This is a genomic window from Alloscardovia venturai (genome assembly GCF_042676605.1).
GTDB classification, from domain to species: Bacteria; Actinomycetota; Actinomycetes; order Actinomycetales; family Bifidobacteriaceae; genus Alloscardovia; species Alloscardovia venturai.
The window spans coordinates 57,672-173,014 of sequence record NZ_JBHTHQ010000012.1 but is presented as its reverse complement, the minus strand read 5'-3'; the positions used below and the strand labels follow the sequence as shown (position 1 = coordinate 173,014).

At 46.0% G+C, this 115,343-nt stretch carries 97 protein-coding genes and 3 tRNA genes (2 of these 100 cut by a window edge); 48 read left to right on the top strand and 52 right to left on the bottom strand.

Annotated elements, in window-relative coordinates; genetic code table 11:
• On the bottom strand, positions 1–810 hold the 5' portion of the coding sequence (trpS, locus tag ACFQY8_RS02390; protein WP_377938313.1) for a tryptophan--tRNA ligase. The gene continues 297 nt to the left of window position 1, outside the view; 810 of the gene's 1,107 nt are visible here — the first part of the coding sequence; its start codon is at positions 808–810; the stop codon falls past the left edge of the window.
• Between the two features lie 197 nt (positions 811–1,007).
• Between trpS and ACFQY8_RS02385 the strand changes: the two genes are divergently transcribed.
• Positions 1,008–1,367, top strand: coding sequence for a DUF3073 domain-containing protein (locus tag ACFQY8_RS02385; RefSeq protein WP_377938220.1), 360 nt, complete (start codon positions 1,008–1,010; stop codon positions 1,365–1,367).
• Between the two features lie 241 nt (positions 1,368–1,608).
• The gene (locus ACFQY8_RS02380) at positions 1,609–3,006 is read left to right on the top strand and encodes an FAD-dependent oxidoreductase (RefSeq protein WP_377938218.1); all 1,398 of its coding nucleotides are present in this window, start codon (positions 1,609–1,611) and stop codon (positions 3,004–3,006) included.
• An 85-nt stretch (positions 3,007–3,091) separates the two neighbouring features.
• Here the strand turns inward: ACFQY8_RS02380 and ACFQY8_RS02375 are convergent, their stop codons facing one another.
• Positions 3,092–4,483: a peptidase U32 family protein gene (locus ACFQY8_RS02375; RefSeq protein WP_377938311.1), complete on the bottom strand. Its 1,392-nt coding sequence runs from the start codon at positions 4,481–4,483 to the stop codon at positions 3,092–3,094.
• A 280-nt stretch (positions 4,484–4,763) separates the two neighbouring features.
• On the opposite strand from ACFQY8_RS02375, the gene ACFQY8_RS02370 reads away from it, so the two are divergent.
• Together ACFQY8_RS02370 and ACFQY8_RS02365 are read left to right on the top strand one after the other, a co-directional pair.
• Entirely contained in the window at positions 4,764–5,258 is a 495-nt protein-coding gene (locus ACFQY8_RS02370) for a helix-turn-helix domain-containing protein (RefSeq protein WP_377938216.1), read from the top strand.
• An 8-nt stretch (positions 5,259–5,266) separates the two neighbouring features.
• Positions 5,267–5,812 (top strand): PIN domain-containing protein, encoded by a 546-nt coding sequence (locus ACFQY8_RS02365; protein WP_377938214.1) that lies wholly within the window; start codon positions 5,267–5,269, stop codon positions 5,810–5,812.
• A gap of 36 nt (positions 5,813–5,848) precedes the next feature.
• On the opposite strand, the gene ACFQY8_RS02360 is transcribed toward ACFQY8_RS02365, so the two are convergent.
• Complete coding sequence (locus ACFQY8_RS02360) at positions 5,849–7,378, bottom strand: threonine/serine exporter family protein (RefSeq protein ID WP_377938212.1); 1,530 nt, start codon at positions 7,376–7,378, stop codon at positions 5,849–5,851.
• A 403-nt stretch (positions 7,379–7,781) separates the two neighbouring features.
• Here ACFQY8_RS02360 and ACFQY8_RS02355 point away from each other — a divergent pair, with 403 nt between their 5' ends.
• Entirely contained in the window at positions 7,782–10,466 is a 2,685-nt protein-coding gene (locus ACFQY8_RS02355; RefSeq protein ID WP_377938210.1) for a phosphoenolpyruvate carboxylase, read from the top strand.
• Positions 10,467–10,596: 130 nt separating this feature from the next.
• Here ACFQY8_RS02355 and ACFQY8_RS02350 read toward each other — a convergent pair whose 3' ends face one another.
• Entirely contained in the window at positions 10,597–10,995 is a 399-nt protein-coding gene (locus ACFQY8_RS02350; protein ID WP_377938208.1) for an NYN domain-containing protein, read from the bottom strand.
• Positions 10,996–11,473: 478 nt separating this feature from the next.
• Between ACFQY8_RS02350 and ACFQY8_RS02345 the strand changes: the two genes are divergently transcribed.
• The 4 genes from ACFQY8_RS02345 (at position 11,474) to ACFQY8_RS02330 (ending at position 15,169) form a co-directional block, all read left to right on the top strand.
• A complete protein-coding gene (locus ACFQY8_RS02345) occupies positions 11,474–12,097 on the top strand; it encodes a carbonic anhydrase (protein WP_377938206.1) in 624 nt (207 codons plus the stop codon).
• 36 nt (positions 12,098–12,133) lie between these two features.
• Positions 12,134–13,483, top strand: a complete 1,350-nt coding sequence (locus ACFQY8_RS02340; protein WP_377938204.1) for a hemolysin family protein — start codon at positions 12,134–12,136, stop codon at positions 13,481–13,483.
• A 106-nt stretch (positions 13,484–13,589) separates the two neighbouring features.
• Complete coding sequence (locus ACFQY8_RS02335) at positions 13,590–14,069, top strand: Dps family protein (RefSeq protein ID WP_377938202.1); 480 nt, start codon at positions 13,590–13,592, stop codon at positions 14,067–14,069.
• Between the two features lie 566 nt (positions 14,070–14,635).
• The gene (locus ACFQY8_RS02330; RefSeq protein ID WP_377938200.1) at positions 14,636–15,169 is read left to right on the top strand and encodes a hypothetical protein; all 534 of its coding nucleotides are present in this window, start codon (positions 14,636–14,638) and stop codon (positions 15,167–15,169) included.
• A gap of 220 nt (positions 15,170–15,389) precedes the next feature.
• On the opposite strand, the gene ACFQY8_RS02325 is transcribed toward ACFQY8_RS02330, so the two are convergent.
• Complete coding sequence (locus ACFQY8_RS02325) at positions 15,390–15,485, bottom strand: ribbon-helix-helix protein, CopG family (protein ID WP_377938309.1); 96 nt, start codon at positions 15,483–15,485, stop codon at positions 15,390–15,392.
• 189 nt (positions 15,486–15,674) lie between these two features.
• Positions 15,675–16,163 (bottom strand): hypothetical protein, encoded by a 489-nt coding sequence (locus tag ACFQY8_RS02320; RefSeq protein WP_377938198.1) that lies wholly within the window; start codon positions 16,161–16,163, stop codon positions 15,675–15,677.
• 310 nt (positions 16,164–16,473) lie between these two features.
• Here ACFQY8_RS02320 and ACFQY8_RS02315 point away from each other — a divergent pair, with 310 nt between their 5' ends.
• Positions 16,474–17,370, top strand: a complete 897-nt coding sequence (locus ACFQY8_RS02315; RefSeq protein WP_377938196.1) for an SPFH domain-containing protein — start codon at positions 16,474–16,476, stop codon at positions 17,368–17,370.
• A gap of 138 nt (positions 17,371–17,508) precedes the next feature.
• Here ACFQY8_RS02315 and ACFQY8_RS02310 read toward each other — a convergent pair whose 3' ends face one another.
• Positions 17,509–18,135, bottom strand: coding sequence for a M48 family metallopeptidase (locus tag ACFQY8_RS02310; RefSeq protein WP_377938194.1), 627 nt, complete (start codon positions 18,133–18,135; stop codon positions 17,509–17,511).
• 208 nt (positions 18,136–18,343) lie between these two features.
• Here ACFQY8_RS02310 and ACFQY8_RS02305 point away from each other — a divergent pair.
• Both ACFQY8_RS02305 and ACFQY8_RS02300 read left to right on the top strand, forming a co-directional pair.
• Positions 18,344–18,417: transfer RNA gene (locus tag ACFQY8_RS02305), tRNA-Ile, on the top strand.
• A 54-nt stretch (positions 18,418–18,471) separates the two neighbouring features.
• Positions 18,472–18,544, top strand: a tRNA-Ala gene (locus tag ACFQY8_RS02300).
• A 262-nt stretch (positions 18,545–18,806) separates the two neighbouring features.
• On the opposite strand, the gene ACFQY8_RS02295 is transcribed toward ACFQY8_RS02300, so the two are convergent.
• From ACFQY8_RS02295 to ACFQY8_RS02285, 3 genes are all read right to left on the bottom strand, one after another.
• Complete coding sequence (locus ACFQY8_RS02295) at positions 18,807–21,161, bottom strand: ABC transporter permease (RefSeq protein WP_377938192.1); 2,355 nt, start codon at positions 21,159–21,161, stop codon at positions 18,807–18,809.
• A gap of 2 nt (positions 21,162–21,163) precedes the next feature.
• Positions 21,164–21,835 (bottom strand): ATP-binding cassette domain-containing protein, encoded by a 672-nt coding sequence (locus ACFQY8_RS02290; RefSeq protein WP_377938190.1) that lies wholly within the window; start codon positions 21,833–21,835, stop codon positions 21,164–21,166.
• A 73-nt stretch (positions 21,836–21,908) separates the two neighbouring features.
• The gene (locus ACFQY8_RS02285; protein WP_377938188.1) at positions 21,909–22,244 is read right to left on the bottom strand and encodes a hypothetical protein; all 336 of its coding nucleotides are present in this window, start codon (positions 22,242–22,244) and stop codon (positions 21,909–21,911) included.
• Positions 22,245–22,592: 348 nt separating this feature from the next.
• Here ACFQY8_RS02285 and ACFQY8_RS02280 point away from each other — a divergent pair, with 348 nt between their 5' ends.
• Positions 22,593–23,072 (top strand): ArsB/NhaD family transporter, encoded by a 480-nt coding sequence (locus ACFQY8_RS02280; RefSeq protein WP_377938186.1) that lies wholly within the window; start codon positions 22,593–22,595, stop codon positions 23,070–23,072.
• A gap of 257 nt (positions 23,073–23,329) precedes the next feature.
• On the opposite strand, the gene ACFQY8_RS02275 is transcribed toward ACFQY8_RS02280, so the two are convergent.
• From ACFQY8_RS02275 to ACFQY8_RS02235, 9 genes are all read right to left on the bottom strand, one after another.
• Complete coding sequence (locus tag ACFQY8_RS02275; RefSeq protein ID WP_377938184.1) at positions 23,330–24,490, bottom strand: cation diffusion facilitator family transporter; 1,161 nt, start codon at positions 24,488–24,490, stop codon at positions 23,330–23,332.
• 190 nt (positions 24,491–24,680) lie between these two features.
• Entirely contained in the window at positions 24,681–25,697 is a 1,017-nt protein-coding gene (locus ACFQY8_RS02270; protein WP_377938182.1) for an asparaginase, read from the bottom strand.
• Positions 25,697–27,208: an amino acid permease gene (locus ACFQY8_RS02265; RefSeq protein ID WP_377938180.1), complete on the bottom strand. Its 1,512-nt coding sequence runs from the start codon at positions 27,206–27,208 to the stop codon at positions 25,697–25,699. The genes ACFQY8_RS02270 and ACFQY8_RS02265 overlap by 1 nt, the downstream gene beginning before the upstream one ends.
• Positions 27,208–28,416, bottom strand: coding sequence for an aminotransferase class I/II-fold pyridoxal phosphate-dependent enzyme (locus ACFQY8_RS02260; RefSeq protein WP_377938178.1), 1,209 nt, complete (start codon positions 28,414–28,416; stop codon positions 27,208–27,210). Before ACFQY8_RS02260 ends, ACFQY8_RS02265 begins: the two co-directional genes overlap by 1 nt.
• A 92-nt stretch (positions 28,417–28,508) precedes the next feature.
• Positions 28,509–29,675 (bottom strand): type 2 isopentenyl-diphosphate Delta-isomerase, encoded by a 1,167-nt coding sequence (gene fni, locus ACFQY8_RS02255; RefSeq protein ID WP_377938176.1) that lies wholly within the window; start codon positions 29,673–29,675, stop codon positions 28,509–28,511.
• 19 nt (positions 29,676–29,694) lie between these two features.
• Entirely contained in the window at positions 29,695–30,795 is a 1,101-nt protein-coding gene (locus ACFQY8_RS02250) for a phosphomevalonate kinase (RefSeq protein WP_377938174.1), read from the bottom strand.
• The gene (gene mvaD, locus ACFQY8_RS02245) at positions 30,788–31,849 is read right to left on the bottom strand and encodes a diphosphomevalonate decarboxylase (RefSeq protein WP_377938172.1); all 1,062 of its coding nucleotides are present in this window, start codon (positions 31,847–31,849) and stop codon (positions 30,788–30,790) included. Before mvaD ends, ACFQY8_RS02250 begins: the two co-directional genes overlap by 8 nt.
• A gap of 10 nt (positions 31,850–31,859) precedes the next feature.
• Positions 31,860–32,873, bottom strand: a complete 1,014-nt coding sequence (mvk, locus tag ACFQY8_RS02240; protein WP_377938170.1) for a mevalonate kinase — start codon at positions 32,871–32,873, stop codon at positions 31,860–31,862.
• A gap of 163 nt (positions 32,874–33,036) precedes the next feature.
• Positions 33,037–33,993: a multicopper oxidase domain-containing protein gene (locus ACFQY8_RS02235; protein ID WP_377938168.1), complete on the bottom strand. Its 957-nt coding sequence runs from the start codon at positions 33,991–33,993 to the stop codon at positions 33,037–33,039.
• A gap of 327 nt (positions 33,994–34,320) precedes the next feature.
• Between ACFQY8_RS02235 and ACFQY8_RS02230 the strand changes: the two genes are divergently transcribed.
• From ACFQY8_RS02230 to ACFQY8_RS02220, 3 genes are all read left to right on the top strand, one after another.
• Positions 34,321–34,575, top strand: a complete 255-nt coding sequence (locus ACFQY8_RS02230) for a hypothetical protein (protein WP_377938166.1) — start codon at positions 34,321–34,323, stop codon at positions 34,573–34,575.
• Positions 34,572–35,213 (top strand): zeta toxin family protein, encoded by a 642-nt coding sequence (locus ACFQY8_RS02225; RefSeq protein WP_377938164.1) that lies wholly within the window; start codon positions 34,572–34,574, stop codon positions 35,211–35,213. Before ACFQY8_RS02230 ends, ACFQY8_RS02225 begins: the two co-directional genes overlap by 4 nt.
• Before the next feature lie 349 nt (positions 35,214–35,562).
• Positions 35,563–36,273 carry a helix-turn-helix domain-containing protein gene (locus tag ACFQY8_RS02220; protein WP_377938162.1) on the top strand — a complete coding sequence of 237 codons (711 nt, stop codon included), beginning with the start codon at positions 35,563–35,565 and terminating at the stop codon, positions 36,271–36,273.
• Between the two features lie 18 nt (positions 36,274–36,291).
• Here ACFQY8_RS02220 and ACFQY8_RS02215 read toward each other — a convergent pair whose 3' ends face one another.
• From ACFQY8_RS02215 to ACFQY8_RS02205, 3 genes are all read right to left on the bottom strand, one after another.
• On the bottom strand, positions 36,292–37,332 hold the full coding sequence (locus ACFQY8_RS02215; protein ID WP_377938308.1) for a glycosyltransferase family 2 protein: 1,041 nt from the start codon (positions 37,330–37,332) through the stop codon (positions 36,292–36,294).
• A gap of 166 nt (positions 37,333–37,498) precedes the next feature.
• Positions 37,499–38,092: a GtrA family protein gene (locus ACFQY8_RS02210; RefSeq protein WP_377938160.1), complete on the bottom strand. Its 594-nt coding sequence runs from the start codon at positions 38,090–38,092 to the stop codon at positions 37,499–37,501.
• Complete coding sequence (locus ACFQY8_RS02205) at positions 38,085–40,517, bottom strand: glycoside hydrolase family 3 C-terminal domain-containing protein (RefSeq protein ID WP_377938159.1); 2,433 nt, start codon at positions 40,515–40,517, stop codon at positions 38,085–38,087. Before ACFQY8_RS02205 ends, ACFQY8_RS02210 begins: the two co-directional genes overlap by 8 nt.
• Positions 40,518–41,130: 613 nt before the next feature.
• Between ACFQY8_RS02205 and ACFQY8_RS02200 the strand changes: the two genes are divergently transcribed.
• From ACFQY8_RS02200 to ACFQY8_RS02190, 3 genes are all read left to right on the top strand, one after another.
• Positions 41,131–41,463, top strand: a complete 333-nt coding sequence (locus tag ACFQY8_RS02200) for a hypothetical protein (RefSeq protein WP_377938157.1) — start codon at positions 41,131–41,133, stop codon at positions 41,461–41,463.
• Positions 41,438–41,641 carry a hypothetical protein gene (locus tag ACFQY8_RS02195; protein ID WP_377938155.1) on the top strand — a complete coding sequence of 68 codons (204 nt, stop codon included), beginning with the start codon at positions 41,438–41,440 and terminating at the stop codon, positions 41,639–41,641. The genes ACFQY8_RS02200 and ACFQY8_RS02195 overlap by 26 nt, the downstream gene beginning before the upstream one ends.
• 675 nt (positions 41,642–42,316) lie before the next feature.
• Positions 42,317–42,871, top strand: a complete 555-nt coding sequence (locus ACFQY8_RS02190) for a Panacea domain-containing protein (RefSeq protein ID WP_377938154.1) — start codon at positions 42,317–42,319, stop codon at positions 42,869–42,871.
• Here the strand turns inward: ACFQY8_RS02190 and ACFQY8_RS02185 are convergent.
• Positions 42,864–42,992, bottom strand: a complete 129-nt coding sequence (locus ACFQY8_RS02185; protein ID WP_377938152.1) for a hypothetical protein — start codon at positions 42,990–42,992, stop codon at positions 42,864–42,866. The two genes, ACFQY8_RS02190 and ACFQY8_RS02185, sit on opposite strands and share 8 nt — an antisense overlap.
• Positions 42,993–43,007: 15 nt before the next feature.
• Between ACFQY8_RS02185 and ACFQY8_RS02180 the strand changes: the two genes are divergently transcribed.
• Positions 43,008–43,433 (top strand): hypothetical protein, encoded by a 426-nt coding sequence (locus tag ACFQY8_RS02180; protein ID WP_377938151.1) that lies wholly within the window; start codon positions 43,008–43,010, stop codon positions 43,431–43,433.
• Between the two features lie 143 nt (positions 43,434–43,576).
• On the opposite strand, the gene ACFQY8_RS02175 is transcribed toward ACFQY8_RS02180, so the two are convergent.
• Together ACFQY8_RS02175 and ACFQY8_RS02170 are read right to left on the bottom strand one after the other, a co-directional pair.
• Positions 43,577–46,561, bottom strand: a complete 2,985-nt coding sequence (locus ACFQY8_RS02175; protein ID WP_377938149.1) for a glycoside hydrolase family 3 N-terminal domain-containing protein — start codon at positions 46,559–46,561, stop codon at positions 43,577–43,579.
• 530 nt (positions 46,562–47,091) lie between these two features.
• Positions 47,092–47,367, bottom strand: coding sequence for a hypothetical protein (locus ACFQY8_RS02170; protein WP_377938147.1), 276 nt, complete (start codon positions 47,365–47,367; stop codon positions 47,092–47,094).
• 205 nt (positions 47,368–47,572) lie between these two features.
• Here ACFQY8_RS02170 and ACFQY8_RS02165 point away from each other — a divergent pair, with 205 nt between their 5' ends.
• The gene (locus ACFQY8_RS02165; RefSeq protein ID WP_377938145.1) at positions 47,573–47,794 is read left to right on the top strand and encodes a transposase; all 222 of its coding nucleotides are present in this window, start codon (positions 47,573–47,575) and stop codon (positions 47,792–47,794) included.
• Positions 47,795–48,427: 633 nt separating this feature from the next.
• Here ACFQY8_RS02165 and ACFQY8_RS02160 read toward each other — a convergent pair.
• The 5 genes from ACFQY8_RS02160 to ACFQY8_RS02140 form a co-directional block, all read right to left on the bottom strand.
• Entirely contained in the window at positions 48,428–48,928 is a 501-nt protein-coding gene (locus tag ACFQY8_RS02160; protein WP_377938144.1) for a hypothetical protein, read from the bottom strand.
• 618 nt (positions 48,929–49,546) lie between these two features.
• Positions 49,547–52,582, bottom strand: coding sequence for a glycoside hydrolase family 3 N-terminal domain-containing protein (locus ACFQY8_RS02155; protein WP_377938142.1), 3,036 nt, complete (start codon positions 52,580–52,582; stop codon positions 49,547–49,549).
• Between the two features lie 281 nt (positions 52,583–52,863).
• A complete protein-coding gene (mmsB, locus tag ACFQY8_RS02150) occupies positions 52,864–54,093 on the bottom strand; it encodes a multiple monosaccharide ABC transporter permease (RefSeq protein WP_377938140.1) in 1,230 nt (409 codons plus the stop codon).
• Positions 54,094–55,641 (bottom strand): ATP-binding cassette domain-containing protein, encoded by a 1,548-nt coding sequence (locus ACFQY8_RS02145; protein ID WP_377938138.1) that lies wholly within the window; start codon positions 55,639–55,641, stop codon positions 54,094–54,096.
• Positions 55,642–55,732: 91 nt separating this feature from the next.
• The gene (locus ACFQY8_RS02140) at positions 55,733–56,887 is read right to left on the bottom strand and encodes a substrate-binding domain-containing protein (protein WP_377938136.1); all 1,155 of its coding nucleotides are present in this window, start codon (positions 56,885–56,887) and stop codon (positions 55,733–55,735) included.
• 229 nt (positions 56,888–57,116) lie between these two features.
• Between ACFQY8_RS02140 and ACFQY8_RS02135 the strand changes: the two genes are divergently transcribed.
• The 4 genes from ACFQY8_RS02135 to ACFQY8_RS02120 all read left to right on the top strand — a co-directional run bounded on the left by ACFQY8_RS02135 (position 57,117) and on the right by ACFQY8_RS02120 (position 59,485).
• Positions 57,117–57,626, top strand: a complete 510-nt coding sequence (locus ACFQY8_RS02135) for a DUF7343 domain-containing protein (protein WP_377938134.1) — start codon at positions 57,117–57,119, stop codon at positions 57,624–57,626.
• A gap of 12 nt (positions 57,627–57,638) precedes the next feature.
• The gene (locus tag ACFQY8_RS02130; protein WP_377938306.1) at positions 57,639–58,283 is read left to right on the top strand and encodes an ROK family protein; all 645 of its coding nucleotides are present in this window, start codon (positions 57,639–57,641) and stop codon (positions 58,281–58,283) included.
• Between the two features lie 69 nt (positions 58,284–58,352).
• Entirely contained in the window at positions 58,353–59,162 is an 810-nt protein-coding gene (locus ACFQY8_RS02125; RefSeq protein WP_377938132.1) for an ATP-binding cassette domain-containing protein, read from the top strand.
• 17 nt (positions 59,163–59,179) lie between these two features.
• Positions 59,180–59,485: a hypothetical protein gene (locus ACFQY8_RS02120; protein WP_377938130.1), complete on the top strand. Its 306-nt coding sequence runs from the start codon at positions 59,180–59,182 to the stop codon at positions 59,483–59,485.
• A gap of 4 nt (positions 59,486–59,489) precedes the next feature.
• Here ACFQY8_RS02120 and ACFQY8_RS02115 read toward each other — a convergent pair whose 3' ends face one another.
• The 8 genes from ACFQY8_RS02115 to dnaA all read right to left on the bottom strand — a co-directional run bounded on the left by ACFQY8_RS02115 (position 59,490) and on the right by dnaA (position 70,666).
• A complete protein-coding gene (locus ACFQY8_RS02115; protein WP_377938128.1) occupies positions 59,490–59,723 on the bottom strand; it encodes a hypothetical protein in 234 nt (77 codons plus the stop codon).
• A 153-nt stretch (positions 59,724–59,876) separates the two neighbouring features.
• Complete coding sequence (locus ACFQY8_RS02110) at positions 59,877–60,587, bottom strand: DUF3566 domain-containing protein (RefSeq protein ID WP_377938127.1); 711 nt, start codon at positions 60,585–60,587, stop codon at positions 59,877–59,879.
• A 96-nt stretch (positions 60,588–60,683) separates the two neighbouring features.
• Positions 60,684–63,389 (bottom strand): DNA gyrase subunit A, encoded by a 2,706-nt coding sequence (gyrA, locus tag ACFQY8_RS02105; RefSeq protein WP_377938125.1) that lies wholly within the window; start codon positions 63,387–63,389, stop codon positions 60,684–60,686.
• 71 nt (positions 63,390–63,460) lie between these two features.
• Positions 63,461–65,455, bottom strand: a complete 1,995-nt coding sequence (gene gyrB / locus ACFQY8_RS02100; protein ID WP_377938304.1) for a DNA topoisomerase (ATP-hydrolyzing) subunit B — start codon at positions 65,453–65,455, stop codon at positions 63,461–63,463.
• Positions 65,456–65,683: 228 nt separating this feature from the next.
• Positions 65,684–66,148, bottom strand: a complete 465-nt coding sequence (locus ACFQY8_RS02095; RefSeq protein WP_377938123.1) for a DciA family protein — start codon at positions 66,146–66,148, stop codon at positions 65,684–65,686.
• Positions 66,145–67,407: a DNA replication/repair protein RecF gene (gene recF, locus ACFQY8_RS02090; RefSeq protein WP_377938302.1), complete on the bottom strand. Its 1,263-nt coding sequence runs from the start codon at positions 67,405–67,407 to the stop codon at positions 66,145–66,147. Before recF ends, ACFQY8_RS02095 begins: the two co-directional genes overlap by 4 nt.
• Before the next feature lie 99 nt (positions 67,408–67,506).
• Positions 67,507–68,631 carry a DNA polymerase III subunit beta gene (gene dnaN / locus ACFQY8_RS02085; RefSeq protein WP_377938121.1) on the bottom strand — a complete coding sequence of 375 codons (1,125 nt, stop codon included), beginning with the start codon at positions 68,629–68,631 and terminating at the stop codon, positions 67,507–67,509.
• Positions 68,632–69,106: 475 nt separating this feature from the next.
• A complete protein-coding gene (dnaA, locus tag ACFQY8_RS02080) occupies positions 69,107–70,666 on the bottom strand; it encodes a chromosomal replication initiator protein DnaA (RefSeq protein WP_377938119.1) in 1,560 nt (519 codons plus the stop codon).
• Positions 70,667–71,092: 426 nt separating this feature from the next.
• On the opposite strand from dnaA, the gene rpmH reads away from it, so the two are divergent.
• From rpmH to ACFQY8_RS02040, 8 genes are all read left to right on the top strand, one after another.
• The gene (gene rpmH, locus ACFQY8_RS02075; RefSeq protein ID WP_007054596.1) at positions 71,093–71,227 is read left to right on the top strand and encodes a 50S ribosomal protein L34; all 135 of its coding nucleotides are present in this window, start codon (positions 71,093–71,095) and stop codon (positions 71,225–71,227) included.
• 27 nt (positions 71,228–71,254) lie between these two features.
• Complete coding sequence (gene rnpA, locus ACFQY8_RS02070; RefSeq protein WP_377938117.1) at positions 71,255–71,695, top strand: ribonuclease P protein component; 441 nt, start codon at positions 71,255–71,257, stop codon at positions 71,693–71,695.
• Positions 71,692–72,018 carry a membrane protein insertion efficiency factor YidD gene (yidD, locus tag ACFQY8_RS02065; RefSeq protein WP_377938115.1) on the top strand — a complete coding sequence of 109 codons (327 nt, stop codon included), beginning with the start codon at positions 71,692–71,694 and terminating at the stop codon, positions 72,016–72,018. The genes rnpA and yidD overlap by 4 nt, the downstream gene beginning before the upstream one ends.
• A gap of 3 nt (positions 72,019–72,021) precedes the next feature.
• On the top strand, positions 72,022–73,017 hold the full coding sequence (yidC, locus tag ACFQY8_RS02060; RefSeq protein WP_377938113.1) for a membrane protein insertase YidC: 996 nt from the start codon (positions 72,022–72,024) through the stop codon (positions 73,015–73,017).
• Between the two features lie 202 nt (positions 73,018–73,219).
• Positions 73,220–73,765 carry a Jag family protein gene (locus tag ACFQY8_RS02055; RefSeq protein ID WP_377938112.1) on the top strand — a complete coding sequence of 182 codons (546 nt, stop codon included), beginning with the start codon at positions 73,220–73,222 and terminating at the stop codon, positions 73,763–73,765.
• Between the two features lie 6 nt (positions 73,766–73,771).
• Positions 73,772–74,467, top strand: coding sequence for a 16S rRNA (guanine(527)-N(7))-methyltransferase RsmG (gene rsmG, locus ACFQY8_RS02050; RefSeq protein WP_377938110.1), 696 nt, complete (start codon positions 73,772–73,774; stop codon positions 74,465–74,467).
• 71 nt (positions 74,468–74,538) lie between these two features.
• On the top strand, positions 74,539–75,534 hold the full coding sequence (locus ACFQY8_RS02045) for a ParA family protein (RefSeq protein ID WP_377938108.1): 996 nt from the start codon (positions 74,539–74,541) through the stop codon (positions 75,532–75,534).
• Between the two features lies 1 nt (position 75,535).
• Entirely contained in the window at positions 75,536–76,753 is a 1,218-nt protein-coding gene (locus ACFQY8_RS02040) for a ParB/RepB/Spo0J family partition protein (RefSeq protein WP_377938106.1), read from the top strand.
• Positions 76,754–76,781: 28 nt separating this feature from the next.
• Here the strand turns inward: ACFQY8_RS02040 and trxB are convergent, their stop codons facing one another.
• The 7 genes from trxB to ACFQY8_RS02005 form a co-directional block, all read right to left on the bottom strand.
• The gene (trxB, locus tag ACFQY8_RS02035; protein ID WP_377938104.1) at positions 76,782–77,717 is read right to left on the bottom strand and encodes a thioredoxin-disulfide reductase; all 936 of its coding nucleotides are present in this window, start codon (positions 77,715–77,717) and stop codon (positions 76,782–76,784) included.
• A gap of 66 nt (positions 77,718–77,783) precedes the next feature.
• Positions 77,784–78,764 carry a D-alanine--D-alanine ligase family protein gene (locus ACFQY8_RS02030; protein ID WP_377938102.1) on the bottom strand — a complete coding sequence of 327 codons (981 nt, stop codon included), beginning with the start codon at positions 78,762–78,764 and terminating at the stop codon, positions 77,784–77,786.
• Positions 78,765–78,846: 82 nt separating this feature from the next.
• Complete coding sequence (locus tag ACFQY8_RS02025; protein ID WP_377938100.1) at positions 78,847–80,118, bottom strand: aminotransferase-like domain-containing protein; 1,272 nt, start codon at positions 80,116–80,118, stop codon at positions 78,847–78,849.
• 21 nt (positions 80,119–80,139) lie between these two features.
• Positions 80,140–82,326, bottom strand: coding sequence for a hypothetical protein (locus tag ACFQY8_RS02020; RefSeq protein WP_377938099.1), 2,187 nt, complete (start codon positions 82,324–82,326; stop codon positions 80,140–80,142).
• A gap of 40 nt (positions 82,327–82,366) precedes the next feature.
• Positions 82,367–84,070 (bottom strand): murein biosynthesis integral membrane protein MurJ, encoded by a 1,704-nt coding sequence (murJ, locus tag ACFQY8_RS02015; RefSeq protein WP_377938097.1) that lies wholly within the window; start codon positions 84,068–84,070, stop codon positions 82,367–82,369.
• Positions 84,071–84,075: 5 nt separating this feature from the next.
• A complete protein-coding gene (locus ACFQY8_RS02010) occupies positions 84,076–86,520 on the bottom strand; it encodes a DUF6049 family protein (RefSeq protein ID WP_377938095.1) in 2,445 nt (814 codons plus the stop codon).
• An 11-nt stretch (positions 86,521–86,531) separates the two neighbouring features.
• Complete coding sequence (locus ACFQY8_RS02005) at positions 86,532–87,653, bottom strand: NUDIX hydrolase (protein ID WP_377938093.1); 1,122 nt, start codon at positions 87,651–87,653, stop codon at positions 86,532–86,534.
• 190 nt (positions 87,654–87,843) lie between these two features.
• On the opposite strand from ACFQY8_RS02005, the gene ACFQY8_RS02000 reads away from it, so the two are divergent.
• On the top strand, positions 87,844–89,259 hold the full coding sequence (locus ACFQY8_RS02000; protein WP_377938091.1) for a CCA tRNA nucleotidyltransferase: 1,416 nt from the start codon (positions 87,844–87,846) through the stop codon (positions 89,257–89,259).
• Positions 89,260–89,426: 167 nt separating this feature from the next.
• On the opposite strand, the gene ACFQY8_RS01995 is transcribed toward ACFQY8_RS02000, so the two are convergent.
• The 6 genes from ACFQY8_RS01995 to ACFQY8_RS01970 all read right to left on the bottom strand — a co-directional run bounded on the left by ACFQY8_RS01995 (position 89,427) and on the right by ACFQY8_RS01970 (position 95,931).
• Positions 89,427–90,047 (bottom strand): LytR C-terminal domain-containing protein, encoded by a 621-nt coding sequence (locus ACFQY8_RS01995; protein ID WP_377938090.1) that lies wholly within the window; start codon positions 90,045–90,047, stop codon positions 89,427–89,429.
• A gap of 24 nt (positions 90,048–90,071) precedes the next feature.
• On the bottom strand, positions 90,072–91,049 hold the full coding sequence (gene rsmA / locus ACFQY8_RS01990) for a 16S rRNA (adenine(1518)-N(6)/adenine(1519)-N(6))-dimethyltransferase RsmA (RefSeq protein ID WP_377938088.1): 978 nt from the start codon (positions 91,047–91,049) through the stop codon (positions 90,072–90,074).
• An 11-nt stretch (positions 91,050–91,060) separates the two neighbouring features.
• Positions 91,061–92,554, bottom strand: a complete 1,494-nt coding sequence (locus tag ACFQY8_RS01985; protein ID WP_377938086.1) for an aggregation-promoting factor C-terminal-like domain-containing protein — start codon at positions 92,552–92,554, stop codon at positions 91,061–91,063.
• A 221-nt stretch (positions 92,555–92,775) separates the two neighbouring features.
• Positions 92,776–92,848: transfer RNA gene (locus ACFQY8_RS01980), tRNA-Thr, on the bottom strand.
• A gap of 114 nt (positions 92,849–92,962) precedes the next feature.
• Entirely contained in the window at positions 92,963–93,991 is a 1,029-nt protein-coding gene (locus ACFQY8_RS01975) for a DsbA family protein (RefSeq protein ID WP_377938084.1), read from the bottom strand.
• 50 nt (positions 93,992–94,041) lie between these two features.
• Positions 94,042–95,931 (bottom strand): serine/threonine-protein kinase, encoded by a 1,890-nt coding sequence (locus ACFQY8_RS01970; RefSeq protein WP_377938082.1) that lies wholly within the window; start codon positions 95,929–95,931, stop codon positions 94,042–94,044.
• A gap of 242 nt (positions 95,932–96,173) precedes the next feature.
• Between ACFQY8_RS01970 and ACFQY8_RS01965 the strand changes: the two genes are divergently transcribed.
• The 9 genes from ACFQY8_RS01965 (at position 96,174) to nagA (ending at position 109,451) form a co-directional block, all read left to right on the top strand.
• Complete coding sequence (locus tag ACFQY8_RS01965) at positions 96,174–98,966, top strand: zinc-ribbon domain-containing protein (protein WP_377938080.1); 2,793 nt, start codon at positions 96,174–96,176, stop codon at positions 98,964–98,966.
• Between the two features lie 245 nt (positions 98,967–99,211).
• Positions 99,212–100,339, top strand: a complete 1,128-nt coding sequence (locus ACFQY8_RS01960) for an ABC transporter ATP-binding protein (RefSeq protein ID WP_377938078.1) — start codon at positions 99,212–99,214, stop codon at positions 100,337–100,339.
• A 303-nt stretch (positions 100,340–100,642) separates the two neighbouring features.
• Entirely contained in the window at positions 100,643–102,214 is a 1,572-nt protein-coding gene (locus ACFQY8_RS01955; protein ID WP_377938076.1) for an ABC transporter substrate-binding protein, read from the top strand.
• Between the two features lie 99 nt (positions 102,215–102,313).
• A complete protein-coding gene (locus tag ACFQY8_RS01950; RefSeq protein ID WP_377938074.1) occupies positions 102,314–103,270 on the top strand; it encodes an ABC transporter permease in 957 nt (318 codons plus the stop codon).
• Position 103,271: 1 nt separating this feature from the next.
• A complete protein-coding gene (locus tag ACFQY8_RS01945; protein WP_377938072.1) occupies positions 103,272–105,428 on the top strand; it encodes a dipeptide/oligopeptide/nickel ABC transporter permease/ATP-binding protein in 2,157 nt (718 codons plus the stop codon).
• Complete coding sequence (locus ACFQY8_RS01940; protein ID WP_377938070.1) at positions 105,421–106,251, top strand: ABC transporter ATP-binding protein; 831 nt, start codon at positions 105,421–105,423, stop codon at positions 106,249–106,251. Before ACFQY8_RS01945 ends, ACFQY8_RS01940 begins: the two co-directional genes overlap by 8 nt.
• Before the next feature lie 42 nt (positions 106,252–106,293).
• Positions 106,294–107,262, top strand: a complete 969-nt coding sequence (locus ACFQY8_RS01935; protein ID WP_377938068.1) for a dihydrodipicolinate synthase family protein — start codon at positions 106,294–106,296, stop codon at positions 107,260–107,262.
• An 81-nt stretch (positions 107,263–107,343) separates the two neighbouring features.
• Positions 107,344–108,132: a glucosamine-6-phosphate deaminase gene (gene nagB / locus ACFQY8_RS01930; protein WP_377938066.1), complete on the top strand. Its 789-nt coding sequence runs from the start codon at positions 107,344–107,346 to the stop codon at positions 108,130–108,132.
• Between the two features lie 20 nt (positions 108,133–108,152).
• Positions 108,153–109,451 (top strand): N-acetylglucosamine-6-phosphate deacetylase, encoded by a 1,299-nt coding sequence (nagA, locus tag ACFQY8_RS01925; protein ID WP_377938294.1) that lies wholly within the window; start codon positions 108,153–108,155, stop codon positions 109,449–109,451.
• Between the two features lie 131 nt (positions 109,452–109,582).
• On the opposite strand, the gene ACFQY8_RS01920 is transcribed toward nagA, so the two are convergent.
• Positions 109,583–110,374 carry a FadR/GntR family transcriptional regulator gene (locus tag ACFQY8_RS01920; RefSeq protein WP_377938065.1) on the bottom strand — a complete coding sequence of 264 codons (792 nt, stop codon included), beginning with the start codon at positions 110,372–110,374 and terminating at the stop codon, positions 109,583–109,585.
• A 214-nt stretch (positions 110,375–110,588) separates the two neighbouring features.
• Between ACFQY8_RS01920 and ACFQY8_RS01915 the strand changes: the two genes are divergently transcribed.
• The 5 genes in view from ACFQY8_RS01915 to ACFQY8_RS01895 are tightly spaced (at most 56 nt apart) and all read left to right on the top strand, a layout consistent with a single transcriptional unit that may run on beyond the window.
• On the top strand, positions 110,589–111,518 hold the full coding sequence (locus tag ACFQY8_RS01915) for a DUF4862 family protein (RefSeq protein ID WP_377938063.1): 930 nt from the start codon (positions 110,589–110,591) through the stop codon (positions 111,516–111,518).
• Positions 111,505–112,629: an ROK family protein gene (locus tag ACFQY8_RS01910; protein WP_377938061.1), complete on the top strand. Its 1,125-nt coding sequence runs from the start codon at positions 111,505–111,507 to the stop codon at positions 112,627–112,629. Before ACFQY8_RS01915 ends, ACFQY8_RS01910 begins: the two co-directional genes overlap by 14 nt.
• 56 nt (positions 112,630–112,685) lie before the next feature.
• A complete protein-coding gene (locus ACFQY8_RS01905) occupies positions 112,686–113,360 on the top strand; it encodes an N-acetylmannosamine-6-phosphate 2-epimerase (protein WP_377938059.1) in 675 nt (224 codons plus the stop codon).
• Positions 113,361–113,380: 20 nt separating this feature from the next.
• A complete protein-coding gene (locus tag ACFQY8_RS01900) occupies positions 113,381–114,439 on the top strand; it encodes an alpha/beta hydrolase (RefSeq protein ID WP_377938057.1) in 1,059 nt (352 codons plus the stop codon).
• Between the two features lie 14 nt (positions 114,440–114,453).
• Positions 114,454–115,343: the 5' portion of a DUF4032 domain-containing protein gene (locus ACFQY8_RS01895; protein WP_377938055.1), read on the top strand. It continues 484 nt past the right edge of the window; the window shows 890 of its 1,374 coding nt (coding positions 1–890); the start codon lies at positions 114,454–114,456; its stop codon lies beyond the right edge, outside the window.

Sequence of the window (115,343 nt, the reverse complement as noted above, 5' to 3'; positions counted from 1 at the left end):
AGTAATGGTACGTTCAGAATCGGTCGGACTCTTCTTAATAAGTTTTGCAGTCTCCTCAGCAGTTGCCCCAAGCATGATGGAGTTGCCGTAGGATTTGCTCATCTTACGACCGTCAAGACCAGGAATTTCAGGAGCTTCAGACAAGATTGCTGCTGGCTGAGGGAACACAGGATTCTTCTTCGCATAGCGTTCATTGAAGCGACGGGCGATAGTGCGGGTAATTTCCACGTGTGGAAGGTTATCCTTACCAATTGGCACAACGTTTGCCTTACAGAAGAGGATGTCACACGCTTGATGCACAGGATATGTCAAAAGGAGCCCGGTCAAGGCATGACCGGAAGCTTCCATTTCAGCCTTTACCGTTGGATTGCGGTGAAGCTCAGCCTCAGTGACAAGAGAGAGGAATGGAAGCATAAGCTGATTTTCAGCAGCTACAGCTGAGTGCGTGAAAATCATAGTCTTTGATGGGTCTATACCAGCAGCCATATAGTCGAGGACAAGGTTCAAGACATTATCCTGAATATTTGCAGTAGTGTCGCGATCTGTAATGACCTGATAGTCTGCGATGATGATATTTGTATTCACACCTTCATTTTGAAGACGCACACGTTCCTTGATGGAACCAAAATAGTGGCCTAAATGCAGACGTCCCGTAGGTCGATCACCCGTAAGCATCGTGAACTTCTCTGGATGCACTGCAAGCTTAGCAGCGGTTTTCTCAGAACGCTCTTTTGCAGCGAGGAAACTTGCGCTCATCTCATTGCCCGCTGCTGTCATCTGCTGATTTACCTGCTGCTCGTCACTCATCATCACTCCAGTCGCCATTCGTGTGAAAACTTTTCTGATAAAATCAGCCGAAAATAGCGATTTTATTCAGTTCTTAGCCATATTTTGATGTTTTTAGTCTAAATGTTTTAACCGACATTAAGGGGTAGTGGTAACCTATGAGAGATGATTTAGATGAACCGCGCTTTTTATGCGCATATTGAGCATGCTAAGGGGGTCAGATGGGCCGCGGACGCCAGAAGGCAAAACAGACAAAGATTGCCCGTAAGCTCAAATATCTGACAACTGATACAGATTACGACGAACTCGAAAAAGAACTTCGTCATCATGATGACGAAGAAGTAATGACTGAAACAGTTGAGGTGGACGAGAATATCGCAGACAGCGACATAGCAGTAGATACTGTGGCGCAAGAGTCAACTCCGCAGGACTTGGACGACTACGCCGCATGGGCTGCAGAGGCAGCGAAACGTGCTGAAGAGCAAAAGCCTGCCACAAAGGCTCCAGTGCACAAGCCGTTCCCTAAAATGCCAATTCCTGGTATAAAGCCACATCCTAAAGCACCTAAGACGCAAGACTAGCAACTCTAGCCACACATTTAGCTGCATCAAGTAGCCTGGGAGCTTGAAGAGCGACGTCCTTCTTTTGGAAGGCATCGCTCTTTGGTTTTTCTTTGCTTGGTTTCGTAAAGGGGGCTGTCGCCCTCCGTGCTACTATCTCGTTTCACCTATAAATAGCGCAAATCTCAGGCATAAATTTCGACGATGTTTGTCATAAGCATAATGCTCTTCACACACTCGCAGTTTCTGTACGATTATGCATATGACTACTCATATCGCCCTTGATGTCCTCGTCATCGGATGGGGCAAAGCCGGAAAGACTCTTGCCGCAAAGCTCAGCGCCACTCGTAAAGTCGGCCTCGTGGAACAATATGCCACTATGTATGGCGGCACATGCATCAACATCGGTTGCGTACCGACGAAAGCACTCATTACTAGTGCTTCTCGTCACGTTGATTCAAGCAGCACAGATGCCGATTATTTCGAAAAATCCGTGGCTCATCGTAATGCATTAATCGAGAAAATGCGAGCGAAAAATCACTCTATGCTTGAGGGTAAAGTCCTTCTCATCGACGGTAAAGCACGCTTTAGCGGTCCTCACAGCGTTGTCATTGAACCGTCTAACGCTGACGATTCTTCTCGCTCTACTCACGATTCTATAGATGAATCTGCAGCCGAGTCTATAACAGTCAGTGCGCCTATCATTATCATCAACACCGGCGCAGTGACTCGAATCCCAGATATTCCTGGCACTGACCTTCCTCACGTTTACACATCGACAAGTATCCAGCACGCGCAACCATTTCCTCAGTCTCTTACCATCATCGGAGGAGGCTTCATCGGTCTCGAGTTTGCTACGATGATGAATGATTTTGGTTCTCATGTCACCATTCTCGACTCGTCTGACGTGTTCCTTTCTCGACTCGACCGTGACGTTGCCGATAAATTGTATGACACCATGACCGCTCAAGGTATTGAGATTATTTCTCGTGCACGAGTAGAGAAAATTTCTCAAGCCGACAACGGTCAGCTGACTGTGTATACATCTGCAGATGCATTTACCAGTGACGCAGTGCTTCTCGCAACGGGTCGCACAGCTGCCACTGCCAACCTCAATCTTGATGCCGCAGGAATAGAAGTGGATAGTCGTGGCAGTATCGTCGTTGACGATCATTTACGCACCAACGTTGAAGGCGTGTATGCCGTAGGTGATGTCAATGGCGGGCCACAGTTTACCTACATTTCATTTGACGATCATCGCATCGTACTGGATGACATCATTGGCAATGGCACACGTGTGCGCTCTGACCGCGTGGCTGTGCCGACAGCTTCTTTCGTCCGTCCTCCGTTGTCAAGTGTCGGTATGACCGAAGATGAGGCGCGCGCAGCTGGTCGCAATATTGTGGTGAAGAAAGCAGATATAGCTGATATTGCTGTCATGCCGCGTCCAAAGATTATAGGCAGTCCTGAAGGCATGGCAAAGTTCATTCTTGATGCAGACACTGACGAAATCCTTGGTGCGGTGTTGTACTGTGTGGATTCTCAGGAACTTATCAACACTGTGGCTCTTGCAATGCGCCTGCACGCTCCAGCATCTATGCTCCGTGACGGGATTTGGACACATCCAGCCTCCACAGAAGTATTTAACGGGGTGCTCTAAATGAGTATTCTCTATTTCTACTGTCAGGAGGGATTCTGGCGATGAATCACCGGAGCCCCTCCTGCGTACAAGAAACGAATAATCTTTAGACCAGCGCCGCCTGATCTACTTCATGCTGAAAATCAGCCTGTGAAGTATCATCCTGAGGCATGTCGTCAAGGGCAGCTCTGACATCCTCATCAGTACTAGCCATCGTGAGTAAATCCTCTTTGCGGAACTGCCTAATAGGTTTCTTTGGAGCAAGTTTCTTCGCACGCATAGGCGTTGCCGGAGCCATTTCTTCAGGACACGGCAAGGAGAAGATGTGCGTAGGGTGATTTGCAGCTTCTACCTTTTTGCCATTCTCATCCCAAATGTCATCTTCCACCATGAGCACATAAGGCTCTTGACCTGGACGCACGAATTCTATTGGCTTGCCTGGGATAATCTTGTTCTTCGCTTTGAAAGTAACGCGACCATCATTCCAAGAGATGACATCACCTACCATCTGCCAATCGTTGATATAGCCGCCCTTTTCTGTCTCTTGTCCAGCTTTCTTCTCATAGTAGAACGCCGTGCAGTACGGGCGGTGAACCACTTTGTACGGCTCATCTTTCAGCCACTGCGGAAGCTCAAGATGGCTGAAATCTCCCGCTTCGCGCTTCTCCACATACATATTTGTCGCCATCTTATAGGCATTCGTTACGACAGCCGAGTAGAGAGCCGACTTTGCACGTCCCTCAATCTTGAGAGAAGTGGCCCCCGCATCAATGAGATCATCAATGTGCTCAAGCATGTTCATATCCTGCGAATTGAACAGATACGCCCCATGCTCCGTCTGCTCGATTGGGTAGAACTCGTTTGGTCGTCGTTCCTCTACCACGCTCCACTTCCAACGGCATGACTGTGCACAATCACCATGATTTGCATCACGACCGGTCATGTTCTGAGAGATTAGACAACGACCTGAGAATGCCATACACATGGAACCATGCACAAAGCACTCGATATCAAGGTCGCGAGGCGTATTTTTACGAATGTCTCGCACAGCTTCAAGACTTAACTCGCGAGCTAACACCACGCGCTTTGCACCAAGTTCATACAACGCATTTGCTGCAAGATAATTGACAACGCCTGCCTGAGTAGAGATATGAATCTCTAAATGTGGAGCAATACGGTGTGCCATCATCATCACACCGATATCGGAGACTATTACAGCATCCACGCCGATTTCAGCAAGCTCACCGATATACTGCTCAATTCCTGTGATTTCAGGGTTTGTGGGGAGTACATTGCACGTGATAAAAATACGTGCGTTACGCGCATGCGCGTAGCGAACCGCTTCTTCAAGTTCTTCATGCGAGAGATTCTTTGGTGCAGTGCGCATGCCAAACATTTTTCCTGCACAATATACAGCATCTGCACCGTAATCAATCGCAAGTTTAACCGTCTGGAGATTGCCTGCAGGTGCCAAAACTTCAGGTCGATGACGACGCATCATAGGGTGGTCAAGCGCGTACGGAGGTTGCGTATCCATAATAGTTTCCGTAATGCGCGGGGTATCATCGCCGAAGTAATCAAGATTTACTAAGCCTTTAATATCCTCCCTCTGGGAGGGCTTTGCAGTAATGGAATCAGTCATAGTCTCATTATGCACGAAGGTGTCAATTTCTCTTTCACAATATTGCAGTTTTTTGAAAGATATTCAATATCTTCAATTTCGTTTATTTCGTCTATACTATTCACTACAAGTTTCGTTTATTTCGATTGGAGCAAAAATGAGCACGGCAGTACTAGAAAGACCAATGGCAGTCACCCTGAAGCCAGAAGACTTTAAAGACAGCACATTAGAAAAACTTACACAAGCATTTGTGGACGAACAGATTCTTGCAGAGGTAGAAAGGCGCGAGATGCGAGTAAGCCTGACTCTCAACAAAGATAAGACTGTTGAAATTCCTCAAAAGCTCGCAGTTACCATACTCGACATGCTGCAGCATATTTCTCGTAAAGAGCAGGTAACTGTCGAGTCTCCAACCTCGCTCTTTACCACACAGCAAGTGGCAGATCTGCTCAGCTTGAGTCGACCAACCGTCGTGAAAATGATCGACTCCGGGGAACTTCCAGCCATTAAGGTCGGCACACATCGTCGTGTGACAGCGGAGGCTATCCGCGATTTGCGTTTAAAACGTCACGAGGAATTCCTTCAAAGAATGCGCGAGATTGCTCAGACAGAGGATCCGCGCTGGACACTAGACAACCCACTCATTAAGTGACCATAGTCGTGACTAAACATATTTTTCTTGACACATGCGTGCTCTATAGCGAAACTCTGACTGATATCATCCTGCGGCTAGCAGACAATGGAATCGTTACACCTCGTTGGTCACAGAAGGTACTCGACGAGCTAGCTAAAAATCTTACGAAAGCAATGACTCCTACCCATATCAACTACCGTATAAGGCAAATGAGTCTTAGCTTTCCTGATGCACTCATTGAAAATTACGAAACGTCTATCCCTCTAGTTCACAGTTCTATCGAGGATAAACACGTCATGGCAGCGGTGCTCTCTACTCCAGAAAGGAATCTCATTACATTTAACCTCAAAGATTTCCCTACTCATGAATACCCTGACTGTAAAGTACACGTTTATCATCCAGATGATTTTCTTGTGGAAATGTTCGAAGCTCATGCTAATGACATGACCACCTTATGCCTTACAGCTCTGTCTGAGTACAAAGAATTTCCTAAAACTATAGATGAATTCATTTTCGTGTTAGAAAAGTCTCGAGTACCACTCTTCGCGCAAGCAATTAAGTCTATTCTTTAGAGCAAATACTACTTCCATAGAAGTGCCTTGCTTCACTTACACATCGAATCGCCACGACTTATCCGTAAGAATGCGCGCGAGTGCAAGACCGATAGGCAAGCCTACTATGGCAAGCATCGCCCTGAAAATCCAGTCTAAAGCATTAACTGTCTGGAGGTTGCCCAACTCATACACAGCGCGATACATATACAATCCCGGCACCATGATGACAATCGCTGGAACCGTCAGCGAAATGCGAGGAAATCCTAGCGAGGCAGGTAAATATCCTCGCCGCACCGATATGCGCCACAGTGATGCAAGAAGTCCCGCGATAAGAGCGCCGATAAAAGCGCCAAGCTCTAAGGAGACGTGGAAATAATTTGTCAAGACGAGACGGCACGTATCTGCTATAGCACCAATGAAAGCTGCGACGAGTGCCATTTTTGTAGGTGAGTTAAAGAGTACAGAGAAACCCCATACACCACCAATTGCGAAAATAAACAGAAGAGGAATGTTGAGCCACCACACGATATGAGGAGTTACAAACCCACTTGGGCTAAGCCCCACTCCGGTAGCCACCAACCACGCCGCAAGCGTTCCTACGCCGACAATGCACAAGAAGTATGTAATACGCTGGATACCCGAGGGAAAGTCGAGCTTTGCCAAATCAAGCCCACCGGTAATGAGCGGGAATCCCGGCACGATAAAGAGAATAGCGCCAATATATGCAGTATCATGCCCAAGCGCTGCCGGGTCGATAAGACCAATAATGCGCAAAGTAGCAATCGTCGTTAGAGCCGCGACAATCACCCCTACTCCCACACCTGCGAACTGATTGAGACGCTTACCGTTCAGACGCGAACGAACATACTGCCCTAGTCCCGCACCTACGAACGCGCCAATCATGTCATACGGGGCACCACCGAGGAGAAACACGAAGGAAGCACACGCCACAGCAGCTCCCAGCGCATGCATAAGCGGACCATACAAATGCTTTCGTCTCTCAATCGCATCCAACCGGGTATGCACCTCACGGACCGTGATATCGCGCCCACCGCTACGAGAGTGACGAGCCTGGCTAGCCTGAGCAGACGAACGATCATCAAAACCATAGTCAGCTACATCAGCTTGAGTAAGAGATGCCTCTGTGTGATAAACGCCCTCATGCCCCAGAGACACCGTGAGCCAGTCTGCGAAATGCTCCATTTGCCATATACGCTCGGTATTCACTCCAACTGATGGTAAATCTACCACCTCAGTGACGCGCTCTTTACCATCAGAGCAAGAGGCTTCAATAGACGTAAGGTTAACTTCAGCGCGAACATATACACCCAGCGCATAACCGATACGGTTCATTATCTCTTTAACTCGATAGCTACCCGTACCTGCCGCAAGGTCTAAGTATCCGGTACGCACAATTACACTTGCTTTAGCTGCCAAGCCTGCATCGACGATAGGCTTGTCCATGTCCGCCTTGATATCGTCCATATCCAGCGGAATGGAATGGCGATGATGTGCCGCCACAGTATTTGGCTTCGTTTGCTCATTTACTCGTGATAATGATGTCGTTGATACCGATGCTGCCATTGTCGTACTCTCTATACCGCTCACACTTTCACTCACGCTCTCTATGTTTTCGCGCAGCCTTGACAGAACGCTCAGCGGTCAAATCAGAAAGGAAGAGAGGCATTAGCAACTTATCTTATGCACGTTACCCATTTATATTTATACTTTGCTCGATTCTTGTTTCTTGCGGCACAACTCATAAAGCAGAAACATTACACACATGCATCCATAACATTCACCACATTGTGAAACAAACCTAGGAGAAAAGCCACACACAGACCTCGTTCAAGCGTAGACTGAAAATTGTCAGATTAAATCAGTACCCGATTGGCTTTGGGCTTGCAACGTTTAGCTCATCATAACTGAGGAGGAGCCTCAGAAGGCTAAAAGACCGAGCAACCATGAGGGTGGGATGGAGATTTCTATGACAGAACGAAATCTGCCAGAACGCCTCCAGCACGATCTTGATACGTGTTTGGATGTATTGCGTCAGGTAATTGGTGAGTATAGTACCGACTTGTTAGCTCAGTTCGACGAGCTACGCGATGACGTTATCGTGGCAAGTAACATTGAAAATGAAGATGGCGCAGATGAGCGTGCTATCGCTGCAAAGGGACTTGAAGAGGCAGACCGCCTGCTCAACGAGTCGTCATTGCCAGATGCGACTATGCTCTCGCGTGCGTTTACAACGTACTTCCATTTGGCAAATCTTTGTGAGGAAAATTACCGCGTCTCCGTGCTTCAAAAGCGCGAAGAAAAGGTCGACATTCACTCTGCTACCGACCCTGTCAATGAATTAACAGTGGCATACAAGCAGCTTATCGATGAGGTCGGGCTGGCGGGCGCAAATGAACTTTTGGACAAGCTAGAATTCCATCCAGTATTTACCGCTCACCCTACAGAAGCTCGCCGCAAGGCAGTCGAGGGGAAGATTCGCCGTATCGCCGTCCTCTTGGAAGAGCGTGAACTAACTGGCGGTTCAGCACGTGCAGAACTCGATCGTCAGATGTTCGCAGAAGTTGATTCGCTCTTCCGCACATCGCCGATTGGTCTCAAGAAGCCAACACCTGTAGAGGAAGCAAACACCGTTATAGATGTGTTTGACACTACACTTTTCGACATGATTCCATCTGTGTATCGTCGCTTTGACGACTGGATTCTTGGGGCTAAGGCAGGCACGGTTCAACCGGTGTGCCCAGCGTTCTTCCACCCTGGAAGTTGGGTAGGCTCTGATCGTGATGGAAATCCAAACGTCACAGCTAAAGTCTCTCGTACTGTCGCACGCAAGTTCTACGACCATATGGTCACAAAGCTGGAGCACGCTACACGAGAAGTCGGCACGCGCATGACATTGGAGGCAAAGACCACGCCAGCGAACGCGGAAATGCTAGCACTCTGGAGCCGCCAGAAAGAAATGAGCGAAACTCTCACAGGTCGCGCAGCCGTGATTTCCTCGCAGGAACCTCACCGCGCAGCTATGCTTGTCATGGCTGACAGACTGGCAGCAACCGTTGAGCGCGACTATGACTTGATGTATCACAGCGCGGATGATTTCCTTGCGGATTTGCATGTCGTTCAGAACTCACTGGCAGAGGCCGGGGCAAAGCGCACTGCGTATGGCGACATTCAAAAGCTTATTTGGCAGGTCGAAACCTTCGGTTTCCACATGGTAGAGATGGAATTCCGCCAGCACTCCGTCGTCCATGCGCGCGCATTGGAAGACATCCGCGAACATGGTTTGCATGGCGAGCGCGGCGAACTCCAGCCTATGACACATGAAGTTCTCGATACGTTCCGCGCTGTCGGAGCTATCCAACGTCGTCATGGCCGCAAGGCTGCAGGTCGTTACATCATTTCCTTCTCTAAATCTGCTCAGAATGTCCGCGACGTCTACGAGCTCAATCGCATGGCATTTGCAAATCCTGCCGACGCCCCAGTTTTGGACGTTATTCCACTCTTTGAGCAGTTGGAAGATTTGGAGAATTCTGTCGATGTTCTCGAAGACATCATCAAGATTCCTGAAGTTCAAAAGCGGCTCAAGGAAACCGGTCGCAAGATGGAAGTCATGCTCGGCTACTCCGACTCATCGAAGGATGCTGGACCAACTTCTGCAACTCTTGCTTTGCACCGCGCTCAAGAGCGTATAGCTCAGTGGGCAAAGAAGCATGAGATTGACCTCACGCTCTTCCACGGTCGCGGTGGGGCTGTAGGTCGCGGTGGTGGTCCTGCAAACCGCGCAGTCTTGGCACAACCTGTTGGTTCTGTAAATTGCCGATTCAAGCTCACTGAGCAAGGTGAAGTCATCTTTGCACGCTATGGAAATCCAGTGTTGGCCACTCGCCACGTGGAATCTGTGGCTGCTGCGACTTTGCTTCAGTCTGCGCCGTCCGTTGAGAAAATCAACACAGAGATGACTGAGAAGTTTGCAGATATGTCCCAAGCATTGGATGAAGCTTCTCATGAGCGGTTCTTGGATTTACTTGAGTCTGAAGATTTCGCCCCGTGGTTCTCCATAGTGACACCACTAACTGAGGTCGGTTTGCTCCCTATCGGGTCCCGTCCGGCAAAGCGCGGTCTTGGAGCAAAGTCGCTGGATGATTTGCGTACTATCCCGTGGGTCTTCTCATGGTCTCAGGCACGTATCAATCTCGCAGCATGGTATGGTCTTGGTACCGCATGTGAAAAGTTTGGCGATTTAGACACTCTGCGCGATGCGTATAAGACATGGCCATTGTTTAGTACGTTTATCGATAACATCGAGATGTCCATCGCGAAGACGGACGAGCGTATCGCACGCATGTACTTAAGCATGGGGGACCGTGAGGATCTCAACGCTAAGATACTCGACGAGATGGCACTGACTCGCAAATGGGTGCTTGCTATCAAGGATGAGGACTGGCCACTTCAGCATTCACGCACGCTAGGAATGGTCGTTCGTCTGCGCTCGCCATATGTGGATGCGCTTTCTATCGCTCAAGTGCGCGCTTTGAAGACTCTGCGCCGCCGCGTAGATAACGAAGAACTCAGCCAAGGCATGATTGAGAACTATATCTACCTTGTGATGTGCACTGTAAGCGGCGTTTCTGCAGGCTTGCAAAATACTGGCTGATGTTTGCATATTCTTTTGCCAACAGGAGCTCTGTTATGTTTCACGTGAAACATAACAGAGCTCCATCACATATTGATAAAATCCCTTTACCTACTCTTCAGGAGATCTTGCTAATTCTCCTCTCCCCCCCCTACTCCCTCACTCGTACAGATACTTCAGAAATACCAAAGGAACTTGCATAAGCAGAATCTTTGGTTCTCAACCCATCGATATGAAGTGACAAATTATCCTTGATATGAGCTCCAAGCGGATCTAGTACGAAATCTATACCCTCTCTTCGCGCAAGTTTTGCTGCAGGCACAAAATCACTGTCACCAGCAATTAAAACAATTGCATCAACCTGTCTCTTAAAGGCTAAAGAAGCAATATCAAGACCAATCCTCATATCCACACCCTTTTGCTGCATATTAAGCATAAAATCAGACTCATCAAGCTTCGTTACTAATTTTTCACCATTAAGAACTTTGCGAAGGCTTCTGTCTTTCAGAGAATAGTGGATACTGTTTTCGCTAATCTCACCTAAGCGCAAAGCAACTTTCCTCTTATGTGCAAGCTCATTAAAAAATTCTTCAGTCCATTTTTTGTATCGGTCTTACTAAAATCAATTTATTTCCGCAACCCTGGGTGATAAATAATCTTATCAATCGGGGGACAATCATAGTAAAAGATTCGATAAAGATCATGACGAATTTCTCGTTTATCAATTTTCTCCGTTAGATGTCGAAAACAATATGTATACAGACGATCTGCTGTTACCCTAGAATCTTCTATTCCAAAAGTCTTTGCTGTGCGTTTACGGTAATATCCACCATCAACTAAAATGGCTACTTTCATGTGCGTCCTTGCTTGAAAAGAGATAAAACCCCTCGATTTCGGCAGTTCCCTTATGATGGGACGTCTACTCTCGAAGGGTGAATTAGTAGCAATCCTACCAGCTTACGCATGATTGTGCAACTGTCACGCCACAGCAATCACAGCGTACGCTCACCCTAGTAGACTTGAATCTTATGACCCAAGAGACCGTAAGCGACATTAATTACGCAGATGAAAATCAAGCAAACTCCGTATGGACTCGCATGCTTGAAGGAAACAAACGCTTCGCACGCGGCGAGGCAGCACACCCGTGGCAGGATCAAGCTACTCGCGAATCACTGCTCGAGGGTCAAAACCCAAGTGCAGCAGTCCTCACATGTGCCGACTCCCGCGTGGCGCCTGAAATCATCTTTGACGAAGGTTTAGGCGACCTCTTTACCGTGCGTTCTGCCGGTGGAGTGCTCGACCAAGCCATATTAAACTCCTTGGAGTACGCCGTATCCCAACTTCACGTGAGCGTACTCGTCGTGATGAGTCATGAAAAGTGCGGGCTCCTTGAAGCAGCTCTCACTAGCGCAAAGACAGGCAAAGCTCCAAAGTCATTGGAATATGCGATTAGCCAAACGCACAGCACCGTTGAAGCAGCTCAAGATGCCGATTCACAGGCAGACGTCGAGCGGATTCATATTTCTACTCTTATCATGCAACTTGTGGAGCGTAGCGAAATCATCGCTGAAGCTCTTGCAAAAGAGGAACTTAAAATCGTGGGTGCTCGCTATATCATGAGCAACGGTTTAGTCGAAGTTTTGAGCTTCTAAAGCGCCACATAGACGACGACGGAGGAGATTTGAGGAATGCCAGTTTGGCTTAATATCGTTTTCATCTTTATCTTTATGCTCATCGGTAGCATTTTCTCCGGTACCGAAATGGCATTGGTTTCTTTGCGTTCCAGCCAATTGGAACGTATGGAGCAAGAAGATGAACGTGGCGCTCACGTTGCAAAAGTTGCACGAGACCCTAATAGGTTCCTTTCCGCATTGCAGCTTGGCGTCACTCTCGCAGGATTCCTCTCCGCGTCCTTCGGTGCGAGCTCACTGTCTCCACATATTGTCCCATTACTCACCAAAGCGGGCATGAGCGAGAACGTCGCTGGCGGACTTACTATGGTAGTCCTCACTATTATTATTTCTTATTTCTCCATCGTAATTTCCGAACTCGTTCCTAAACGCATCGCTCTCCAGCAAGGCGAAAATATTGCACGCTCCATGGTGCCAGCAATTGACGTGTTTGCCACTATCATGACGCCAATTATTTGGCTGATTGGAAAGAACACCAACGGATTTGTGCGACTGCTCGGCTTTGATCCTAACGAGGTGGAAAGCGAAGTTTCTAACGATGAGCTTCGTGTACTCGTATCCTCTAACAATCGCCTCAGCAATGACGAGCGTGAAATTCTCTCCGACGTCTTTGGCGCAGAGCAGACCATTGTGGCAGAAGTTATGCGACCGCGTGCAGATGTGGTCTTCCTTGACGGCACCATGAGCCTACTTGCGGCAGCAGCTTTTGTACGCGACCAGCCTTACTCTCGATTCCCAGTCATGGGCGAGAGCTTTGATGACATTTTGGGCTTTGTACACGTGCGCGACTTGCTTGATGTACGCGATCCTCACGCCACGACAGTAGCAGATGTGACACGTGACATTATCCAACTTCCAGGTACGTCAAAGATTCTGCCAAGCATGAGTCTCATGCGCAAGCGCGGCATTCATCTCGCCGTTGTCATTGACGAATACGGCGGCACTGACGGAATCGTCACTCTCGAAGACATCACCGAGGAACTCGTCGGCGACATTCACGATGAATATGACCTCCCTGAAGAGACCGAGAACCAGCACAATGCTTTCGTAAACGGCATCTTAACTATTGACGGCGGTATGACTCTCGAAGACTTTGCAGAGGCATCTGGCATCGAGTTGGAAGATGGACCTTATGAGACGGTAGCTGGCTACTTTATAGCCCACACCGGTGAGCTAGGCTATGAGGGACAGACCCTCAGTGATGACGACGGCTACGACATGACCGTTACTGAGGTAGAAGGTCGCCGCATACAGACTATCGAAGTTCACAAGCATGAAGAGGACAAAGTCAACGAAGATGAACAGAGCGATGAGTCTACTCTAGAAAAGAACTCAGCACAAGACTAAACCACTCTCAAGTAGGTAAATGTGAGTAAGGCGACATATGGGGAACTATGTCGCCTTTTGCATTGTTAAAGGTGGTGAATGCAAAACACTAAAAGTAAGGAATATCATGTCTCTGAATTACATCATTCCAACGCTAAACGAAGAGTCAAGTGAGAAGATTATTTCCATTCTTCAGAATCGTTTAAGTCAGGAGCAAGAAGCAGCGCTCGTTTTGAAGCACGCACATTGGAATGTGAGCGGACCTAACTTCATCGCTGTCCATGAGATGATTGACCCTCAAGTGGAGGTCGCGCTCAGCCAAGCAGACGAATCTGCAGAGCGCATTTCTCAGCTAGGAGGTAGCCCTGACGGTCGCGCAGACGCCATCGAACGCAACCGCGACTGGGCAGAATTTAGCCTGACAGGAACGGCTCATACCGAGGATTATTTGAAGGCTTTAATTGCATACTATGACGAGTTCATCGCTGCTGACCGTCGCGCAATTGCTGAGCTAGACAACCTCGATGTCATCAGCTCGAACATTATGCAGGATCACGTACAAGAGCTTGAAAAGTTCCAGTGGTTCATGCGCGCGCATTTGGCGTAATTTGGCTGGGATTTGAGCAGTTCAGAAGTCCAAGATAGAGTGGCTTAAACGAAAGAGTAACAGATTGTTACGCTGTAGTAGTTTGTCTAGAATCTTGGACTTCAGTGCTACAAACTGGAAGGCGCTAAGATACCATAAGCCCAAATGAAGCCCGGCTGCGGCGACCAATCTAGCAAACTAGATGTTATTATCTAGATTAAACAAACAACCGCCATCTGACTGCCCGCTGGATTTTGTCCCCACTTAGCCTTTTACCGCTAAGGATTATGTTTCATTCCAATCCTCTCAATCTTCTCTCCCCATTGGGCGTACTACCCAAATCGTGCCAAGACTACCTTCTTAGACTTTCTAACGGTATTACCGTGATGTGTCTCGAATACCAAGTACCTGAAAAACAAAACAAATAAACGCAATAGTTTTGAAGAATCTTAAGCCGTAGCCAATAAAGTTGGACCGGAAACGAACATTAAAAATGTGAGAAAAAGAGCCAAGAAGAGTATAATCATTAACAAGTTTTTACACAATAAGACGTGTAAAAACTACTTTCAGAGGAGAAAGGAAGAAAGATGAAAACTATATCTTTTAAAGATAGGCTTTTTGCGATTGTAGTATCTATCATCACGGTAATAGCACTCTCCATGATGTGTTTACCAGCACATGCTACAGAAGATTTGATTGATAGTGTGCCGGCGGAACAGATTCCAGCGGCACTAGGAGGAAAGTTACACGGGGTGAAAATAGAAAAAGAAACTGTTAAAGGTTATGGAACAATATTGGTGACGCTCAATTATGATACTGGCAAAATGCTTGTTAGAAGATTCGATGGATCTATATACAGAACCAATATTGTAGATGTAGTTAACAAGGCAGCAGAAACTCTTAAGAATGCAACCCCCGAGCAACAAAGGTATGTAGAAGCGCTCAGTGAAGAGCGTATATCTGCTCACGATGTATGCCCTTACCTCGTAGGAGTGATTGGCGCTGCTCACGGTTTGGCATGGGGAAAAGTGTTAGCTCTTGCAGCAGTACACCCAGCTATAGCTGTTCTGGAAGCACTGGGAGAGTCAGTATTCTGGACATGGGTAGGTAGTCATTGTTAGTAATTAAGCCCATCCAAATCATTGCGGGAATTATTATTTTTATAGTCAGTTTTGGTAGCTACCTTTGGTTTAAAAGACATCCATAACTGGGTTAGTAATAAGGAACCTGCAATAGCAGACTTCATCATTTTGATCGCATCTCGCTGCTCCTGACAACTACAATTGCGCATCCAAGAGAGAGTGCGCGACACAAAACTTGTGCCGTACACTCTCTCTTTCTTTATGCGTAGGCTAGTTTTCTGCGTATGTATTCGCTGCGAGAGACGTGGTAGCGTTTGGCATGCTCATCGAGTGTCTTGACGAGGCTGCGAGGCATTTTAAGACTAACAGTTACTTGGGGGTTCTTCTTGTTGAAGGTGAAATCCGTAGTAAGTCTCATCGAGGATGATTATCGTCTTGCGTTTCGTCTTCTACCCGTTTCGCGTCTTGTTCTACCCATTGCGGAGTTAGTCCTACGAGTTTGAGTGCTTCGATATCGCGTGTGCTCATGCTCATTATCGTCTCCTTAAAGGTTAGGTTCTAGTGTTGTTCGCGTTGTTTTATTTCTGTTAATAATTTTTTGTTGGTGGTGTAAAAGCGTGATAGATGACGATACAGTCATCGCCACCCATGCAATGTCCATTGCAGGATTCCCCTCGTGGAGGAACTGCGACACAGTAAATGGTAGGGCAAAACCAACTACTGCTTGTGCTATTGCAAGCCAAAACGTCACTTGAAAATATTTGTAGAAACTGGAATTGTTAAGTTTCGTAAAGCCCATAGTAAAACGCCAAACGGTATAAACTATCCGCACAGCAAAGGGAATTGGTATAAATCCAAGAAGGCACACAACTGGCGTATGTATCCACGCATACTCAGGAAATTGCGAAAACTCCTCCTCTATGATGTCGAATCCAGCCCACATGACGCCCACGAGCGTAAGAAGAGCAAGAATCGCACAGAGAACGGTAAAAATGTACGCCGCAACTCTTTTGCCTCTTTTACCACACACCATACCTCCACGCTTATTTTCACATAAATGTGCACACCATATTAAGTTAAGTAAGTCGTTACCAATTGAGAAAAATTGGTAAAAAAGTTATACGCGGAAATCATGTAAAGCGCTGCTGTTTCAAACTAGCTTTTATAGACTTCACACAATAGTTCCACTGTCCACATCGTTAGTTTGAAATCTTACAAAAAAATAGCGCTATTCCATGTCATGAAACGAACATCAGAAATCTGTATCAGCTCCCGATACCCCCACATGACTGACAACTCCCATTGCTATTATCTATATAACTATTCTTTGAAAGGAGAATGAGATGAGTACAGTACCTATCATCATCCTTGTCGTCATCGCGCTTATCATCGTCGCTAGCTGCGCGTACGTCGTGCCGCAACAGCAGGCATACATCATTGAGCGATTTGGTAAGTTCCAAACCGTTGCATTTGCGGGATTGCATTTCAAAATTCCATTTGTAGACCGTATCGCGCACAAGACTGGTTTGCGTGTCAACCAGCTTATGGTCAAAGTGGAGACGAAGACTTTGGATAACGTCTTTGTCAATGTCGTTGTTTCCACTCAGTTCCGCGTCAATCCTGAGAACGTTTCTACTGCATACTACGAGCTCGGCGATCCTGCTGGTCAGCTTCGCTCGTACATGGAAGATGCATTGCGTTCCGCCATTCCTCAGCTTTCTCTCGACGATGCGTTCGCGCGCAAAGACGATGTGGCTCGCGACGTGCAGGAAACCGTTGGCGGCGAAATGTCTCATTACGGTTTCACTGTCATCAAGTCTTTGATTACAGCAATCGACCCATCCGAGCAGGTCAAGGCCGCGATGGACTCCATCAACGCAGCACAGCGCGAGAAGGAAGCTACCCGCGAGCGCGCTGAGGCGAACCGTATTTCCATCGAAGCGCAAGCTACGGCAGAAGCAGAAAAGACTCGTCTGCAGGGTGAGGGTCAGGCAAATTACCGTCGCGAAATCGCAAACGGTATCGTTGACCAGATTAAGAGCTTGCAGAATGTCGGTATGAAGATTGACGATGTCAATAATGTCGTTCTCTTCAACCAGTATCTCGACGTAATGCGTTCACTTTCCGAGTCTAATAACGCTAAGACAGTGGTCCTGCCTGCAGCTACACCTGGCGGATATCAGGAACTCTTTAGCCAGATGACACAGGCTATCACTACTGCACAAGAAACAAAAAAGTAGTAGAATAGAACTGTTTTGAACGTGGTTAAGGGAAAATTCAAAAAGGACTTTACCCGTCCCCTGAAATAGGCGAGTAGTTTCCCACCTCCTTCTATTCGCCGCATGACGAGCACTCGCCGCGCTTTCTCTCTCGCGCGGTTAATAACTCCCGTAGGAGTTGAGTGCTCGTCTTTTATTTTTCCAGTCAGGAAGGTAGCGGCTTATACGCGTCTGGAATCCAACTCCATGACCACGCTCATATAGGTGTGTAAGCTCATGGACTAGTACGTACTCCAGCAACTCTTCTGGCACAAAAGCGAGTGCTAAATTAAGACGAATCCTTCCCGTTTTGGGCGTGCAGGAACCCCATCGAGTTTTCATCACTCGCAGAGTAATGTGCGACGCTTGGCGGTCAATGATACGCGACCACTTGTCGATAAGTGGCGGAAGTCGATCCTCTAAGATGGCTCTTGCCTCTTTTTCGCGTTGAGGAGTCCACCCTCTCAGGACATTACCCTGACCTCGTGCGCCTCTTTGAGATTGATCCTTATCACGCAGTCCATCGCTGATGATTCCTTCCGTCACAGCAATGCGATCCCGCGCTTGATCTATCCACTCAGCACGGTCACGAATCAATTTCACGATGTCACTTTGATGTACGTAGTACGGCGCTGTGACCTCTACATGTCCTTCTGGTGGCTTGACACGCACATACATATTCTTGATACTTTTGAGTGTCACAGTAACATTGAAACCATCAATGTCGAGTTCATACACTTGAGGCATAGCACTAGTGTGCCACGCGCATTGCATATATGAAGAACATACACGGAGCATGTAGATTTATTGTTTTCTTACTTCTACTCAGCTACAGCGAGCACTCGATCGAGCAAACACTCCTGCGACACGCGCAATTTCAGCGTTTGACTTTACTTATGAAATGCCCTATAGTTTTCTTTTGTTGTGGCCTATGCCACTAACGAAAATTTAAGATGGGCCCGTAGCTCAGCAGGTTAGAGCGCATCCCTGATAAGGATGAGGTCGAAGGTTCGAGTCCCTCCGGGCCCACGTCGGAAACGGCGTGTCATTGTCACAGACAATGTGCTAAGCTCAAGTTTCGACGGGGGTATGGCGCAGCTGGTAGCGCATCTGCTTTGCAAGCAGAGGGTCAGGGGTTCGAGTCCCCTTACCTCCACAGATTAACAGCCCAAGTCTTCAGACTTGGGCTATATTGTATGCAAAGTTTATTCGACCACCGACAGTATCTTTCAGCTCAGAGATATTCCTTTTCATCCAACGCTTCCTTTCCCCCCACCACTTCCCGAAATTTGATTTAATTACCGCAAACAGAAGGTTAATGCTCAAAAAGCGTGTATAGCCTCGTTCATTTAATGAGACATGCCACACGCTAACAAACACAAAATGTAACAAGCATTCTCATACACACCTTTTGAGCATTAACCCCATTCTTTCCTATTCAGTGCAAAGTACAATGGAAAGCCCGTTAGTAACACAACGACACACGGAAAAGCCCATACGAAATCTGCATTATAGAATGGGACCCCCATAACAATAGGTATTCTGTCAAAGGTAGCTAGCCATCCGAGTACACAAGCGATAATGACCGTGCCAATAAACGGAAAAATAGTACCACTCATTGCAATAATACGTAACTTTTGCGAAGCACCGTAAATTTCGAAAGTATCACGGAGAATCTTCTGATCTGCCAGAGTAATTTCAGACAAGGTAAAAAGTACAATTACACTAACAATTATCGCAACGACGACCCATAATATTGCTTTCATCACTGCTTCTTTATATTCTTCTGAATCTGATTCGTTAATCTGTGCATAGGGAGACTGCTCAAAAAGCATACCTCTAAAAGATTGTTTAATATCATCTGAGAAATTCCCAAAATTTGGAATGTATATATCACTTTTATTTGATTCTTCCATCCCTAATTCTTGCGCCTGAGGAGACCCCTCGAGAAGAATCAGACCAGGCACATAGTCACTTCCCAGTTCAGAACGGGATGTAATCCCATCTACTTGCTTATACTCAATAACATGGGAAGTTCCAGAAATATACACAATGATATCTACTGTATTCTTCCTGATAGCACTGCTCTCACTTATAGTATTTGCATAACGCGCTGCCAAACTACCACGTTTAACGATTGAGATACTTGTCAGTACGTTCGGTACGCAGTCTGGGCTATCATCTCCCTGCGTCTTAATGCACTTCACGAAATCTTCATCCGTGACGCGAAATATTTTCTTTGCTTCTAGAGGTCGTTCAAAAACATACGCAGTTTTCATAACCTCCGGAAAACGCATCTCCAGATTACGGATCGTATCATCACTTACCGTTTGAGCGTTGAAAAAGCTTTTCGGATTATCCGATAAAGATTTTGTAGCATTGATACTTGTTGTAACTGCGGAAACATTGAAACTACTGTAAAAACAAATGAGAAAGACAACCATAAGGCTAAAATAGCGAATCCATACCGCATGCTTAACAACGCTATCAATAACAGCACCGTATCTGCCGTATTTTATTGCCATAAAGAATGCTGGAAACGCTAGAGATCCACAAATCATGGCGTACCACTGTCCATGCGGAATGATAAGAAGTTGACGTAATCCCACAAAGATTAAAGTTAATACTACTCCTACAAGACCACTAATAAACCATAATTTTCTGCTCTTCATCGATTCAAGATTACTGAAACGTAGGTTTCTTTTTATACCAAGAAGGACAATGCTAATAAACAAAAAGAAAAGAATGACGGCTACGCATATGAGCGATGCAATTGGTAAATTTCTCCAGGCAATGCTCTCCCATCTTTGCTCGTAAATCGTACTGATAAAAGAGCCACCCATACTAAATATAATTATGACGTTTGCTGTCCCCACAATAAATCCACATAAAGAAGAAATAATGATTCCGCAAGAAACTGTATATAATGCTAATGCGGTTTTATCTCCTAAAACGATAAGAATTTCATATTGCTTTCGTAAAAAGTACCTATTCGCAAAGAATACTAAGCAAACGAGTGCAGCAGTAATACAAATACTGATAATTCTTACCAAAGGCGCAAAGGAGAGCATTCGTGTCCTCACTCGCAATTCGGCATCTCTTCTCAATTGCTTATAAGAACTAGTGACGATTTCCCCCGCCGATTCTCCTTGTAACAAGGATTTATCGTTCAGCTCAACATTAGTCAGCCACGTCGTATCCCCAGGATTCATTTTGTCAATCGGTTTACTTGCATAAATGGATTTATCAAAAACATGTGCTGAATCAATAAAAATACCAGTAACAGTAAGATTGAGTATCTCTTCCCTATCCTGTATATCTTGAATCGTAATTTTTTCCCCTACGCGTGCACCAATCTGGTCAGCCAAATACTTACTAATGATAACTTCATCATTGTTACGCGCATATCTTCCTTCTTTAATTTTAAAAATGTGTAAAGGTACAGACGAAAAGCCAATATTTATTACGTCCGCTTTCCCGTGTTTCTCAGCCAAAGCTGTACCAGTTTTGTACTCAAGAAGAACTGCTTTCCCCTGTTTTTCAAGAGAACCCATGTAACTGTTATAGGCTTCTCCTGAACCAGATACCTTATACTTATATCCTGCAAGACTTTGCTCTGTACTGTTGATAGCAACATCAATAACTTGGTCGCTTAAAATTCCTATTCCGATAAATCCGCCTACAGAAATCATGACTCCCAATATGAGGAGAATATTCGAGAATAGTAATTTTCGTGCTATTTTTCGCGCCATTGCAAAGTGAATCTTACCCATTGTTATCCGCCTATGATGGAATAATCCTCAATACGATATTTTTTATCTGCGATATCCGCAATTGCTAGGTCATGTGTAGCAACTATGACTATGATGCCACGATTGTGTGCGAGTTGATGTAATTTTTCTCCTACAAGAAGCGAGTTCTCCTTATCAAGAGCTCCTGTGGGTTCATCTGCGAGTAATACCTGCGGATTTAACATAAGTGCACGAGCAATAGATACGCGCTGCTGCTCTCCTCCGGACAAATCACTTACGAGAGTATCATACTTGTCTTCAATATCCAGTTCGGCGAGTAATTCCTTTGCACGCTCCTCATCACTATGTCTTACTTTGAGTTCTGCAATTTCTACACTCAAGAGAAGATTCTCTCTCACAGTCATGTAAGGTATCAGACTATAGTCTTGATATACTTGAGAAATAATTTCTTGCCGTAATTTTTGTATAGAAAAATCATTTATCGAGTGTGAATCGAATTTTATTTCGCCATTGTGAAATTGCAGTTGTCTCGCGAGGAGTTTAAATAACGTAGTTTTTCCTACGCCGCTTACACCCGTGATTGCATACATATCTCCACTTTGGAATTCTGCATTTACTTGAGCAAAAATGCATCTTTCTTGATGAGTATTTTTATTTTCGTATGAGAAATCAAGATTCTGAATAGAAATTTTCATAATAGTCTGCTTCTATAGAAAATGAATAGAAGGTTTTAGAGAGCACCTATTAGAGTACTCTCTAAAAGCTGTATCAGCGATATCCGTAATCTATACGGCTACCGCGTACCCAACCGTAATTCATTGCCGCAGACCACTGAGGAGTATCATAATTATATTTGAGCCGCGTAAACCATACTGAATGAAAATCGGGACGACCACTAATGTCAAGAGTTACTTGAGCCTTTGTATCTTTATTAAGCGCCTTACAATTTCCACGACCATGCGTATACCCCACTCCATTTACGAGCCAAGCAGTGCAATTACCACCTAAAGCCTGAGCCTCATTCGGCATAAAGCCTATTGAAAGCGCCCATAACGCCATAAAAGCTATGATTACTGCTGGAATCCTTTTAACCATTCTTTTCATTTTTTTCTCCTTAAAATGAGAGTACTCCTATCATCTTCGACAAAAGTACCCTCATTTTAACTCTGAAAATTAACATTATTCCACTAAATTCCAACAAGTATAGTTACCTCTGAATTACCAGTTTAATCGTTACAGTTTGGTGTGAGAAATGTGTCATTGATATCCCGCGAAATAACCATATTTCCCCATTTTGCCAAATTAATCGTTACAGTCAGATTGTGAAAGAAATAGGGTCATTGATTTTCCTCCTTCTGAGAATGCGGTAGTTCCTCAGAATATCAATGACCTATCTTTTACAGCCGTATGCAACGATTAAACTGACAATTCAGATTCACTAAGCGGTTCGGTATGCAGGCTAATGCGCGACACCGCAACCGCATTATGCAGCTTGATGAAAATGAGGCAATCAAGGATCCCCGCATTTTTAAGCAAAGTATTGTGATGATTGTACTGACTGCTGTTGGTTTCGCCGTTCATGGTACTTTGGGTTTAGAATCTTCTACTATCGCGTTGGCTGCTGCAGCGATTTTGATACTTATTAGTCATTGCAATGTTGAAAAAACCATACTCGGCGTGGAATGGACTACTATCGGATTCTTTATAGCACTTTTTGTGATTGTCGGAGCTCTTTCTGAAACTGGCTTAATTTCAACGGTTGCAACTTGGCTCACGTATGCGACTGCTGGAAATACGATGATTACCATGATTGTGTTGTTATGGGCTAGCGCTCTTATCAGCTCGATTTTGGACAACATTCCATCTGTTGCAACGCTTATCCCAATCATTAGTGCTATGCAGATGCAAGGAATTGATATAATCCCTCTATGATGGGCAATATCTTTAGGCGCATGTTTAGGCGGTAACGGAACCTTAATCGGTGCATCAGCAAACGTAATACTTTCTGAAATCAGTACAAGAGCAGGATATCCTATCACATTTAAATCATTTACTCAGTATGGATTCCCACTCGTGCTAGTAAGCATTACGATTGCAACAGTTTATTTATTGCTTCGCTTCGCTTTGTGAAGTCTTAAATTTAATCTGCACCTAGCAGGGGAATACATCTATGCATGGCTCTATTCCCCTTACTCTTCATAATTTGCAGGCTCTAGGTGCCCCTGATTTGGCACACGATCCAAGCCACGGCGATGGTCAGGCTCTACCCAAATTTGTAGCGTGTACTGAGGAAATGCCTCGTATAGTTTCTTCTCTATGCCGTTGATGACGTCTTCTATGAAGAAATCATTGTCCGATGCATCTTGCAAAACCTTATCGACCTCCACTTTGAAAGACGGATGTATAAAGTCCTCAGACTTGTGAGTTATCTCATAGGATATAACTGATTTCACTCCAGGATACGTCGCCACGATATTGAGCATTTTCTCGATAATGTGACGGTGTGGCGCTTCTTCATTGAGCATAGAAGCAATTTTCACAGCCAGCGCTATACCGCCGATAGCAATGAACGCACCATCAGCTGCGCCGCCGATGGCATCATACAGCTCATTGCCCGTTATACGCGCGATGAGTAAGCCAATTCCAGCGATGATAAGACCTGCTATCGCTAAACTATCTTCCGTCATCACCGTAGCAAGCTCCGCAGCTTTCGTCTTTTTCCAGAACTGGAACATAGTCAAGCCTTCAAGCCCTTCAAGTTTCATCTGCGCGCGAGCTTCTTTGAACGAGACTGACAGTGAAATTCCCTCTACGATAAGCGCGAAAACGATTGCTGCGGCACCAAGCCAGAATCCCGTGTCATCAAGCGGAGAAAAACCGCCGTGAGCTATGATTTCCTCAATCTTTGCCGCAGAATTCATGACGGAGTATAGTCCACCCACGAAGAAGAGTAGCAATGCCACGATTAGACTCGACACATTGCGGAAATTTGCCCAGCCTTGAGGGTGACGTTCATCCGGATCACTGCGCTGGCTGAACCATTTGCCAAAAATCAGCATGGCTTCATTACCGCAGTCCGAGAAGGAGTGCACAGATTCAGCGAGCAATGCTGACGACTTGCCGATGAGGGCAGCGATGAGTTTAAAGAGAAATACCAAGAAGTTAACAATCAAAGCCGCGATGACTGAAGAACCGCCATGCTCATTCTTTTCAGTCGCCTTGACGATATTCCGTGCGTTCAGCTCTGACTCTTCCACTAGGGAAGCGCTCTGCTTCTCATTTGCCGGATTAAGATTGGTTACATTCTGCTTTTCTGAGACTGAACTCGTGACATCTGCGGAAATACTCATATCTCAAGACTACTCAAACCGAAAGCCCTCCGCGACATTTTGCGAAGGGCTTTACAAGTTTCAAGCAGTTCAAGCAGTTGCAAGTAGCTTCAGGTAGTTAAGGAAAGTACCGCGGGTATTTAATGTGTGCTTGAACTTCACACTACACGCACCTTCTACTCGCTCAGTCGCTCACACCTCACTCACTCATCTACACGCTCGGCACCGTAGTCTGCTCTGTTAATTCACTGCAGATAGGCTTACCGATCCACTGCGCGAGCTCTTGTCCACGTAAACCCTGTGAAAGAAGAAATACGATTTTGGCATATACTGCTTCGAGCACCATATCTGCCGTACCCACGGCGCCAACTTTTTCAAGCGCATCGCCCGTTTCGTAGTGTCCGAGAAGGACTTCCGCCTGCTGACACTGAGAAGCTACCACCACGGGTACACCAGAATCGATAGTCTCTTTGATGACGTCTACCAAGCCTGGCTCGTCTGATGGAATATTTCCCACGCCAAAAGCGCGAATCATCACTGCTTCGGGCAATGGTGTCAGCATAGCTTTCAGACGCTGTGCCGTGATGCCCGGCACCATATCGATGACGGCGATATCGTGACGTTCATATGGTTTCGGATCTTTCCACCCACAGCCATTTTTCTCGAGAGGGAACCAATGCCACGGTGTACCCGTCTTTGCTAGAGGACCAGTCGATGGAGAAGAGAATCCTTCAAATGCCCACGATGAGGACTTCGTTACGCGATTTCCCGCGAAGAGGTGATGTCCAAAGAACAGTCCTACTCCTGCTGTACGCAAAGAAAGTGCTGCATTTAAGGCACCGGTCACGTTTGCTGTAGCATCCGTTTCTACAGTACCAAGTGGATGTTGAGAGCCAGTTAAGATGACAGGCTTCCCAAACTCTGTAAGCGCATAAGAGAGTGCCGCAGCAGAGTAACTCATCGTGTCTGTACCATGAAGGACCACAAAAGCATCTGCATCGTCACGATGAGCCCATAAATCGTCAATGATAGCTTGCCAATTATCAGGAGTCGCATTCGACGAGTCAATAAGTGGATCCAACTCCGTGATGGACACTCGACCATTATCTAAGCGAGTACCTTCAAGCAAGTGATACAGCCAGCCTTTAAGATCTGCTCCCGGCACAAGCCCATGCTCAGACTGAACCATGCCAATAGTGCCACCGGTATAGGTCACATGAATTCGCATTATCTCGCTCCTTGCTGCTCTGGCTCAAGCACGTCTGCCACACCGTCATTATCAGAGTCAAGCATAGTATCCATAAGGTCGCCGTTGATACGCCCTCGTACGTAGAACCAGCCTGCCACCATCGCGAGCACAACGACAGCAAACAACGCTAGCGTCTTTTGACCTGCAGGGTCGAAAAGATTGGAGAGCACAACGACAGCAAAGAATGCGATAGAAATGTAATTTGACCATGGAGCCCACGGCATGTGATAGCTCGGACGAGTTTCTTCACCCTTCTTCACCTTATTTATAAATGCCACATGCGTGACAAGTATCATAATCCATGTGCCTGCGATACCGATACCCGCAAGGTTCATAATAATGTCGAATGCATCTGCAGGAACCACAGCGTTTACGATAACGCCGATGATACCGAGTACAGCAGTAATCATAATGCCACCATATGGCACTTTGTTCTTGTTCATGCGAGCGGCAAACTTTGGACCAGAACCTGCAATTGCCATAGAGCGAAGAGTACGACCTGTAGCATACAGACCCGCATTCAGCGAAGAGAGAGACGCCGTCAGTACGACGACTTGGATGATGTCGCCAGCGCCCGGCACGCCAAGTCCCTTGAAGAATGTGACGAATGGAGATTCATTCGAGGAGTAAGCGGTGTAAGGAAGCACCAAAGCCATCAGGATGACAGAGCCTACATAGAAGACGAAGATACGCAAAATCATGGAGTTGATAGCCTTCGGAAGCACTTTCTGCGCATCCTGAGTCTCGCCAGCTGCTACACCGACCATCTCAGTACCGCCAAATGCGTACACGACGCCAAGCGTAAGTGAGAAGACTATAGTCAGTCCCTTAGGAAGGAGACCACCGTAGTTAGTGATGTTTTCAAATCCTGCATGGACAGCTTGCCCACTCACAGTGCTTGTCTTTGCGTGAAGAATGATAGCAACAATAGCTACTACCATGAAGATTACGATGGTCGCCACTTTGATAGCAGCAAACCAGAACTCCGCTTCGCCAAACATTTTGACACTCAGCATATTAAGCGCGAAAACAAGCGCGAGCGCAATGAGGGCTAACACCCACTGCGGTATAGGCTGGAACAAAGACCAATAGTGCAGATACAACGCTACAGCGGTGATATCCGCCATCACAGTCGTAGCCCAGTCAAGGAAGAAGAACCATCCGGTAATGTATGCGCCCTTTTCGCCTAGGAACTCACGCGAATACGACACAAACGCTCCAGAGCTTGGACGACGGATAGCGAGCTCGCCGAGAGCACGAACCATGAGGAATGCGAAAATGCCGCAGATAGCATAGGCAATCGTCAGTCCTGCTCCACCTTGTGCTAAGCGTCCACCGGCGCCGAGGAACAGTCCCGTACCGATAGACCCACCGATAGCAATCATCTGAATGTGACGAGCCTTCAGACCCTTGTCATAATCAGCATCACCGTGGTCGTGACTAGCCGGCAGCTTCTTTTCTTCTTCTTGAGTATGAGTATCTTGTGCCACTAATTTTGCTCCTTTAGCCAAGCGCGAATGCGCTGTACAGATTCTTGAAGATTTTCCATGCTCGCCGCATAGCTCGCACGCACCCATCGTGAGTTTGGATTTCCAAATGCGGCGCCTGGGATAACTGCCACTTTTGCTTCCTTCGCAAGCTTTGTGCAGAACTCAAGACCTGTACCTTCAAACCATTGCGGCATTTGGATGAAGAGATAGAACGCACCATCCGGATATGCCACAGTTAAGCCAAGATTTGTTAGAGCAGTATAGAGGAAATCTTTGCGAGCGCGATAAGCCTCTACCATGCGTTCGATGTCTTCGTCGCCATGACGATAGCCTTCTTCAGCGGCATCCATAGTGAATGTAGCTCCTGTGGCTACATTGGACTGATGTACCTTGACGAATTGATCTGCAAGCTCTGCAGGAGCTGCTATATAGCCCACACGCCAGCCTGTCATAGCGAACGTCTTTGACGCAGAGTCAATGAGGATGGTGTGTTTAGGCGCATAGCGAGCGATGGAATCTGCACGGCCCTCGCCGTAATACACTTCCGCGTACACTTCATCTGACACCACGATGACGTCATGCTTGATGACAACCTGCGCCAGCGCCTTCAGCTCTTCAGAATTTAATGCTACACCCGTTGGGTTATTAGGATAATTGATGATGAGAACTGGCTTTTTCTGGGCGTTATGAGCACGCTCAATCGCAGCTTCAAGTTGGTCTGGAGTTAACTTAAATCCGGTTTCTGTCGTGTCAATAAGGTCTAAAGCCCCACCCGCAAGAAGGGTCTGCGTCTTGTACGCGCCAAATGCCGGGATAGGAATGATGGACTGCGTCTCTTCGCTCAGGATGGAGCCCAGTACAGAAGACAGAGCCTCCGAGCCACCTACTGTCGCGACAATATTGTCAACGCTGTAATGAAGGTCGCGACGTCGCTGCAAGTAGTCGACGACTGCCTGCCGAAATCCCATCGTTCCAGCATTTGGAGCATAGTGCGTACGTCCAGCCTGGAGTGCTTTAATGCCAGCTTCTGTTACGCGGTTAGGAGTAGGAAAATCAGGCTCACCAAGAGTTAGTTTAATAATCCCCGGAATATCGGAAATGTCAGCATCAAAAGAGCGGATGAGCGAACCGCGGATATCGCGTACAGGTTCACGTACTGTGTCGTTTACTACGTGGTCTGCCACTCTTAGTTTAGATTCATTAGTCATAAAATCCCGCCTTTTCAGTTCAATTGCAGGGGTTCTGAGCCCCACTTTACTCGCTCACTTCGAATAGCAGTATATCTTTAGGCTGTTTTATCTCATTTCCGAAATTTGCTAAGAGAAGTTAGGGTCATTAAAAATTGCTCACTGTCTCTTCCAGCAAAGCGCTGACTCAAGTATTGAACCAAACTTTCTGGCAAAACAATTTCTGCATTCTCTCGCAAATCCTCAATGGATGTCACACCGAGAATCGTCATAATATTTGCGATGTGCCCATCCCACTCTTGTATCAAATCAACTGTGCGAGATACAGCGTCCCGCGCAGAGTCAGAATCGGAAGAGCCGCCAGTGACAGAATGGAGAAACGGAGCTGAAAGTCCTACTGCATCTGCCCCCAGAGCAAGATATTTCACGATATCTAATGGATTTTGCACGCCTCCACTCGCGATGATTTCCGCATCAATCTGCATATCACGACATGCGAAGAGAGCTTCCGACAGAGAGCGCAGAGTACTGATGCCCCAACCTTCGAGATAGTCATAATCGTGTTCAGCATTACGAGCGTTCTCAATTTGGATGAAGTTTGTGCCACCACGGCCGGCGATATCGACTGTCATTACGCCAATGTCAAGAAGTTTTGCCACCGTGGCATAGCTCATGCCGAAGCCGACCTCTTTAACGATGACCGGCACACCAAGTTCGGAAACAAACTGGGAGATATGGTCTATCCAGCCTGTAAAATCACGCTCACCCTCCGGCATGACAATTTCCTGAGCAGCGTTGAGATGGATTTGAAGTGCCGAAGCACCGATGAGGTCTGTAACAAGCCCCGCCGATTCCAGAGTATGCTCGGCCCCAAGATTTGCAATGAAACACACATCAGGAAAATCTTGGCGAAGAGCTTTGTACGCATCGCGCGTTTGAGCGTTTTTTACAGCAATGCTCATTGAGCCTAGTGCGAGTGGAATGCCCGTTTTCTGCGCTACAGCAGCAAGACGACGGTTGACCTCATTTGTCTTTTCTGTACCGCCCGTCATCGCATTAATGAAAAATGGGCGGTCTACGTGTATGCCAGCAAACGATGTTTCACGTGAAACATCTGCACGATTTGTCTCTGGAAGTGAGTTATGAATGAACTGTACATCATCAATCTCTCTGTGCTCAGACCGTCCTATCTGCTCTGTCTGCCGCGAGTGGGCAGCCGCATAAAACTGCCCAGCAAGGCGCAGATGGTCATCTTTGCGAGAGGAAATGTGCGTGTCCATATCGATTTCTACCTTAGCCTTACTTCAACTTCCAGTCTGTCATTACCATTATCCCAGCAGCCTGCCACCGTCGAGTGAGCTCTGCAGCCTCATTGAAAGTCTGACTTTCTCGGCCTGCATTACTTACCCCATCTACGGCTTTCATCGCTATGAGGCAGTCACCACCACCCGCACCAGAAGGCTTTGCTGCATATCCGATGCTCTCTGCGATTTCACGCGCATTCGCCAATTTTTCGGTTTCAATATAACCACCGGTAACAAGTGAAAGCTCAGTAATATTCTTTGACTGCTGCCTGTAACTATCCACAAAATCCTCAGCATTATACCGTTCAAGTGCTGACCACATTTGGCGAGTAATCTCAGACGACCGCTGGCAAAAGCTGCGATATGCCTCGTTCTGATTCGACTTGTATGCCGCCATGCGTTGTACAAAATCAGCAGAACTTGCAGGCTCTCCAGTCCAGCCTATAACGACGTGTAGTTTCTCTGCTACAAGTCTTTCCAAAGCGTTGTTTGAATGAATTTCTAGCCCATCCCAATGCGCAGAAACAAGATCATGAAAAGTAGCAGAGCTATCTCGCATCTTTGAGCTCAGGTACTCCAAACAAGAGAGTGAAGGACGGCGATAAGAAATCACTCTTCCCGTAGAAGCGCTGGCGAGATCACCGAAAGAGCCATTGTCTTTGACAAGGAGTTCAGCCAAAACCGCGAGTTTATACACCATTACGCTGTTGTAATCCACCGCACACCAGTCTAAATACGCCTCAATCACTGCTACTGTCACCGCGCCGGACGAGCCGAGACCATATTTGCGACCGTTACCATCGACGAGCGTGGATATGATATCCACCGTGAGATGCTGTCCAGACTGTAAAGTCGGTCTGCGATTACTCTCAGCACAGTAGCGCGCAGCTACGTATGACGCTGCTTTGACATATCTATCACGGTCATTCACATCAAACGTAGGTGCTGCATCCTCATCCACAAGGATACGTGGGTCACGCTCGCCTGAAACAGTAAAATGAGCCGCGAGCGAGCGCGTATACATTGAGGAGATTATGGCAGCTGCACCATCGACCACTGCATACTCTCCAGATAGATAAAGTTTGCCATTAGCCATATATTCCACCGTACATCTGAGCCCACTTATCCTTACTCAACGTCTCTGGGCCACTCCCAGGGAGGGCATCGAAGAGAGTAATTTCAGGGAAGCGTTCAGCAAGCTTATCATGCACGAACTGCTGCTCACTTGCGCGACAGAGAATTTTTACATTCGGACCAGCATCCATCGTGAAGTAGACACTCAAGCCGCTGTCACGCATTTCATGAACGAATTCGATGACCCGCCAGCTGCGACTCGTGAGATAAGTAAACGGAGGATTTGCAGCAAACATCGTAGCGTGGAACTTCATGCAGTTTGCCTCCATAGCTGCCCCGATTTTGTCAATATCTCGCTCTCTAATTCCTTCTCGCACCGTAGCGAGATCTTGCTCAGAAGCCTCACGCCAGAGAGAGTAGAAGGATGAGGTTTCTGCAGTATGTTTCATTCCATAAGTACTTGAAATTTTCTTGTGCTGTGTAGAGATTGCCGCAAGAACCATCGCCACATCCCAGCGAGCATCATCGACAGGGATAGCGCACGAATCGTTAGAGCCAGTACCATACGACCACTCCACGAAACCACCAAAAATACTGCGCGTAGCAGAACCTGAACCACGGCGCGCAAACGTAGAGAGTTCCCGATCATCCATAGCCACAGTCTGAGGGAAAGCCGACTCAAAAGCATCTCTAAGTGCCCAAGCGAGAGCTGCAAATCCACTCGACGAGCTTGCCAGCCCTGCAGCAGTAGGCACATGATTGACACTTTCCACTCGCATTCGAGGAGTCTGTTCTGGCACACTATACCTAGCTCGGAAAAGATCGATGACACGCGTAATCTTTACTGTCGATTTATCATCCTGCTTCTCGCCCGCGAGCCAAAGCTCATCACTGCTCAACTTTGGGTCAAACCGCACCCGAGTGTCCGTGTACAGAGAGTCAAGAGTCAGTGAAAGGCTCGGCGATGTCGGCAAGAAAAGCTTTTCATCACGCTTTCCCCAGTACTTAATAAGCGCGATATTTGTATGTGCGCGAGCGACGCTCCATGTGTTTACTTCTTGTTTATCCACTGTCATCCCTGCCTCCTCACTTGCTCGGTGATGTAAGGTTTACAGTCCATGTGCGTACAGCGCCAGCACTTTCCAAAGCAGTAATGATGCTGTGCGCGTGCGCTTTATCTCGCGCTAATGCAATCATGCATCCGCCTCGGCCACCGCCAGTAAGCTTTGCTCCCAGCGCTCCTGCACCTCGCGCCGTTTGAATCAGACTATCAAGCTCTCCGCTGGACACAGTCAGAGTAGAGAGAATTTCTTGAGCTTCATTCATATGTGCGCCAAGAGACGTCATATCGTTCTCCTGCAATGCCCGTTTAGCCGCTATCGATAAGTCAGCAAGTCTCTCTATATCGCGATGCGCACGATTTCTTACGACATCATCATCTTCGTATAGCAAACGATGTACATCGCTGACTGCTTCTTTCGTTGCGCCTGTAACTCCCGTATCAGCCGCTACAAGCACAGCAGGAGTGGAAAAATGTAAAGTAGATACTTCTTCCCCCTGCTGGAACCATATCGCGCTCTCCGCCGAGACCGCAACAGCGTCCATCCCTGAAGCATGAGCATGCGCAATATTTTCAGAAATTTGCGTGTAGTGGAAAAGTTCATCTGGTGTTAAAGAATAATGCGCATACGCCGCACACGCGCGAATAATTGCCACTGCGACAGCTGCCGACGATCCCATACCGCGTTCTCGTGGGATGCTTGATGTAATACTGATGCTTATCCCGCCGTCAATAGAAAAATCATTGCGTAGCACCACCACAAGTTCTTGAATGTTCCGCAAATTTTCTGGAGCTTTACTCAGCTTGCCAACATAATACTCGCAGTCAAGTCGCACACCCGAAGAATCGAGACATTCTGTCTCCATATCTGTCACCGTGGCGGTAATTGATGCTTCAGATAGTGGGAGTACAATTGCCGGCTTTGCATAGACAGCGGAATGCTCTCCCATGAGGATAATTTTGCCGTGAGCACTGCCCCTATACACTCTGTCTGAATTACTTCGAGAGCTCTCCTGCTGTGCACACGCTACTTCATTCATAGGCACTACTGTAAATGTTTCACGTGAAACATTCCGCACTGAAAAACTCTCCTATACAAGAAAAACACTCGCTTGCTAAGAAACAAGCCATCCGCACTATCTCACTCACTGTCACGCACGTAAAAGCAAGCACACACGCATACACATTCCTATGTCGCTCCTATCACTCGCTGACATGGAAGACACCATGTGCTCCTTTCGCAGCATACGCAGCAATGTGATTCATAAACGCATACGTACCCGAATGCTCGAAAGCAAATTCTACAAAAGCACCAGCAGTCGGGGCAACATTCACAGTCTGAGAACCCGTCTGCGCAGACATTGACACATCTAAAGTACGCTCCGCGGTGATATTGTAGCGACGCGCTGCCATGCCTACGTTATCGAGAACAGTGTATTCGCCTTCAGCCCACACAGTTGAGAACTGAACACCAACGATATGAAATGCGAGGTCTACATTTGGTCCAGCATTGACAATCCATATGCGTACTCTGTCTCCAACCTTCGCCTCGATAGGATGAGCGACATACTGGAATGCGCGACCATTGAACGCCACAAAATCAGGGCGGAGGTCGTTAAGACGATGAACATCCGCACTCTGCCCGTTATCCCCGCAGTAAATCTCATGCTGCATGAGGATAATTTCATGATTGACATCTACCAAACCATTTTCAGGCTCGATAATGACAGCTCCTAGCATACCATTTGCCATGTGCTCTCCCATGGGAACACACGAGCAGTGATACAGCCAAATCCCCGTGCGCTTGGCAGTAAACGTATACTCATGAGTCTCGCTAGGCATAATTGGCTTCATCAAATCGTCTGGACTTCCATCAATGCCTGCGTGGAAATCAATGTTGTGAGCGATATCAGAACTGTTATGAACGACGACATGAAAAGTGTCACCAACCCGTCCACGAAGTGTCGGCGCAGGAATACTGCCGTTATATACCCATACGGTCTGCGTAAAATCGTCAGTAAGTTTCATGATTTCATGAGTGATATCCAATTCAATCCGCCGCTCATGGGAAGAAATTTCCTGCGTATAGTGGGGGATATATGGATCAACACGATCAACTTTATGCACGAACTCATGCAATTCTTCAGGAGTAGGTCTCATATGGTTTAGTTTATGCTGTGCGCTCTAGAAGAAGCGCAACAAATCTTGAGTAGTTTTCTTAGGATATGAAAATGTTGAGACAGCACATATGTATGTTCACTTTGATAACGACTATCTCTGTGAAGTAACTGTCACGTACAGCTTACCTAAACTAAAGAAAAATAACACTATCGCTCCTGCTCACACTACACTTACTATGAATATGTTCCTCTAACATTCGCACATTTATCACATGCCAAATTAGCTCTATCATATTTGAGTTATCCATACTTAACGTATAGAACTATACGATTACACGGTTAGGAGAAACTAACGACACAGCAAGTTTTGCATGATTATGATCCTATGCTTTATGACATTATGCGCGAAACAGCTAATAGACTCGCAGGAGAATTTATTTACTTGTCCCGTCAAGCACAGAATCCAATAGAAAAACAGGCTTTTCTTGAAGCGAATTATGGAGTAATGCAAGAGACAAATACAGTCGATATTTCTAGCAAGGAAGCCGTAGAAGCTAAAACACGGGAATTCGCACAGCGGTTAAAGCATATTGAAAACGTTCAAAATAAAGTAGAAGCATGACTGAATACTCGCTACTTGAAGCTGAACTTGAACAGATTTTTGATACTGAAATTGCTCCAGAGATTCCACTTTCTAACTCAGATAGTGTTCCAACTATTATTCTTGTTGGCACACAGCCAGATGCCGGTAAAACACAAGCAGTAAATGCAGCGAGCAGAGAACATAATAATGCGTATCAAGTCGTTGGCGATGACTTACGTAAATATCATCCTGCTTATCGTCAACTTATGGATACTGACCCATTAGCCATGCCTGATGCTACCGCTCAAGCATCGGACACATGGGTAGAAATGAGTCTAGACTATCTTAAAACTCATAAGCAAAGTCTTATCCTCGAGACAACAATGCGCCATAAAAATGCTGTACAAAAGACTTTGGAAGAGTTCAAACAAGCAGGCTACAAGACCGAAGTAGTTATCGTATCAACTCCGCCACAAGTTAGCCTGATGAGTACGCTTACTCGCTATATTGGTCAAGTAGAGCAGTTTGGTGCAGGCCGTTTTGTCAATCCTAAAATTCACGACGAGGCTGTAAAAAACTTGGAAACAACAATTGTCAATCAAACATGTAACGGAAATATTGACATACTCACAATCACTAACCGTCCCGGTGAATTACATACCTTTGACCTACACTAGTAATAATAAGATACAACAACTCCAATCTGCTTTGAGACAACTTGGAATTGGTCAAAAAATTTCTTCTCTCACTGAGAAACAGAAAGACAGTATACTCACGACCAAAAACATATCCAAGACTTTATAAATAAACATCCAGAAGAAAAAGATGTTAGACAAATCTTTGAAAAATTCCGCGGGTAACTAAGCATCTGCTCACGAAGAAAACAGTCAAATAACTTCGTACTCAATTCACATGGATTGTTATTAATCGTTATAAGCCTAGCTTTAATAACTAATTTGAAAATTCCAGAAGATTCTAAAATCTGCGAGAGATGCTCTTATAACACACATTTGATAGTCTTAGCACATGGCAACTGACGCATCTATTCACACACGGTCTCGTGTACTCGCTCTCCTCAATACTCCTGAAAATGCCTATACTGCACAGCAAATCGCTCAGATACTTGACATTCACCCCACGACCGCACGTTTTCATCTAGAAAATCTTGTTAAAGAAAAAATTGTCGAACGTATCAATCGCCTCGACAAGTCTCCCACAGCATCTTCAACCTCGCTTGCAGAAAAAGCATCGCGCAGTCCATCTCGTGGCCGGCCTCACACATACTATCGTCGTCTCGAATCTACACCTGCATACATCACCATGATTCAAATCCTCGCTACAGCATTCAAATATGCACCTGAATCAGGTCGTGAGTACATCATTCGTGCCGGATATGAAGTCGGTTTACAGATAGCGCGCGAGCATAAGTATGTCTTTACAAGCGAAGACCCTGAAGCAATTATCAGAGTTCTGACTACTTTTGGATTTAATGTACGCCCCTACCAGCGCGTTAATGGGAAGATAACATCTATCGAAATCCTCAGTTGCCCGTTAGGCTCTCTTACCAAGCAGTATGCTGCGCTGTACTACGCCTATCAGGGTATGATTCGAGGAATTCTTCAACTTCCACTGCAAACCACACCAAAGCTGGAAAACATTATGACGAAAAATTCCATCATTTTAAGCCTCAGCCAATTAAAAAATCTGAGTCAACTCAATCGACGGAAATCGTTTTAATGAAAAGCCTTCAGTTACTTAGCTATTAAACCCCACAGCTTTATTTGCGATAGCATATCCGTACTTGACAAGGAGCTGCCCAAACTTGCCTGGTACATTGACGAAACGCACAGGCAGCTCTTGATCATACATATCTTTGTACATGCGTGGATTGTAGTCACGGAAACGTTTCCACATCTCATCACGCTGAGATGCACAGTGTGAGTCTTCGGCAAGTGTGAGGAATACTGATGTCACAACAAATTGGGAAGCCAAATAGTGGATCATGTACTTGTACAAACCGTCAGGCACAGTGCCGCGTTCCGGCTGCGCATGCATCATGATGTCGTTGACCCGAAGAAGCTGATCCACGCGCTTAATCATAATGTCCTTTTGGACGCTTTGCCCTTCGCGGCCAATGAAGTAACGGTAGAAGTCAATATTGAGGTATGTCAAGGTCTTCACATAAGGAAGCGGCTGGAATGAGAATATAAAGTCCACGTAGAAAGTATGTTCCGGCAACTTCAATCCCGCTTGACGAAGCACTTCCGAACGGAAGGTGAGAGTGTGCATAAGCAAATACTGACTCATGTGATATTTACCAATATTATCCCATGTCAGACGTTTGTTGGATTCAAAGACAGAGTTATATCGAATCACTTGCTTATGACGCTTTGTCACATTTTCATATACATAATTGCTCACCAGCAAATCTACAGGATCTGAAGTAAGTGACTGCGAGCGCAAAAAAGTTAAGTACGTGACATATGCTGCTTTGTCTATCCAATCGTCTGCATCGACGATTTTAATGTACTGCCCCGTGGCTGCTGCAATTCCTGCATTACATGCACCACCATGACCAGCATTAGCCTGATGAATTACGCGAACTACGTCCGGATGAGCATCCGCGTAACTATCAGCGACGTGAGCTGTGCCATCCTTGGAACCATCATCCACGATAACTACCTCGACATCTGACGTATCTGCAGTATCAAGTAAAGAATCGACACAGCGACCGAGGTAATCTTCCACATTGTAGGAAGGCACCACGAAAGAGATAGTCTTAGCAGTCATGGAAATCTTCTCCTTAACACAAATGTGTCTGGCGCACGCACCAGACACACTCATTGTATCAAAACTGTATCAAAAACGAGGTGAATCTAGGCAATCTTGGAACTACTGAAAATACTAGAAACCCGCAAGTCGCCAAGACGATGAGAAGGCTTCCCCCCTCGTGCTCTGTGATTTACTGAGCTGTTTCGGTAACTTCTTCAGTAGCGTTAGACTCAGTGCCAGTATCAGCTTCATTCTCAGTCGAATTATCGGTTTCAGCCTTTGCCTTCTTGCTCTTTGGCATGATCCAGAACTTGAGAAGAGGATAAGACACGACGACAGCCATCAACGTATTGAAGCAAGCAACTAACGTGGATGCAGCGCCACCCCAACCGATGGAATTAGCCCAAGCATTGATGTACTGAGGTGCGTAACCAGAGATGATGATAATGATAACGGCGAGGATGATGTATTTCCACGCAGAGTTCTTGAAGGAGGAGTCAGACTTAAACACCCACTTCATCTGAACGAAGAAGTTCACGGTCTGAGCCGCAATTTCTGCGATTAGTGTCGCAAGGAACGCACCACGACCGCCAGCCTGCGTACTGAAGTTATAAAACAGCCATTGGAATGGCATAGTCAAATGCAACGCATTCACAAACAGTGGTGTCAAACACCAAAGCAAGATGAATCGCGTAGCGGTAGAGACGTTTGACAAAACGTTAAAGACAATGAACTCCCACAAATCAGGATGCTCGTTTGCCCATTTCTTGATTGAATTAATCACGGGTAATCTCCTCAAGGGTCTTCTTGTTAGCTTTCTTATTGCGGAAGTACTCTGCAATCACGTGACCGAGACCCTTCCAGAAGTGCTTATTTGCGATAGTTACGATACCGTCCACCATCTCTGGGGAAATGAGACCGCCGGTCATCTTTGCCATTGCGCGTGGTGGCATGTTGAGCACAAATAGTGAGTTTAAATCAGGGGAGCCTGTGCGAGCCATCGCTTTGTCCCCCTGCTTTATCAAGGTATTCGCTACTGTGCGAGCTACCCATGAGCCAGAATCTACCCATGTGGAAATAGCGTCGTTAGGACCAAAGACTCCGTGGGTATCGTAAACTTCCGGTTTCTTACCGTATAGCGCTTCAAACTCTTCATTGGTCACATGCTTGACGTCGCCAGTCCAGTAGTGTCCCAGAGCCTCATCGCGCGACTGTGGCTCCATAGTGCCCTTGACCACGTGAGTTGCTGAGAGAGGAGCGTGCTCCACACTGTCTCCTACGAAGATTTCCCAAGCTCCTGACTCTGTCTGCCACGAGTTAGTCGCCACATCGAAGTGGCGGAATGTATACTCGTCAAACTCAATGCGCACCTGCTTAGACTCGCCAGCTTCGAGCTCTACACGCTGGAATCCCTTGAGCTCGCGAGCTGCGCGCAGAACGCTAGAATTTGCGTGATGGACGTAAAGCTGTGCTACGTCAGCACCTGCGACATTCGACGTGTTTGTCACTGTGAAAGTAACGCCCAAATCGTCTACCGACAACGCCGAATATTCGAAAGTGGAGTAGCTCAAACCAAAACCAAATGGGAAACGTACAGGCACATTCTGAGTGGTGTAGTAGCGATAGCCTACAAACGGACCTTCACGATAGATGGAGTCACGCTCAGCTACTGGGTAGAACTCAGCGTTTGGAACATCTTCATAGTGGACAGGCCATGTCTCAGCCAAATGACCTGAAGGATTAACAGCACCGGTAAGGACATCAACGGTTGCAAGCGCCCCCGCCTGACCAGATAGACCTACGTAGAGGATAGCGTCCACATCGTTGACAAATGGAACTTCTACCGCAGAACCAGCTACGAGCACGACAACAATTTTTTTGCCTGTCTTTACAAGCGCATTCAACGCATCAAGCTGAACTTGTGGGATGCGCATATGAGAGCGATCAAGACCTTCAGACTCAGAACGCTCATCCAAACCAATGCACGCCACGACAACGTCAGCATCTACAGACTTAACAGTGTTTACTGCTTCATCAATGAGAGCTGGATTGGCAGCACCTTGGCGGTCATATGCCTGAGCATAACCCGCTACTTCCACACCTTCTGTGTTCTTCAATGTGTCTAGCAAATTATCTACACGATACGCATTGACCTTAGAAGAGCCAGAGCCTTGATAGCGCGCAGTAGCTGCCATGTCGCCAACGACGACAACCTTTGCTCCACTTGTCAACGGCAGAACCGCATTGTCATTCTTCAAGAGCACTGCAGTCTTCTGCGCGATACGGCGTGCTACTTCGTGATGATTCTTCTTTTGCTCATCCGTGAGGAAACCATCACCAGAAGGCTTGGTATTGCAAGTCTTTTCAACGATATTAACGATATCTTGCGCCGCGGCAGTAAGGTCATCTTCAGACAATCGTCCTTCTTCTACGGCTTTGACGAGCTGACGAGCAGAAGCCAAACCTGCCGCTGGCATCTCCAAAGCCGCACCTACGCGCGCGGACTCAACGATGTCATTTGAACCACCCCAGTCAGAGATGACGATACCGTCATAGCCCCACTCGCCCTTCAAAATGTCTTTGATGAGGTGCTTATTTTCGTGAGCATATGTGCCATTGACCATGTTGTACGACGACATAATGGTCCACGGTTTAGCCTGTTTGATAGCAATTTCAAATGCTGTGAGGTAGTACTCGCGCAGAGTACGCTCATCGACGATAGAGTTTGATGCCTGACGGCGAAGCTCTTGAGAATTTACAGCGAAATGTTTAGGACACGCACCCACACCATTTGACTGGATACCTTCGATAAATCCTGCTGCAAGACGTCCTGCGAGCTGCGGATCTTCAGAATAATACTCAAAGTTTCGTCCGCACAAAGGATTGCGCTTCATATTGATACCAGGACCAAGAAGCACCTGCACGCCCAAATCCTTAGCTTCCTCGCCAAGAGCAGTACCCATTGCCTTTGCTTCTTGAGGATCCCACGAATTCGCTACAGTACCTGCCGTAGGGAAGCAGGTAGCTGGCTTAGACTCACCCAAACCAAGGTGATCTCCAGCGCCAGTTTGGCGTCGAACACCATTAGGACCATCACTCATCACAAACGATGGCAAGTCGTATTGCTTGAGCTCGCGGCTCTCCCACTCAGACTGGCCAGAAAGCAATGAAGCACGCTCAGTAAGCGTCATATCCTTTGCATTCACCATATGTCAATCTTTCCTTCGAAATGCAAGCTTCCTTGCATACATTCTCTCTATACGAGTTGCGACTGTCTTAGTTTAGCGAACGGGTTCTATAAAATTGTGTCACTGAGCACGAAATGTCGTATTTAATGCATGAACTGACCTAAAGCAGTGAGTGTGAGAGATGGGTTGGTGGGTGAGCTGGTAGGAGATAGTTTCTACGAGCGCGGACTTTAAGCTCTTTTTAAGACTTAAGAGTGTACTGAAAGATCAGGGAATACCGTAATGGATAGCATGTAATTCTGTTTAACTATACTGGTTGAGCTAGCAGCATTCTTATAGTATTACAGGTAGCCTAGTTTCGCGTTTCTCCTAGTGTAGCAGCAATCTTATCAATGCTTTCAGGCAATCAGGAATACCCAAGTCCTAGTTTACAGAAAATAGAGTATAATAATTTGCAAGTTTTTATTGCAATGGTGCGGTAAAAAGTGGCTTTCAGCGTTGAAAAGATCAAAAAAAGAAAAGACATATAAATCGCTATTTAGCACTTGTCATAGCTTTTATCATTTCACTTGGTGCGCTTTCTTCGGTTAATGAGAGCTATGCTGCAACGATTGAGAAGCCATTAGAACAGAGTGTGATTGATAAAGCAACACCGTATATTTCTCTTGCTGGGTATTCTTATATTCTTGACGCATCTGCTTCTAAAGTTCTTACAGAACAAGAGATGCAAGCAGTACAAGAACAGATAAAACAGACTAATGCGGCAATTCGTCAAGCAATTCAAGAAACAGCATCAGAAGAAATACAAGTTACTCGAACAACAGATAAAGTCATTTTCACTGATGTTTCCACGGAAACGGCAAACCGCCCGATACCTCTTACTCGTGCTGGTACGCGTTATAAAGAAGGAGCGACAAAAGTAGAATTCGGATGGTATTGGTTTGCGAATTTATGTATCAAAAACTGATATCAATCAGCTCGGTAGTTTAGTGCTTGGAAATAGTATCAAGCTCCCAGCGGGTGCAGGGCAGGTAGTTGCAGCAGCATTGGAATTCGCAGCTGGGCGATTACCTGGCGGAGTAGTTTTTGAATCCACTCTTCCTGATCTTGTTTTCTTACGTATCACAAATATACGTTTCCAATGAGGCGGTGTAGCATGAAATTCTTAAAAAATACGCATAGCCTTACAGTAATAGACAACGTTATCTCAACGGTACTCTTAGCATTGTGCATTTTTTACCGGCAAAATTGGCACTGTTACGATGGATCACATTGATTCTGTTCTTATGCCTTTTCCCTATATTTATTTATGTCCGAAAAGATAAGTCTAAGGTAGAACTTTTTTCACAAGGTGGTGCCTATATAATTATCTGTTGCGTAATGGCTCTAAGAATCTTAAATGTGGATTTTTCATGGCTCAGCCAACAAAAAACTATTAGCAGTAGTTGTGATTCTTCTGATAGTTGCGGCTACACCTAGTGTTCGAAAACCACCAGTAAAAGACACCAATGGCTGATAAATCAGTTAAGAGATTACTTGCATATGAGGGGTGTATCTCATACGCATGAAGTGCGAGATATACCCCTCATAGTTTAAGGAAAATAAGAATCAAACCTATTAGATAACGTCTCCATAGAAGAGAAAAGGAACATTAATTTGACAAATTAGGATTATTTATCAATATCTAACAAACTCGATGAAATGGATAATCATTGTACTTCGGCTGAAATTTACACTACCCGTGAAATTTATATGCACTGATAGTATAGAAATACACTTAGTAGAATGTGCTTAGTGTTTGTATTAAGAGGGGAGTTGGCATGGCAAAAGTTCAAGACGTAGCACGTTATATACTAGAAAAACGTAGCGATCAGGGTCATGCGACAACAACATTCGCTCTGCAAAAGTTTTTGTATTATAGCCAAGCATGGATGCTTGTTTCACGAAGTATTCCACTTTTCAATGATGAAATATCAGCGTGGGAACATGGCCCCGTTGTGAGATCTATTTGGAATTACTGCAGAAACCGTCGCTACATTTCGCCGCGCGATATTCCGGATGGGGATACCGATGCTTTATTGCCCAATGAAGAAATTCTCATTACCCGTATCCTTAATTTATATGCGGATATACCGGATGCATGTTTAGGAGACGAGTTGGAAAAAGCAAGTCATCTTGATAAACCATGGCAAGATGCATATTGCAACAACAATAAAGTAATCACCCAAAACGTTATTCATGATTACTATGCTTCACTACAGGCAGACCCAAGCATTGCACATGGCGCGCGTATTCCTATGCTTGCAGATATTTCTAATGTAACTTATATCAGTGATGAAGATTCTGCATTCTTAGATAACCTGCTCGCTAGGTAGAAATCGTGGTATCACCATGTGCGAGCAAATGTACGCCTGGGAACGGATAGAGCGACTTAATGAAAATCATCGAGTTGAGTATTTCCAATGCCGAGAAGTGGAACTTAACATTTTTATTCATGATCAGGCACTTATTATGCAGGAAGCAGGTAGTTGCGCTGTATATGTAGCAATTGCCCCTAATAATGACGTAGTAGGTTTTTATACCATTTCTCCGCATCATCTTCAACACAATGTCGTTAGCAAGACCGGCGTCGCCGATGATGTCCAAGGAACATATACAGCCCTCCTTCTAGGGAGAATGGCAATTGATAATAATTACTCTGGAAAATCTTGGCGAAGTGCTGGAAATTCCAGACAAGGCCCACTTTTGCTGCATGCAGCAATACTCCATGCAGCACAACTTTCTCGTGAGGTCGGAGCTCGACTACTTTATGTAGAAGCTAAGAATGATAGACTCATTGACTGGTATTCAAGTCAAGGTTTCATCCCTTTCCCATCTAAATGTAACGTGAGACAAAAGAAACTCATCCTTGATTTGCATAAGGTAGATATCGAGTAATCATCTATTTCAAACTTTCCTCAGTCAGATAAATATCCCGCTCAGTTTTGCACCGGCATCCACATAAAAATTCAAAAATTCAATAGTGGATATCTGCGAAAACTGAACGAGATATTTTTACTGGTTACATATGAAAGTTACGTTTATTTAGTAGTAACCGCATTTTCTATATGTGTATCTACCACCTGAGTGCTTTCCGCAGTAGTCTTTTCAGCCTTACGACGCTTAACAAAACGACGAATCGCTACGACTTCCGCGAGAAGAAGAAGCACAGCAAGGACTGCAACTACCGCATAGTAGATGTATTGCCATGCAGGAGTCTTAACCTTTGGCGCACCATCCTTGTACACCCAACTATTTACTGCAGTGTAGAGGATATTATGAGTAGATTCGCGCATCGCATTGACGATTTGCGCATCATCCGTGTGAGTGATGTGGTTGGTGGTTGGGAAAGTTGCAAGCATCGCATCGGTACCACCGAGCATTGCGCGATTTCCAATCATATAATTTCCACCAAAGTAATCAGTCTCCACAAATCCACGGAATCCCCATTCTCCACGAAGTACGTTCTTCTGCAATGGCGCATACGCACCAGACCATTCGTTACCGATGTAGTTATATGACGACATCACAGCTTGTGCACCGCCTTGCTGGACAGATGCTTGGAATGGCTTGAGATAGATTTCGCGAATAGCCTGCTCGTTAGACCACGTCAAAAGCTGACCGTTACGGTTTGTCTCTTGATCGTTCAAAGCGAAGTGCTTCATGAAGGAGTACACACCATATTCCTTTGCACCAGCGATTTGATTCGCAGCCATCTGACCTGCGAGATAACCATCTTCAGAGAAATACTCAAAATTACGACCCGCAAATGGAGAACGATGAGTATTCATAGCTGGCGCATACCAACCAGTAACCTTCATCTCTTGAGCCATCTTACCCATGAGTTCACCATACTTCTTAGCAAGCTCAGTGTTAAAGGTATTAGATACCGCTACTGATGCTGGGAAACCAATGGACCCCTGCTTCGTAAAGTTATTATTCAGTGCAGCTGGACCATCCACATCAGTCTGACGTACCTTACCGATAGAGGAAATCTCAGCATTGTTATATCCAGCGTTTGCGATGAGATTATCCATATCAGCGATAGTGAGTTCGTTAAGGAGCTTATCCCACATCTTATCGTCATACTTCTTACCATAGAGCTGATAAAGTTTGACATTATTCTTCGCACCAAGAGTTGGCATCTTCGTAGAATAATTCTGACCCTTGAGGTAATTGTCATCCTTGTAGTTCTTCTCACCCGTAAAGGTCTTCTTGTACTGCTCTGGAAGAACTGTAGATGCCGGTTTTGCGGTCGCTTGTGCAAGGTTTGCGAAGTGATTTGCACGCGACAAGTATGTAATATCGCCCTTTGCAGAAGTGAACTCATTCTTCGCAGCAGTCTTGTCAATCGAGCGCTTGTTTGTACCCGAGTATGTGATGGTGGAGTTTACACTCAACGTCTTAGAATTAAGCTGATGATGAGAATCAGCATTAATAGAAATCTGATACTCGCCGGCATCAAGCTTATACGCACCTTTACCAGATTCATCGTAAGAAGCCATATCCTCAGCATTAAAAGTAATCTTGACGCTCTGAGATTCACCCGACTTGAGTTCCTTAGTCTTTGCAAACTTGACGAGGTTCACAGTGGACTTTTCCACACCGCCGTTGACATAAGGAGGGTTGTAGTAGACCTCGATAGGAGTCTTACCTGCTACATCACCAGTATTCGTCACAGTTACATCGAAGGAAACCTTACCATTTGCATAAGTAATGTCACCCATCTTCTGCTCAAAAGTGGTGTAAGACAAACCATAACCAAATGGATACTGGACAGCCTCATCATAATTGATAGCACCCTCTGCTGCAGCTGTTTCAAAGAACTTGTAACCTACGTAGATACCTTCAACATAGTTGACAAAGGATGGTTTCTGAGTACCAAACATATTGGTAATAGTGAACTCATTCATGTTTGTGTAGTTATGCAGACCAATGTTGTTGTACCAAGGAGCCTTCGTAAAGTCCTTAATGAAGGTATCTGTCGTCTTAGCAGAAGGATTGACAGTCCCTGCCAGCACCTGACCAAGAGCCTCAAAACCTGTCTGACCCGCAGGAGGGCACCACAGTACCGACTTGATATTGGAATATTCATCTACGAAACCGAGGTTCATAGCATTTGCGCCATTGTAAACGACAGTCACATCATCAAAGTTCTTGTTGACCATATCGAGCATATTTTTCTCAGTCTGAGTCAAGTCAAGATAGCTTTCGCCCGCTTTGTAGTCATTATAATCAGCGGAATTATTGATGTAATTGGAACCGGTAGCCTGACCCCACTTGCCAGAGGAAAGTTTCGTCCCCTTCTTATTCATCTTGACTTGAGACATATCATTAGGCAAGTCAGCACCCTCACCGCCAGAGCGTGAAAGTACAACGATTGCACGATTCGAGAATGACTTCGCCTTGGTCAATTCGCTTCCGTATGTGTTTGCAGGAGGCTCTGGAAGAGTCCACTCCTGACCCCACATACCTACAACTGGACGGTCTGCACGATACTTGGTGTAGAAGTTTGATAACGAAGTATTGGTCTTAAAACCTGCATCCTTCAGTCCGCCAAGCAACGATGTAGTCTTATAGTTTTCATTCATAGCACCAGAACCGGTACCACCATAAATAGGATTTGTGGAAGCCCAACCAAATACATTGACATTCTTCGTGTCTGTCATAGGAAGCGAATTACTTTGATTCTTGAGGAGAACCACTGCTTCCTTCTCAATCTGCTGACCCAAATCACTCGCCTGCTGAGCAGTCCGAGTAGTGAGCTTACCATCCCCCGACATTAAGTTCAGCGTAGTGCTCAATGGACCAAAAAGTATCATAGTCACAGCTACGATAGCTGCGATAGCTGCCGCAATCCATGTTTCACTGTGAATAAGTTTACGAGTAGCCTTATTCTTCACAGTCCACTTATTTATGAGGATTGTCAGTACGATTGCCACAATAAGAGCAATTCCTATAATCCATAACTGATGAGTCATAGACTGAAGGATCTTCTTCACATCATCAAGATTGATGCTCAGCATGTCTCTTCCTTTCTTTTCTTCTTTCTGCATACACTTGCATCATTGCAAAACGAGCCGCCTGTCAATCATCATTGACTACGCTGCTCGTCATTGTCTATAAGACAAGGCACGCATTCTTTCTCTACAGGAATTCTTACAGAGTAAATTTCCGCATGTGAAGTATAGGAACATTAATTACCATTTCGTAAGTTAATGTGACAAAATTCTAACAACGTATACAAAACATGGCATATTTAATCTTTTACTCGCTCTCACTAGATTCTAGCGAGAGTGTTTCTCTTGCAATATTTGCAATGTCACGATAAAACCCTGATCACACAAGTCAAGACAGCATTTCTTATAACTATTCCAGCTCTACTGCTTTATACCCACGCAATATCAGGACTATAAAATAATGTACGATTCTATGTAAAATGTTTCCGATATATACACATGTACCTTACTTAAACTAACAAATCAGAAAAATTCCAAATAAAAAGGTTACACTTTCGGCTTTGTCCCTTCATATGTAACCTTTTAGGCGTTTACTTTTATGCATGTGTAAGCGCTTGCGTACTTGCATTACGAATCCAATCGTCTACACTCATGTTTTTCCTATCTGCATCTTGCTCGATAAGCTTCCATAAGCTATCTGCAATGCGAATAGTATGAGGTCTAGATACTTCTTTTTTAATTTCCCACGCGCGTGGAGCTACTGGGGTAACTTCAAGCCCTGCGTCTGCAAAATTATTTTCAGCTTCTTGTGCCCAGCGATTAATATCCGCATCGGTAAATTGCGCACCATTACTTGCCTTATATGTATTCATATCTAATGCCCCTTTCGTATCTCGCTAATGAATCCTTTAGTAGCTTTGTTTGCATGGAAAATAAGAATACCTTCTTCGAGTTTAACGAAGACAAGTTCTATAAGAGCACCATTCTGATCAAAGCCTATACATGCCCATCTAGGGGGTTCAGTATCAGCACTGGTCTTGGAAGAAAATACTAGGTAAGAATGGTGCTGTTCAATCGATGAGTCGTAAGGGTAACTGTTGGGATAACAGTGTCATGGAAAACTTCTTCGGACTATTAAAGACTGAAATGTTTTACGGGAACACATTTGCTAGTATTCACGAGCTTGCGACCGAGGTTAGAGCTTATATTGATTGGTATAACACGGAAAGGATTCAAGAACGGTTTGAGGGTATGAGCCCGATAGAATACCGGGCCCATACCCTCAAACTCGTGGGATAGAATTAAACCAGTCCAACAAACACGGACCAATACAATTCGAGAGAGGTTTTTCTATGAGTGACACGTAGATGGCGCGTAAGGTTTTTAGAACCTACATTTCTTCGCAACTCTTACGATATGCAAAGATACCGAGGGTGGCCATTGGAATCGTAATTGCTGCAATAAGAGCCAGGTTTACGCCCGTTTGAGGCAACGTGCCCTTGGTGGTCTTGTAGCACGCTTGTTCGTGGTAGGAACCACGGTATTATTCTGAGGCGCAATCTTAACTGTTGTTGCCTGCTTTGCTTCCACGCTAGGCTCGGTTACAGGAACTATCCGGTCATATATAAACACTCCGGCTATCTAAGTAATAACTTTATTATCCTTATACACGGTTTTCTGTTCTCTCTACTTACTTAGAATCTTGTTTTTCGTTAGTACTTGGCAAATCTTTCGATGCATCATTTAGATACATCAAAACCGCCGTTATAACAGAGAATCCCAAAACCCCAATTACCCCCTTATAACTGGCAAGCACATGTATACCAAATACTATTCCTACGAAAATCGATTGCAAAACAGCAAGCAAAACAACATTTCTCAATACACTTATCCACCGCATTTTATTAACTCCCCTAATTAAGGAATTGCGCATCAGATTGGATTCCAAATAAGACCGCCAATTAGACCAGTCAACGCTCCCGCTGCAGCTCCTCCTGGTCCACCAAAAGCGCCGATAGCGCCACCAATAGCAGCACCTCCCAAAGTATTACCTGAGATGCAGCGCACATACTTGCCCTTGTTAGATTTGTTTGTTGAGTATCGCTTAAATCTCAGCATATTATTCTGCTTCGGAAGAGCTTCCAACTGGGAAGAATTAATCTTCTTATATGTAATTGACTTACCTTCATAAGATGTTTGAAGTGTTGCTACCACAGTTCCCTGAGTGTTAATAATATTTGCAGTTCCATTATCCTGTATGGAGAATGTTCCATTCTGCAAAGTCATTAGAGCACCGGCATCAGTTTTCTCAATCGTATATGTCACTTCTGATCTGGCTTCTGCTGCAACAGCATGTGGTATCGAAGTAACACCAACAGCCAGTACAATTAGAGCACTCAGAGTAAGGAGAGCTAATCTGTTAAGACTTTTCATCTTTCTTCCTTTCTTCTCTGAAAGTGGTTTTTACACGTCTTATTGTGTAAAAACTTGTTAGTGATTGTACTCTTCTTGGCTCTTTTTCTCAAATTCCGCAGGTTCTGGTTTGAAGTTCAATCTTTCATTTCGTAGTGGTGGTAGTAAAAAAAGAAAGATACCACTACAAGTAACAGAAAGAATTGTACTTCAAACCAGAATCTAGGAAGCGTTTTGTCTATATTCGCAAGATTCAGAAAGTTGATAATAAACGAATCACATTCAACAAAGTTCTTCAAAAAGATTCCGCTGGACGTGTCCTTCTCGATAAGAATGGTCGGGAACTTTTCCATAAGAAGTATACAAAAATCTATCAGCTTGATAGCATCGATTTAGTACTGCTCAGAGATAAAACTAAAACTGTCATACGGTTTGCTTAACAAAGCGCAACATGAGCAAGAAAACCATTAAAGATCTTACATACGCATAAAGAAACCCGCTTAGTTTCATATGGTCTTCCAAAGTTGGAAATTCAAGGAAACGTAAGCGGGTTATTTTCTTCACTGAATTGTGACTCAATTATGCAGTGCTCATTGCTTAGAAATATTGCTCTACTAAGCAGTGGACACTACTTAATCATTATTCAGCACTTTCAGTCTTAGCGCCTTCAGTACCTTCGGTCGCCTCAGTAGACTCACCGTCAGCACCCTCAGCTTCAGCAGGCTGAGCCTCTTCCAAAGCAGCCTTCTCATCCTTGCGACGCTTAATGAAACGACGAATAGAGACGATAGCTGCGAGGAGGAGCAAGAGCGCGATTACTGCTACGACAACGTAGTAAATCCACTGCCATGTAGCAACCGATGCCTTAGGAGCACCGTTTGCATAGAGGTAAGTGTTTACTGCTGCGTAGAGTACTCCGTGTGCTGCCTCACGCAAATGAGATACGGTAGCTGCAGAGTCATCGCTTACTTCATTTGTGGTCTTAACGGTCGCAAGCATACCAGTGCCACCATTGTAGATGGACTCGGTAGCATCCATGTAGCCATAACCACCGAAGTAATCGGTGAGCACGAAACCGTTGAAGCCCCATTCGTTACGAAGCACGTTCACGAGGAGGTTCTTGTTTGCACCTGCCCATGTGTTGCCTACATAGTTGAATGCAGACATGGTAGCGCGTGCGCCGCCGTCCTTTACAGACATCTCGAATGGCTTGAGATAAATTTCACGCATTGCCTGCTCGTTAGACCACGTGTGCATCTGAGCCAAACGACCGTCTTCTTCATCATTCATAGCGAAGTGCTTCATGAATGCGTAGATACCGTGTGCCTGAGCGTTCTTGATTTCCAAGGAAGCCATGGTACCGGAAACGAGTGGATCTTCAGAGAAGTACTCGAAGTTACGACCTGCGTACTGAGAGCGATGAATGTTCTGTGCTGGTGCGTACCAACCCGTTACACCCATATCCTTAGCCATCTGACCGATAATATCGCCAAATTCCTTAGCGAGATTCTTGTTCCATGTGGAAGCAACAGATACGGAGGATGGCAAACCGATAGAACCCTGCTTGGTGAAGTTGTTGTTCAAAGCTGCTGGACCATCGACGTCGGTCTGACGTACCTTGCCGATGGACTCCACCGCACCGTTACCATAACCGTCATACTCAATGAGGGAGCGCATTTCCTTGACAGTAAGCTGGTCAAGGAGCTTATCCCACATCTTGTCGTCATACTTCTTGCCGTAAAGCTGATAGAGCTGTACGCCGTTCTTTGCACCAGTTGTAGGCATCTTCACATCAGAGTCAGCCTTCTTAGCCTTTTCAAGCCACTGAGATACATTTGTGGAATTAACGAACTCGTCCTTGTACTTGTCAGCCAATTCGGTATTCGTTGGCTTTGCAGTAGCTTCAGCATAGTTCGCAAAGTGATTTGCACGGGAAAGGTAAGTGATACCTTCACCTGCTACATCTGCAAACTGGTTCTTTGCTGCAGTCTTGTCACCATTGTGAGTGTTGGAAGCATCATACTTGATAGTCGATGTAACATTAACGCTCTTAGTATCAATCTTGGTGTGAGAGTCGGAGTTGATGGATACCTTGTACTCACCAGCTTCGAGCACGTAACCGCCGTTACCGTTGGTGTCATAGGAAGCCATGTCAGAATCCTTGAAGGAAACCTTGACAGTCTGAGATTCGCCTGGCTTGAGTTCCTTTGTCTTCTCAAATGCTACGAGGTTTGCAGTTGCCTTTTCGATACCGCCTTCAGTGTAAGGAGGGTTGTAGTAAACCTCGACAGGAGTCTTGCCCTCTACATCACCTGTGTTTGTCACGGTTACATCGAAGGAAACCTTGCCATTTGCATAAGTGACGTCACCCATCTTCTGTTCAAAGGTGGTGTAAGACAAACCATAACCAAATGGATACTGTACGACATCGTTGTAATTGATAAGACCTTCATCAGATGCAGTTTCGAAGAAACGGTAACCTACGTAGATACCTTCTACATAGTTGACGAAGGATGGGGTAGTGGACTGTGCAGTAGGAGCAAACTCCTTCATATTGGTATAGTCAGTGTGACCGAAGTTATTCCACCATGCAGTCTGAGTGAAGTCCTTGACGAAGGTGTCAGCAGTCTTTCCAGAAGGATTGACCTTGCCCGCAAGTACAGAACCAAGGGAATCGAAACCAGTCTGACCAGCAGGAGGGCACCAGAGCACAGACTTAATCTGAGAGTACTGGTCTACCCAACTCATGTCCATTGCATTTGCACCGTTGTAGACAACAGTAACATCGTTGTAGTTAGAGGTTACGAGCTTAACAAGGTCCTGCTCAGTCTTGGAAAGAGTAAGGAAGCCTTGACCATCCTCGAAGTCCTGATAGTCCTTGGAATTATTAACGTAATAAGAACCAGGAGTACCGCCAAATGCCTGAATCTTGACCTTCGTACCTGCTGGCTTAGTCTGGATATTCTTCGCGTGCATGTTCGTAGGAAGATCTGCACCTTCACCACCAGAACGGCCGATAACGACGACAGCCTTATCAGAGTAATTCTTTTCCTGAGAAATATCGGAAGAAGTATACTGTGCTGCAGGAACTTCTGGAAGAGTCCAGTCCTGAGACATCATTCCTACCAATGGGCGATCTGCACGATAGTTGGTATACTTCTTGGAAAGCTTGTCGTTAGGCTGCAAACCAGCGTGCTTCAAGCCTTCAAGGAGGGAAGTAGTTGGATAGTTAGCGTTCATAGAGCCAGAACCGGTACCACCATAAATAGGGTTAGTAGAAGCCCAGCCGTATACGTTAACCTTGGAATTTGCCTTCAGAGGCAGGTTCGCATCATTATTCTTCAGAAGAGTAATGCCCTCATTCTGAATGTCAGTAGCAAGCTTTTCAGCCTTCGCCTTAGAAGTAGCGGACAATGTACCAGAACCACTCATCAAGTCGAGTGTGGTCTTCATCGGTCCGAAGAGGATCATAGATACTGCTACGAGAGCTGCAATAGCCGCCACAATCCATGTCCACGAGTGGACAAGCTTTCGTGTGCCTTTGGACTTAATCCAAAGCTTATTTACTGCAATTGTCAGAACAACTGCGCAAACGAGAATCACGCCGATGGCATTGAGCTGAGTCTGCATAGACTTCACTACTGCCAAAACATCATCTATATTGATGCCGAGCATACTCGCCTACCTTTCTTTCTTTTCTCACATCTCGTCTCCGAGATAACCGTCACTCTCTAGGCATAATTGACCGAGAACAACTTACTTGACTAGCGTATTAAAACGGTTCGATAAATGTGAGACACGAGATGGAGGTGTGTACATATTAGGCACAGTTACAAGAAGTCTTCATAATGCCATTACACACATGAATACATCTCCTCCAATAAGTAAAAGTCTGAATCTTCATAAAGAAGATTCAGACTTTTACTTATTGGAGGAGAGAGAACGATGAGTTCTTATTAGCCCTTCTTACGCTTCGACAGCAAGTCAACTGCGACAGCACCGAGAAGAACCAAGCCTTTAATTGTCTTTACAATCGCTGTATCTACACCCATAATGGACAGACCCTGATTGATAACACCCATAACGAATGCACCAATTACTGCACCTGGAATAGTACCGATACCACCAGTAACAGCTGTACCACCGATGAAGCACGCTGCGATTGCATCCATCTCAAATTCCATACCAGCTTGTGCAGTTGCAGATGCAAGACGAGAAAGCATGCACACTGCTGCTACTGCAGATAGGAAGCCCATATGAACGAAGAGGAAGAAGTCAACCTTGCGATCGTCAATACCGGAAAGACGAGCCGCCTTACGATTACCACCTACTGCGTATACATGACGGCCAAAGACAGTGCGAGTCAAAATGAAGTTGTAGACAACTACTAGCACGCCCACAATTACGAGCATGATAGGAATACCACCTTCATCTCCAGAACCAGACTGTGCAAGAAGGAAGGTTACGAAACCAATGACTAGTGCAGCTACAATAACTTTAATCCAAGTCATACTAATTGGCTCGGCTTCAAGTCCAGCCTTGATAACCTTTGCACGACTAGTAAATTGAGACCATACAAACCAAGCGAAGATTAAGAGACCTACGACGATAGTCAAGCCCGAGAACGGTCCCCACCAACCAAGGAAATTAGGAATGTAATTTGCAGCGATTCCACGGAACTCACGAGAAGTAATAGGTACAGATTCACCCACGATAACAGTTGCGAGACCACGGAAAATTAGCATGCCTGCAAGAGTTGTGATAAAGCCAGGAATACGAACATAAGCTACCCAGAAACCATTCCATACACCGATTACTAAACCGAGGAGAATGGAAATCACAATTGCAAGCATCCAGTTCATTCCTGCATGTTCCATAAGCAGTGCACACACACCACCAATGAAAGCAACCAAAGAACCGACTGACAAATCAATATGGGTAGCAATAATGACCATTACCATACCGATTGCCAAAATAATTACATATGCATTCTGTTGAATCAACGACACGAAGGAATTCGGCTTAAGCAAAACTCCACCGGTCAAAATTTGGAATGCCACAACGATAATAATTAACGCTCCGACAATACCATATTGACGCAAATTTCCTGTAATAGTGGACAACAATGTATTGTCCTTTTCATTTTTAGCCGCTTTTTCAGTGACTGTAGTAGCTGGAGTTGCCATTTAAATCTCCTCCTTTTCCTTCGTCATGCAGCGCATGAGATATTCCTGAGTGAATCCTTCTTTGGAAACATCAGCAGTAATAACACCCTGGTTAACTGTATAAATACGATCACAGATACCAATCAGCTCTGGCAGTTCAGATGAAATAACAACCACTGCTTTCCCAGCATCTGCCATACGATCGATAATTTCGTAAATCTCGTATTTAGCACCAACATCGATACCTCGAGTTGGCTCGTCAAGAATTAAAATGTCCGGATCAGAAATAACCCATTTTGCGAGTACGACTTTCTGCTGATTACCACCGGAAAGAGTTCCTACATTTACATCAATATTCTGACATTTAATGTTGAACCCTGTACGATACTCTTGAACAGATTTACGTTCAATATTGTCATCCATTACACCACCCTTACTCATCTTTGTCAGAGAAGCAAGCGCAGCATTTTCACGAATATTTTGAAGCAAATTCAGACCATAGGATTTACGATCTTCAGTTGCATAGGCCATTCCAGCATCAATAGCTTGTTGAACGTTGTGAATATTCTGTTTTTTACCGTGAATATACAAGTCTCCAGAGATGCCAACACCGTAAGACTTGCCAAAAATACTCATGGCCATTTCAGTACGACCAGCACCCATCAAGCCTGCAAATCCGACAATCTCTCCAGCATGAACGTTGAAGTTTGCATTGTCCACAATGACACGGTTTGCATCGAGTGGGGAATGAACTGTCCAATTCTCTACACGCATAATCTCTTCGCCTATTTTGCTTTCATGCGTTGGATAGAGATTTGTCAGTGGACGTCCCACCATCTTACGAATGAGTTCATCCTGGTCCAACGGCGTTTCATCATCAATATACATCACACCAACAGTGGAACCATCACGAATAATAGTGACATTATCAGCAATATCCGCAATTTCGTTGAGCTTGTGAGAGATGATGATACTTGTCACACCATGATTATCACGCAAATCACGAATAAGACTAAGCAGGTGAGCAGAGTCTTCATCATTCAGTGCAGCAGTTGGCTCATCAAGAATTAAGAGTTTAACATCTTTTGTTAGAGCTTTAGCAATCTCTACAAGCTGCTGCTTTCCTACACCAATATCCATAATCTTGGTATCAGGATCTTCAGGCAGACCTACGCGATTAAGGAGTTCTTGTGCCTGAGCACGTGTCTTGCTCCAATCCACAACTCCATTTTTTCCGCATTCATTTCCCAAGAAAATATTTTCTGCGATAGACAGGTAAGGAATCAGTGCAAGTTCCTGATGAATGATAACGATGCCATCAGCTTCAGAATCCTTAATATTCTTATATTTGCAAACCTTTCCTTCAAATTCAATATCGCCGCTATACGTTCCATACGGGTATACACCTGAAAGAACGTTCATCAATGTGGATTTACCAGCACCATTCTCTCCGCAGATTGCGTGAATTTCACCACGATCGACGCTCAAATTAACATCAGTCAAAGCCTTAACTGGACCAAACGTCTTGGTGATATTACGCATGCGCAGAATAGTCTCTGCCTCTGCCATATTCACTCCTTCAGACACTTCATCGTGTACAAGTTGGGTCGTACATGCCGTACCACATATACGACCCAAATTTTATAGACTACTCAAGTTGTTACTTGGTCAGCTGATCAAATCGAGCTTGAGTAATGTAATTTGCCTTGACCAAATCAGTCAGATTATCCTTCGTAATGCTTACTGGATCAAGCAACTTAGATGCAACATCAATCTGTCCATTATTGAACTTTCCATTGATGCCAGAGACCTTCTTACCTTCAGCAATTTCAAGAACCATGTCATAAACTGCATCACCAAGTTTATTTACATCCTTGAAAACAGTCTCGCCCTGAAGGTCCTTCGCAATATTCGCAATTGCAATCTCCATTGCGTCTTGACCTGTCATGACTGGCCAAGAATCAGTACCAGGCTTCATATCTGGACGCTTTGTCTGAATAGCGTTGATAACACCCTGTGTAATACCATCATATGGGGAAAGAACAGCATCAAGTTTCTTACCATGAGCATATGTAGAATCAAGAATAGATTCCATATCAGTCTGAGCCTGTGCAGTCTTCCATGACTGAACAGAAATCTTTTGCCACGTATTGTCTACAGTATTTGCGGCTGTAATACCGCCACCATGCTTAGATGGGGATACAAGCGCACCAGACTTGAAGTAAGGCTGAAGAAGTTCCCAAGCACCCTTGAAGAAGTACTTCGCATTATTATCATCTGGAGACCCAGTGAAGAGTTCAATATTGAATGGTCCTTTAGCACCCTGATCAAGCTTCAACTTATTAATAATATACTTTGCTTCAAGAACTCCAACCTGTTCAAGCTGGAAGGTTGCATAGTAATCAACTGCTTTAGTATTCATAATAAGACGGTCATATGCAATAACCTTTGCACCAGCTTCGTGTGCCTTCTCTACTGCAGGTCCTACCGCAGTGCCATCTTTAGATGCAACAACAACAATTTTTGCATTGTTGTTTACCATATTTTCAATATCCGCATTCTGCTGAGCAGGCTTATCATCTGCGAAAGAAAGAATAACCTTATATCCAGCCTTTTCAAGCTTTGCTTTAAGATTATTACCGTCTTTATTCCAGCGCTCTTCCGACTTTGTTGGCATAGAAATACCAATAGTTGCACCTTTATCAAGTTTCTCAGATGCTCCATTTGTGCCACCACGAGATGACGAACAAGCACCGAGACCAACAACCATTACTGCAGCTGCAAATAACGCAGCTAACTTTTTAGTTGCCTTCATTTCCTTCTCCTTCGTAGGAATGAGAAATATCAATGAACAGAATCATCATTGATATCTATCCAGCACTACCGAGTATATATGCTTGTGTTTTAGAAATCAACTCAATAAACAATATTTTTATCCATTGTCTTTATTCGTAAAATACAATCTTCTATATTTATTGATTTATACTGTGAAAATCTTTTATTTTTACTTGAAAAATTGGATATTTATATTTACTCTAAAACGTATGAATAGTCCTGTAACCGGCTCTCAAACATCATTACGAGAAGCAAATATGACATTAATCTTTAATGCCATTACTAAATACGGGGCTATGACTCAAGTAGAGATTGCAGAAAATACCGGTTTATCTACAGCCACGGTTTCAATTCTAGTTCGAAAAATGGTCGACGACGGCACTCTAACCACCTCAGAGACCATTCGTTCAGGTCGCCGTGCTCTTCAGGTAGCTATCGCACGACAAGTAGGCATCGGGATAGGTATTCATATCGGTATCAAAATATTACAAATCTGTATTACTGATTTTTCCCAAAAAATACTAGCAGAACATGATTATCCATTGCCACTTAATCATAAACCTGATGTTACTATCCCCGAAGCTATTCGCCTTATTCAAGAATCTATAGATTCAATCGGTGCCTCTCGTTCTGAGATTGCGTCAATTGTAATTGCACTAGCTTGTCCAGTAGATTGGAAGCATCAACAAATTGGTATTCCTGGAATACTACGTGGTTAGGATGATACAGATATAATCTCATCTTTTAAAATTGCCTTTGACTGTCCGATATTAATTGATAATGATGCAAATTCTGCAGCTATAGCTGAATCCCGCCAAGGTGCTGGACAAGGGTGTTCAAACTTTTTGTATATTCAAACTGGAGATGGAACTGGCTCTGCTCTCGTAGTAAATGGTTCACTCTATAGAGGTTCTCTAGGTCTAGCTGGTGAAATTGGACATCAACAAGTTGATCCACTTGGCGATATCTGTTCATGTGGAAACCGCGGTTGTCTCAACACCGTAATTAATGAAGAACGATTGACCTCTGTGCTCCAAGTAACACATGGATCTATGTCTTATGCAGATTTGATTCAAGGATGTATAGATGGAGATCCAGGATGCCGACGAGTCATTTCCGATGCAGCTATACGCATTGGAACTGTGGTGGCTTCTAGTTGTATTGCAGTGGATCCAGGAAAAATTATCGTAGGTGGACTATTAAGTAAATCAGGAGATATTTTCATTGAACCGTTCCGAGAATCTATTCAACGGCTATTATTCCCGAGTGCTGTAACTCCAATAGAAGTAATAGCCTCACCAATCCCAGAAAAAAATGTTCCTCTCGGAGCAGCATTGTCCGCTATTGAAAATTCTAAACTAGAACTTGCAAAATAACATTAGAATTTTCTAACTGTTATACTAAATACGAAATATAAGAAACTTCAAGCAAAGGTGATTTCAACGATGACATCGCAGATACATACTCCCTTACTGAAAGTAGAGGATGTTTGTGTCACTTTTGGATACATCGAAGCATTAAAAGATGTCTCTTTGACAGTTAATTCGCACGAAATCCTTGCTATCGTAGGAGACAATGGAGCAGGTAAGTCGACACTACTTAAAGCAATTTCTGGTTTACAACCTCCTGATACTGGAACATTCATATGGAAAGATAATGAAGTCTCTATATCATCGGTTAAAGCCGCAAACGATATTGGTATCTCAGCAACATTCCAAAGTGCTGACTTTTGCGACAACTTGGATATCGCAGCAAATATTTTCTTAGGAAACGAACTTCACACGTTCTTTGGAAATCGTGATGATAACACTATGCATATCAAATCACGAAAACTTCTTCATAAGCTCACTTCACCTCTCAGTACATACCGTTCAATGCACGGACTTTCTATGGGAGAGAGACAGACAGTATCCATTGCGCGTTCTCTACTTACTAATCCGGAACTTATTCTTATGGACGAGCCGACAGCATCTCTATCTATTATTCAAACTGCTCAAGTTTTGTCCTATATAAAAGAGCTGCGCAATCACGGAAGAACTATCGTCCTTGTATGTCATAATTTACCTGATATTTTTGCCATAGCCGATCGTATAGCTGTTATGCGTGCAGGACAAATTACAGCAGTACACAAAATTAGCGAAACAAGTTATGAACAGATTGTTGCTGAAATTGCGGGAGCACGAACAGTTAATGAAGAATTTATAAATGTAGACACCATGACTGTTCCACGTAAAATTATTAACCGATATAACTAATTCAAGGAGGAATCATTATGCAAATTGCAATTTGTATTGCACTCGGCATTGTCGGAATTCTCATTGGCGGAATGTATGGTGGTTTTCCTCTTAAAACTACCGAAATGACTCGCAAACAAGAAAGTTATGGTTCAACGTTAGGTGTAATAGCACTCGGTATTACAGTCTTACTTATATTACTCGGTATGAATTTAGAATCTTACATATTTATTGCAGCCGTTATTATCGGCTTTGTTATAACTAAAATTCCGCCAATCCACTTATGGTTAATTTCAAAATTTAAAATATTTACTCCAAAAAAGTCGAAGAAAACACGCAAATAGAAAATTATTCTTCATCTTCTTGCTCATTCCTATCATTCTGAGAATGAGCTTTTTTGTGAAAACGCCATCCCTGTATACCTGTATAGATAGCGACTACAGTTATACAAAGAGCAAAAATCCATGTCGCCAATGATGTAATCGTTCCATCTTGCGCAGATTTATATAAGCTCTGTATTAACCAGACAACACACGCAATTGACGTAAGAAAATAAAGACGCGACTGTGCAATTTCATTCATAGTCTCTAGTGTAGCAAAAAGCCCGCATGCCGCAGCACACGGGCTCATGTTTCACGTGAAACATCACATCTATAGACTATTAAAGCCCTGAGTTACTATACAAATCTACTCTTGCATAGCGCACAATTTCAGTCTTAATAGCGCGCGTCTTCTTTAGTCATCACCAAGCGTGACATGAATACCTCCTACCAAGGAGCTCACAATGTTATAAAGGAAAGCACCGATAGCGGCAAGAACTGTGCCTATCACGATTTCAAATACTGCGATAATAGTGAAGATAGACACCACACGACCGAGACTCAAGAAGGACGAGATATCAAAGCCACCTGAGCTCAATCCAGCAGAAGATACAATGGAAGTCAACGAAGAGAACAACCCTGCCGCATCAAGCACAAAGTAGAGGAAGATGACAGCGACGAGTTGAATGAGCCCTACAGCAATCAGCAACATGAAAGAGACTTTCGTCACAGACCATGGATCTACCTGAGTTAAGCTTAACTTCATACGACGAGCACGTGGTACCGCATTCTTCTTCTCATGATTTTCATGATTCTTATGAAGAGAGTCGTGAGAAGATTCGCGCTCTGTTCCATATGTAGACGCGTGAGTATGAGTCTGCGAAGCAATACTAGATACACTTGCAGCAGCGCCAGCTACACGACGCTCAGCATCACGCTTAGCATCTAAGTCAGTGCTTTCACTCGTTTTTTCATCATTCGCATTATTGGTATTATTCGCACCATTTGTCGGAATCAAGTTCGGAACTGTCTGAGCAGAAGCCTGAACAGAGTCTCTTACTTCATCCTTGATTGCTTCAATAGTCTGGGTTGCAGCCTCATCTACTGGATTAGTTGCATCAGCCATGTTCCTATATCTTTCTCTTACCTAACTATCGTGTGTGATGTTTCACGTGAAACATCACACACTTTTCTGTCTTTCAGACTAACAAATACCGAAGGATTATTCTTTAGTCTCTTCAGTTTCTGTTACTGCCTCTTCACTAACAGATGAGACTGAAACAGAAGCTGAAGTATCCGGATTTACTGAATCTGACTTAGCTACGTTCTCTTCATCAGAGTCTTGCTCTGTTTCCTTTTCTGCGTTGCGGGCAATAGAAATAATCTCATCACCTTTATCAGGCTTAGCGAGTGTAACGCCTTGCGTAGTTCGACCAGTTCTGCGTAACTCATTGACGTTAGAACGGATGACCTTACCAGACTTCATGATAGCCATAATTTGATCGTCTTCTTCTACGACAACCGCACCGACGAGTTCACCACGACCTTCCACCATCGTGATAGCCTTTACACCGTAACCGTTTCGGCCCTGAAGTCGATATTCAGACAACGCTGTGCGCTTTGCGAAGCCTTCCGATGTTACAACGAGCAAATCAGATGGCGAATTTGCAGGAACGACATCCATAGAGAGTAAGTAATCCTCGCCAGGTGCACCCTTGAATTTCATCGCCTGCACACCAGCAGTCTGACGACCCATTGGACGCAAAGTTTCGTCATCAGCAGCAAACTTCACAGACATACCAGAGTGGGAAACCACAATGATTTCATCATCTGAGTTGCACAGTGCTGCGCCAATAAGCTCATCATTTGCAGGAATCTCATTACCTTCGCCATCAGTAATAGTCTTTCCTTCAAGCTCCATCAAACGAACTGCTATCAAGCCTCCCTGTCGAGTCGAATCATACTCAGGTAAGCGAGTCTTCTTAATCTTTCCAGACTTCGTAGCAAGGACAAGATATTCAGCTGCATCATAATCCTTGATAGATAGAATTTGCTGAATCTGCTCCTGCGGTCCGAGCTGTAGCAAGTTTGCCACGTGTTGCCCCTTGGAATCGCGTGAACCTTCAGGGAGTTCATACCCCTTCAGACGATAAACGCGACCTTCATTTGTGAAGAAGAGCAACCAGTTATGAGTGGATGTCGCGAAGAAGTGATCGACGATGTCATCTTCACGAAGCTTGGCACCCTTGATACCTTTACCTCCACGATGCTGTGCACGGTATTCATCAGCCTTCGTACGCTTGATATATCCAGAATGGGTGACAGTTACAACCACATTTTCTTCAGCAATGAGGTCTTCTACATTCATCTCTCCAGAGAATGGAAGAATCTGTGTACGGCGCTCGTCACCATACTTTTCGATGATTTCATCCATTTCATCGCCGACGATCTTACGACGACGGTCAGGATTAGACAAAATATCGTTATAGTCAGCGATACGACGCATGAGTTCTTCGTGCTCGTCAAGAATCTTCTGACGTTCCAATGCTGCAAGTCGACGAAGCTGCATAGCAAGAATTGCATCAGCTTGTACTTGATCGACGTCCAACAGCTCCATCAAGCCTGTACGCGCCTGATCGACATCTGGAGAGCGACGAATCAGAGCGATAACTTCGTCAATCATATCGAGAGCCTTCAAGTAGCCCTGCAAGATATGGTCACGCTCTTCAGCTTCTCGCTTCAAATACTGTGTACGGCGATAAATTACGTCTAGCTGATGGTCTATCCAGTGGCGGATAAACGCATCCAAGCTCAGTGTCCGTGGGACACCATCGACAAGCGCAAGCATATTTGCCCCGAAGGTCTGCTGCAGCTGAGTGTGCTTATAAAGATTATTCAGGACAACCTTTGGCACAGCATCACGCTTCAAAACGAGAACGAGACGCTGACCTGTACGTCCAGAGGTCTCATCTCGCATGTCTGCGATGCCCTGAATCTTACCGTCGCGCACTCCTTCACGGATAGAGGAAGCAAGGCGGTCAGGATTGACCTGATATGGAAGCTCGGTCACGACAAGGCACAAGCGACCGTTAATCTCTTCGGTGTTTACTACTGCGCGCATCGTGATGAGACCGCGACCAGTACGATATGCCTGCTCAATACCGTTATGCCCCAAAATGGTTGCACCAGTAGGGAAGTCTGGTCCCTTGATGATGGCTATCAAATTATTCAAAAGCTCTTCTTTGGAAGCTTCTGGATGGTCGAGAGCCCAGTGCACGCCTTGTGCTACCTCACGCATGTTGTGAGGTGGAATGTTCGTCGCCATACCAACAGCGATGCCAGAGGAACCATTAACCAAAAGATTTGGGAAGCGCGACGGGAGAACCGTAGGCTCTTGAGTCTTACCATCATAATTTGGCACAAAGTCAACGGTCTCTTTATCGATATCGCGTACAAGTTCCATCGCGAGAGGTGCCATACGGCACTCGGTATAACGCATTGCTGCTGCAGGGTCATCGCCTGGGGAGCCAAAGTTACCTTGACCATCGACAAGCATGTAGCGCATAGACCAACTTTGAGCCATACGCACTAATGTGTCATAGATAGCTGCATCGCCATGAGGATGATATTTACCCATGACGTCACCCACTACACGAGAGCACTTGTTGTACCCACGATCTGGGCGATATCCACCGTCGTACATCGCATATACGACACGGCGATGTACCGGCTTCATACCGTCGCGTACATCTGGAAGTGCTCGTTCTACGATAACGGATAATGCATATGCAAGGTAGGATTCACGCATTTCCTGCTGCAAATCAGTTTTCTGCACACGCTGACCAGTCATTAAGCCGAAGTCTTTGCCATCAGCCTGAGGACTTGCTGGCTCCAAGCCGTGCTCTTCAGCTTCAAATTCGTCTGCCATTTTTAACCTTTAACCTTGAAAATTTTTGATATCAATTCACATACTTCTGCACATATACGCCTAAGTAGCGTTTATGCGTCAATGAAACGAGCATCATGTGCATTGCGCTGAATGAACAGACGACGTGGCTCCACGTCATCGCCCATAAGCATGGAGAATGTCTCGTCTGCCTGTGCTGCATCTTCAATGTGAATTTGCTTCAAGATACGGTGGTGAGGATCCATCGTGGTTTCCCACAATTCCTGATAGCTCATCTCACCCAGACCTTTATAACGCTGGATACCTTCGCCCTTAGGAAGCTGACGACCAGCTGCCTTACCTTCTGCAAGCACACGGTCACGCTCAGCATCGGTGTAGACGAAGTCATGATTTCCCTTCGTCCACTTCAAACGATACAGAGGTGGCATAGCTACATAGACATAGCCAGCGTTGATAAGAGGACGCATATAGCGGAACATCAGCGTGAGATTAAGCGTTGCAATATGAGCACCATCTACATCTGCATCAGCCATGATGATGATCTTGTGATAACGCACTTTGTTGATATCAAATTCCTCGCCATAACCGCCACCGATAGCCGTGATAAGCGACTCAATAGTATCTGACTTCATCATACGGTCAAGGCTTGCACGCTCTGTGTTCAAAATCTTCCCGCGCAATGGAAGAATAGCCTGAGTGATTGGGTTGCGTCCCTGGATAGCAGAACCGCCTGCGGAATCACCCTCTACGATGAAGAGTTCACACTCTTCAGGATTATTTGACTGGCAATCCTTAAGCTTGTCTGGCATACCTGCCGATTCGAAGATAGACTTTCGGCGAGTATTTTCACGAGCCTTCTTTGCGGCTAATCGCGCACGAGCAGCTTCCTGTCCCTTTTGCACAATCATCTTTGCCTCAGCAGGATGCTCTCCTAGCCAGTCTGACAGCTTCTCCGTCACAACGCGCTGTACGAAAGTCTTTGCGATGGAATTTCCCAGCTTCGTCTTTGTCTGACCTTCAAACTGTGGAACGGTCAGCTTTACAGACACAACAGCTGTCAAGCCTTCGCGTACATCGTCACCAGAAAGATTTTCGTCTTTTTCCTTGAGTAGGCCCTTTTCACGCGCATAGCGGTTGATTAAACCTGTCAATGCAGAGCGGAAGCCCTCCTCATGAGTACCGCCCTCGGTCGTAGTGATGGTATTTGCAAAGGAATGAATAGACTCAGAGTATGCACGGGTCCATTGCATAGCAATTTCTACAGAAATGCCCTGCTCTAAATCTTCCGACTCGAAGTCGATGACTTCATCCTCTACTGGTTGAACTTTCTTGCCCTTGACGAGGTAGTCGACATAGTCCTTGATACCGTTTGGATATTGATAGGTCACAGACTGATGCTGCTGTCCTGCGCCTTCTTCTTCGCCCGCGACCTCGTCACCTGCATAGTCATATGTACGCTCATCAGTCAGAGTGATTTTCAATCCCTTGTTGAGGAACGCCATTTGCTGGAAGCGTGCACGAAGTGTTTCGTAGTCATACTCCGTCACTTCAAAAATCTGAGGATCAGCCCAGAAAGTAACGGATGTACCAGTTTCCTCACCTTCTTCAAGCTCGCGATCCTTTATCAAAGGCGTTACAGCCTGCTGATTTTCGAAGTTCTGATGGTAGAGCGCTCCCTGTCGGCGTACTTCTACGTTGATGCCCGTCGATAAAGCGTTGACGACAGAAATACCCACACCGTGCAAACCGCCAGACACGGCATATCCGCCGCCTCCAAACTTGCCGCCTGCGTGGAGCTTTGTCAGTACGACTTCCACGCCAGACTTTCCTTCGCCTGGAACCTCGTCTACTGGGATACCACGACCGTTATCAACCACACGAACACCGCCGTCTTCGAGCAGTGTCACTTCGATGTGTGATGCATAACCAGCCAATGCCTCATCTACGGAGTTGTCGACAATTTCGTACACCAAGTGATGCAAACCGCGAGGACCAGTAGAGCCGATATACATACCTGGACGCACACGAACTGCTTCAAGACCCTCAAGTACTCGAAGATCACTCGCATCATAATGCTCAGGGGACATTGTGTCATCGAGTTGAACGGAATTATTGTTGTCGTCCGCCACTGACGTTCCTTCCCAATTAAACCTTAAAGTCAGAGCTCAAAACTTCTATAAATTCCATTTTGGAGCTCATTTTTTCTTTATCTATGTGTAAAAGACACAAAAAAGGGTCTTCTACGCGTTTTTACTCTTTACTAATAGGGTACTAAAAAAGGGGGACGTCTTGGCTAGAAATTGGCGCAAATTCACTTAATATCTTTTCCGCTTAAAAGGCTCAGGTTGTGGTCCTGTGATACGAATTTCTTGGATATCAAGAGAAGGAATAACTTCTTTAATTTTTGTTTTAATAGGCTCCGTCATATAACTCAGCTGAGTAGCCCATGCAGGAGACTGCGCTTGGATAGTAAGGATACCACTCATATAGGAGGAAACCCGAGAATTTCTAGCAAAATTTTCTCCCACGATATCTGACCATTTGCCAAAGAGTTTTGCCGTCGTCATTTTTTCTCGCCACAAAGGATTTCCTGTGATAGCTTCAAGAGCAATTCCTAAAGCGAGTGGTTCTCTGCCCGGCTGTCCAAAGCTCAGAGCAGCTTTGTCATTTCGGTCATCATAATCAGGTCGAGGAGCAAAGCGAAATGCGTATGGTTTAAAAAGGGTATCTGCGAGAGCTGCCTGATTGAGATGACATGTTTCAGTTACAGGAGGAGTCACTGAGTTTCCTCCTGTTTCTCTGATTGTCTCATAAATTCATCCAAGTCAGGCACGTCACTAAGCACTCTTTCTGTTGCACGCAGAGCTTCAACATCCACAAAATGTACGCGATCTTTCATATTCTCACTGAGTAACTGCTCAGGGACATCATCCTTTGCAGCTACCGTGATGAGAACCTGCTGTAGGTTAGAAGCAAAGTCTATGATTTGTGAGCGACGAGAGTTATCTAGCTGTGCAAAAACATCATCAAGGATGAGCAAAGGCTGCACTTCATTTTCGCGACTTTCGCGAGAAATTACCTCATACAGAGCCATTTTCAAAGCTAATGCGAGTGACCACATTTCACCGTTGGACGCGTATTCCCGTGCATTCATTTCATTGAGATGAAAGACGACATCATCTCGGTGCGGACCGATGAGATTTCGAGCCTGAGCTACTTCGCCTTCATATATACGCTGATAGTGGTTGATGATATCGTCGTATGCAGAATTTTTATCACTTTGCCCTTGTACAAGAATCTCCTCATAGGACGGCACATATTCTAGGTCGACGCGATTATGAGTACCAGCGATATGCTGATAAATTCGCTCAAATGGTTTTCTCAATTTCTCTGTCACAGACAAACGTGCCTGAGTAAGTTCTATACCCGTCGTGACAAGCTGAGAAGTCCAAATCTCCAAACCTGTAAAGATTTGACTCAAATCTGCAGATGCTGTCTGTCCATTTGCACGCATCTGTGCCACGTTTTTGAGTAGTGCAACGCGCTGCTTAGCGATGTGATTGTAGCGTTGCAAAAGTTCATAATATCCTGGAACAAGTGAGACAGCCGCACTATCCAAGAAGTGCCGACGTACAGACGGATCTGAAGAAATAAGCTGCTGATCTTCTGGAGCGAAAGTAACACTTGGAATTTCGCCTACTATGTCTCTCAGATAAAGCGAATTACCATTATTGATACGCGCGCGATGTCCGCCACGACTTGAAAGGGTGAGTGAATATGTAGTTTCATTCGTCTGTACATTGTCAGAGGAAGTAACCACATTTGCACGAATATGTGCACTCGATTGCCCTGCCTGAATGAGTGGCTTTGCAGAATGAGTGCGATGAGATAATCCCGTTGAGAGAAATTCAACAGCCTCAACGATATTAGTTTTACCTAAACCGTTATTTCCGTAGAAAATTGTAATCCCAGGAGCAAGGTCTAAAAGGCACTGCTCCCAGGATCGAAAGTGATCAAGAGCAAGTCTTGAGATATACATCAATCAGCATTCACCACACGTTTTGTCAAAATTGTCAGGTCTATTCGCATACGCCACATTAGCTACTAATTTACTAGTCAAATGGACTGCTAAATTAGGCTAGTCAATGAAGCGCATAGGAACAAGTAGATAGCGATAGTCTAATGACTCATCACCATCAAGTTCTTGCTGACCATTAAATTCTACAGCACGAGCAGCATTCACCATTTTCATACGAACAAACGGCTCATCGATAGCGCTGAGGCCTTCCTTGAGATATGAAGGATTAAATGCCACAGTAATTTCTTCGCCGTCGAGTTGTGCATCAATGGTCTCGTTTGCCTGAGATTCATCGGCAGTACCAGCAGAAAGTTTCACTTCATTGTTTGAAAAGACCATACGTATAGGTGCATTTCGTTCTGCCACAAGCGCTACACGAGAAATTGCACTAATCAATTCATGACGGTTTATCACTGCATGAATTGGATATTCATCAGCAAAGAGACGATCTACTGCAGGAAACTCACCATCGATGAGCTGTGTTGTAGAAGATCGTCCTGCATTGACAAAGCTCATAAGCGTCGGCTTTTCCATATCAAATCCAAGAACCACGTTGCTTGTTGTGTCGAGACTACGTGCCACATCTTTGAGGAGCTGACCATCGACCAGTGTCGTTGTAGAAACATCAGAATTTGCAGGTGTCCATGAGAAAGTAGTGCGTGCCAAGCGGAAACGATCTGTAGACGTCATCGTGACCTTGTCACCATCAAAGTTCATACGCACGCCTTTGAGAACAATGCGATTTTCTTCGCGTGCTACCGCCACAGTTGCCTTAGCAATAGAGCGAGAAAAAGTGTCTGCATCTACCTGACCTAAGTCAGGAGGAAGTTGTGGAAGTTGTGGATAGTCGTTCTCTGGCATGAGCTGAAGAGAAAATTGAGACTTACTTCCTGAAATAGTGACACGTGTATTGTTTGTTTGAAGAAGAATTTTGCCTTCAGGAAGTGCTTTTGCAATGTCAGCAAGCAATTTTCCTAGAACAACGATAGTTCCAGCTTCATCTACTCCTGCCTCGATTTGATTGCGAGCAGACTTTTCATAGTCGAAAGTAGACAAGGATAAAATGCCATCAGCTGCCTCAAGCTTGATACCTGCCAAAATAGGTGTGGATGGGCGTACTGGAATGATGCGCGTAGCCCATGCTACTGCATCTGCAAAAGCAGCAGAATCTACTTCGATTTTCATAATTGTCTCCTCGGTAAAAACTCTTGTTCTATCATAGCGAAAGTTTTCTACCTGATTTTTCGTCTTTCGAATCAGCAAATTATTATGACGAAGATTTTAAGAAAGATTTATAGGATAGTAGTAATAAGGGTTGTGGAAACTGTGGATAACTTTGAGGAGAGCTTGAAATAATTGACTTCTCAAGAAAATTTCAACTGTGGATAACTTGTAGATAAAATGTGGATAACTATAACACTTATTCACAGGCATCTGATGACCCTTGTACTTTCAACATTTTGAGGATATTTGTACACGGCTTATACACGCGTTTTCCACTGAGATAATGGCTTAATGTGGAAAACAATGTGGATAACTTTTTCTCTACTAAGGTAGTCTATCGGCGTGGCGAAGCTTAAAAATGACAACTCCGGAAGAATTATGCTCTCACAGAATGGTTCTATGAGAGCATAAGAATGGAAAAAAATGAGAGACCGTGCTAGCGGGCAGCGTATTCTCCATTTTGCTTCAAATGAGCAGTGAGCTCTTTGACGGCATTAAATGTTTCCATGTTTTCAGACATTTCTGATACAATCTTGCGGCATGCATGCATCACAGTAGAGTGATCGCGACCACCGAATATAGCGCCGATGTCAACGAGCGACATGGACGTTAATTCACGTGACATATACATCGCGACCTGACGAGCCTGAGCGACATTTTTAGTACGAGACGAACCGACCACGTCATCAAAGGTAAGTTTATAGTAATTTGCCACGGATGTGATGATATTTGCCGGTGTAATTTCAATCGTGGTATTAGTATAGTCAGACAGAGTTTGTTCTGCTAAAGATTTAGTAATTTGCTTGTTATTTAAGCTTGACATGGCTACGACACGGGTGAGAGCACCTTCAAGCTCACGGACATTATCAGTAACCTTCTCAGCGATGAGATCGAGTACATCCATAGGAATATCGACGTGCTGAGTCTTTGCTTTCATCCGTAAAATAGCCACGCGAAGCTCATGCGCTGGTGGGTCAATATTGACAGGTAGACCTTGATTAAAGCGGGAAATCAAACGATCTGGAAGGCCTTTTAAATTCTTTGGAGCGACATCAGATACGATAGCGATTTGTTTACCGTTTTCGTAGAGTTCATTAAAAGTATTAAAGAACCATTCAACGGTGGCATCGCGGCCAGCAATGAATTGGATATCGTCTACGAGCAAGATATCGACGTCACGATATCGGTGGTTAAAGTCATTCATAACCGTGTTGGTGTGGCGGCTTTGCTCCAATGCATAGACGAACTCGTTCGTCATCTCCTCGGAATTGGTATAACGCACACGCAAATGTGGATTCATCAGTAGAGCATGGTTGCCAATTGCATTGAGCAAGTGAGTCTTTCCTAATCCGGAAGCACCATATATAAAGAGAGGGTTATATTCTAAGCCAGGTCGCTCAGCTGCTGCCAGGGCAATATTCTTCGCAAATTTATTTGAATCACCCGGTACGAAGTTGTCGAAACGAGCATTTTTATTGAGATGGGTAGCCTCATCACGATAGCTCATCGTCGTGGTTGGAGTTATCGTCATGTCTCCTTTTGCATCTGCTGCTTCAACTATGGGTAGGGAAGTAGTCGTCGTTACAGGAGCAGGCTCCTCTGCAAAGTCAAAGCTGTCGCGCGTTACTACGGGACTCTGCGCTGTGATAACAGGAAATTGTGACGTCGAAGTATGTTCCGCAGAAACTCGTGGTAGTGTCTGCGTAGTCGTCGCACTCTGGCGAGCAAGGACATCGGGATCAATTTGAATAACGAAAGTAATAGTCTGTCCAGTTACCTGTGCAAAAGCGGCAGTAAGGGATGCATGTAGTTTTTTTTCGATAACAGTTCGAGTAAATTCATTAGAAACGGTGAGCACTATCATCGTGCCAAACATATTTGTGGCACTGATATCTGTCAGACATGCTGCTTCGCGAGGAGTCAATTCAAGTGGCTGATCGAGCAATAATTGATAGGTTTTATCCCATATCTCTTGCGCACTCATTGGCTCGGACATACATCCCTCCTCGACACCATCTCACTATCGTTGTGCTCTTCCTCTTTTATATAACGAATACTGTTTTACACTATCCACAGTAAGTTATCCACAATGTAGCGTGTTGAAATTACACGAATGTGAATAACACTCATGTAATTTGTGGATAAGTAGATAAAGTTATACACATAGTTATCCGCTTATTCACAACGTTCAATGTGGATAACTACATGCGTGTAATTTGAAATGTGAATTGTGAAGAGCAAGTTATGCACATGGTGGATAAGTAGTGGATAACCTGTGGATGAGAGGTGGATAAAGGTTAAAAAAGAATAAAAGGCAAAGCAAGATTTGCTCAAGTACACCGTTTCGAGTATGGTTGTAGAGATTGACTTGAAGGAAGCTGTGCTCACAAAGGATGCATGGCTACACATGGGAGCGTTAAATATGAAGCGTACATTCCAGCCAAACAACCGTCGTCGTCATATGAAGCACGGTTTCCGTTTGCGCATGCGTACCCGTTCGGGTCGCGCTGTAATTAATCGTCGTCGTGCAAAGGGTCGTAAGTCCCTCTCTGCATAAGACAGTAGCGCAAGAAAAGCGCCTGACGTGGAGCGGTTAAAAAGTCACCAAGACTTTACTGCTGTATTGAGGAAACGTAAGAAAGTTTCCAGTAAAGATATAGTCGTCCATTTTATCGTTCGTCCTTCATATGAGGAAAACGATCAAAGGGGCGGCTTAGTCAGTTCTAAGGGCAGTGTGCGTTTAGGACTTGCAGTGACAAAGTCTGTAGGAAATGCGGTTAAGCGAAATGCGGTTAAGCGCCGTTTTCGTGTACTCGCAAGGAGATATGAGCATCTCCTCCCTGATGGCATTTTTCTTGACCTTGTGATGAGAGCGAAGCCGGGTATATATGATGTTCCTTCTCGCGAGCTTGATCCACAGGTAGAGAAGATTTTCACGAAGATAGCAGCTCTTACGACGAAATCATCTGAAGTTACGACGTTAATTTCTCACGATGATATAGCGACTGGTACGGCTCGATTATGAATGTAGCACAGAAAGCAGCAGTGTCTGCTATTCACTGGTATCAGCGTGAAATTTCATCGCGTACATCAGCAACGTGCAAGTATTATCCGACATGCTCGATGTATGCAGATACAGCAGTCAAGCGTTTTGGGTTTGTTCGCGGTATCATACTTGCTGCTTTGAGACTGATGAGGTGCCGACCGTGGTCCCGTGGAGGAATTGACGATGTTCCCCAGGTATTCTCGCTCTTTTATAGGTTTTCGTGGTCTTCGGCGCATGAAGAACCAAGCGTAGAACCTCAGTATTACACACGTGATACTACGTTTACACACACAGAAAGTTAAGATATGACTCTCGATCAAGGTTTCTTTGGATGGATCTATAAGATTCTGTATCCACTTGAGTGGCTTATGACGCAGGTCACAGTACTTTTGCATAAGCTTTTTACTCTTATCGGCATGCAGGATGGTCCAGGTTATGCATGGATTTGGGCAATAGTCTTCCTGACCGTCGTTGTGAGACTCATAGTTCTCCCATTCTTTGTGCGTCAGATGAATTCGATGTCGCGTATGCAGGCATTGCAGCCAAAGCTTCAGAAGATTCAGAACAAATATAAGGGTAAGAATGATCCAGCTTCTCGTGAGGCGATGAGTCGCGAGACGATGAAACTATATCAGGATAATAACGTTAATCCTATGGGATCGTGTGTGCCATCTTTGATTCAGGCACCTGTCTTTATGGCATTGTTCTATATTTTGACTGCCGTGAAATACATAGACAATGGGCAAAAGGGTGATTTGGGTGGCTTTACTAAGACAGTGGCTACGCAGATTATGAATACAGAACTTTTTGGTACAAAGATTTCTGAAACTTTTACCACTGCAACTGGTTCAGGTAAAGCTATCATCGGCTTGTTTGTGGCATATATGTGCTTGACTTTGTTCCTCACACAGTACTACAGCCTTCGTCGTAATATGCCAAAAGAATCCATCGGCACTCAGCAATATAAGACTCAGCGCATGATGGCATTCATCTTCCCTGTGATGTATATCTTCTCTGGTATTGCATTCCCATTTGCAGTGTTGATTTACTGGGCTACAAACAACACGTGGACTCTAGCTCAGACTATATTCCAGATTGAGAATTTCCCAACTCCAGGCTCTGCAGCATTTGAAACGAAGAAGAAGCGTGATTATAAGCATGAGGCTGCTCGACGTGAACGTCTGGGCCTTCCAACTATTGAAGAAGAGCAATTAGAAAACGCTCGTAAAGCTCAAGAAGAGATGAAGGCTTCTGGAAATCAGCGTCATCAGCCAAGTCGAAAGAAATCTAAAAAGCGCTAGAGCTATGTTCTGTACATATCTTCTATAGCAACCGAAGAGAGTTATAAGTGTGGAATGTTTCACGTGAAACATTCCACACTTTGTTTTCTTTCTTACACTGTACTGAACAGACTACAGATAAACGTAAAACGTTAACGCAAAACGTGACATGTGTGCCACATACGCACTCACCGTTACACTTGAAATAAGTAAAAGGAGCATTATGAATCAGAACTTAGAAGTAAACCTCGACCAGCTCAATGATGAGGCTGACATCGCGGCAGATTATCTCGAAGGATTCTTAGATATTGCTGATGTTGATGGCGATATCGAAGTGGGAGTCCGTCAGGGGCGCCCGATGGTGCAGATTGTAGCTGAAGAAGATGAAGATTTATCTCAGCTCATCGGTCGTGACGGACAAGTGGTGAGCGCTTTGCAGCATTTGACTCGTTTGGCTGTACAAGAGTCAACGGGTGAACGTTCGCGCGTTATTGTGGATGTAGATGGTTATCTGAAGAAGAAGCGCGAGAAGATTGTTCAAGCTGCATTGGATGCTGTTCAAGAAGTATTGGATACAGGGGAGTCGGTGAATTTGCGACCGATGAACTCGTATGAGCGCAAGATAGTTCATGATGTCATTCGTGATGAGGGATTGAAGTCACGCTCACATGGCATTGATCCGAAGCGTTATGTTACGGTATATCAGAAGCAAGTAATTTCAGAGGATGATATCGAGTCTGAAGATTTTGACACGGAAGATGAAGAATAATTTCCTATGACAGATCAGCTTGCACATTCTGACCTTCCACGTGAGATACTCGGCGATGCCTATGAAAAGCTTGCTCTCTTCCACAAAAAGTTAGAAGAGGAAGGCGAGCCGCGCGGAATTATTGGTCCCCGCGATGTGGATATTATTTGGGAACGTCACATTCTTAACTCTGCAGCTCTCGTTCCATTCCTTCTTGAGGAGATGGATGACGTCCGCTCGGTAAAGCCAATTATCGGAGATATTGGTTCAGGTGGAGGATTCCCCGGAATTATTGTTGCGGCATGTCTGCCGGATGTTCCTCTCTATCTTGTAGAGCCAATGGAACGACGTGTGGAATGGCTTCATGAAGTTGTCGATGAGCTTGACTTAAAGAATGTAACTCTTGTGCGTGCTCGTGCGCAGGAAGTTGTGCCTGGTAAAGTCGCAGAACATATCAAGTCTCTCCTGCCGAAGCATTTCAAAGGCTTTGACATTGTGACATGCAGAGCAGTAGCACCAATGACAAAACTCACAGGAATGGTGTTCCCGTTGATAGCCCCAAGTGGTAAATTAGTAACACTCAAAGGCAGAAGTGTGGAAACTGAATTGGAGAAAGCAGCGAAGGAAATGAAAAAGTATGGCGCTGTATCTCCTGTAGTTTATGAAGCTCCTGTCGGCGGGGATTTAGAATCAACGCGCGTGCTTGTTGTAGAGAAAAAATAGACCGTATATATCAATATAGAAGATATACCACTATAGAAGTGCACTCTCAGATATGAGAAGGAGGAAAAATCATGAGTGATGTTTCACGTGAAACATTGAATGATGAGCCTCAATTTGAAACTGCTACCGATGTTATTAATCGTATCTTTAGTAGTACATCGAAGGACTCAGCATCTGTAGGTGCATCTATAGCTGATGAAAAAAATCGTTTAGAGAATCTAGCGCATGAGAATTTTGCTCGCCCAGCGCGTACCCGCTACCTTGCCGTGGCGAATCAAAAGGGCGGTGTAGGCAAGACGACCTCATCGGTAAATCTTGCTGCTGCATTTGCTGAGGCTGGAATGAACGTGCTTGTGCTCGATATGGATCCTCAGGGTAATGCTTCTACGGCATTGGGAGCTGAGCATGGTGCCGATACCCTATCGCTCTATGACGTGATTGAGGGACGTGCGCAGATTTCCGAGGCAATTCAGGTATGCCCCGATTTTGATAATCTCGATGTCGTACCTTCAACGATTGATTTGTCCGGCGCTGAGCTAGAAATTGCTGGTTTAGATAATCGCGTATATCTGCTTCGTGACCAATTGCAAAAATTTATCGCTGAGTCAGAAAAGCATTACGATTACGTCATTATCGACTGCCCACCAAGTCTAGGTTTGCTTGTGTTAAATTCTTTGTGTGCTGTACACGAGGTTATTATTCCTATTCAAGCTGAATACTATGCGTTAGAGGGATTAGGGCAACTCCTTCGCACTATTCAGCTAGTGCAGAAGAGTATGAATAGGCAGCTCGTGATTTCAGCCATTGTGATTACGATGTATGACCGTCGCACGCTCTTGAGCCAAGAGGTATATCAGGAAGTAGAACAGCATTATGCATCGCTTTTGCTGAAGACCACTATTCCTCGCGCAGTGCGTATTTCCGAAGCGCCAAGTTTCGCGCAATCCGTAATTGCCTACGATTCGCGTGGTGCAGGTGCTATCGCATATCGTGAAGCGGCGTTAGAAATCAACAAGAAGAGCAACAATATCTTTAAGTTACTCGATCGATTGAAGAAGGAGCAGTAAAATGCCAGGACGTTCTCGACTCGGTAAGGGTCTCGGCGCATTGTTCCCAACTATTGACGAAGATTTAACTGAGGTTGCCGAGGAAAATTCTGCTCAGGAAATCATTGAAAATGCAGTAGTAAATTCAGCTCACAAGCTAGGGACACCGACACCTCAGCGACGCAAAGCTGAGAAGCGTGCCACGATGCCAGCGATTAATTTTGGTACATCGACTCAGAGTAGTTCCTCCTCAAAAGGTGAGGAAGAAGAGGAACGTCCTGCTATTCCTTCTATGGCAGACTCTATCCCAAGCTACAAATCATCTGCTGGACTTGATGCTTTGCTTTCTTCCACGGAAGGTGCATCGGTCATCGCAGGATTGAAACCAGTCAAAGGTGCATACCTAACTGAGGTCAAGCTTGACGATATCGTGGCAAATGAGTATCAGCCTCGAACGGTCTTCGATGAAGATAACTTAAAAGAGCTATCTGACTCCATTAAAGAAGTAGGAGTCTTGCAGCCTATCGTTGTACGCGAAGTTAACCCTGACGCTCATGATGGTCATCATTATGAGCTCATCATGGGAGAGCGCCGTACTCGCGCAAGTCGTATGGCACAGCTTGAAAAAATTCCAGCGATTGTCAAGACAACGCACGATGATGATATGCTTCGCGATGCTTTACTCGAGAATTTGCATCGAGTAGCGCTTAATCCGTTGGAAGAAGCGGCCGCATATCAGCAAATGCTTAAAGAATTTGGTTTGACTCAAGAGCAGCTTGCGAAGAGCGTGTCAAAGTCTCGACCACAGATTACGAATACACTACGCCTTTTACAGCTCCCAGGTACAGTACAGAAAAAGGTTGCTGCTGGAGTACTTTCAGCTGGTCACGCTCGCGCATTACTGTCCTTAAAATCTCAGGACGATATGGAGACTCTTGCACAGCGCATCGTAGCAGAAGGACTTTCTGTCCGCTCAACGGAAGAGCTTGTAGCGCTGAAGAATGGTGCAAACCCTAAAAAGAAAGAGCGTAAGGCTCGCACAAATCCTTGGGCTAATTCTACTCTCGTCTCTCAGCTGGAAAATCGCTTTGATACGCGCGTGGCAATAAAAGGTTCAGCAAAACGCGGTCGTATTGAGATAACCTTTACTTCTCAAGAAGACTTGGATCGCATTCTTGCTGTACTCAATTCTGGCGATGAGTTCAATGAGTCAAAAGACACAAACGAAGGCTGGGTATAGGTTAGGGGCGTAAAGTCTCTTTGTGCGTCTACATCCCGAGTTCAGCGAGGTAAGCTTGTGCGTCGAGAGCAGCTCGGCATCCCATACCCGCTGCCGAGATTGCCTGTCGATACACTTTATCGACGACATCACCTGCGGCAAATACTCCTGGAGTAGACGTTCGAGTGCTCGACCTGTCGACAAGGATATATCCGTCATCGTCAAGAGCTAATGCGTCTTTGAGAAAACCAGTTTGTGGTACATGCCCCACTGCGATGAAAAGACCATTAACATCGAGAGATGATGTGGTATCGTCAAGGACGTTCCGAACGGTAACCGATGTGACACCTGTATCATCACCGTTAATTTCCTCAACGACAGTGTTTGTGACAAGAGTAATTTTGTCATTTTTCTTCACGCGGTCAAGCATAATGTGAGATGCGCGGAAGGCGTCACGACGGTGAATCACTGTGACACTGGAACCGTATCGTGCGAGGAACTGAGCTTCTTCCATAGCGGAGTCACCACCGCCTACCACGATGATAGGTTTATCCTTGAAGAAGAAGCCGTCACACGTCGCACAGTAAGATACTCCGCGACCTGCAAATTCTTCTTCTCCTGGCACATGGAGATGGCGATATGAGGAACCGGTAGTGACAATAACGGTGCGTGCCTGATACGTCTCGCCAGAATCGGTAGTGACACTTTTAATTTCTCCATTTAAATTCACAGATACAACATCGTCATACTCGATATGTGCGCCAAACTTTTCTGCCTGCTTACGCATATTGTCCATAAGATCAGGTCCTAGAATCCCATCAGGGAAACCTGGGAAATTCTCAACTTCTGTAGTGTTGACGAGTTGCCCGCCAGGAGTAAGCGCACCTGCGATGACCAGTGGTTGATACCCCGCACGAGCAAGATACAATGCAGCAGTATATCCAGCAGGACCAGAACCGATGATAAGGGCAGGATAAACAGTCACAGAAAGCTCCTTACAACGAGTTATATGTGTAGTAAAACTATGTATATAACTCGAAGGAATGCAAACTTATTCCGTGTAGGGAACGTTGCGATGCTGTGAGAGGACAGATTGTGCGATGCGCGAATATAATTCCGTTAAATCATAGCCGGCTGCCACAGCCTGGCGAGGAAGGATAGATACATCTGTCATACCGGGGGTGACATTGGCCTCAAGGAATTGTGCTGTGCCGTGTGTGTCCACAATGAAGTCCATACGAGCAATATCGCGCATCCCAAGTACTTGATACGCGGTCAGGGCATTATCTTTGACCGCGACAAGCACATCATCATCTAATCGTGCAGGAATGATGAACTCAGTGGCACCAGGAGTATAGCGTTCTGAGTAATCATATGTGCTACTTGGGGTGTTGATCTCCATTGGAGGCAAAGCAATGACTTCGTCACCTGTGTCGAGGATGGATACAGATACTTCTGTACCCTCTACAAAACGTTCAATAAGAGCGGTTGAACCGTAGGCAAAGCAGTCGACGAGTGCCTGAGGCAGTTGTGAGGAATCGCGTACTACAGTGCATCCTAACGCTGAACCTCCCATAGTTGGTTTGACGATGACCGGCATACCCAGTGAACCTACGACGGTGTTGATAATCGGCTGGACGCCAAGCTCGCGGAACATTGCTTCAGGAAGCGTGACAGAGTGTGGAGTGTGGAGACCACCGATTTTGCGCACGATATTTTTAGCAATAGGCTTGTTCCACGCAAGCATAGATGCTTTTGCACGAGAACCGATGTAAGGAAGTCCTAGCATTTCGAGCACGTCGCGGATAGAACCGTCTTCGCCATATGAACCATGGAGAAGAGGCCATACGAGATCTGGACGATACGTGGAATCATTGAGTGAATTGATTAAAGTGCTATCGACATCGCGGATATCGACATCCCATGTGCCACTTTCTTCAAGGAATCCCGCCACGCGGTGACCAGAATTGAGCGATACGTCACGTTCGTGACTCAAGCCCCCACATAGGATAAGGATTCGTGGATTCATCATAGCCTCAATTCGATAATCGATGTGATAATTTAAGAGTTCTGTCCGTCGTATAGCCTACGTCGGCTGAATTTTTAATGTTTCTTCAATGTTTCTCAATACTTGTCGTGCCGAATAGTTGAGCAGTGGAAAGTTCGTCATCAACGACGGTAGAGAGACGTCGGATGCCTTCGCGAATTTCGTCCTCGGTCGGATAGCAGAAGCTCAGCCGCATGTGATCAGCACCCTGACCGTTATCGTAGAATGCTGTCCCTGATACGTATGCCACGCGAGCAGTGACAGCGCGAGGGAGCATGGCTTTCGCATCGAGTCCGTCTGGAATTTTTACCCACATATAGAAGCCGCCTCGTGGCTTATTCCACTGGCAGTATGGCATATAGGTATGAAGTGCATCATCCATTGCGTCGCACCGTGATTTATACATGCCACGATATTCCTTGATTTGCTGCTTCCAGTCGAAATTGTCGAGGTACGTAGAAATGGTCATTTGACTCATATTTGGAGGGCACAAAATCGCAGATTCGTTGCCCAATACGAGCTTTTGGCGGATACCCGGAGGGGCTATCATCCATGCTACGCGCATACCTGGAGCAATAATTTTTGAAAAACTACTGAGATATACCACGTTGTCTGCATCGTATGAGCGCAGTGCGGGGTATGTTTTATCCTCAAAACTGAGCAAACCGTATGGATTATCTTCCACAACGAGTACATGGTACTTGCGTGCAATCTCCAAAATTTGCGGTCTGCGCTCCACGCTCATCGTCACGCCTGCAGGATTATGAAAATTTGGAACAGTGTAGAGGAATTTTACATGCTTTCCTTGGGCAATGCTTGTCTTAATCGCCTCTTCAAAAGACTGCGGAATGAGCCCATCCGCATCCATGTGTGCATTGACAACTTCGGTTTGAAAGCTTCGAAATACGCCCAAAGCACCCACATAGTTAGGGTCTTCAGCAATGATGACGTCGCCAGGATTACACATAATGCGCGTGATGAGGTCAAGACCCGACTGTGAACCATTAGTGATGACGACATCGTCAGCTTGTGCATCGGTAATGTGCTCGAGACGGATAATGTCGAGAATGCGTTCGCGTAGGTGTGGGTCACCTTGCGCAGAACCGTACTGCCACGCTTTAGTGCCCTGTTCGCGCAGCATTTTTGCTACAAGTTCAGAAAGCTCATCGAAGGGAAGATAGTCGAGATAAGGCATGCCGCCGGCAAGTGAAACGACTTCTGGTCGACTCGCCACAGCAAAGAGAGCACGAATCTCCGAAGCACGCATTCCTTCTGCTCTGGATGCATACGAACCAAACCATGGGTCGTTTTTAATGACCTGCGATTTATTCTCAGTCATGAGTCTCCCTTGCGCTGAATTTTAGTAGAATGCGTAGCTCTTTAAACGAATAACTGAAGGCAGTGTCGTTGCATCCTTACCGTCTAACCATACAACGAAGTGTGTGGCTGTCGTCGGCTTTTTCAGGATAATGGACGTCACCTGACCGTTATCAGCGAAGGTAAATGTGCCCACCTGCTGACCAGAAGCGGGATCATCAGATGTAGGGTCTGTATAGATGTAGCCTTGACCGCCACCGGTTTGATTTGCTATATCCAATTTCCATAGTGTGGTTGGATGGTCGAAATTGAAGGAATATCCCCATCCACGAATGCCAGCAGGGCGGTTAAGGAAGGTATATCCACTTGGCTTAATCTCGGTAGTATTTTCTGTACCGCGCGGAGTAGGTACATCAGAAACACTCTTTGAGTGTGGAAGGGAAATTGGCTTAATATCACTATCGTTTACTGTAGCAGTCTGTGTGCTTTGAGTTGATGTATGTGACTTCTTTTTCGTAGTTGTTTTCTTCTGGGAATCAGTCTGAGTGGAATCAGTTTGAGATTTTCCTTGGGAATTTTTCTCAGAAGCTTTCTTGTCTGAATCTGAAGTAGCAGAAGACGTTGAATTCGTCCCCTTGTTACTTTCCTGACCAGGGAATCGCACAGTTTCATGAGAGAGCTCGGACCATGGGTCGGAATTATTTGTGCTTCTAGAACCACCAAGACCCAAGCTTGACACTGCTGCGACAAGCAAAATAATGAGTGCGAGGCCGACTATAAGAATGCGTGCGAATCGTGTGTGAGCCCAATCGTTAAAGCGCTGTCTAAACGAAGAAGTGGAAGAGGTTTTTGCGGAGGAATCTGCTAGAGATTCGAGATGAGAATTTTCATCTGCAGGAGCTTGATTGATATGGTCAGGGCTGTCCTGTGAGGAAACGTCGGTGGAGGAAACTCCTGTGGAAGAGACGACTGTAGCAGATGAAGTACGTGTTTGTGGAGAGTTTCGTTGTGGAGCAAAGCTTGGGGGCAGCGATGTTTCACGTGAAACATTATGGTCTGTATATTCATCAGGTTCATCGTGATGTGAGTCGGAAGCTGAGACAGCGCGGATGGCGTGCGTACTTAGACCGGTTGTACGAGTCTGACCATCAGAGAAATCGTTGAAATCATAAGGATCGTACTCGCGTTCAAGACCTGTCTCATCAAGCTCGCCTAACGCATTAAAGAGGTCGGTGTTAGAAGTCGATGAGGAAATATCGACTGCGTGCGCTCGACCAAAGATGAGTTCAGAAGCACTCCACTCTGGAAGCTGCTTCGACTTTCCGTGAGGCTTATCTTTTAATGTTTGCGGAATTTGAGCGATGTCACTATCCGCAGCTTTTTTAATGACAGCTTGAGTAATAGAGGGGGCAGATGTTTCACGTGAAACGTTAATGTGCGTTTCTGGGTGAGTGATGAGTTCAGTTAATGGCTTCCATGAATCAAGGAGAATGAGTAGCTCCATAATCGTGACGAGAGGAACTGGCATACGCCCTCGGGAGTCAGGAAGGCCTAAGCCGCGTCGGCAGATAAGAAGAAAGTCGCTGCTTGCTCCATTTTCTCTCAATAAAGTAAGAGCGCGAGAAGATAGAGAGGTGTGATACTGTACACCGGTAATGAGCTGGAAAGCTAAAGCAGAAATCTGGTATACCATGATGCTTTCTACATCATGGTTTGTACTACGCAAGCGTGGAGATGTAGGAGGCTGAAGAGCAGCCGATACAGGGAAATCAGCAAGGACGATGCCCCTGCGTGTCAATCGAACTGTTAAATCAGTGATGCAGTAGTGAGCCAAAGACTGGCGAATGAGGTCCTGGACGATAGTAGAGACTTCACCAATAATAGACCTAATTGCCTCCATACTTAGCGGGTAAGTAGAAGAGTGTGATGCATGGTCGGTGAGATAGTCACGAATTGTAGAACCAGAATCGAGGTCGGTGACTATGACGCAGACCTCTCCCTCGCGATGGAGATGAAGTACCTGAGTGAAGTGAGGGTTATGAGATAGAGCAAGAGCGGAAGCAGCTGCGTTGACTCGAGAAATAATACTGGAGTTCGCAACGATAGAAATTTGGCAATCTCTCTGCAAAGAATTGTCATGAGCTATCCACACGGAAAATCCTGGCTCATCACGTAACAGTTCAACCAAACGGAAACGACCTAAAAGAACGTCACCTATCGCAAAATTCATAGCATCTCTCTATATGCAATTCCACACCAAACACTGTAACCTATTCTAGCGTGAAGGGTGGCTGAACGGAATGTTTTCCTCCCCGATGTGTGAAGGTAATGTTAGGGCTTATACGTCTGAGAAGAGATAGTATCAACGTTATAAATGCTTTTTCGCGCAATCCAATCAAAACGCCAGCATATACAGCGCCAGAAATAAGAGTAGTGACGTCGCAGATGAGAAGAGCTACAAACCACGCAGCCTTTCCATGTGCGGACTGTGGACTGAAATGGAAGAGAGTGCTGAGCCCAAACTGTACCACACATGCCACAAGTGCTGTGCATACAGATGCAATAAGAATCTTAATGTGAGAAACGGCAAGCTTACCGATACGCAGATTTCCACGGAATAAGCGGTAAGTCATGATAAGCACTGCTGGCATAGCGAGATAGTAGCTGACAGACACTGCTATACCGAGCCACATTGCTTGATGATGAGGATTGATGGCAAGAGCGGTAAAGAGCTGAATAATTATCAGGATGCCACTTTGGATACATGCGATGATAAACGGTGATTTTCCATCTTCAAAAGCGTAGAACGCGCGCTGGGCGAGGAGCATGGCCGAACTTGCAGGAAGTGAAAAAGTCAGCGCCATCATAATAGGAGCGATAAGCCCAAGCTCTGTACCGCTGACTGAAGGAAGGAATACTGCTGAAAGTTGCAGAGGAATAGCAATCATCACCGCAGTGAAGAAGAACATGATTAAGCTGTTGGAACGGAGTGAACTCTCAAGAGTGTCAGCTGCGTCGCGTATACGTCTTTCTGCTACAAACGTTGAGATTTGAGGAAACGTAGCTGTAGTGAGTGATACAGCAAAAAGTGAGTATGGCAGGATATAAATCGTCATTGCATTTTGGTACGAACCATTACCTGCGATACCGTAAGGATCTCCGCCAGCTAATGGTGCGCCAGAGGCGATACGTGAGGTAATAATCATAGTGATTTGAGACAAAATCGTAATGCCGATAGTCCACACTGCCACGTTTCCCATAGAGCGCAGACCGATACCGCGGAATCCCCATGAGAAGGAGAAGATATAACCACTTTGGATGAGTGGGATGAAAAGAAGAAGTGCCTGTACTGCTACGCCTAAAGTCCACGCTCCTGCGGTGAGAGCGATTTTGTCAGTGGTCCAGAAGTCCAATGGCTTGTGCGAAGCGTTACCAAACATAGCGATAAAAATGATAAAACCAGCGCAACTCACCACGTTTGCGGCGACCGAGCTCCAAGCATACATTGCAAAGCGGTTTTTTGCAGCGAGAATTTGGCCTAAGACCGTATAAATTCCATAGAAAAAGATTTGAGGTGTACACCACAAGGTAAACGCATCAGCCAATGCGTGCTGAGCGGGGGTCCATGATGAACTCAGGAAGATAGAGGTGATGATGTGCGTGCCTGCCATGATGATGATGGTGACGCCGAAAAGAATCGCCATACTGAGCGTGACGAGCTTATCGAGATTTTTCTTTGAATTCTCAGACTTCAGTGTGCGTACGATTTGGGGAACCAAAATCGCGTTAAAAATTCCACCAGAAATGAGAGTATAGATAATTTGTGGTACAGATGACCCTGTCTGATAAGCATTAGCTGCAATGCCAGTAGTCCCGACTGCCGCAGCAAGCAAGATAGTTCGAATCATGCCTGTGAGGCGGGATGCAAGCGTGCCTGAAGCCATGATGACGGAATTATGGCTAACTGAACTCATACAGATTAATCCTCACGATTACGATGGGTATCCTTCTTGGACTTATAGCGAGCTATCTGACGGTGAGCACCGACGATAGCAAGAAGAATGGCTAAGACGAAAATGATATATCCCGCGTTATCCAAAATTGTAATTTTACTCGTGATACGCACTTTTTCTACGCTTGAAGTCTCAGGGAAGCGAGAGTTCGCTTTCGTTGTGAGATAAAGCTTGAAATCTGTGCTCCACCCGGAAATTGCATGGACTGAAAGTGTAATTTGCTGATCTGTATGCGCGTCTATCACGTTTGCCTCATGCCCAGCGACGGTAACTTCTGAATGGACACTACTCGTTGATTGTGGAGAAACCCCCACCTTGACAGGTACAGGTAAATCATTGGAGATCATCACAGGGATGGTTGCGCTTTCACTAACGACATGTAATGAAGACGGCGCAGAGAGTTTTACTGCGCTGTACAAGCTATCTACGAGCAATTTTTGGGCGATGAGAGGCGCTACAGACGAGCTGGACGTGATGTACCTGTGGATAGAATGTGCACTGAGAGATTGAAGAGCGTAGAAGTTAGTAAGAGATAAGAGTTGCTTTGCCCACTGGGAAGAGTCAAAAGCAGCGAGTTGTTTTGATTTGTCAGCTTGACCTTTAGCTAAATCCTGAGCAGAGGACGATCGACCAGTTCCCTCTGATGAATGCGATGATGTGCGATTGGCATCAGAATTTACATTTATTTCTGTGACATCATTGATGAAAGAGTTAATTTGATTTCTTTGCGACTGTGCAGATACAAAAATTTTAGATAGAGCAGATATACTTTTTTTCTCATCGTCAGTAAAGTGAGAAGCTTTTTGAGCGAAGGTGTGCATATCTTCATCGTCGAGGGCAGAAGAAGCATTGAGGAGATCGCTCATGCCGACGATGTGTGCCCACGAGGCTGTATTGAGAGTAGAGATGAAGTTTGCTATACGTGCTACAGCGCTGCGTGTGAGGGAAGTAGAGCTATTACCAGCGGTTATCAGGACTGTGCGATCCTCATAAGGTGCCTGCGTCTCGTAAAAAGCTGTTTGAGCAATGAAACGATTGAGAAGTCCAGCCTCGCTTGTTTCAGCAGTATATGAGTCGGTAGCAGTGCCTTGAAGGAGAGTGCTCAATTCTTTCTGCGCAGTCAGTACGGTCATGTTAGAGCCATTAATTGCGATATGACTTACAGAATTATGCACAGCGCTATCGCTTGTGGAGTAGTAGTGGTCCGTTGCTATGACAGTAGAATATCCCTGTTTTTGTGCAGCTTTAAGCGCTTCTTCACTCCATCCTGTAGCGCCCTGCCACGCGATACGAGGTGTGGCAGAAAAAGAAGACGATGCAGAGGATGCGGAGATATCTGTGCTCCATGAAGCAGCCTCGTCTGAAAGTTTTGCAGAGCCAAGAGTAGAAATGTCCTCACCAAACGGCTGAGAAATTGCGGAAACATTGAGCCCGTTCCCTGATGAGGTTGCTGCTACTGATGGGGTGAGAGCGCTGTCCATGATGAAAGAAACGTTACTGTTTGCTGTCTGAATATCTCGCAGGCTTGTCAGAGTAGAGGTGGTGCAGCGGGTGAAGGCAGAAAGAGTGCCAAGGAGAGCGCCGGAATTATCAGTGCTCGCAGTGTTCTCGCTAGTATTCGTATACCCGAGATTGTTGCCTGCTAAAATATCGCTGAGGAAAGACTTTGCCTGAGACTGCACATTTTTTGAGTTTGTACATTGCTCAGAATTTGTTGTACCTGCTGGCACAGCGATGACAAATTTTATTTGCGGAAGCTGTGCAGAATCAGTATCTGCATTGGTGCGGGTGACGAATGTATGAAGTTCCTCAGAAATATTTCCGTCGTCAGTGCTCCATCGTGCCCGAAGAGGCTTCGCTCCCCACGTCGTGAATGCTGCTAACTCTGGAGCGTCGGCAGGTATGGAAATGGTCACACGTGTGCTGCTACCTGCTTTAAGAGACGGAACATGCGTGTTAGTGAGAAGAGAAGGCGTAGGAATTGCTGACTGTGCGGTAGCCCAATCTCGCAATTGGTCGCTCGTCCTGAACGTAAAGTCAGGATTTGCAAAGACACTCAGAGTGCCTTCGTTTGTGTCTTTATTGCCTGTATTCGTGACGGTAAAAGTAGCAGAGTAGCCAGAATCATGAGAGATGATGCTTGTCGATTGGGAAAGAACAAGAGGCTGTTTTTTGCGCTTTGTCTGCTGAGACTGTGAATCACTTTCTTTTTCTGCTGCGTAGGCTGAAGGAATAGAACCTGAAAAACTTGAAAAATTGCGGGAACTATGTGGCATAATGCCGGTAGATACACCAGCTATGCCAGATACGCACAAAACAACCGCGATGATAATACTGGTAAGCGCAGATACACTATGCTTTACCCACGTAGCAGCCCTCGTGGTGTGATGTGTAAAGAAAGACGTAAACATCCTAGAGTCTCTTACTTCCTATGCTTCTTAGCGTACAGCCACACAATGCGACGCTCATTTGGATAGCTCAAGACATCAGGCAAATCGTCAAATTTTACCCATGTAGCATCTTCAGCTTCATGGTCAGGGTCGCCCTCAACGGTCAAATATCCACCAGTCATGCGCAATGCATAATGGTGAACGAGCTTATGGATACGCTGAGCATCGCCGGTAAACCAGTAGTCAATAGTGGCGATAGAGTGAATGACTTCACCTAAAATACCGGTTTCCTCGTGAATTTCGCGTACCGCTGTTTGGTCCGGCGTTTCGCCCTTCTCGATATGTCCTTTAGGAAGACACCACTCTAAATGCCCCGAGCGTGAATGGCGTGCAATAATTGCCACGCGATCATAGTCGTCAAAAACCAAACCGCCAGCCGAATATTCGCGGACGACAGGTAGATCGCGATTATCAAGCGATGCGAATGTGCGAGGGCCATCCTCGCTGCGCTTTGCCATAATCGCAGGCGTAGGAGTATGAGACTGATTAGAAGGAGATAAAGCAAAACCGCTAGGCTGAGAGTCCATGTAAAGCTGGAGTTGCTCAGCTAATTCTTCGTTCTCATAAGTATCAGCAGTCGATGTGCTATAGAGCGGAACGATGGAGCTTGAGATACTGCTAAACTGCGAAAAAGTTGTGGATGAACTATCGGAACTGCTAAATTCAACGTCGTACTCTGCGCGGTACTCCTCGTCGAGGAAGTATTTGCTTGAGAAATGAGAGGAGTAAGTTATAGAGACGCGCTGTGCCATGATGGCAGGTGTGATAGCTGGGGATTCCTCAGAAGCAGAGGAAGTCTTCGTAGGAGAATCAGTAGCGGTGGTAGGAGAGCCGTCCACGGAAGTAGAGGCAGTAGAGGCGATAGAAGAAATCGGTTGAGAGGCGTTGACAGTCCTAGCAGTTTGTGCGCCGACGTTCTTATCTTCGTTTTTAGTTTCGTTCTTAGTGCTGTTCGCGTTGTCTGCAGTCTTTGCGGTTGCATCAGAGACCGCACGAGAATCTTTCCTATCGGCCTGAGAGTCCTGATTTTGAGCAGACTTATCCGTTGCATGCGCCCGATGAAGCATGCGATTAAGGTCTGCTGGATTAATCATATGTTCTAGTTTACTTGCCCCCTTGTGCATGAGTGGTAATGGAGAGACAAAGCATGGGTTAAAATTGTTTTTTGACTAATTTTGCAAGGTCTTTTTGCTCTCGTCCTCGTTCTGCACGACAGGTGATGATGTGCAAGGAGACAGTAGAAGCAATGGAAACGTATTGGATGCAGATGAAAAGAGGTCAAGAGTGGATTTCGAAATTTCACCAGTAGCGATGGGGCTGGGCGAACTTTTTGAAGCGCATGGGTTTGAGCTCGCTCTCGTCGGTGGTCCTGTACGTGATTTACTGCTTCAACGGCCGGCGCATGATTTAGATTTCTGCACGTCTGCTCGTCCGGAAGAGTTTGAGCCTCTCTTAAAGAAGTGGGGCGATGGATTCTGGGATATGGGACGCAAATTCGGCACGTTGGGCGTGCTAAAGCGCATGCCGGACGGTAGAGAGTATTCCGTTGAAATTACTACGTACCGTTCTGATGTGTATGAGCCAGATTCCCGCAAGCCTGAGGTAAGTTATGGTGATTCACTAGAGGGCGACTTGAGCAGGCGTGACTTCACTGTAAATGCAATGGCCATCCGTGTGCCAAGCCTCGAATTTGTCGATCCATTTGATGGCAGGCGTGACCTTGAGCGTAAAATCTTACGTACACCGGTATCTCCGGAGCAGTCATTCGACGACGATCCTCTGCGCATGATGCGAGCTGTGCGATTTGTGGCACAGTTGGGGTTCCGCATAGGTCTTGATACGGCAGAAGCGCTCTATGATATGGCGGAGCGGATTGAGATTGTGTCTGCGGAGAGAGTGCGTGATGAATTATGTAAACTTCTCCTCTCTGAACATCCTCGCGAGGGGTTGGAAGCACTGGTTGATTCTGGTTTGTCGGATTATATCTTTCCGGAGTTTCCGGCACTTGAGCTGGAAATTGACGAACACCATCGTCATAAAGACGTGTATGAACATACGTTGCAAGTACTCGACCGAGCTATTGCGTTAGAGACAGATGATGAGGGACCAGTTCCAGGTCCTGATTTGACACTGCGGTTGGCAGCCATTATGCATGATATTGGCAAGCCAAAGACGCGTAAGTTTGAGGACAACGGCAAGGTCACTTTTATGCATCACGACGTCGTTGGTGCGAAGATGACGCGCAAGCGCATGAAAGCTTTGCATTTTGATCATACCATGATTGCGGATGTGAGCGATCTTGTAGAGATGCATTTACGTTTCCACGGGTATGTCGACGAACGGTGGAGTGATGCTGCTGTGCGTCGTTACGTCAAAGATTCTGGTCATCTCTACCATCGCCTCAACCGGCTTACTCGAGCTGATGCTACTACACAGAATAAGGCGAAAGAGCAGATGTTTGCCCGTGCGATGGACGACTTAGAAGAGCGCGTCATAGAGCTGAAGAAGAAGGAAGATTTCGAAGCGATTCGTCCAGACGTCAACGGCGATCAAATCATGGAAATATTAGGTCTTCAGCCGGGGCCTTATGTTGGGAAAGCGTACAAGCACATGCTTGATTTCCGACTCGATAATGGCCCGGTGGAGTATGACGTCGCTGTAGAAGAGCTTAAACGTTGGTGGAAGCAACAAGATAAATAGTGTCTGCGGCTGTCATAGTGCTCTATTAAAAACAAAACCTTGTCACACTCGAGAGGGTTTGGTCACATATACCGAACCCTTACTTCGTTTCCTCTAAAGAAACGAATATAAAGCGTAAGGTTGTGCAATATTATTATAGGATAAGTAATCCGCGCTATATAGCATGGTTACGCAGCTTGATGCTGAGGTGCTTGAGGTACACCCTGAAGCTTAGAAACGTCTACACAATTTGTCCTTGATTCAAGCTTGGCGCCAGTCTTTGGAATGAGCTTTGTGTCAATGAGATCATTGAATGATGAACCAATGACGACATCTATGAGATTGTCGTCGCGACTGTCCATGCGCAAAATAGCATCGTTGAAGTAGCTTGCTACAGAATATGCTTGGGCAACGGCATTTTTACCAAAACGGATTTCGGTACGAGCGAGGACTTGAGTACTGTCATAGTCGCCCACACCTTGAATGATGAACCCGCGATTATGTAGCTCTTCGCTTACTGCGGTGGCAAGGCCTGATTTGGACGTGCCGTTCAGCACGCGCAATGTAATTTCGGCAGGGTTTGCCATCGTCGTGCCCTGTGCAAGGCATGCGGTCTGAACGCCGAAATTGTTTTGAACGGTTAAATCAGATTTTGCCTTAGCAGGAGAGAAAACACCAAACGCACCAACGAGAGAAATGAGTACTGCAACGACAAGAAAGCCGACAGTACCAGTGAGAATCATACGCTGACGCGCACGAAGATAGAGCTTTCGCTGCTCTCGCTCGTTGCGAACGCTATTATCTGCCATGTGTCCTCCGTTTATCGTGTCCCTCTAGTCTATCGAAACGTATGCCTTTGCGAGTGCGATGAATTCCTCAATGGTTAAAGTTTCACCTCGGCGGCTCGAATCAATTGCCGCTTTTTCAAAAACTTCATCGGGAAGAGTTTTTCTGAGAACTGCACGTAGAGTTTTACGTCGCTGGCTAAAAGCTCTATCAATGAGTTCAAAAACAGTGTCACGCAGGGAATCTTCTGCCAGTGGTGTTGCATGACGATGAAACTCTACGAGTGCAGAATCTACGTGTGGCGCAGGCCAGAAAACGTTACGTCCAATGGTGCCGGCTGGTTGAGCTACACCATACCATGCAAGTTTTACACTTGGAACGCCATAAACTTTATTTCCTGGCTGTGCACTAAGACGATCTGCCACTTCCTTTTGAACCATTACGACGAAAGAATCAATATTTGTAAATCGCTCAAGCATCGTAAGAATGATAGGGGTGGCGACATTGTAAGGAAGATTTGCCACGAGAGTGAGTGGACAGTCTGTTGTGATTCCAGTATTGTCTGGCGTTGCTTTGAGAGCGTCCATTTCTACTACACGCAGATGGTTTGCAACGCTAGGCATATACTGCTGCACTGTGTGAGGTAATCTCTTGGCTACTGGCGTATCGATTTCAATAGCAGTTACGGATGCACCTGTCTCTAAAAGACCAAGTGTGAGAGAGCCGAGACCGGGACCCACTTCGACTACATGAGAATGTGCTGTGACTCCTGCTGTACGTACAATTTTGCGCACAGTACCTGGATCGATGACGAAATTCTGACCGAACTTTTTCGTTGGCGAAATACCAGCATCTGCAGCAATTGCACGAATGTCTGCTGCTCCTAAAAGACTGCCAGTGTGTACGTGTGTACGCTCTTGCTCTGGGACGTGCTCTCCTGCACTGTGTTGCTTGAGCTCGCTGACGTTATCGTGCTCAGAAGGGGAGACGGAAGTTAGCTCTGGCAATTTTTCGAGTTCAGTCATAGTGCCTTACTTTAGTACCAACCGGTGCTCTTACTGTGTGCTTGCGCGGCGAGAGGTGTGCCGTAGCGTTGCTTGATATAGTTGAGCCCCCAGTTGATTTGGATAGAGGCATCATCGCGCCAGTTTGCGCCGTAGACTGACATTTTGTCTCCCGGGAGAGCCTGAGGAATGCCATAAGCGCCGGAGGACGAATTTTGAGCATTCCATCGCCAGCTCGACTCGCGATTCCAGAGCCACTCGATTGCACTCCAGTTTGAGCCAGTCCAGCCGTATTGCGCTGCAGCTGCCTGCGCATAGGCTTTTGCCTGAGCTACGGTCGGATGCCACAGACCAGTTTGAACCTGAGCCTGCTGCTGGGCTTGTTGAGCGGCGCGTGCCTGGGCTTGAGCTCTCTCTTGAGCTGCTTTCTGCTCAGCCGCGCGCTTTTGTGCTTCTGCTTGTGCTGCGGCTGCAGCGGCCTCAGCTGCAGCTTTTTTCTGTGCTTCTTGGGCAGCTTTTGCCTGCTTGTCGGTTTGAGATTGATTTTGGGAAGATTGTGACTGTGTATCTGTCTGGGACTGTGATTGGTCGTTTTTCTGCGCAGTAGAATTTTGGTCACTAGAAGTTGAATTATTCTTCTCTGCAGAAGCGCCTGAAGCCTGTGGCTCCTCTTTCTTCTTTGTACCTATGCGGATGACCTCATCCTGAGGGTCTCGAGTAACGATCTCTTTGGTAATTTCGCTTGACTCTACGTGACCATCTGCCACAGTGTTTTTTAAGTATTGAGTCGTTATACCAGTCACGCCTTGCTGATCTACTACGCGTGTACCTTCGTCAAGCGTGTCGTCATTGATAGTTCGTGTACTGAAAGGAATCGCTACTTCACGTGTGGACTGTGTATACGTGATACGTGTAATACGTAAGACCGTAGTATTACTATCCTGCTCGACACTGACTCGGTCATCTTTATCTAAAGTAATCCCTTGAGAGTCGAGAATGGCTGCAGCTGGCTGCTTGCCGTCTGGAGCAATGCTTTCCTTCCCGTCTGCTCTGACTGTCACAGGGCCATTTGCATTGATGACGAAGCCGCCGGTCAATTTGTTATAGACATTTTTGATGTCAACCGTAACTTTTACGGCGTTCTTCTCATTTTGCTTGAATAACGCAAGTAGTTGGTCTGCACTTGTGGCATACGTCCAAAATCCTACTTGTTTTCCATCGATGGTGATGGTTGCTTCGTATGCAGTGTGTACGACGACATGAGAATTATTTTTAAGCAGGCTTCCAGAAGACGAGTCGACGAAATCATGAGTTTTTACATTGACTCGCTGCTCACGGAGAAGCCCATCTACGCTCAAGGAGAGTGTGTGAACGTGTCGGGTCTTTCCATCGACGGTCAGGGCGACAGATTTGCGCACACCAACGAAGAATGTGGTCACAGTGAGAGCGAGACTGAGCATGATGCACACTGCAATGCGCCATCGACGAAGTGTGGTAAAGCGTTGCGGAGTCCAACGAAGTGCCATATCTCTCCTCTACTGTTTGCGTTGCGCTAGTTTTGTATGTCTGACTCGACTCATGCCCCGTTTAATCCGCTTTTAACCACGTATGAGAGCACACTTTAGCCATATTTATATGAGGGTAATAGAAAATACGAAGGAAAAAGAAGATTCTGAAATCTATGAACTAATAATTCATATTACACAGGTGTAATTTGAGAATTAAGCACAAAACAAGTATAAAAAAGAGCCTCCAGGGGGACTCGAACCCTCGACCTGCTGATTACAAATCAGCTGCTCTACCAACTGAGCTATAGAGGCGCCGGAACGCTTAAACGAACCTTGCACTACTTTACACAAATCGCTCTACATTACAAAATCGCCACGCCGAAGAAAGTGGCGTAGCGATTTTATGAGATTTCATAAGAGCGAAGATTATCGTGAAGAAGTTGTTGCATCCTCGCTATCCGACTCGCTCTTTGAACCACTTGACTTGCTTGTGGCATCATTGGAGATGTCGCGCGGCGTGCCGCTGCCAATGCTTGGCTTTGCACTACTATTTCCCACATCAGCTTTGGTCAAGCCGATAGACTCAAGCAGAAGACTTACATAATCAGTGTTGTACTTGGCGGTAAGCGTGTTGTAATCCCAATAATTCTTATTGATGAGGATAGTTGGAGTGGTCATAGTACCCTTATATGAACCAGTTACATTCCATAGCTCTTCGCGGTATGGATCCCATGCGCTGATAGCATCTATCCATTTCTCATACTTGCCTTGAGCTGCAGCTTGAGCTACCTTGTCGCTCACTCCAACGCTTTGCGCGATTTTAATTAAATCAGCATTTGAGACACTCTTATATGCGGAGGCCTCACCTGGCTGAGTATCAGTAGAGAAGAGTTTAGCTATCAACGCCATGCCCTTATCAGGCTCATTGTCGAGGACGTACGCCACAAATGCAGCTGACCGTGTGGAATACCTGTCTGTAGAGCTGGCGTTGAGGAATGCCGCCGGGTGAGCCACGAAGTTTATCTGCCCGGCGCTCACCATAGATTCGATGGTCGCGTGAGTTGTACGGTTCATCGTACCGCATGCTGGGCAAATAAAGTCCATATACTCGTCAATGGTCGGAACGTTTGAAATTTGCTTATTCAGTCCCTTTGCTGAGAGTAAGAAGCCGCCGTCTTTCGTAGCGTTCTTTGGCTTATTTTTGACTGCCTCCACCTTGGAATAGAGGCTATCGGCACGTTGAGAAGTAGGTACAGAGCTTTCCCACATATTTCGTCCTACGAAGTAGCCCACGGTGCCAATGACAGCCACGAGTACAACGACGACTGCCACGCCAATCGCCGTCTGAATGGTGCGCTCACGTTTTGCCTGCTCTGCCGCGATACGTTCTGCTTCGGCGCGTGCCGCAAGACGTTCTTTGCGTGACTGTGCGCGCTTTTCACTGTTCTTTGCCATGCACACCACTCTATACTATGGGTCCGCTATAGGGGCCCAACGCGTCAATGCTACGCTGTGAGGATACGAGAAATTCCAGAGACGAGGAATGACTGTACGTCAGCAAGCGGCTCCCATGAAATGGTCTCTCCTGCTAAGGCAAGTGCTATAACAACTGCCACAATGCATACCGCATACAGCGCGCGTAAAGCTACTTTTGTACTTTGTGGAAGCTCCGTTTTCTGTGTCAATCCCACGCATAAAGACTGTGCTCCGGCTCGTCTGAACAGAATAAGCCATATAAATGCAAGCGATGCGGCGTTGATGACAATGAGGAGTGGTACCCAACCTCCGTATGAAATATCGTGATACATGACACGAACTAGCGCGATGCCGAGTACATTGACTATACCCATGATAATAGCTGCACTCAGCGTATAGATTACTGCGGTAAGTGCTGCTTTAATCGCGTGCCACGGCAATGCGAGATTCGTACTGACGCTCGAGTGGGGGTGTCTTTGAAATGAAAGAATACGAGAGCCGCGAATTGATGCGACAAATGTGACACAAGCTATATAGATTAATGCCCAGAATGGGAATTTTGTTCCGATGAGGATGCCGCCTACTGCAAGTGTGATGTTATAGGCATGTGTGGGGCGGAGCACAGGGAATTCAGGCGCCGATTCCGTGGGTGGAAGAGGAGTATCTGTTGTGCGTGTTTGCTGTGTTGGCACGGGTGCAGGCATTGGTGAAGGAGCTGGCGTGGGTGTGAGTACAGAAGTAGGAGCAATCGCAGAAGATGATGTAGGCAAAAGCTCTGACATTTCATATGGTCCTTCTGCATAGGTTGCCACAGGTTGAAGTACTTGAGTGGGCATCGCCTGTGTAGGCAGAGTAGGCATAATTTGCGTCGGAGCGATGCTATCTGTCTGTGTCTGCTCCTTTCCTTCTTTTCGCGCCAAAGAGCTTGCTCCAAAAGGGCGCATCACCTGAGTTTCATTGCCGTTGGACTCTACATTATGGGTGCGGGGTATGTTCCACGCGGAAGGAGAGGAATTGATGACTGTGGTTGTGGCAGCCGTATCTGGCTCCTCGTCACCGTTATCCCAAATTTCAGGTGTTTGTGCCTCTTGAGCGATGGCGCTGAGTAATTCTTGTGCAGAGCATCGTTGCATACGGTCGGGGTTTAACGCCATTCGCATAGCGTGCAGTGTGAGTGGAGGCAAGCCTGACAAATCAGCGTTACCCGATGCTTCACGTTCTAAAACGGTCATGAGTGGTTTAGAGCCGAAGATAGGTTTGCCAGTAGCTGCAAAGCCCAAAACGGATGCTACGCTCCACCAGTCTGTCGCTTCATCGGACTCGGCGCCGTCAATGATTTCGGGCGCGATGAACCCTGGAGTTCCCATGACTAAACCGGTACGGGTGACGTGTGATTCATCTTCACCCATTGCAATGCCAAAGTCCACTAAAATAGGACCTGTTTTCGCAATCATGACATTTGTGGGCTTGATGTCTCGGTGGATAATCCCTGCTGCATGGACTGCATCTACAGCATCAATAAGCATGCGCGCGAGCTGCTCCAAGTCCTCGGCAGTATACCGACCGTTTTCATACACATCGTCGCGGAGATTCTTGCCATCGATAAGCTCGGTCACAATGAAAGCCAAAGCATCGTCAAGTTCCATATCCACGATGTGGTTGACTCCGGGATGGTCGATGCGTTGCAAAGCGAGAGCTTCCCGGCGAAATCGCTCACGTGCAGTGAGTTGTTCAGAAGTGTCGCCGTCTTCACCCTCTTTGAGGGAATCAAGTAAAATCTTCATGGCATAGACGTTTCCGCCATCGTCGTGTACCCGCCAAATCGTGCCCATGCCACCTTGGTCGAGACGACTTATCAGCGTATAGCCGCCCACGACGTTTCCTGGGGCAAGGTCTAGGACAGAGAAGTTTTCACTCATAGTGTTATCTTATGCAAGCGCTGCTACTAGGGGAAATCCTAGTGGATTCTTACTCGGGTGATGTGTGGAGATGAGAATACTTGTTTCTTCCTACAAAAATCATTCTCGTGAGCCTTATTTATTTGTCTTTGATATCAGGAGGGTAAAGTCAATCTTTCTATATAATAGAAAGGCTAAAAGCAATTTTTGTTTGTTCAAGGATATATAAATTATCGAAATCCTATAAACGAAAGAGAAGAAAGATGTTTTGTAATCATTGCGGCTCTCAGATTCCTGATGGCGCTGCGTTCTGTAGTTCATGTGGTACGCCTGTAAACGCAGCCACAGCACCTGTGAATGCAGTATCCGAGCCGGTGGCAGAGCTTGCGCCACAAACTCCTACTCCTGAGTCTGCACCACAACCTACTCCGGCTCCTCAGGCTTTTACACCTGCCTCAGCTCCGGCGTTCGCTCCTTCATCTGCGAATCAGACTGCTAAGCAAACTACGAATCAGGCACCTGCATATCAGACAGTAAACCAGACTGCGAATCCGACGCAGCCACAAGGGACACCGGTATCGCCTTTGAGTAAATCTGAGGTCTTTGCTCTGCCAAGGCTTAAAACGCTTGGCGTTGCTCTGGGGATTGGTCTGGCATCAGCAGTTGTTATGACGATTATCGAGATTGGTCTGCTTGCTATATTAGGCACGTCAATGCTGAACTCGTTGTCGTCTACATCGGATTTAAGCAGTCTTACGGATACTGTCCAATCCCATGCTAATCCGTTGTCCGGGTTTGGCATCCTCTTCACTACTGGTGTGGGTGGTAGCGCTGTCTTGTCGATAAGCAGTCTTGCTAAAGTCAGTATTGCTTTCCCGCTAGGTCTTTCTGGTATTGCTTTGCTCATCGGCAGCGCATTTGGCGCATTTATGTGTGGTAGGGCTCTTGTGAGGACGAAGAGGTGGACTAATCTGTGGGCATCTCTGCTTACTGGTGTAGCTGCTGGCATCGTGTATGTCCTTATTGGATTGATATCAGCGACCAACGCATCTGCCTCGATTATGGGACAGGAAATTTCTATGAGTCTTTCTGGAGTCTCGTTCAGTAGCTTTGCGATGGCATTTGTTCTCACGACGCTAGGCACATGGGCAGGTCTTGCATTGGCAAACCGATTTGCCGCAGAAAAAACGATTTTCCAGGCTTGCTGGAAGTGGGCTCATCAGGCGCGTGGCTTTGTGCGTACTGTTGTGGAATCAGTGGCAATTTATAGTGCGGTGTTTGCCGTAGCAGCAATCATTGTCTTAGTTATCAGCGCTCTTCAAACAAAGAATGGCGCATTCCTTCTCACATTACCTATCACTCTTCCGATGGTTATAGTGTGCTCTGTGGCTTTCTCTTCCTTCGGCTCTGTCGCTAATTACAATCAATTGTCGAGCATAGGCGGGAATGCAGATAGTCTTAATCTGTTCTCAGCAACGGGGCAGAATGGCTGGGGATGGATCCTCTTTGTTGTGTTCCTTGTTACGAGCTTCTACATCGCGTTGCGTATGATTGTGCGTAACTCTTCTGACACACAGTACGCGGGATGGAAGTATTCATGGCAAACGCCTGTAACTGTAGGAATCATCTGGCTCGTCATTGAACTGGTGTGCTTCCGTTTTGCTGTAGATGCACATGCTCTTAGCGAGCTCAGTAATGAATCTGTTTCTCTGGGCGTTGAATGGTGGTACGCTCTCATCGTTGCTGTGTGGATGTTCCTTCTTGAAGTTTGCGCACGGACCTTGGGGCAGACTCTTCAGCCACTTGTTCGCACCATGTGGCCTGCTGTCGCTGACAGTGTAGTTGTGTTCCCACAAGCTGACGCGCAGTTTATGGCTCAGGGTGTGATGGATCAGAATGCTGCTACTGAATCAGTTTCTGCACCTTATGGCGCTGGTCCAGCTGCTACTGCTACGGGTACCATGCCATCTATGGCAGCAGGTGTCTCTGAAGCAGGAGCTCCAAACACTGACCCAACTACTGTTCAAAATGCCGTTCCAACTGCAGCTCCGAGCACTCCGGCTGCTCCGGTCACACAGATGAGTGCGAAAAAGAAGCGGACAATCATCATTAGCGCAATTGCTGCTGCAGTTGTCATCGCGCTGATTATCGCTTTCAATGTAGTTTCTACGACTGTTTTCGGCTCTCAGGCTGTAGTGAAGTCCTACATCGCGGCATTGGAAAGCGGTAATTATACAAAGGCGACAAGTATGTCGAGCCTTGGTCTTTCCTCTGAACAGGCTGCTCTGCTCACGTCGAAGGTTGGCAAAAGTTCTCATGCACATATTTCTGGGGCAACTTTAGGCAAAGAAATAAGTAACTCTGATGGTTCGAAGAGCTATCTAGTGACATACAACTTCGAAGGCGACAACAAGACCGCTCGCATTACTGTAAAGCCAACGGGCAAACAGTTTGGCGTATTCAATCAGTGGAAGATTTCTAAGGGTATCCTAGACAACGTGACTGTGTCTCTTGACGATGCGTCTGGTCCTGTGTCCATCGGCGGTGTCAAGGTCGATAAAAAGAATTCGACGTCTAACTATGGCGATACGTACACATACACCGTTTATCCTGGTGTTTATGATGTGACCATGCAGGGAACAAAGTATGTCAAGAGCTTTAGTGAGAATGTCACGAGCGGTGATAGCGTTCGAGTCACAACTGAAGCAACTGATACACTTAAAAAGGATATTGAGGCAAAGGTAAAGGCAACTTTGGATGAGTGCGCGAAATCGACAGAATCCGAACCGAAGGGTTGCCCATTCTCCTCGTATATCGATGCTGATGATAGTCATAGGAATTTATCATGGAGCATTACGAGATATCCAAAGATTTCTGATGTAGATATCTCTGATAATTCCTTCTATCTGAGTGGTGGTAGAGCTACATTGTCTTATCAGCGTAAGAGTTTCTTCGACGATAGCTGGGAAGATGATTCAGACGAAAACTACATTTGGGGTTACGGCGAGTTTACCCTGAAGGGTGATACGTTAAAGATCACGCTCGATGAAGATTAAGAGAAATAAGTAGGGTTATACAAATCCGAAACTTTGGATGAAATTCCACAAGAAGGCGGTGAGAGACAAACTCACTGCCTTCTTGTATGCGATTTGTATTGTGAAACACTCATATACATAAGTCAGCTTTAAGTGTATAGTGGACAGTGGCTCGAAGAAGAGTTATCTTCAAGAACCACAATAGAATGACCGAACCCTCTCACAACGGATCGTTTGGCACGTACCTGCCAATGAAAGGATTAAATATGGCAGAAGTGGTATTTGAGAATGTTACCCGTATCTATCCAGGTAACGATAAACCATCAGTAGACAACCTCAATCTTGACATCAAGGATGGCGAGTTCCTCGTCCTCGTTGGTCCATCTGGTTGCGGTAAGTCTACAACTTTGCGTATGCTCGCAGGCCTTGAAGAAGTAAATAAGGGTCGCATCTTGATTGGTGGCAAGGATGTCACGAACATGCAGCCTAAGGACCGCGATATCGCAATGGTATTCCAGAACTATGCTTTGTACCCACACATGACTGTGGCAGACAACATGGGCTTCGCTTTGAAGATTGCTGGTACTCCTAAGGACGAAATTCGTGAGCGCGTTGAGAAGGCAGCAGCTATTCTCGATTTGACCGAATATCTCGATCGTAAGCCAAAGGCACTGTCTGGTGGTCAGCGTCAGCGTGTAGCTATGGGTCGTGCAATCGTTCGCCAGCCAAAGGTCTTCCTCATGGATGAGCCTTTGTCTAATTTGGATGCAAAGCTTCGTGTACAGACTCGTACACAGATTGCAGCATTGCAGCGTCAGCTTGGTGTCACTACTCTGTACGTGACCCACGATCAGACTGAAGCCTTGACCATGGGTGACCGCATTGCAGTTATCAAGCTTGGTGTACTCCAGCAGGTTGGTGCTCCTACTGAGCTTTATGATCGCCCAGAGAATGTTTTCGTAGCAGGCTTCATCGGCTCTCCATCTATGAACCTCTCTACTCACAAGGTAGCTGACGGCAAGGCAGTCATCGGTGATGACAAGATTACATTGCCAGCAGAAGTAGTAGAAAAGCTCACTGCTGAGGATGATAGCAAGATTATCATTGGATTCCGTCCAGAAGATGCTTCTCTCGCATCTGACACTGAGCCAGACGCATTCAAGCTCGAAGTACTGAATGTGGAAGATCTTGGTTCCGATGGCTACATTTACGGAAACATTGTGGATCCAGAAGCAGCAGCAAGCGGTTCTACCGTTATGTCTGACCAGAACAACATGACCACGGTTCGCGTCAACCCACGCGCTCTTCCAAAGGTCGGCTCTACTGTTCGCATTCACATCGACCCAACGAAGATGCACCTCTTTGCACCTTCTACTGAGTTGCGTTTGAACTAGTGCTTTCTCGATAAAGCAGAATCGAATGGCGTCGGAGTTAGACTTCGGCGCCATTTTGTATGCTTCAAGCGTCTATTTCATATCGTGCTTTTCGTGTGAAATATACGGTGTGTGAAGGATACAGAGAACTCAAGAGAAATTTCTTATAGTTCTGAATCACCTTTGACAAAAGTTGTCTGATGTCTTATGATATGAACAGGAGAAAACTCCAGCTCACACACAGGGAGTTATTTCAATGCTACGAGGCATATAAGCGGAAGTTAACGCTCTTGTGAGATCTTTCAGTGTTGAAGGAGAAACGAAATGAAATTCGGGACAACGATAAAAGTTGCAGCTGCGACAGCCGCTGCAGCTCTTATGCTTGCCGGATGCGGCGCAGGCTCAAACGCTGCATCGTCATCTTCTGGTGCAGTAAGTACAGTAACTCCAGGTACTATTACTGCTCAAATGGCGTATTCGGGTCAGAACTATAATCCTCTCTCTACTTCGCAAGCTTTAGCTATGGCTACAAACTGGCATGTTATAGAGGCTTTGTATACACGTCAAATGAACGATTTCAAGATTGTTTCAGGTCTTGCTGAAGGTGATCCGACAAAGGTATCTGACACCGAGTACACAGTTACCTTACGTAAAGATGCAAAGTTCTCCGACGGCAGTGCTGTCACTGCACAGGATGTAAAGGCATCTTTCGATAAGATGTCAGCGGACGGAACCCTCTTCGCACCTATGTTATCCTTTATTTCTAGTGTAGATGTCAAAGATGACTCTACGGTGACATTCAAGCTTAAGAATGCCTTTAAGTTGCTCAAGGAAAGATTGGCACTTGTAGGGATTGTCCCTGCATCTATGTCTGATGAACAATTACAGAAGATGCCTATCGGTTCTGGTCCTTATAAGTACACAGAAATTACGGATCAGAAGATTACTGCTGAGACAAACCCATACTATAACGGTGAGTTTAAAGCTATCTCCAAGAAGATTGTTTGGAATGTCAGCGTAGATGACACTGCTCGTGTGACAGCTATGCAGTCTGGACAAAACGACATCATGGAAAATGTACCGTCGAAGGCGTTTGAGACATTAAAATCTTCGGGTTCAGAACTTATCACAGCGCAAAGTTTTAACCAAGCATTTATTATGTTCAATACGCATAAGGCTCCTTTTGATAAGAAAGAAGTGCGCCAAGCAGTTCTTTATGGTATCGATGTAGATACGCTTATCAAGAATCAACTTGCGGGTCAAGCTGAAGCGGCTACGGGGTTCTTACCAAAAAGTTTCAAGTATTACCACAAGGCAAAGAACGTCTATACCTATGATGTAGCAAAGGCGAAGAAGCTTATTAAAGATGCGGGTGTCACTTCTGGAACAAAGTTCACTTTATACACTACGGATGCTACGTGGATTACAGAGCTTGCACCACAAATTAAGAATAACTTGGAGGCTCTCGGCTTTAAGGTAGACATTCAGTCTATGAAGTCTGCAGCATTGTATCCAAACATTACTGATAAGCCAAACGCTGACTATTCCATGGCAATTGCACCGGGGGATCCGTCTGTGTTTGGAAACGATCCAGACATTTTGCTTGGCTGGTGGCTTGGCGACAATGCGTGGACTCAGACCCGTACATTCTGGAAAGATTCACCAAAGTTTGCTGAACTTCACCAGTACATGGACAAAGCAGTGGTAGCTGATACTGAAGAAGAGAGAGTGCAGGCATGGAATGATGCTATGGATTTGGTCTCTGAAGAAGTTCCTATCTATCCACTCTTCCACCGCTCGCTGACTACTGCAGTACGTAAAGGCGTATTTAAGAACTATAAGGCTGGAGGTACCACTGGTTTGTACTTCTTAAATCAAGAGCTAAGCAAGAAGTAGTTAGACGGTAAGTTACTGAAATTGTGCGTTTTTGCTGAAATCGAAGGTGATATTGGGCGAAAACGCACAGCGTAACTTTCATAAATGAGGTGAAATCTTATGTCTAATCTTTTGAGATTACTAGGCAAGAGGCTCGCATCACTACCGCTTGTGGCGTTTGGTGTCGTATTCCTTGTATTCTTCCTTATGTCATTTTCTCAATATGATCCTGCCACGGCAGCATTAGGAGAGAATGCTACTCAGGCAGAACTTGCGGCATACCGCTCAGCAAACGGTCTTGATAAGCCTTGGTATATTCAGTTCTTTACCTACATATGGAACATGCTTCATGGCAATCTTGGCACGTACGGACTCAATCATGAGTCTGTTGCAGGTCGTATCGCGCGAGCATTTCCTATTACTGTGCAGCTAACATTTATCGCCCTTGCTGTTGTAATCGTTGTGGCGACAGTTTTTGGTGTCTTAGCAGCACTCTTCAAGGATACATGGGTAGATCAAGTTATCCGCATCTTATCTGTAATCGCTATCGCGACTCCATCATTTTGGCTCGGAGTCCTTTTGATCTTCGTATTCCAAATCAAACTTGGCGTACTTCCTGGTGCGGGTCCATTAGTGCCGTTTAATGAAAATCCGAGTGCGTATCTGGCACGTATGGCGATGCCTGCATTTTCTTTAGGGTTGCCGGTAGCGGGTCAGCTCATTCGAGTCATCAGAACTTCCATGGTAGAAGAACTTGATAAGGATTATGTCAGGACAGCAATCGGTGCAGGCGTTCCTAAAGCGGTAGTCGTGTCGCGTAATGTCCTCCGTAACGCCTTAATTACTCCTATCACGGTTCTTGGTATGAAAATCGGCTACCTCATGGGTGGGGCTATCGTCATTGAGGTCATCTTCTCCTTGCCAGGCATGGGTACCACACTCTTTGAAGGTATTAACGGTAATGAGCCGACTTTAGTTCAGGGCGTAGTACTTGTAGTAGCGCTTGCTTTCGTCGTTATCAACATGGTGGTTGATTTGCTTTACGTGCTCATCAATCCTCGGATTAGGACGGTGTAATATGCTGTTTGGTCATAATAAAGCTGTTCAGGCTGTATCTCGTCCAGGTGTTAAGTTTCAGCGTTTTTCGCACATTAAATTCAGTACAAAACTTGCTGGTTTCTTTATCATCCTCCTCGTAATAGTTGCTGTCATTGCTCCAATTATCTCGCCAGCAGATCCACTCAAGATCACTATGAGCTATCAAGCACCATCAGTGGCACATCCTTTTGGTACGGATAACCTTGGTCGAGATGTCATGAGCCGCGTATTTTATGGTGCACGATACTCTCTAGTTATTGGTCTTGGTGCAGTGGCTTTAGCGCTTCTTCTTGGAGCAGTTATAGGAGCTATTGCCGCAGTATCTCGTCCGTGGATTTCCGAAGTAATTATGCGTATCGTAGACATTTTCATGTCGGTACCAGGTATTGCGCTTGCGGCAGTATTCGTTACTGTTCTGGGACAATCCATGATTGGCATTATTTGTGCAATTGGTATCCTGTATGTGCCCCAGATTACACGAGTAGTGCGTGCAAATATCATAAGTGAATATGGTCGCGATTATGTTCGGGCTGCTATCGTGTCTGGCGCGCGAGCTCCATGGATTTTAGTAAAGCATGTAGCGCGAAATATCGCTGCTCCAGTTATGGTATTTACCACGCTATCTGTGGCAGATGCTATCGTCTTCGAAGCCTCGCTGTCTTTCATTAATTTAGGTTTTCCTGAGCCGACTCCAACGTGGGGAAATATTCTTTCTTCTGCAAAGCAGGGCGTTATTTTCGGTTACTGGTGGCAGGCACTTTATCCAGGTTTAGCAATCATGATTACGGTGCTCAGCCTGAATATTCTTTCCGAGGGGATTACAGATGCTATCGTATCTGCGCCAAGTGCTCCAGTGGTAAGGAACCCAGAAGATGCAGCTGCTGCACGTAAAGAGGATCAAATTCTCGCAGATCCTGTAGCTGCCTATGCTGCTCAGCATGAGTCTTTGGTGCAATCCTTGGCACAGCTCAAGGAAGCGGAACGCCTAAGGACTGATAGATTTACCCCAAAGGGTGCAGATGCTGGTGAGCCAGTTATCGAAGTTAAAGATCTATGTATTTCGTTCCCGCGTCATGGTGACGTGAATGTGGTAGATCACGTATCCTTCTATGTGCGCCCAGGCGAAACTATGGGCTTAGTAGGCGAGTCTGGCTGCGGAAAGTCTATTACATCTCTGGCTATCATGGGATTATTGGACAGCAGGGCTACTATCACGGGTGAGATTAACTTTGATGGTAAGAACCTCGTCGGTCTGGATCCTAAGGAGCATAATGCTCTGCGTGGTCATGAGATTGCGATGATTTACCAGGATGCTTTAAGCTCACTAAATCCATCTATGCTCATTAAAAATCAGATGGCACAGCTCACTAAACGTGGCGGCACACGCACAGCAGAAGAACTCTTGGAACTCGTGGGGCTTGACCCTAAGCGTACGCTGGAGTCATATCCTCATGAGCTTTCTGGTGGTCAGCGTCAGCGTGTACTTATCGCAATGGCTCTCACTCGTGACCCTAAACTTATCATCGCTGACGAGCCTACAACTGCGCTAGATGTTACAGTACAGCGCCAGGTCATTGAGCTGCTCAATGATCTACGCGAGAAGTTAGGCTTCGCAATGATTTTTGTCTCGCATGACCTTGCGCTCGTTGCAAAGGTAGCACACAAAGTAACCGTCATGTATGCTGGTCAAGTCGTAGAACAAGGTTCTACTGAGGAGATTTTGACTGACCCTCGTCATGAATACACACGCGGCTTACTCGGCTCGGTAATCTCTATCGAAGCTGGACAGCGTCCACTGCATCAGGTTCCTGGAACTGTTCCAAGCCCTAAGGATTTCCCAGAGGGTGATCGTTTTGCACCGCGCTCGTCGCACCCGAATGATGCTCTTGATGAACATCCGGTGATGATTGAGATTCCGCACACGCATCATCGCTATGCTGTACGACCTTCACTCGCTAAGTTGGACACAGATAATAATCCGCAGAGCAGTCCTGGAGAAATGGTTCATATCATAGACCCAGCTTTGAACAATGCATTTGAAAATGGTGCTGATGTTCCAGGAATTGTGTCCAACATCGTTAAGGATAGCACACCAGCAGCGCCTATTACATTGGAAGGAGAGAAAACTCATGAGTGATGCAGTATCTCCAATCATTGAACTCAAAAATATTAAAGTTATTTTTAAAACGCGCACTGGTGGTATTTTTCACCCCAATACGATCACCGCGGTTAATGATGTCAGCTTCAAGCTGATGCCAGGACAAACCATCGGTCTTGTGGGAGAGTCTGGCTGTGGTAAGTCCACTACTGCGAATGTACTATGTGGCTTACAAACGGCTACAGAAGGTACGGTTCTTTTTAAGGGTGTGGATGTCACGAAGCGTTCAGCAGCTCAGAGGAAGAAAATCGGTCGAGTTGTATCAGTGGTATTCCAAGATCCTGCTACTGCATTGAACGCACGCATGAAGGTAATTGACCAGCTCATTGACCCTCTCGCCGTGCATGCACTGGGCACAAAGCAGGAGAGGATTGATCGCGCCATGGAACTTATCCGCATGGTGGGGCTTCCAAGCTCAGCTCTTGACGCACTTCCAGGACAGTTGTCTGGCGGTCAGCGTCAACGTGTGGCAATCGCGCGTGCGCTCAGTCTCAAGCCCGATGTCATCATTGCGGATGAGCCGACTTCTGCGCTGGATGTTTCGGTTCGAGCACAGATACTTAATCTCCTCACTAACCTGAAGAAAGAGCTTGGTCTTGCGATGGTGTTTATCAGTCATGATATTCAAACGGTGCGGTATGTATCGGACGAAATTGTGGTGATGAACGGCGGAAAAATCGTGGAACGGGGTGCTGCCAAAGATGTGTTCTATCACCCTCAGCATGAGTATACGAAGATGCTGCTCGCTGCGGCTCCGTCACTGCTTCACCCGACCGAGGAAGAATGCGTACCTCGTGTCTAAACTTATAAACTTACAAACTTTCAAATAGCACAAGGATAAATCATGGATAATCGCTTTAGAGGCGTTTTCCCGCCTGTCGTTACCCCTCTTACTGCTGATGGGCAGTTTGATGAGGAATCATTTACTCGCAGCATTAATCGCATGATAGATGCAGGAGTTAATGGGCTGTTTGTATTAGGTTCTTCTGGCGAAGTAGCGTTCAGCACTGATGAACGCCGTCATGCAATTACTGAGGCTGCAGTCCGTATCATCGATCATAGGGTACCACTTCTCGTTGGGTGTATTGATATGGAATCACAGCGAGTCATTAAACATGCACAAGCAGCGAAAGAGCTAGGAGCAGACGCTATCGTAGCTACGGCGCCATTCTATGCGTTAGGCGGTCAGGCGGAAGTTGAGCGCCATTTTCGGCTCATTCACGAAGCTGTCGATTTGCCATTATTCGCATACGACATTCCGGTGTGCGTACATACAAAATTACAAGCAGATATGCTCGTGCGTCTAGGACGTGAGGGTGTACTCAGCGGCGTCAAAGATTCATCGAATGACGACGTAGCATTCCGTTTTCTTGCGGATAAAAACGAAGAAGCAGGACATCCACTCGCGCTTTTGACAGGGCAGGAAGTTGTGGTTGATGGCGCTTACATGGCTGGCGCAGATGGTTCAGTACCAGGTCTGGCAAACGTAGAAGCCACAAGTTATGTGCGCCAATGGCGAGCGTATGAGGCGGGAGATTGGCTCACCGTACGCAAAGAACAAGACTTCACGGCACATTTGATGCGCATAGTATCTGCGCCACAAAACGTTCAGGGCTTTGGCGCCGGTGTAGGCGCGTTCAAGACCGCTATGGCGTTACTCGGTGTTATCAAGACAAATCAGATGCCTGAGCCTGTACTTCCACTTAAAGGCGAAAATGTTGAAAGAGTCGCTTCTGTGCTTCGCGAAGTGGGGCTTAAACCGGTAGTGAGTGCAGATGAAGTAAGTGAAAGCGCTCATATCCGAGGCGTATGAGTTTGTGACTTGTGTACTGATATGTGCACTAATCAGTACACAAGTAGTACTTATAGATACAGAATTTGTAGAAGGATAATTATGACTGAAGTACTTATAGTGAAGTCTCAAGAGGAAGCGGGGAACCTTTATGCCGAAGCAGCGTGCAGACTTATCAAGGCTAATCCCTACGCTACTCTTGGACTAGCTACGGGGTCCACGCCTCATACCGCTTATCAAGCACTTGCTCAAAAGGTGCGTGAAAATCATTTAGATGTGTCACATGTGTGTGGCTTCGCTCTTGATGAATATGTGATGTCTGATTTGAGCCATCCGCAGTCATACCACAGTGTCATTGATCGTGAAGTGGTTGTTCCTGTGGGTCTTGACCCCAATAATATTCACGTACCTAATGGAGCAGCAGACGATGTACCTCGCGCGTGCAGTGAATATGATAAGGCTATTGCGGACGCGGGAGGTATTGATATCCAGATTTTAGGCATTGGGACAGATGGGCATATCGGCTTTAACGAGCCAGGAAGTTCGCTTACGTCACCTACCCGCATGAAAACCCTTACTGAGCAGACTCGAGTAGACAATGCGCGGTTCTTTGATGGAGATCTTAATCAGGTGCCTTCACACTGTATCACTCAAGGTGTGGGCACCATCATGAAGGCTCGCCACTTGGTACTCCTTGCATTTGGCAAGAGTAAAGCTGCTGCTATAGCGGCGAGCGTTGAAGGAGCTGTCACTTCGATGTGCCCAGCGTCTGCATTGCAATTACATCCACATGCGACGGTTATCGTTGATGAGGATGCTGCTTCACAGCTTTCGCAGGTTGAATACTATAAGTGGGTAGCACAAAATAAGCCTCAATGGCAGGTTCTATAATGAGCGCGCTGAGTAGTGTGATGAGCGCATCAGAAACTGCGAGAGGAAAAGTCGCCCAACGCATTGATTTACAAATGCGAGGGAAAGATGATGCTCAATTACATAATTTCGTGCTTGTACACGCTACCTTAATTGATGCGAATGCAGTGCGAGAGAACTCATGGGTGCGTGTCGTCAACGGGAAAATTGAAAACACGGGATCTGGTGATTTTCCCGCATCCACCTACGTCAGTGAAGCTCATGCGAGGAGGACTAGCATAAGTGAAGCTGATACCGACGAAGAAGTTATCGACGTGCACGGTTTTATCGTGTGCCCCGGTTTCATCGATATCCATTCGCATGGAGCTTGGGGGGCATCTTTCGATGATGGCAGTAGCGCCATTGCTCAGGCACGTGCTTTTCATATGATTCACGGTACTACACGGCAGGTGCTTTCCCTTATCACTAATCCTTGGGATTTACTTCTTGATAATGTGCGTAAGGCTGCACAGGTCTCTCATGCGCGTGAAGACGTGCTTGGCTTACATCTTGAAGGACCGTTCTTAGCGATTCAGCGTAAAGGGGCTCATGATGAAAGATGCCTACTTGATCCGACTGATGACCGTGTGCGTGAGCTTCTTCATGCGGCAGATGACACTTTGCGTCAAATTACTATAGCTCCTGAGCTGCCTCATGGTGTAGATGCGATTTCGCAATTTACTGCAGCTGGAGTTCATGCGGCAGTAGGACATTGTGATGCGAATTATGAGGCTGCGGTGAGGGGATTTGAGGGCGGAGCAGATATTTTGACTCACATGTTCGACGCGATGAACGGGATATCTCACCGTGCTCCTGGCCCTATTGCTGCAGCAATCGAGAGAGAGGCCGTTGTATGCGAAATTATCGCAGATGGTTTCCATGTGCAAGTACCGGTACTCCGTCTTGCTGCGCGGCTTGCGTGCCATCGTTTGGCTCTTGTTACGGATTCAATGGCTGCCGCTGGGTGTCCAGATGGTGCTTATACCCTGGGGAATCTTGACGTTAAGGTCGTTGATGGGCATGCAAGGTTAGCGAGCAATGGTGCAATAGCTGGATCCACACTTGTACTTGAGCAAGCTGTGCAACGCATGGTGCATGAAGTTGGAATGAGCGTGCAGGATGCTATTGAGGCAGCAACATTTACGCCAGCACGAGCGATAGGTGTCCATAAGGTAAACAGCGTAACAAGTGCACCTCTGGGGCTTCTTCAAGAGGGTTACGCCGCTGACCTGCTTGTTCTCCACCCAGACACCTTGGAAGTTCAGCGTGTCTGGTGTGCTGGACATGAGGTGACGGTTTAGCAGGAATAAAGCAGTAAAAGTAAGGAGTAAAAAGCCGATAGAGAAGGGGACGGTGCTGGTTTGAATTGAATTAAATCGAATTAAATTAGCGCCGTCCTTTTTTGCACTCTCTGGTTTGCTTAATGATTTGTTTAATGATTGAGCTGGCGGATAATTTCCTCAATCGGAGCATAGTGTGTCTCTAGGGCTATACGATAGGCATCTTCATCTCCTGCAATCGCCGCGTTGAGAATGTCTAAATGTGCTTGAGCTGTATGCTTCAAATCTGCTGTAATATCAGCTTTTAATGCTGGAACGACCGCCATATGCACGAGCCATAAACTTTGTGCGAGCTGTTTGCTTATAGCGTTGTGTACGTGCCTCATCATCGTCGTATGGAACTCGCTGTCTTGCTCAAGAAATGTGTGTCCTTCGGCGCTTTCAGCATCCATTTGCCTTGTAATCTCGCGTAGACGGTTGATTTCGCTCTCGCTAAAATTTGGCATACTCGCGATAACTTGCCGTGCCATACCGTAGTCGAGGATCTTACGCAGCTCAATGATATCTCGTAAATCTGTATAACTATCATTGTGGGGAATCATTGCGCGGAACGAGAGAGCTTCCACGAGTGGCTCCAAAGATAGGTTGCCAACGAATGTCCCTCTTCCGTGTGCGACGGTGACGATATCAAGTGCTTCTAATTTACGAAGTGCCTCGCGGATAGACGATCGTGCTGTCTTGAGGTGCTCGCACAGCTCAGACTCAGTAGGTAGAGGATCGCCAGGGTGAAGCCCCTCTTTAATGATATAGGTTTTAATAGCATTCATTGTGATATCTACACGTCGGCGAGGAGACATGAGTAGATTATCGTCCGTGGTTAATGAGTTGGTAAGCTCTTCGACGTTAGCTGCTTCGAAGAAACTTTCGTTATCTGTGATATCCATGGTCACTCCATTCTTTGCATGAGAGTGTGGTGCTCTATCTTTACTTCAATCACATCACTGTGATGAGATAAATAGAAAATCGCATTATTTATACACATAATATATATCAGACATCAGACAAATATGATATACTGTTATGTAAGAAAATGTGTTTGCGACGCATATGTTTTCTGTGTATTGTGCATGTACTGTGCACATGAAGGAGTGATGCGCAATGTCTCTCGATGTGATAGTGGGAGTTTACGCCTCGCAGCCGGCGAATGAGCGTGACAAACAAGAGTATTACACCATGCTCGCTGCTGAGGAATGGATAAATGGCGCAGAAATTCCATATCCGGGAGAGCTTGCATATGATGACAATTGTGCATGGCTTGCTCGGGTTCTGCCAAAAAACTGGCATAGCAATACGGTGACGCTCATTCCTGGAACTATGCAAGAGGTTGGGAAAAATCAACGCTTCGGATTGGCGTCGTGCGATATTTTAGGACGGCACGAGGCACTTCTTTATCTCAGAACAATGCGAGATAATCTTGATAATTTTCTTCAACGCCGTGGAGCTGCCGACATTCGATATATACAAATTCATACTGCCCCGAAAGGCTGCGCCGATGCGGCGGCGATGTCTCGAAGCTTAGATGAAATCTGCTCGTGGGATTGGGGAGGAGCTCAGATTGTTATCGAGCACTGTGATAAACAGGTAGAGGGGCAGCCAGCTGAAAAAGGCTTTTTGCCTATCGAAGATGAGATTAAATTAGCATGTAATTATGACCTCGGCATAACTGTCAATTGGGGACGAAGTGTGTTGGAAGCGCGCAGTGTGGCACAGGCGAATGCGCATATACAGCAATGTGTACAGGCGAATGCGTTGACCGGTCTCATGTTTTCTGGTGTAAGTGCACAAGCGCTTGGCGATTATAGTTACGCTTGGCAAGATGCACATGTACCGTTGAGCGTGGATGAACCTCATAGCTTAATGACCCCTGACGCCGTGAATAGTGCCGTACGCGATGCATGCGAGAGCAAGAAATGGCTTGCTGACGGTTACGTCGGTGCAAAAATTTGTGTTCCAGCTGCGGCTCATTTAAATACACGCATAGACTACCTCCGACACGTATATAAGGAGATTCGTTATGCGATGGGATGAGGATTTTAATTCTAAGCAATTAATTGTGGATAATCGTCCATCATACATTGCCGTTGATATTGGTGGCACAAAGATAGCAAGTGCTATCGTTGCGATGACAGAATCTGCTTATATGGAAGATTCTGGAACAGACTCAGAAGATTTTGTGGGTTTGCCTTCATCACAGATTTTAAGAAAGGCAGCGTCGAAGGCAGATGCGCTAACGGAAGCAGAGCATACCGCTGCCGTCAGCTGCCGAGTGCGAAAGCCAACTGATGCTCTCAGTGGCGGTCCTCATGTATTACGCACAGTAGTGAAACTCATAGAAAGGCAGTATGAGAGAGCACGTAATGCTGGAATTACTATAAGGGGCATAGGAATCGGTAGTGCTGGAGTGGTAGATAGTGAACGTGGCATTATTATCTCTGCAACAGATATTATGCCTGGCTGGGCTGGGCAATGTGTAGCGCGAGCCCTGCAAGAAAGCCCTGTAGTGGGCAGCGTACCTGTGTATATGGTAGGAGATGTCGGTGCACATGGCTTGGGTGAAGCACTCTATGGTGCTGGAAAAGGATATGAGTCGGTGCTCTCTCTCGGAATTGGAACGGGCATCGGCGGCGCTTACATAGAGCGTGGAACACTTAAATCCGGCGCGCACGGTGCTGCAGGACATGCTGGTCACGTATCTCATGGTTTAGGAGCTGGCGTCCTATGCTCGTGTGGGGCGTATGGGCATATTGAGCCTGTAGCGTCAGGCACAGGGCTTGCCACTCTCTACAATCTGCGCAAGGATAAGCATACTGCCACGGCTCTTAATGGCGCAGACGTTGTGGAACGCATGATGAATGGGGAGAGTTTTGCTCGTACAATCGTGTACGAATCTGCAAAGGCTCTTGGTGAGTGTATCGCTGGAATGGCAAATCTCATAGACCCCTCAATTATTGTTATGTCTGGTTCAGTTGTGAAAGCTGGGCAAGTGTGGTGGGACGCTTTGCGCGAGGGGTTTTTCTCTAGTGCTCTTGGGCCAATTCAAGAGACTAAACTCGTTTCTGGCGAATTGGGTGATGATGCTCCGCTTATTGGTGCAGCCTATGCTGTTCATGCATATATTAGCGCGCGTAAGGAACGTTAAAAGCTTAGGACTTCAGAAGGAACGAAGCAGCTTAAAGTAAAGAAAGAAGGAATGTAATGACGCATCCTATTATTGAATCCCTTCGTGGTGGTCTGGTGGTAAGCTGCCAAGCATATCCCGGCGAACCGTTGCGCCACCCAGAGACGATGGCACAAATGGCTCAGGCGGCTGTCCTCGGTGGTGCCGTCGGAATTCGCTGCCAAGGGTTGGCAGATATCGCCGCGATTAAAGGACAGGTTGGTGTTCCCGTAATCGGTATATGGAAAGATGGGCACGAAGGAGTCTTCATTACCCCTACACTGCGGCATGCGCGGTGCTGCATGACTGCTGGTGCTGACATCATCGCTTTGGATGCTACTCGTCGCCCTCGCCCAGATGGACTAACGTATGCGCAAAATGTAGAAGCCCTCCATAGCGAAGGAGCTCTCGTTATGGCAGATTGCGGAAGTTTCGAAGATGCGCGTATGGCTGTAGACGCAGGTTCTGACATCATTTCCACTACGCTGAGCGGATATACAGGTGAGCGTGAGAAAACTACAGGTCCGGATATAGAACTCCTTGAACGCATGGTGGCTACTTTCCCGCATACCCCAGTGATTTGCGAAGGCAGAATTCATACGCCACAAGATTTGAAATTAGTCATGGATAAGGGCGCATGGTGTGCTGTGGTTGGTACGGCTATCACCCATCCGACGACCATCACGTCATGGTTCGCTCAGCAGTGCAAATAGCGTAAAGGTTCTCAAGTACGATGAGGTATACATATTCTGGTGCAGAATGGGTCTATACTTCCGTGGATTCACAACTGTACATGCCACTTATGGAAATAGCGAATCATGTGGGAACAGTAACTCATTTATCCCCACAAAAACGCCGTGAAATACAGTCCTCAATTAAGGTGGAAGAGCCAAGTTGGATATCCCAATATCTTATCGTCTCAAATTTCGACGTGAGAGGATTAAAGGGAGACAATCTAAGCTTGCGCGACGACATATCTGTGCCTGTGCGGCTTTACACGCCACGCGAATCTGCTAATGAGGAATTGCCGGTATTACTGTGCTTCCACGGCGGAGGACTGTGGAAAGGCGACCTAGATTCTGAGCACATTATCTATGCACGACTTGCTCATGAACTTCGCGCCGTTATACTAAGTGTCGATTATCGATTAGCGCCTGAGCACCCCTATCCTGCTGGGTTACACGATTGTGCGACTGCACTTCAGTGGCTCGCTGATAATAGTACTCACTTGAATATTGATATGAATCGACTTGCATTTTATGGTGGTTCTGCGGGAGGGAATCTCGCTTTAGCCCTAGCAATGTATGCTCGAGACAATGGTTTAGTTATGCCAAAATTCATTATGGCGATGTATCCAATGATTGATGATAGACATACTACTCCGTCTTCATATCAAATTACTGAAACGAAGCCTGGCGCGTGGAATAGGCGAGATAGTCTTGAAGCGTGGCGTTGGTACCTTGCGGACAATGAGCCAGATATCTATGCGGCTCCGGCTCGGGCGGACATTGCTGAGCTTGAAGGACTGCCGCCTGTATATATGGACGTGGGTACTCTCGACCTATTTCGTGATGAAGATCTTTCTTTCGCCACCCAACTTTCAGCTGCCGGAGTAGAGGTTGAGATGCACATGACTCCGCGCATGGTGCATGGAGGGGAGAACGTTGCTCCAGACGCGGATATTAGTAAGCGTATTTGGGGGTATCGTATGAGTGCTTTACGTCGTGCGCTCGGAACGGATGAGCGTGTCGAGACAAGTGATAAGACAATAGGTAAATTTAGCAAGCCGTGAGTAAAGTGGGTTCCATGGAACAAGATCCACGATTGACAAATGCAACGTCTGTAAAGTCTGGTGACGATGTCGCTGAGCAGACTGAGCCGAGAGCACTTACTATTACTTCCGCTACGGCAAACCCTCGCATGTTTACCCTGCCATGGTCGCTTCCGTTGGCTCGGTGGTCTGAAGATTTAACAGTGAATTTACCGCGAGGTATATCTCGGCACGTTGTACGATTTGTACGGGTAGGAGACCATGTAGATGCATTGAAAGAGATTTCTTTCCGGTCGGCTACACGTGAATATGAGATGCTGCGCAGTCTGGAAAAGATTGATGTTCCAAGCGTTAAGCCAATTGCTGTTGTGTCGGGACGTAAGAATTCTAATGGCGAGCCACTTGAAGCGATTTTGGTCACTGAGCAATTGAAGTTTTCGCTGCCATATCGGGCATTATTTGCTCGAAATTTGCGCGTAGACACTGCGGACAAACTCATTGACGCTTTGGCGGTACTTCTCGTACGCTTGCATTTGCAGGGTTTCTACTGGGGCGACGTGTCGTTGTCAAACGTTCTCTTTTTGCGCGATGCAGATAATTTCTCTGCTGTTCTTGTAGACGCAGAGACAGGTGCGTTGTACTCCAATTTAACCGATGGGCAGCGGGAATATGACATTGATTTAGCGCGCACGAATATCATTGGTGAGCTCATGGATTTGCATTCTGGAAACCTGCTGCCATCTGAGGTGGACGAAATTGAGGTAGGCAACCGTTTGGCAGATCGCTACCATGAGCTGTGGGATGCTTTGACAGGCATGGATTCCTTCTCTACGGATGAGATGTGGAAGATTGAGCAGCGTGTCAACCGTCTCAATGAGCTTGGCTTTGATGTGGACGAGCTTGAGATGACTGCTACCGAGGACGG

Excerpts from the sequence above, each read along its gene's own strand:
- recF (WP_377938302.1), bottom strand. The coding sequence starts at position 67,407 with ATGTATATCTCAAGACTTGCTCTTGATCACTTTCGATCCTGGGAGCAG.
- ACFQY8_RS02185 (WP_377938152.1), bottom strand. The coding sequence starts at position 42,992 with ATGAATAAAAATGTTAAGTTCCACTTCTCGGCATTGGAAATACTCAAC.
- ACFQY8_RS02135 (WP_377938134.1), top strand. The coding sequence starts at position 57,117 with ATGAATAGTCCTGTAACCGGCTCTCAAACATCATTACGAGAAGCAAAT.
- ACFQY8_RS01945 (WP_377938072.1), top strand. The coding sequence starts at position 103,272 with ATGCTGTTTGGTCATAATAAAGCTGTTCAGGCTGTATCTCGTCCAGGT.
- ACFQY8_RS02175 (WP_377938149.1), bottom strand. The coding sequence starts at position 46,561 with ATGCTGAGCATCAATCTTGATGATGTGAAGAAGATCCTTCAGTCTATG.
- ACFQY8_RS02010 (WP_377938095.1), bottom strand. The coding sequence starts at position 86,520 with ATGTTTACGTCTTTCTTTACACATCACACCACGAGGGCTGCTACGTGG.
- fni (WP_377938176.1), bottom strand. The coding sequence starts at position 29,675 with ATGGACACGCACATTTCCTCTCGCAAAGATGACCATCTGCGCCTTGCT.
- ACFQY8_RS02275 (WP_377938184.1), bottom strand. The coding sequence starts at position 24,490 with ATGAGTATTTCCGCAGATGTCACGAGTTCAGTCTCAGAAAAGCAGAAT.
- ACFQY8_RS01955 (WP_377938076.1), top strand. The coding sequence starts at position 100,643 with ATGAAATTCGGGACAACGATAAAAGTTGCAGCTGCGACAGCCGCTGCA.
- ACFQY8_RS02205 (WP_377938159.1), bottom strand. The coding sequence starts at position 40,517 with ATGGTGAATGCAAAGGATATGACGCTTACTGAGCGTGCTTCATTGCTT.
- gyrB (WP_377938304.1), bottom strand. The coding sequence starts at position 65,455 with ATGTCCCCTGAGCATTATGATGCGAGTGATCTTCGAGTACTTGAGGGT.
- ACFQY8_RS01965 (WP_377938080.1), top strand. The coding sequence starts at position 96,174 with ATGTTTTGTAATCATTGCGGCTCTCAGATTCCTGATGGCGCTGCGTTC.
- ACFQY8_RS01960 (WP_377938078.1), top strand. The coding sequence starts at position 99,212 with ATGGCAGAAGTGGTATTTGAGAATGTTACCCGTATCTATCCAGGTAAC.
- rsmA (WP_377938088.1), bottom strand. The coding sequence starts at position 91,049 with ATGACTGAACTCGAAAAATTGCCAGAGCTAACTTCCGTCTCCCCTTCT.
- dnaN (WP_377938121.1), bottom strand. The coding sequence starts at position 68,631 with ATGAAAATCGAAGTAGATTCTGCTGCTTTTGCAGATGCAGTAGCATGG.
- ACFQY8_RS02045 (WP_377938108.1), top strand. The coding sequence starts at position 74,539 with ATGAGTGATGTTTCACGTGAAACATTGAATGATGAGCCTCAATTTGAA.
- ACFQY8_RS02005 (WP_377938093.1), bottom strand. The coding sequence starts at position 87,653 with ATGATTAATCCAGCAGACCTTAATCGCATGCTTCATCGGGCGCATGCA.
- ACFQY8_RS02155 (WP_377938142.1), bottom strand. The coding sequence starts at position 52,582 with ATGCTCGGCATCAATATAGATGATGTTTTGGCAGTAGTGAAGTCTATG.
- ACFQY8_RS02170 (WP_377938147.1), bottom strand. The coding sequence starts at position 47,367 with ATGAATACATATAAGGCAAGTAATGGTGCGCAATTTACCGATGCGGAT.
- ACFQY8_RS01950 (WP_377938074.1), top strand. The coding sequence starts at position 102,314 with ATGTCTAATCTTTTGAGATTACTAGGCAAGAGGCTCGCATCACTACCG.
- ACFQY8_RS02270 (WP_377938182.1), bottom strand. The coding sequence starts at position 25,697 with ATGCGAATTCATGTGACCTATACCGGTGGCACTATTGGCATGGTTCAG.
- ACFQY8_RS02190 (WP_377938154.1), top strand. The coding sequence starts at position 42,317 with ATGGCAAAAGTTCAAGACGTAGCACGTTATATACTAGAAAAACGTAGC.
- ACFQY8_RS02310 (WP_377938194.1), bottom strand. The coding sequence starts at position 18,135 with ATGCCTCAAGTGTATGAACTCGACATTGATGGTTTCAATGTTACTGTG.
- ACFQY8_RS02280 (WP_377938186.1), top strand. The coding sequence starts at position 22,593 with ATGCAGGCTAATGCGCGACACCGCAACCGCATTATGCAGCTTGATGAA.
- ACFQY8_RS02285 (WP_377938188.1), bottom strand. The coding sequence starts at position 22,244 with ATGAAAAGAATGGTTAAAAGGATTCCAGCAGTAATCATAGCTTTTATG.
- ACFQY8_RS02345 (WP_377938206.1), top strand. The coding sequence starts at position 11,474 with ATGACCCAAGAGACCGTAAGCGACATTAATTACGCAGATGAAAATCAA.
- ACFQY8_RS02320 (WP_377938198.1), bottom strand. The coding sequence starts at position 16,163 with ATGGTGTGTGGTAAAAGAGGCAAAAGAGTTGCGGCGTACATTTTTACC.
- nagB (WP_377938066.1), top strand. The coding sequence starts at position 107,344 with ATGACTGAAGTACTTATAGTGAAGTCTCAAGAGGAAGCGGGGAACCTT.
- ACFQY8_RS02380 (WP_377938218.1), top strand. The coding sequence starts at position 1,609 with ATGACTACTCATATCGCCCTTGATGTCCTCGTCATCGGATGGGGCAAA.
- ACFQY8_RS01985 (WP_377938086.1), bottom strand. The coding sequence starts at position 92,554 with ATGGCACTTCGTTGGACTCCGCAACGCTTTACCACACTTCGTCGATGG.
- ACFQY8_RS01905 (WP_377938059.1), top strand. The coding sequence starts at position 112,686 with ATGACGCATCCTATTATTGAATCCCTTCGTGGTGGTCTGGTGGTAAGC.
- ACFQY8_RS02370 (WP_377938216.1), top strand. The coding sequence starts at position 4,764 with ATGAGCACGGCAGTACTAGAAAGACCAATGGCAGTCACCCTGAAGCCA.
- rsmG (WP_377938110.1), top strand. The coding sequence starts at position 73,772 with ATGACAGATCAGCTTGCACATTCTGACCTTCCACGTGAGATACTCGGC.
- yidC (WP_377938113.1), top strand. The coding sequence starts at position 72,022 with ATGACTCTCGATCAAGGTTTCTTTGGATGGATCTATAAGATTCTGTAT.
- ACFQY8_RS02315 (WP_377938196.1), top strand. The coding sequence starts at position 16,474 with ATGAGTACAGTACCTATCATCATCCTTGTCGTCATCGCGCTTATCATC.
- ACFQY8_RS02145 (WP_377938138.1), bottom strand. The coding sequence starts at position 55,641 with ATGGCAGAGGCAGAGACTATTCTGCGCATGCGTAATATCACCAAGACG.
- ACFQY8_RS02020 (WP_377938099.1), bottom strand. The coding sequence starts at position 82,326 with ATGAATTTTGCGATAGGTGACGTTCTTTTAGGTCGTTTCCGTTTGGTT.
- ACFQY8_RS02040 (WP_377938106.1), top strand. The coding sequence starts at position 75,536 with ATGCCAGGACGTTCTCGACTCGGTAAGGGTCTCGGCGCATTGTTCCCA.
- ACFQY8_RS02055 (WP_377938112.1), top strand. The coding sequence starts at position 73,220 with ATGAATCAGAACTTAGAAGTAAACCTCGACCAGCTCAATGATGAGGCT.
- ACFQY8_RS01940 (WP_377938070.1), top strand. The coding sequence starts at position 105,421 with ATGAGTGATGCAGTATCTCCAATCATTGAACTCAAAAATATTAAAGTT.
- ACFQY8_RS02140 (WP_377938136.1), bottom strand. The coding sequence starts at position 56,887 with ATGAAGGCAACTAAAAAGTTAGCTGCGTTATTTGCAGCTGCAGTAATG.
- ACFQY8_RS01995 (WP_377938090.1), bottom strand. The coding sequence starts at position 90,047 with ATGGCAGATAATAGCGTTCGCAACGAGCGAGAGCAGCGAAAGCTCTAT.
- ACFQY8_RS02355 (WP_377938210.1), top strand. The coding sequence starts at position 7,782 with ATGACAGAACGAAATCTGCCAGAACGCCTCCAGCACGATCTTGATACG.
- ACFQY8_RS02160 (WP_377938144.1), bottom strand. The coding sequence starts at position 48,928 with ATGAAAAGTCTTAACAGATTAGCTCTCCTTACTCTGAGTGCTCTAATT.
- ACFQY8_RS02295 (WP_377938192.1), bottom strand. The coding sequence starts at position 21,161 with ATGGGTAAGATTCACTTTGCAATGGCGCGAAAAATAGCACGAAAATTA.
- mmsB (WP_377938140.1), bottom strand. The coding sequence starts at position 54,093 with ATGGCAACTCCAGCTACTACAGTCACTGAAAAAGCGGCTAAAAATGAA.
- ACFQY8_RS02115 (WP_377938128.1), bottom strand. The coding sequence starts at position 59,723 with ATGAATGAAATTGCACAGTCGCGTCTTTATTTTCTTACGTCAATTGCG.
- ACFQY8_RS02340 (WP_377938204.1), top strand. The coding sequence starts at position 12,134 with ATGCCAGTTTGGCTTAATATCGTTTTCATCTTTATCTTTATGCTCATC.
- ACFQY8_RS02180 (WP_377938151.1), top strand. The coding sequence starts at position 43,008 with ATGCAGGAAGCAGGTAGTTGCGCTGTATATGTAGCAATTGCCCCTAAT.
- ACFQY8_RS02375 (WP_377938311.1), bottom strand. The coding sequence starts at position 4,483 with ATGCGTCGTCATCGACCTGAAGTTTTGGCACCTGCAGGCAATCTCCAG.
- ACFQY8_RS02250 (WP_377938174.1), bottom strand. The coding sequence starts at position 30,795 with ATGGCTAATGGCAAACTTTATCTATCTGGAGAGTATGCAGTGGTCGAT.
- ACFQY8_RS02125 (WP_377938132.1), top strand. The coding sequence starts at position 58,353 with ATGACATCGCAGATACATACTCCCTTACTGAAAGTAGAGGATGTTTGT.
- ACFQY8_RS02260 (WP_377938178.1), bottom strand. The coding sequence starts at position 28,416 with ATGACTAATGAATCTAAACTAAGAGTGGCAGACCACGTAGTAAACGAC.
- ACFQY8_RS02290 (WP_377938190.1), bottom strand. The coding sequence starts at position 21,835 with ATGAAAATTTCTATTCAGAATCTTGATTTCTCATACGAAAATAAAAAT.
- ACFQY8_RS01975 (WP_377938084.1), bottom strand. The coding sequence starts at position 93,991 with ATGGCAAAGAACAGTGAAAAGCGCGCACAGTCACGCAAAGAACGTCTT.
- ACFQY8_RS02385 (WP_377938220.1), top strand. The coding sequence starts at position 1,008 with ATGGGCCGCGGACGCCAGAAGGCAAAACAGACAAAGATTGCCCGTAAG.
- murJ (WP_377938097.1), bottom strand. The coding sequence starts at position 84,070 with ATGAGTTCAGTTAGCCATAATTCCGTCATCATGGCTTCAGGCACGCTT.
- ACFQY8_RS02220 (WP_377938162.1), top strand. The coding sequence starts at position 35,563 with ATGGCAACTGACGCATCTATTCACACACGGTCTCGTGTACTCGCTCTC.
- ACFQY8_RS02025 (WP_377938100.1), bottom strand. The coding sequence starts at position 80,118 with ATGACTGAGAATAAATCGCAGGTCATTAAAAACGACCCATGGTTTGGT.
- dnaA (WP_377938119.1), bottom strand. The coding sequence starts at position 70,666 with ATGTCCGAGCCAATGAGTGCGCAAGAGATATGGGATAAAACCTATCAA.
- ACFQY8_RS01970 (WP_377938082.1), bottom strand. The coding sequence starts at position 95,931 with ATGAGTGAAAACTTCTCTGTCCTAGACCTTGCCCCAGGAAACGTCGTG.
- ACFQY8_RS02330 (WP_377938200.1), top strand. The coding sequence starts at position 14,636 with ATGAAAACTATATCTTTTAAAGATAGGCTTTTTGCGATTGTAGTATCT.
- ACFQY8_RS01900 (WP_377938057.1), top strand. The coding sequence starts at position 113,381 with ATGAGGTATACATATTCTGGTGCAGAATGGGTCTATACTTCCGTGGAT.
- ACFQY8_RS02325 (WP_377938309.1), bottom strand. The coding sequence starts at position 15,485 with ATGCCTCGCAGCCTCGTCAAGACACTCGATGAGCATGCCAAACGCTAC.
- ACFQY8_RS02360 (WP_377938212.1), bottom strand. The coding sequence starts at position 7,378 with ATGGCAGCATCGGTATCAACGACATCATTATCACGAGTAAATGAGCAA.
- nagA (WP_377938294.1), top strand. The coding sequence starts at position 108,153 with ATGAGCGCATCAGAAACTGCGAGAGGAAAAGTCGCCCAACGCATTGAT.
- rpmH (WP_007054596.1), top strand. The coding sequence starts at position 71,093 with ATGAAGCGTACATTCCAGCCAAACAACCGTCGTCGTCATATGAAGCAC.
- ACFQY8_RS02165 (WP_377938145.1), top strand. The coding sequence starts at position 47,573 with ATGAGTCGTAAGGGTAACTGTTGGGATAACAGTGTCATGGAAAACTTC.
- ACFQY8_RS01915 (WP_377938063.1), top strand. The coding sequence starts at position 110,589 with ATGTCTCTCGATGTGATAGTGGGAGTTTACGCCTCGCAGCCGGCGAAT.
- ACFQY8_RS01935 (WP_377938068.1), top strand. The coding sequence starts at position 106,294 with ATGGATAATCGCTTTAGAGGCGTTTTCCCGCCTGTCGTTACCCCTCTT.
- ACFQY8_RS02225 (WP_377938164.1), top strand. The coding sequence starts at position 34,572 with ATGACTGAATACTCGCTACTTGAAGCTGAACTTGAACAGATTTTTGAT.
- ACFQY8_RS01920 (WP_377938065.1), bottom strand. The coding sequence starts at position 110,374 with ATGGATATCACAGATAACGAAAGTTTCTTCGAAGCAGCTAACGTCGAA.
- gyrA (WP_377938125.1), bottom strand. The coding sequence starts at position 63,389 with ATGGCAGACGAATTTGAAGCTGAAGAGCACGGCTTGGAGCCAGCAAGT.
- yidD (WP_377938115.1), top strand. The coding sequence starts at position 71,692 with ATGAATGTAGCACAGAAAGCAGCAGTGTCTGCTATTCACTGGTATCAG.
- ACFQY8_RS02335 (WP_377938202.1), top strand. The coding sequence starts at position 13,590 with ATGTCTCTGAATTACATCATTCCAACGCTAAACGAAGAGTCAAGTGAG.
- ACFQY8_RS02235 (WP_377938168.1), bottom strand. The coding sequence starts at position 33,993 with ATGAGACCTACTCCTGAAGAATTGCATGAGTTCGTGCATAAAGTTGAT.
- ACFQY8_RS02120 (WP_377938130.1), top strand. The coding sequence starts at position 59,180 with ATGCAAATTGCAATTTGTATTGCACTCGGCATTGTCGGAATTCTCATT.
- ACFQY8_RS02030 (WP_377938102.1), bottom strand. The coding sequence starts at position 78,764 with ATGATGAATCCACGAATCCTTATCCTATGTGGGGGCTTGAGTCACGAA.
- ACFQY8_RS02110 (WP_377938127.1), bottom strand. The coding sequence starts at position 60,587 with ATGGCTGATGCAACTAATCCAGTAGATGAGGCTGCAACCCAGACTATT.
- mvk (WP_377938170.1), bottom strand. The coding sequence starts at position 32,873 with ATGAATGAAGTAGCGTGTGCACAGCAGGAGAGCTCTCGAAGTAATTCA.
- mvaD (WP_377938172.1), bottom strand. The coding sequence starts at position 31,849 with ATGACAGTGGATAAACAAGAAGTAAACACATGGAGCGTCGCTCGCGCA.
- ACFQY8_RS01910 (WP_377938061.1), top strand. The coding sequence starts at position 111,505 with ATGCGATGGGATGAGGATTTTAATTCTAAGCAATTAATTGTGGATAAT.